The organism is Sphingobacterium sp. InxBP1 (genome assembly GCF_026191775.1).
GTDB classification, from domain to species: Bacteria; Bacteroidota; Bacteroidia; order Sphingobacteriales; family Sphingobacteriaceae; genus Sphingobacterium; species Sphingobacterium thalpophilum.
Window position 1 is genome coordinate 1 of record NZ_JAINDX010000039.1, and the last position, 115343, is coordinate 115343.

The window sequence follows — 115343 nt, forward strand, 5'->3', positions numbered from 1 at the left end:
GGCTGCTTCTTCCGCAGCAACCCGCCCTCCCTTGCGGAGTGGTGCAAAGATAGAAACTTTATGAACAAAGTTCCAAGCCTTTTGTCCTTATTTTTTTTGTTTTTGCCCTAACACGCTGGACAGGTGCACGATTGTTTTTCACCCCCCTGCTCCGGGACCGCAGAAGAGGGGCCGCAAGGGCGGGCGGAAGCAAAAATCTCCGCGGAAAGCATCCGGTTAAGCAGAATGCTATCCGGATGCAGGGCAGAGCAGATCCTGAAGACGGATTACCAGAGCCCGCAATACTCCGACAATCCTTGACTCTCACTGCAGGACAGCAGCATGCCATCAGCACGGTGGCTCCGCCCTGTTTCCGTGCTGAGTCCATGTCGAGTCCGTGCTGAGTCCGTGTCCTGCACGCTCTCAGCGCCCCCGGGCCCTGTTCTCACTCCACGGTCATCCTGCCCCGGATGCGGATAAGGCACGGAGCAGCAGTGGATCCGCGGTGCACCGCAGCCGGAGAAAACATGGGGCAGCACGGACACACGCACTCCGGACACACGATCTGCTGACTGCCCGGACTGAACAGGCCGGAAGCGCACGACCAGCTACGGATATCCGGTCCAACGTCCAAAGGGCAATTCGGCAGAGGCCAATACATACTTTTATATAGGGTTTACTTAGGGTTTGTTTAGGTTTAGTTTAGGTTTTCATTAGGCTAAGGCTAAACTAAACCTAACGGAAACCTAACTAAGAAATATGTAATATCTAGGTAAATATGGAACTTGGTCACCGTCATTAGAAAATCAGTGCATACAACATACCGGAGAGTGACACGGCAACAAATACTCCGGAATTGTAAGATATACCCGTGATGGGAGCAGAACCTCCTTAGTCCATTATCTTGGCGGGCCCCACCTCGGCGCGGGGTAACGGAAATTACAAAAGAGGTGAAATTTATGACGAGAATGCATTCAAGCCAGTAATATCTTGTCCTGTTATCAATAAATGAATATCATGTGTACCTTCATAGGTGACAACAGATTCAAGGTTCATCATGTGCCGCATAATCGGAAAATCACCAACAATGCCCATCCCACCCAGAATCTGTCTGGATTCCCGTGCAATTTGTAAGGCCATATTCACATTATTTCGTTTCGCCATGGAAATCTGCTGCGGCGTAGCCTTGCCCTCATTCTTCAGTACACCCAAACGCCAGGAAAGCAACTGTGCCTTTGTAATTTCAGTAAGGAATTCGGCAAGCTTTTTCTGCTGCAACTGGAAGCCTCCGATCGGCCGATCAAACTGCTGTCTTTCCAGTGCATATTGGACAGCGGTTTCGTAACAATCTATTGCCGCGCCAATCACACCCCAAGATATTCCATAACGGGCTGAATTCAAACAAGACAACGGCCCGCGCATAGAATTCACCTCTGGTAAGACATTTTCAGCAGGAATGAAAACATCATGAAAAACAAGTTCTCCAGTCTTTGACGCCCGCAAGGACCATTTATGCAAAGTTTCTGGTGTCTCAAAGCCTTCCATACCGCGCTCAACAATGACTCCTCGAACCTTTCCGCTTTCGTCTTTTGCCCAAACCACTGCAATATCGCAAATAGGAGCGTTAGTAATCCACATCTTTGCCCCATTCAATAAAAAACCGCCTTCATAAGACTTTAATTTGGTCTCCATTCCAGCAGGATCGGAACCATGATTAGGTTCAGTCAAGCCAAAGGCGCCAATAAACTCCCCAGAGGCAAGTGGTGGTAAAAATTTACGGCGCTGTGCTTCACTTCCGTAACTGTAAATTGGATACATCACTAGAGACGATTGTACCGACGCAGCCGAACGCACCGCAGAATCTCCAGCCTCCAATTCCTGCATAATCAGACCATAGGAAATCTGGTCCAACCCTGCCCCACCATACTCTGCCGGAATATAAGGGCCTAAGGCACCTATCGATCCAAGCTTTGGCATGAGCCCGTCAATTGCACGATGTTCTTGTGCTGCCTCTTCAATAACAGGCTTTATTTCAGAACGTACAAAATCCTGAACAGTCCGGCGGATCAGTTTATGCTCATCAGACAACAGATCATCTATCTGATAATAATCAATATTAATTTGTCTCATCTTGGTGCGGTTTTTATTTTTTACCCAATAACTAAGATACGATTTTTTTAATACTGAACAATATTCATATTAATCTTGTTAAACAGAATTTTATTCCCTATATTTACTATATACCACGAACAAAATAAACCTTATAATGAAAAATGAACTCAAAATACTTGGTATATCCACCCAAAACCCGGGATCTTCGACAGGACAACACTGGTTTTCCGAAGGCAAACTATTTGAATCTTTTTCACCCGTAGATGGCAAGCGTATTGCCTTAGTAACAGGCAGCAGCCGAAAGGATTATGAGCAAGTTGTCAACAGTGCCACAGATGCCTTTAGAACCTGGAGACTTATTCCCGCTCCTAAAAGGGGTGAAATCATACGGCAGCTGGGAGACCGATTACGGCAACTTAAGCCGGCTCTGGGAAAACTGGTCTCTTATGAAATGGGCAAATCCTATCAAGAAGGGATGGGCGAGGTTCAGGAGATGATTGATATCTGTGATTTTGCGCTTGGATTATCCCGTCAGCTTTATGGCAATACCATACATTCGGAACGTCCCGGTCATCGCATGTACGAGCAGTATCATCCGCTGGGAATCGTAGGTATTATTACCGCATTCAATTTTCCGGTTGCTGTATGGGCATGGAATATCGCATTGGCATTGGTCTGTGGAAATACCGTGATTTGGAAACCTAGTGAGAAAACGCCTTTATGTGCCATAGCCTGCCAAAAGCTCCTTGCTGAAATTCTTTACCGGAATGGCCTGCCTGAGGGCATTTCCAGTCTTGTTATTGGTGACAAAGAGATCGGAGAATGGCTATCTGCTGACGTTCGAATCGGTCTAATTTCAGCAACCGGATCAACAAGAATGGGAAAAGAAGTCGCTGTAACCGTTGCTCAGCGACTAGGAAAAACCCTTCTGGAACTAGGAGGCAACAATGCCATCATTGTTACACCGGAAGCGGATCTCAAAATGACTGTCATTGGAGCTGTATTTGGTGCAGTGGGAACCGCTGGGCAACGCTGTACCAGCACGAGGAGACTAATCATCCATGAAAGCATCTATGAAAAAGTGAAGAAACTGTTGACAGAAGCCTATGACCAACTTAAAATCGGTAATCCTCTGGACACAAACAACCATGTTGGGCCGTTGATCGACAAAGCTGCTGTAAATTCATACTTGGATGCATTGGATAAAATCGAAACACAAGGCGGCCAACTTCTGATCAAAGGTAAAGTTCTTGAAGGGGATGGTTATGAAAGTGGCTGCTACGTACAACCTGTTATTGCTGAAGTGGAAAATCATTATGATATCGTACAGCACGAAACGTTTGCGCCAATCCTATATCTTATCAAATACCAAGGAGATATCAGCCAGGCAATCGACCTTCAAAATGGTGTTGCACAAGGCCTCTCTTCTGCGGTGATGACCAACAACTTAAGGGAAGCCGAGCTATTTCTTAGCGCGGCAGGGTCCGACTGTGGCATTGCCAATGTCAATATAGGTACCTCAGGAGCGGAAATCGGAGGGGCATTCGGTGGCGAAAAAGATACAGGTGGCGGCAGAGAATCCGGATCAGATGCCTGGAAAGCGTATATGCGCCGACAGACAAATACCATTAATTACTCGACCGACCTGCCATTGGCACAAGGTATCAAATTCGATTTATAAAACCATTTTATTTAAAATTATGAGCACTGTACATGAACGATTAAGCAAACATATATTGGCAGACGGTTTTCCATTAGTGATGGATATGGAAAAATCGCATGGGTCATATATTGTCGATGAAAACGGCGATGAATACCTTGATATGTTCAGCATGTTTGCCTCCATGTCCGTAGGATACAATCACCCTCATTTGGTTAAACATCGCGACTTTTTAGGAAAAATGGCAGTGAATAAACCTGCAATGTCAGATATCTATCCAAAAGAATTTGCAGACTTTGTGGACACCTTCGGCCGGGTCGCCATCCCAGATGAACTCGCCTATGCCTTCTTCATTTCAGGCGGCACTTTGGCTGTTGAAAATGCCTTGAAAGCAGCTTTTGACTGGAAGACACGACTTAATTTCTCCCAAGGTATACAGAAAGAAGCCCATCAGGTCATACATTTCAGACAGGCATTTCATGGCAGGTCGGGTTATACACTTTCGTTGACCAATACCCATGACCCAAGGAAATATATGTACTTTCCAAAGTTCAACTGGCCGCGGATCACCAATCCCAAGCTAAGTTATCCGCTAACAGCCGAACGCATCAAACAGACAATTGACCTTGAGGAAAAAGCCATAGACGAAATCAACTATGCATTAGAAAGTAACCCACATGACATCGCCTGCATTATTATTGAGCCTATTCAAGGCGAAGGTGGTGATAATCACTTCCGAAAGGAATTTTTGCAGCAACTGCGTGAGATTTGTGACAAACAGCAAATTCTCCTCATCTTTGACGAAGTCCAGACCGGATTGGGCATCACAGGAAAGATGTGGGCATATCAGCATTATGATGTGTTACCAGATGTAATCGCCTTTGGAAAAAAAGCGCAGGTCTGCGGCATATTAGCTAGCAAAGAGAAGTTTGACCTGGTAGAACATCACGTGTTCAGGGAATCGAGCCGGATCAACTCTACCTTTGGCGGAGACTTTATGGACATGCTCCGTTTTAAACTAATCTTAGAAGTGATCGAACAGGAAAATTTAGTTTTAAATGCAGCTGAAAAAGGTGAGTATCTTAAGTCTAAACTTGAAGAACTGATGGTGGAAAGACCGCAGCTCTCCAATCTACGGGGAGAAGGACTGTTTGTAGCGCTGGATTTTGAATCCACTGATGCACGCAATGAGTTTATTAAAAAAGCCTACGCCAATAAGCTGATCATGCTGGGCTGTGGTGAACGAAGTATCCGCTTTAGACCCCACCTCAATGTCAGCTTTGAGGATATCGATCGGACAGTCAGCATTATGACGGCCAGTCTATAATCATAGCAATTCCCCGGGACAGTGTCCATTGCGAGTTCACATCCCAGGGAATTGAGTTGTTATGTTTATTAATGGCACACGTTCGGTCGATCCACGTCCACCAGTTCAGAAATGCCGTACTCATCGAAACGGTCCAGTAGCGCATCGGTTCCCTCTTCTAACTTATAATCCATTTCTTCCTTATAAATTGGGATCATTGCGTAGAAATTAATCACGTTGCCATCTTTAGTTTTAAGTTCTAGGAATTCCTCACCGAAGCTAAGCATCGGAGGCAATAGCAGCATACAGCCGAATCCGGTATTGGCGATCTCTTCGGCATCTGCTCCATTTGGAATGGTATGGCCATAGCCGAGCCACGTTTTATATTCATGAGGAAACCGTGCCAGCCGTTTTAAAAAGTAAACCGGCCAGTAGTTGTTATCATCCTGAAATTCCTGCTCGCCTATCGCCCAGTCAGCAGGAAGCACAACCATTAGCTCAGCTCGCTCATAACTTTCTTTGTTTTCCAGTTCATCCGGAACATGCATAGGCAAATCACTCATGCCTGAAGTTACCAGAATGTTAAAGGGATAATCTGCACTGGGTTTGATCCAATGCACATCGATATGTACCAGCTCAGAAATGATTTCATGAAAAACCATTTCGGGTGGAGCAATATATTTTGTCAAATGCTCCTCGATTTCTTCCAGATAGACACACTGAATTTCGGGAAAAAGATTCCTCGGATCTTTTTTTTCTTCGGGTTGTTCTTCATAACGATACACCGTAGAACCACCAGCGGTAATTTCCACTTCCTTGTTTTCAGAAGCAGCACTGTCTTCACCGCTCATTAATTTTTTAACTTTATCCCAAAACGACATACTGTGTTAATATATTGGTTGTGTATAAACTGTAGCTTTTTATTCGATAACTGCAACTACAGGCTGCCGAAACCGGGTCTTAACCGGCTTTCCCTTCACCAGAGCTGGCACCCACTGTGGAGACCTGCGCATGGCAGCCAGTACCGCCTTCGCGAACTCCGGACTAATTTTTTCCGGATTTTCGATTTCGATATTGCAGATGGCGCCATCTTCGCAAACGATAAAATTAAGAACCGCAGTCTGCTTTGCCCCATACTTCACATAGGCGACGCTGTCCATCATCATGGCAGTTCTGGTCAAATCGAGGTTATTCTGCAAAAATTTAGACCATGCTGTTAGTCCGCCTTTAAAATATGGAAACTCATCCACTTTCTGAACCAAACTATCCGCGGGTATGTCACGGACAGCCTGAGCATGAACGTGCCAACACGTAAAAACCAGCAATACAACGGTGGAAAAAATTTTAGAAACAATATTCATACCATTTAACGTGTTTCGATAGCTATTTATTGCATTATCTGTGCTTACATCTAATTCAATGGCATATCGAGTTCAGACCTAAAGTTACCCTGTTCATCCACCAGAAAGCTGACCGGCTGTTCGGGATTCTTGATAATCTCAAACAATGTAAGGCCCCAAGGCTTCCAAAAATTCTCCAAAACCTGACCATAAGTTTTGTTCTGCCAGTGATCAAATATCGGTTTCATCGACATGTCAGCTAATGGCATCGGTTCGACATAGACTTTCTGCGGAGTATTTAAGTAGGTGTAATCTGGCAGACGGTTGAATAAATAAGCAGAATAAAAGTACCGTGCACAAAGTTCTTCGAATTGGATAGGGTGTAGGATCTTGCCTTGGATTATTTTCAGGATGTCCTCATGATAGATATTGTTGGTGGCATTGTCCTGAAGACAGGCCACCACGGCGAAATCTTTCATCCGAATGGAAAAAATCAGGGTATTGATCTCGTCTCGGTACATAAACGTATCGGGAGCATTGTTCACAGGCACAACAACCAAAGAGAAAGGCATCGTATTCTCAAATTCCATGGGTGTCACAAGCGACTGCAACATGGCATGCAGGTTTGTAAATCGTTGTGCCAAGGCCTGGGAAAAGTTCATATCCTCACCAGATGCCTGCTGTTGTCGGATCCCCGCCAGGATTTCGTTATAGACTACACCATACATTATTTTGGACATCCATTGAAACAGCAATATCGGGTCAACGCGCCTAACGGCCTCATATCCCTGCCCGAATGCGTGTTCCACTACGCGTTCCATTTGTTCGATAGCCTCTGCTGCGGCTATGCTACAAGGAAGCTTCAAGGATTTATAGGTGACCAGATTCTCGTCCAGCATCTTAAAAGGCTTATCCTCCAACTGAAAAGATTTCATCATCCATACTGGGAAAACCTGAATAGATTCCTCCTGCGATTGAAGTTTATTGCCCGTCAAAAAACAAATATCTGACTCAAACTGAAATTGTCTGAATGGATTGTACAAAGTTGTCGCCATAATGCCAGCAAAGTTAAGATAAATCGAAGAGGACGCAAGGTATGGATATTCTTATTACGCTATCTTGACCTGATTTAGAGAATAAAATAGCCTGGCTGGTTTAACGAATACTGTTTTGCAGGCTGAGTTAAAAACTTAGGTTTACCGCCACCCAAAAGCTTATTGAATCAGAATTGCATTAAATTTTATGGAATTTACATCTAAAAACAATCATTATATATAAACAGCCTACATTATGTACAGATCCGAACATAAACTTACAGCATTATTGGTATTATCTATACGGATACTTTTAGCCTTGATCTTTATTCACTATGGTATAGGAAAATTATCTGGCGGACAATTTGGGCGACTGAGCGATGCTGAACAAAATACGCCGATCAAGGAACTGAGCCTATTTAAAATAGGCTGGTATCTTTTTGATCATCAACCTTTCAAAGCTTTCATTGGAATATCGCAGTTAGTTGCAAGTGTATTATTGTTATTTAACCGAACAGTTATTCTAGGCCTACTGATGTTAATACCAATTATCCTTAATATCCTAATCATAGATTTGACGATTATGAATTATGGATTTAAAGTTGCCTTCTTTTTTCGGCTGACGGGTTATCTATTTTATATAGCATTGTTATTGTTTTATTATAAACAAGCTACTTTTCCTGCGTTTCGGTGCATAACGCCAACAAGTCTCCCGCCCCATCGGTTAAGTAACAAATGGGGTTATTTATGGATTTTGCTCATCATACCGTTGCTTGAAGTAGCTACCTCAATTCCTAAAATGCTTTTCATGTTGGCTAAGCATCCGAAAGAAGTTTGGGCTCAGGTCATGCATTTATTTACCAGCTAGATGAGTGTGATTACCCCACGTTTACTTTAAAATTTTCAAATATCAGCGGTGCGGTTACGATGGTACCGTCGCTATTTTTCACGCCTTTAAATTCTGAAGTTTTTCCTTTTTCCAGGAGATTTTTAATTTCTTTTTCCTCCAGAAAAATTCCGTTTAGGGTTCGCCAGATCTTAAAGTCACAACCACGGGCATAATGGTCGCATTGGGCCACACGGTCATACAGCTGAATGAGGCCTTTGTCACATTTTGGGCACTTTATTTTGCCTTTTTGTTGCGGCTTGATCTCGTCTTGAGCCAATGAGATGCGTAAGGCCAGCAGCTCTTTGGTTATCTTCGCCGTATAATCTTTGATATGCTTCATAAACACATCGTAAGAAACCTTATTGGCGCGCATTTCTTCGAGTTTCTGCTCCCATTTACCTGTCAGGGTCACCTTTGCAATCGAACGGTCCTTGACCAGCTGATAGACCGCTAATCCTTTTTCGGTGGGAATGAGCTTTTTTTTCTCGCGTTTGATATAATCGCGCTGAAAGAGTGTTTCTATAGTGGCGGCCCGTGTGGCCGGAGTTCCAAGCCCACAATCTTTCATGGCCTGACGCATTTCCTCATCTTCGATTTCCTTGCCAGAAGTCTCCATGGCCTTCAATAACGATGCTTCGGTATGAATTGGCCGGGCTTTGGTAAAACGTTCGGCAAGCTCGAGCGTCAGTATCTCCAACAGCTGTTCGGCCGACAATTTGGGGAGCTGTGCATTTTCATTGTCCTGGTCTTCGTTATTCTTATCATCATCGGCCACCTCGATCTGTTCGGACGAAAGACGCCAGCCGTATTGCTTGATCACGGTACCCTTCGCAATAAGTTCCACTCCCTGTGCATCGATGATGACAGTGGTAATATCTTTGATACATACATCAGAAAAACTCTCCACCATACGCTTTGCAATCATATTGTAGATGTTCTGCTGCTCTTTAAGCAGATGCCCTGGCTTCTCATCCGTTACCAACAAAGCATGGTGATCGGTAACTTTTTTGTCATCAACAGAGCGTTTATTCAGCTTAGCCCCGATCAAATTTCGCGAAATAGAGGCGATCGATTCCTCCGCAGTATCCGACAGATGCTGAAAGAGCTCTTCCATTTTCTCGAAGACATCCTCGCCGATGTAACGGGAGCCTGTCCGCGGATAGGTGATCACCTTTTTCTCATAGAGTGTCTGGGCAATACTTAGCGTCTGGTCGGCTGAATACCCATATTTTTTGTTCGCATCTTGCTGCAGCGAAGTCAGATCAAAGAGCAAGGGCGGCTGTTCTTTTGTCTCTTTGGCTTCCACTCGGGCTACCCGTGCGGTAGATCCTACCGATAACCGCGCTATAGTCTCCTCCGCTACATCTTTTTTATCGATCTTATTGGAGGTGGCTTTAAAATTGATATTATCCTTTTCAAAACCAGCCTGGATTTTGTAGAAAGCCTGTGGTTTAAAGTCTTTGTTTTCCAGATAACGCGCACAGATCATTGCCAAGGTCGGCGTCTGCACTCTTCCTAAGGATAGGAGTCCTTTATTACCCGCGGCGAGCGTAATGGCCTGGGTCGCGTTGATCCCGATCAGCCAGTCTGACTCCGACCTCGAACGCGCAGACATATATAAGCTGTCGTACTCTGTTCCATCCTTTAAATTGGCGAAGCCCTCTTTGATCGCTTTGTCAGTCTGACTTGAAATCCAAAGGCGTTTAAACGGCACTTTTGAACCTAAAAAATAATAGATATTTCGAAAGATAAGTTCGCCTTCCCGTCCCGCATCCGTCGCCACAATAATTTCTTCCGCTTGGTCCAATAGTGATTTGATTGTATTCAGTTGCTTGACAGCTCCTGCATCATCGATTTGTTTTCCGTCTTTTTTGACTTTTTTTGACTCGAGTTTAAAGGTTGCCGGTATAATCGGCAAGTTGGAAATAGTCCAGCTGTTGTAACCGTAGGCCTGAGGTGTACACAACTGCACCAAATGCCCAAAAGCATAAGTAAAAGCATAACCATTTCCGGCGATATAACCATCCTTAACTTCTTTTGCTCCCATCACCCGCGCCAGATCCCGTGCTACGGATGGCTTTTCAGCTATTACAACTTTCATTTTAACGTATTGAAATTTGACACTACTTGTGCAAGCCTTTGGCCCACCTGATATTTTCCATTTTACTTTGGTGAAATCGCACCAAACTTAACATGTCTTTACTCTTTTGACCGTTAAGATCCTCAGCTGACAGGTCCAAGTTTATTCAATACTCGGAATCGTGATTCCTTTGATTTTCCGATAAAGTTCGATCGCATATACATCCGTCATCCCGGAAACAAAATCCAGGACACAGCGTATTTTGGAATAAGAGTCCTCTTTATCTGTATAAAACTGCTCCGGTATCAAAGCAACCAGCTTTTTGTCATAATTATTTTTATTCTTTTTTAGATACGCGGGAACAAACTCCTTGAGTAATGCATCCATTACGCGGTAGCCGGCTATCTCTATCTGGACCACCGTCGGCGCATTGTAGATCTTTTCAATGGAAATTTTCGAAATTTTGTTCATCTGTCTGACGATATCTTCATCAAGCGCGTCCATCAAGGCGGAAGAAAACGTGCCGGACAAGAACTTATCCTGTTCGCGGACAAAGACATCCACACAGCCTTTTATCAAGGTATTAATTGCTTTGGCGCGCAACAGGGCGACACGGCTCGGTGTATCTAGCAAACTATCCAGACGTTCCCGTAGATTTTCAGAACCACAAAGGGGAAGCAAAAGTTCCTCAACTTCCTGATAAGACAAGATTTTGAGATGATGCGCATCCTCCAGATCAATAATATTATAACAAATATCATCTGCTGCTTCAACCAGATAGACCAAAGGATGTCTAAGGTATCCGCGGGGATTGGAGGGATCCCTCAACAAGCCTAATTCATTGGCGATCTGCTCAAATGCTTTTTGTTCTTCTGTAAAGAAACCATACTTTTTGCGGTGATGGCTTTTTTTGACATGGCCGTCAATAGCCAGACAAGGATATTTTACGATAGACGCCAAGGAGGTATAAGTCAATGCAAACCCTTTAGGGTCCTTTCCTTGGAAAGCGTGTGTCAAAATCCGCAGGGCATTGGCATTTCCTTCGAAGTGTGTCAGATCGGCCCATTCTTCAGCGGTCACCTGATCTTGGTATTTTCGTCCATCACCATCGGTGAAGTAGGTGGAAATAGCCGACTCCCCTGAATGCCCGAAGGCAGGGTTCCCAAGGTCATGGGAAAGACAAGCAGCTGAAATAATATTTCCTACTTCCTGCAGGTAGGGATATGCCGTATCGATAGCCGGGTTCTGTTCTTTGAGCTGTGCATAAAACATGCGTCCAAGGGAACGGCCGACACTCGCAACTTCTAAGCTATGCGTCAGTCTATTGTGTACAAACACTGCTCCCGGAAGCGGAAAGACCTGCGTCTTATTCTGTAATCTTCGAAATGGCGATGAAAAAATCAGACGGTCATAATCCCGTTGAAATTCCGACCGGGCTACCAGATGGTTCTCCACCGTCCTATCTTCATAACCCCAGCGTTTTGCAGAAAGCAAATCTTTCCAGTTCATTTTTTCAGACATAGCGCAAAGATAGGAAAAGTAAAAATTAAAAAGATGGAATCTTGTCACTCATGCCTCCATACTCCATACTAATTCCGTATCTTTAATTCCCAATACCAATAGAAACGGTCATGACAAAATATCAATCACTTATACCAAAACACTTTGATGCTACGATCGAGGGGAAGAATACCCATTTACTTTTATTGAAGAATGAAGGAGGTATGCAGGTGCTCCTCACCGACTACGGCGCGCGTATCGTAAGTATTTTAGTCCCTGATAAAAACGGCAATTTAGTGGATGTAGCACTTGGATTTGATTCCATACAGGGCTATTTAGCCTCAGATGAAAAATATCATGGTTGTACAGCCGGACGCTTTGCAAACCGTATCGCAAACGGCAAATTCGAACTTAACAATAGATCCTATACGCTCCCGCAAAATAATGGCCCAAACTGCCTGCATGGTGGCATTTCGGGGTTCCATGACAAAGTATGGGACCGTCGGGTCACCTATCAATCTCATGTTGAATTCTATTATGTCTCTCCTGATGGTGAAGAGGGTTTTCCCGGAAATGTAAAGGTAATGGTTTCCTATACACTCACCCGAAATAATGAAATTATCATTAAGTATCATGCGCAGTCCGACGCCGACACACATGTCAACCTGACCAACCATACCTACTTCAACCTTGATGGGGAAGGCAACGGGGATGTGCTACAGCACATACTGCAGATCAATTCAGATGAAGTTCTATTTGTTGATGAGAACCAAATCCCCAATGCAATCGTTCCAGTTGACGGAACAGCTTTTGACTTCCGGATTCCAAAAAAAATTGTCCAGGATATCACAGCGAACGATGAACAGCTTATTGCAGCAAAAGGGTATGATCACTGCTATGTTAATAATAAACCTATTTCGCAGCCTTGTGCCACCGCGTATTCCAAAAATACGGGGATACAGCTGGACGTGTTTACGACCGAGCCGGGCGTGCAACTATATACCGCCAATTGGATGACTGGCAACGATATTGGCAAAAGCGGAAAAAAATATCTGCCTTACGCCGGCTTCTGTTTGGAAACCCAGCATTTTCCGGACAGCCCTAATCAGGCGGAATTTCCTTCGACTCTGTTACGGGCCGGCGAATCCTTTGATTCGGAAACACACTTTAAATTTTCCATCAAAAAATAATAACAGAAAAAACGGCGAACGAGAAGTATCTCGTTCGCCGTTTTTTCTGTTATTCCAATATACTTTATTTTAACAGCTCATCTATGGCCTGTTCCACCTTTTCGAATTCAAAAGTGGCTTTTACCTGCTGAAACATGCGTTGGATCTGATCATTGCAGAGATTGCCTATGCTGCCTTCATGGGTATGGTTGACTTCCTTGGACGGTTTAAAACGGCCTGCCTCTATATCGATACCGATTGTCCTGTAAGCTTCCCGAAAAGGCACTCCTTTAAGCACCTCATTATTGACCACTTCTACCGAAAACAGGTAATCGTACTTCGGATCATCGAGCACATTTTCTTTTACCGAGATATTTTCAAGCATGAAGGTCGCGATCTCCAGACAGTCCTTCAATGAGGTAAATGCTGGAAAAAGATTTTCTTTCAGCAGCTGCAGATCTCTGTGGTAACCCGATGGCAGATTTGTGGTCATCAGCGCAATCTCATTGGGCAGTGCCTGAATTTTATTACAGCGCGAACGGATTAGTTCAAAGACATCTGGATTCTTCTTATGTGGCATAATACTGGATCCTGTCGTCAAATGAGCTGGAAAAGAGATAAAACCGAAATTCTGATTGATATACAAGCATACATCCATGGCAAATTTTGCCAAGGTAGCAGCTATAGCACTCATTCCTTGTGCCAGGATACGCTCCGTCTTGCCTCTTCCCATCTGTGCGTAAACCACATTGTAATTGAGATCTTCAAATCCCAACAACTGTGTGGTCATGGTTCGATTTAATGGAAATGACGAACCATACCCTGCCGCGGAACCCAAAGGATTTTTATTGCACACCTTCCATGCCGCACGCATCATTTCAAGATCATCAACCAAACTTTCCGCATATGCACCAAACCAAAGTCCAAAAGATGACGGCATGGCGATCTGCAGATGTGTATATCCAGGGATCAGGATATGTTTGTAGCGTTCACTCAGTTGTACGAGGATATTAAAAAAAGCCTCTGTGTGCTGAATGATCTGCTGGATCTCCGAACGGAAATACAATTTTAGGTCGACCAATACCTGGTCATTGCGCGACCTTCCTGAATGTATCTTTTTGCCGGCCTCACCAATACGTTGCGTCAGCAACATCTCCACCTGCGAATGGACATCTTCCACAGAGCTTTCAATCTGGAAATTACCTGCCTGAATATCTTTATAGATATTCTTCAATTCTTTCTGTACGACATCAAGATCTGCGTCTGTCATCAGGTCGATGCTATTCAACATCCGCGTATGCGCCAATGAGCCCAAGACATCAGCGGCTGCCAACTGCAGGTCCATCTCCCGGTCGTTGCCGACAGTAAATGATTCAACAAAGGAATCAACATCTATATTTTTTTGCCAGATTTTCATTGCTACAAATTGTTTATTATGGATAATGAAGTTGCCATGAACCAGTTGTTTAGCGTTGATTGAAGATCATGTAAATTTCATTAGTAACCTATTCTGGCTAATAATGCTCCTTGCGATATTGACATCAGATCTTATTAGCCTTGCAAAAATACCAATTGCAAATGGTTATATCAATGGCCTGATCGGAGACGTTCAAGATTATATGAACACTCAAAAACAGATTTTCACGCTGAACTCACGAGCCGTTACAAAAAAAATAAAATGTTAAAAGTTTGTTAAATCGCAATAAACACACATTATAAGTAACCACTCACTTTATTTTTAAATCTTATTTTGTCAGTTTTTTAAGTATTCCTATGTTTGTAGTGTAAGGGAGATGAAAAATTAAAAGCGGATAAGGTTAGTAAATACTTACCACTTTAAATACACCGAATTTTAAAACCAAATATGATAGACCTCAACGTCTTAAAACTTGTAAGAAATTACCTAACCAATTGTGAATCGAAATTTAAAGGCACATCAAACCAAGATGTGCCTTTTTTCGTGTCCTGCCCCGGCGCGACAGGGAGGATAGCTTATTCTAGGCTAAAATCCTTATCTTTGTTCTGATATTGAAAATATTCAACAAAAAACGTATACGATGGGAACAGAAAGCAAGAGACAGCAACGTTTTGCTGGAGTGATTCAACAGGATTTAGCAGCACTATTTCAACGAGAAGGCAATTCGTGGGCTCCAGGGGCATTTATTACGGTCACACGTGTTCGAGTAACGCCAGACTTGGCTATTGCCCGTGTTTATTTGAGCTTTCTAAACACAAAGACTGCCCAGGAAGATATCAAGGCTATCCGAACAAAAACATCCGAAATACGCTATAAACTGGGATCCAAAATCAAAAATCAGGTGAAGATTATTCCGCAGCTGGAATTTTTCCTGGATGACACCAACGAATATGTCGAGCATATGGACAAATTGTTTGAAGAAATCAGCAAAGAGCCCCGTCAACCTGAATAATATCGCTCAATTGTCTTGTCTGAAGATCAATGGTATTTGAACTTGATAGCAAAAGACTTGAATTTCCGCATCCCAGCTATGCGGAAGAAGATGGCCTATTGGCTATAGGGGGTGATCTTTCAGCGGAACGGTTGCTTCTCGCTTACAGCAACGGGATATTTCCTTGGTTCAGTGACGAAACACCGATTCTCTGGTATGCTCCGGATCCTCGTTTTGTCATTTATCCGGACAAGATAAAGATCAGCAAAAGCATGGCCTCTTTGATGCGGAAAAATATCTTTTCCATCACCATCGATCAGCACTTCGGACAGGTTATCCAGCATTGTGCTTCCATTCAACGAAAAGGACAGCATGGTACCTGGATCACGCGAGATATGATGGAGGCCTACACTTTGCTTTTTGAAAAAGGATACGCCCATTCCATTGAGGTCTGGAAAGAAAGCTCGCTCGTGGGCGGACTCTATGGAGTACTTATCAATGGCGTCTTCTGTGGAGAAAGTATGTTTTCCAAAGAAGCGAATGCGTCCAAAGCGGCTTTGATCTATCTGGCACAGGAAATCGAACTCAAACTAATCGATTGTCAGTTCCATACTCCACATCTGGCCAGCATGGGCGGCGAATTCCTTTCTTTGTCCAATTATCTAACTATACTAACAACAGACCAATGAACAGTCCGTACAAACATCATTTCGACATAGCTCCGGATATCAGCTACCTAACCACCCCTGGATCGGGCCTCCTTTCACGTGAAACAAAACAATGGCGGACAAAGAGGGATCAAGAATTCTTTGACTCTAATACCGTATTACGCGAACAGCAGGGAGCTGCCCTGGACTCCTGTAGGGAGACTATCGGCCGCTTCTTCAATTGTGCGCCGTGCAATGTGTTTTTGTCCAGCTGCTTTTCAGTTGCTTTCAACACCTTGTTGGCCGGTCTGCCCAAACATTATAGGGTTCTGCTGCTGGATAACGATTATCCTTCCGTAAATTTTCCGACAATCATAAGCGGTTTTGAACATCAGTTTGTAGCGATGGACGAACAGCTGGAAGCTAACATTTTAAATGCTATCGCAACTTTTCGCCCCAACGTACTGGTATTTTCCATTGTACAGTATATCTCCGGGATGAAAATAGATCTGAGCTTTATCCAGGAGCTTAAGCACCTGCACCCCGATTTGCTTGTCGTCGGAGATGGGACACAGTTTTTGGGAACCGACCATTTTCACTTTGATCAATCAGGCTTTGACGCTGTGTTGTGCAGTGGATATAAATGGCTGATGGCCGGGTATGGAAATGGTTTTGTTCTTTTAAACCAAAAAATGAAAGATATCCTCTATGCAGACGTTCAAAAAAAGTACAGCTACCTCAATAATCAATGGTTAAATAAGTCGGTTGTACAATTATGTTTTGAACCCGGGCATCTGGACACGCTGTCACACGGATCATTGCAGCACGCACTGGAGCAGCTTACAGAGTGGGGTTATGGAAAGGCCGTCAGCTACACACAGCAACTTGTCTCGGCAGCAAAAGCTGAACTGTCCGACAGAAAGCTTCTATTGGACAGTATCGTCAATAGACGCCCCCAAAGTAATATTTTCAATATACAGATCAGCCCGGACAACGTTGAGCTACTGATTCATGAAGGGATAAAATGTTTTCCCCGAGGCTCAGGAATCCGGGTAGGTTTTCATCTGTACAATGATGAAACGGATCTGGCAAAGCTATTAGACATTATAGACACAAAAGTAAAATAAGGATGAAATTTAGAATAGGCGATTTAGTCAGGTTTGTGGATGAACCGATCGAGGGTCACATCACATCCATGCAAGGGAATAATATCGTCGGAGTTACCGATGACACAGGATTTGAAATCCCTGTACCGATGGATAAAATTACATTAGTATATGGTAATATGCGTCGGGCAGATGACGAACTCGACCAGCATGCCAGTCCGCTTACACCAAACAGATTTGTAGAGAAAGGCATTCTGCTGGCTATATCCGGCGACCATAAGGATGGACTGGCCAAACTGCATATCATCAACGAAACGAGCTATGAGCTCCTAGTCTCTGTATCAGAAGCCACTGCAAACAAGGTAAAAGGCATATTCAGCAATAAAATACCGCCACACGATTCGATACAGTTTTATACCGGGAATTTTGCGAACGTTGGAAAATGGCCAACATTCCGATTCCAGATTATCAGACACAGCAGCAGCCTCCAGGAACTGACATTGCCTATCAACAGAGAACAACGGGTACGACCTGTGGATCTAACTAACCCAAAGGAACGCCATGAAATTCTGGACGAAAAAATCTGGTTCTATGAACTGGACAAGGCCGAAGAAGACCTGGGATTGGAGAAATTAAAAGCACACTTTATTCCACACCGGCCCAACAAAAAACAAGCTAGATGAATCATCTAGCTTGTTTTTTGTTGGGTATCTTCAATGTTCGAGGACATTTTCCTGGTACTCAGCAGCAGTAGCCCAATGCCGACCAAATAAATAATCCAGCCCCAGCGCATATGGAGGGATTTGGACAATAACCGGTCTGCAAATCCCCACCCGAAATAATTATTGATCTTAAACCACACTGCAGCGATGCTCAATACATACCAAAAAGCAGCCAATCTGGTCATCCAATGATACGCCCGCACGGCGCGAACGAAAAATAACAAAGCTGTTATTCCCAAGATCAGCATCGTAATAAAAAATAGGTAAGCATCGACCTGATACAAATTCCAGTTTCCTTTGATTGGAACTTTTAAAAACGGTGTCATGCTGGACACAAAACAGACGATTAGCCCGACAATCGCAAAATACTTCCTGATAATGATCATGATTCTAATTATGTTAATATCGATACGAATATAAGTTGATTATTGGCACTTATATAACCTGTATTCCTTTTTTTGAAAAATTATTCTATTTTAGGCGCAGTTCCAGGCAACGAGGCTTGGCAAATAGGCTCAATAAATCGGTATCTATAGACAGGTTATCGAACAACATATAAAAATTTACGCCAAATAATAGTAATATGAAAAGAGTATTTGACGAGGAGACAGCTACAGCACAGCCGTCACAGCCCAATAAACAAAAAAAAGGATTTATCGTTGCCGGTATCATCCTGGTATTTGCCGCTCTGGCCACAGGTGGGTATTATTATACGCTGGAGCAGCCTGTTGACAGCGTTCCGTCCGCAGACAGCGTTGCTACAGAAGTCGCCGGCTTTGGTCAGGTGGATCCTAAAGATACGGGGGACGCCGACGGATGGAGCTCGCTTGAAGATGTAATGCATTGGAACAACGCGATCTTTACTATCCCCGAGTACGACAACATTGCTTTGCGGTACCGCAGGGGGATCACTAAAATATTCATGGGCAATAATTATCTCGAACCGGCAGACGATAAACCGGTATACAAATTTACACGTATCAAGGACCGTGCGAAACATGTATTCTGTTACGGGAACTTTACCGACCGCAACGATGCCAATGACTGGAATAAAGAAATGGCTTTCCTGGTTGAAAAAAATGATTATCAGAGCAGCGCGATCTGGATTATCTCAGCTAAAGGCGATATCCTATTCTGGAAAGAATATTCCAATGAATTGCCCTTGATCAATAGTTTCAAGAAAGGTCAAAAAATTTATATGAATGAAATGAAATTGGTCCCCAGCCCCGCAGACGGTATTATCATCAAAAACAAAGCTTCTAAATATGCCCTGCTCTATAACAAAGAAACCAAGACCTTTGACAGTTATTACCAGTATAATGATGATGAGATTAGGGAGACCACAACTCCCGAAGAAGGTCCTTATATAGAAGAGCTCGAAGATATTACGGCGGATTCGACTCAATCCGGTGCTAACAGCAATGAGTGATTACAGTTCAATAACTTTAGTATTCTGGTCACTCTTTGGAGTGACCAGAATCACAACGATTACCTGAATACCAAAAGAAGTTGTAACACAGTGCTTTACATGAAATTAACGACTATTTAAAATCTTTCTAAATTAGTCCGTTTGACAGATTTTTGACACAAGCACAAAGCTTTTAAGCTACATTTGTACCGTTAAATATAAGCGAGGGATTAGAGCTTTGAAAAATCTTAAAGTATTAGCGTTTACTCATAAACATGTCGAACTGAAAGATCTAGGAAATCTAGTGATCTGCAATGAGGATTTAGAAAGTCGCCTCATTAACTTAAAACATAGTCTAGATATTCCTGAGATTTTTTACATTGGAACTTGTAATCGAGTAGAGTTTGTATTTTATGGTGCTCATGAACTTACCAACGAATTTATTGCGGAGTTTATGGGGAAATTAAACTTCTGTGTTCCGCAAGAGCGTCTCCAATGTTATCTTGGCCAGGTGACCAAATACGAAGGAATGGATGCTCTACACCATTTGCTTCGCATGTCCTGTTCGCTTGAAAGTCTTGTTGTTGGCGAAAAAGAAATCTTGGCACAGGTCCGCAGGGCTTATGACCGCTGCAGAGAAGCCGGATTTACCGGAGATTTTCTCCGCTTAATGATGGACCGTCTCGTAAAGACAGCCAAAGAGGTATATACCTATACCAAAATTTCCAGAAATCCCATTTCTGTGGTATCACTTGCTTACCGCAAACTGCGAGAGTTGAAACTTGTTGAAAATCCACGAATTCTGATTATAGGATCAGGAGAAACCAATCAGAATCTAGCTAAATATTTTCAAAAGAACCAAAAAGCAAAATTTGTGGTTTTTAACCGTACGCTGGAAAATGCAAAAGTACTGGCTGAAGAATTAAATGCAGAGGCCTACCCCCTATCCGAAATCGGTAAATACAAAAAAGGATTCGATATCTTAATTACCTGTACCGGAGCACCAACATCAATTATCGACAATACTCTCTATCAGTCCTTATTGAACGGTGAAAACGATAAAAAAATTATCATTGATCTGGCAGTACCGAATGATATTGATGCGGAGGTACTTAAAAATAACCCTGTACACTATATTGAGGTCAGCAGCTTGCAGGCCATTGCGGAGAAAAACATCCAAGAACGTTATAATGAACTGGAAAGCGCAGAAAAGATTATTCAGGACAATATCCAGGAATTTCTGCCCTTAATCAAACAAAGGCGTGTAGAAGTGGCCATGCGTGAGGTTCCTGAAAAAATTAAAGAGATCAAGTCGTTTGCGCTAAATGAAGTATTTGCCCAGGAAGTTCAGGCATTGACTCCCGAAGCGAGGGCCGTACTTGAAAAAGTCATTAACTACATGGAAAAGAAATATATCAAAGTTCCGATGGTCATGGCTAAAGAGATTCTGGTTAAAACCCCGGAAACCGAGAAAAACTAATCGGCATCCCACACAGCACATCTCCTTCTCGCCTTTTATTCTTTCCTGCCAGCTTACACTTGAACGGTATTACGATCTTGTTCCATTCCTCATGAATAGTAACCGACCATTTATCGATATTAGATACAGTTTATCAACGATTTCGCTATATATAATGACAGTAACGTGTCAACATATTCCACCTATTTATTTATTTTTGCTTCGGTAAGTGAAATAAGACACATGTCGGCAGGCTACTGTTTCCTAGAGCTCAAAAATTGCTTTAAAAAGCGCCCATATTGATTTTAGGTCTGGCTAGCGCCATGTGGATCACAACTTAATGATGATTTTAATAGTTAAAGTAAAATTAACGTGAACAGAAAACTAATTATTGGCACCCGGGGAAGTGTACTTGCTATGTGGCAGGCAAATTTTGTAAAAGACCGTTTGCAAGAAATCGGTATTGAAGCAGAATTGAAGGTTATCAAAACTCAAGGCGATATCATTCAACACCTCCGTTTAGACAAGCTGGAGGGCAAGGGATTTTTCACGAAGGAGCTTGAAGAAGAGCTTTTGAGCGGAACGATTGATTTAGCGGTACACTCACATAAGGATTTACCAACCGTCAATCCGCCCGGGCTGATTATTGCCGCTGTCTCTGAACGCGAAGACCCCTCTGAACTATTGATCATCCATAAAGACTGTGTTGACATCAAGAAGCGCTTGTCCTTAAAGCACAATGCTACTGTTGGGACTTCATCCAACCGCAGAAAGGCTCAGATCTCGGCCCTTCGACCTGATTTAGAGTTTGATGACCTGCGTGGCAATCTGCAAACGCGGATGCAAAAATTGCGCGACGAGCAATACGATGCCATTGTTTTGGCTAAGGCGGGTATCAGTCGTATTGCGATGGACATTTCGGATTTCCATGTAGAGGAGATCCCGCCGGTGGAAATTATTCCCGCGCCGGCACAGGGTGTATTGGCCATCCAGATCCGGGAGTCGGACAAGGAGCTATTCGAGGCACTGCAGCCCATCAATGATGATGAGGTAGCCAGAACAATTTCTGTCGAACGTTTGGTACTGAACAAATTCGATGCCGGCTGTCATGCTCCACTTGGCTGTTACTGCCGTAAAACCGCTGATGCTTACGAAGCCTGGGCGTCTATCGCCGATACCAGTGAGGATTTTCCAGACCGGGTGTATCTCAAAGACTCCGATCCTACCCGTCTGGCGGAACGCATCTTCAGTAAATATGCGAAGGACCGCAAATTGCCGCAATCGGTTTTTATTTCGCGGGAGATCGATGAAAATTCGTATTTCGCCCGGGCAATGGCCAAACATAACATTTCCATTGAGGGTCGTTCACTCATCAAAATATTTCCGATCATCAACAAATTAGACCCTTTTATTCTAAAACATGTAGATTGGATTATCTTTTCCAGCAAAAACGGGATTGAACACTTCTTCAATTTAGAACCGCGTCTGAGCAAAAAAACCAAAATAGCAGTGATTGGCCGCGGGTCCGAGGAGGTATTGCGTAAGTATGACCGTGTAGCCGACTTTTCGGGAGATAGCGAAGGGATCAACATGGACGAAATCGCAAAGAAGTTTGCTGAACTCGCCAATGGCGGAACTGTTCTTATTCCACGCGCAAAAGAGTCTTTGGAAACTATCCAGAAGGCGCTAAGTCCGGAAACGAAAATCATTAATATGCCGGTCTATGAAACCGTCCTGGAAGAAGACGTCGATCCCTCAAATGCCGAGGTGCTGGTATTTACCAGTCCCAGCAATGTTGAAGCTTATTTTGCGGACAACCTGCTGGAACCGGGGCAGAAGGTGATCTGTATAGGTCGTTCCACCGGAGCAAAATTCGACGAGATGAACGTTCCCTATACATTGCCCTACTCTCCAGACGAGATCGGTCTTTCGGAGGCTATTTTTGGCTTAGAATATTAACGATACCAGGTATCAATAGGTACCGAAACAATATTAATAAATAAATTAAACATAATGTTACAACGTCCGAGAAGAAATCGTAAATCTGCCGTGATTCGCGACATGATTCAAGAGACACGTTTAGACGCGTCAAATTTGATTTTTCCATTATTTATTGTCGATGGTGAAAATCAAAAAACCGAGGTTAAATCCATGCCGGGCATCTATCGTTATTCCATAGATAATTTGCTGAAAGAAGTAGAAAGCTGCCTCAAGCTTGGCTTGCGCTCCTTCGACCTGTTTCCTAATATCGAAGAGTCCTTAAAAGACAAATACGCTACAGAAAGTCATCGCGAAGGCAGTTTATACCTGCGTGCCATTGCCGCAGTAAAGAAAAATTTTCCCGAAGCTTGTATTGTGACTGACGTAGCAATGGACCCTTACAGTAGCGATGGCCACGATGGGATCGTTGAAAATGGAGAAATCCTAAACGATGAGACTTTGGAAGTCCTCGGGAAAATGGCACTCGCACATGCACAATCCGGCGCTGATATTATTGCGCCTTCAGATATGATGGATGGCCGTATCGGTTATATCCGCGAACTGCTGGACCACAATGGTTTTACGAATGTCTCATTGATGTCCTACACCGCAAAATATGCATCGGCATATTACGGACCATTTAGGGATGCTTTGGGCTCAGCGCCAAAACATGGGGATAAAAAAACCTACCAGATGAACCCGGCAAACGCAAAGGAAGCACTGATCGAAGCACAACTTGACGTACAGGAAGGCGCGGACTTCCTCATGGTCAAACCAGGACTTCCGTATCTGGATATCGTGAAATTATTAGCGGACAACTTTGATCTTCCTATCGCAGTATATAATGTCAGCGGTGAATATGCCATGTTGAAGGCTGCTATACAGAACGGTTGGTTAGATGAACGTGTTATTTTAGAAACGTTATTGAGCTTTCGCCGCGCGGGTGCTACAGCAATCTTGTCCTACCATTCCAAGGAAGTACTGGAAAAAGGCTTTATTTAGTATTCACTTTTAATTTCTGAAATGCAAACACCTGATATATCAAGAGCAAAATCTGCTGAATTATTTGAAAAAGCAAAACAGTACTTTCCTGGCGGCGTAAACTCACCCGTTAGGGCCTTTAAATCGGTATACGGTACACCCTTATTTATTGAACGGGGTGACAAAGCACACCTATGGGATGCAGATGGGAATCAGTTTATAGACTTTTGCTGTTCCTGGGGTCCCTTGATTTTAGGGCACAACAATGATCAAGTCCGTGAAGCAGTTGCTGCTCAACTCAGCAAAGGCTTAAGTTTTGGAGCACCTACAGCCTTAGAAAACGAACTTGCAGAACTGATTATCGAAAATAACAAGTATATCGAGAAAATCCGCTTTGTCAGTTCGGGCACGGAAGCTGTGATGTCCGCCATCCGTCTGGCAAGAGGATTTACAAAACGGGATAAAATCATCAAGTTCGACGGTTGCTATCATGGACATTCAGATTCCCTGCTGGTCAAAGCCGGTTCAGGACTGGTTACTTTTGGAGAAACGTCTTCTGCAGGCGTCCCAAAAGCATTTGCCGACGAGACCATCGTTATTGAACTGAATGATACAGCGGCACTGGAAGCTGCTTTTGCAGAATTTAAAGGACAGGTTGCCGCCGTTATTATTGAAGGTATACCAGCCAACAACGGGCTCTTATTGCAGACCAAGGAGTATATGCACTTTTTGCGCGAGATCACCAAAACCAATGGAACGATGCTGATCCTGGACGAAGTTATTACAGGATTCCGCCTTGGGTTTGAGGGGGCCGCTGCTTATTACGATATCCAACCAGATATCATCACCTATGGCAAGATCATCGGCGGTGGCATGCCAGTAGGGGCCTACGGTGCATCCAGAGAGCTTATGGCCTGCATATCTCCGGACGGCGCAGTGTATCAGGCAGGTACTTTATCCGGTAATCCGGTTGCGATGGCAGCAGGTATTGCAGCGTTGAAGATTCTGGCACAAAAGGATTTTTATACTAACCTGAATGCCAAGACCGCAACATTTGTACAGGATATCCGTTCCTACATAGCGGAAAAAGGCTATCAGGTTCAGCTCTTTAGCGTGGCTTCAATTTTCTGGTTTGCCTTTACCGAACAACAGGATATAAAAAAAGCCAGCGAGATCAATCCCGCCTCCATGGACGCGTATAAGATCATGCATCGCGAATTGTTAAATCGCGGGGTGTATTTTGGTCCATCCGGCTACGAAGTCGGCTTCATATCGGAAGCGCATACGGAATCCGATCTGGATACCGCGAAGAAGCATATTTTTGAGGCTTTGGATATTGTTTTCAACGGTTAAAAAGAGCCTCAAAAAGCAAATGCCCCAAAAGAATTTGGGGCATTTGCTTTTTGATCAATATACCATAGGTATAGGCATATAGAATCTGCAATCTCAGAGCTCGATTTGATGCGTCCCACTGGTATCCACCCATGTGTTCGCCAATTTTTTATCCTTCGTTTTGATCTTATTCAATCCCTGTATAATCTCGTCAAGTGAAAACTTGCCCTTGATATCCATAAAGACGCTCTCGTCGCCTTCGTCCTGCACGAATAGTGAGACCCTGTTAATCATGTTATCTTTGTCAATACGCGCATGCAATGAAATCTCTTCCCCTTCGCTATTGACGACAAGCAGCTCCTCAAACTTATTTTTCTTCAGATACTTGTGATAATCTGCCAGAATCAGCTTACTTTTTTCGCGCTCATTATTGGATAGTGTCATCATCCGGAATTTCTTCAATTTTTTAACAATCGCTGCCATCGCCTGGGTGTCGGCATCATTATCATCTTGTAGCGCTTTTTTAATAAAAGGTTTTGTTAACCACATAGGCAGGCTGATCGCTACAATTTCGGCATCTCGCGAAACATTGGACCCTCTCACGAATTCCATGTTAGCCCCCTTTTTCACGATGCAGGACTGCAACAAAAACAGCAATCCAAATAGGTGTAATACAGTTAGTCTTTTCATAACCGTTATTTTTTCTTATTGTTTTCATTCACCAGGCTAGTTACCTCCCGTAGCGGTATCGCCCCGTCCAAAATCATAAAGAGATTTTGTCCATCACCGTTGATCGTCAACAGTAAGTTGTTAAGAATATCCGCATTCGACTCTATATTCTCGGCCAGAAAGCGGATGTCCTCTCCCTCACTGTTCATCGACATCAGCTCTTCATACTTTAGGTTAGAGACAGCATCTCGGATGACTGAAGTCAAATTTTTGTCCTCACCATCTTCGACGATCAGCATACGCAAGGACTTAACATTCTTGAGCAAGGGGGAAATTTTCTGTAAATCTTCGTCATCTATCTTTAAATTTCCCAATATTTTGAACATCGGAGCTCCAATTTTAAGTGTAGTAACTCCCTTTTTACCCTGATACTGTTCAAATAGTTTATCTAATTTCGAAATCTGTGCATTTGCCATACTTGCTGCAAGTAAAAGGCATGCTATTAAAAACCCCTTCATATTATTTTTAGTTTATCGTTATCGACATTTGTTTGATATTCATCGCTTTATCCATCCCATTTTCCAAATTGTTTGCCAGCAATCCTAAGGATTTCAGGGTTAATTCCACTGCTTCCTCTTCGTTTGCTACCGGTTTGCCATTTAGCACTACATAGTCAGCTTGATACCCGTCGGAACTTGACAGGCCTTCGCTGCTCTCATGCTCCCTCCCTCTGGCTTCTGCCCGTTTGCCTTGGTACCTCTTTTTCGGAGGCTGCTCTGTTCGCACTGCAGTCCGCTGCTCTACTACAATCTCCTTATTGTCCTGAGGAGTCTTGGCAGTCACTTCTTCCACCGATTCCGCCCGTGCTCCGACGTTTGGCCGCACATCTCTATGAACAAATACTGGTGCCGTGGAAGGAGGCTGATTTTGATTCATATAAAATATCATTCCAATAGTCATGAAGATGACTGCCGCAGCGGCATATTTCACCCATACGCTCTTCCACCACGGGACAGTGACTACATTTCGGTCTTGCGTCTGCTCTACAAAATCCTCAAATGACCAATCCATCTCTACCTTCTTTTCCTGATCCAATATCCGGAAAAAGAAATCATTCGATTTTTTCAGTTCGTCCTCTTCTTCCAAAGAAGATTTGCCTCCGAAGTATTTGTCTCTTAGCTCCTTTAATCTGCTGTTTTCCATCATTCTCAATTTGATATGTAAAAATGACCGAAGCGATTAGGTTCCTTTCCTACTGGAATAGATCCTGGCGCTTTCATAATCAAATAATTTTGTCAGTTGTTCTCTGACTCTTTGTCTGGCGCGCATCAAATTGACACGCACGGCAGACTCTCCCATGTCCAAGACTTCTGCTATTTCCGCAATATCGTAGTCTTCGACATCGCGGAGGTGCATAACCAGCCTTTGTTTTTCGGGTAAGGAATTGACCATCTCCAAAATAATCTCTTTGGTATTTCCAACCCTACTCTCTGTCATTCCGATGATCTGTTGGCGCTCCGCGAAGTCAGACCGCACTTTATCCCGTTTGATACGGTTCAGCGCTTCATTTTTCACACTTTGCATGCAGAAAGCCTCCAGATTACTGTATTGATGCAGTCTATCTTTCCATTGCCACAGTTTCATCATCACGTTCTGTACGGCGTCGAATGCCTCCTCCTCATCAACCAAGATCCGTTTCGCAAAGCGAAATAGCTTATCCTTATGGACGAAAACGGTATTTTTAAATTGCTCTTGGTTCATGTATTATTCGCTTGAAGATTCCATCACGGACACTGGCCACTCATTTTTCCACCTGTTTTCAATCCCCTGATCCTGCCTGTTCCATTTATTAGCAAGACATCTGAAGAGGCCAAGCTATTACATCTACTGTCCTTTTTTTTATAAAAAAAATCAATCTATCTAATTGACAGCCACTTAACGGCTCCAGGAAATTTTATATTTTCAGTATACAAAAGGCAAATGGATCTTTTTGTCCGTGCAAGATGGTGTTTTTTGTGGACACGACAAACAAAATCAGTGTCTAAATTGTTTTAAGATACTGAGTAATAAAAACTTAAATATAAACAATTATGAAGTACTACAAAATTACTGGCATCACTGCCGGACTAGCCCTGTTAATTGGAACAGTAGGCTGTAATAACTCTAGCCATAAAAGTGCAGACAGTGCAGATTCGACAGAGAATACGGACACATTGATGGCTCAGAATATGGATTCGATATCCGTTACGCCAATTGCAGACTCCAAAGAATTTCCAGGGGCCACACTTCAGATCGCTTCTATAAGCTCCGAGAAGGCAGGTGCCGATTCAGCAAAAGTGACGGTAAAATATGAGGTAAAAAACTTTAAACTAACAGAAATGACTAACGATGCGCATGCCGCCCACATGGCCAATTCGCATGACGGACAGCATATTCACTTTATCTTGGATAATAAACCCTATACGGCGTTATATAAACCTGAACACAGCGTCACGGTACCGCTAAACTCGGAACATTACCTACTTTCTTTCCTGTCGAGATCGTACCATGAGTCAATTAAAACTCCGGAAGCTTCGAAATTACTCAAATTTAAGATTGATGCAACCGGGAAATTAACACAGGAGTCTGTACCAAAAGATCCTGCCTTGTTCTACTCCCGTCCAAAGGGGGAGTACAAAGGGGATGAGACAAAAAATCTCTTATTGGATTTTTATCTCGTCAATACTGACCTTAAGGGAGATGGAAACAAGGTCATTGCCACAATCAACGGGCAGACTTTTACCTTAGATAAATGGGGACCATACGAGATAAAGGGATTACCGATGGGTAGCAATAAAGTTAAGTTGACACTGGTCGATAAGGAAGGGAACGCTATCACGGGTGACAATATTTCCATAGAACGGGATATTACGCTATCAGAAAAATAAAAAAAGAAGAGCCGCAATGATTTGCGGCTCTTTGTTCTTTACCGATCAGTAGCTGATCTGCCGTTAGTTACATTAATAATAAAGGCTATTCTTATCATTACGGCAATCGATCAAAATCAATGTTTGGCGGAGTATTTTTATTCGCCATTTGAAATGTGGTACCGGGCTTCACGATCTCATTGAAGAAGCCCCCGTTCTGTAAAAAATATCCACTGGTCGTGACCCCTCCTATCGCATCGATGCGCTGGTTGGCCCGGTAAGTATTATCGACACTGAAGGAGGCCGATTGTACAGGCTTCCATTGACCATCGTATACCCACTGATTTTTAAACTCGACCCGTCGGCCTAGGTGGCCTTGATTGGGGTTAAAATTTTCAAGGAAACTATGGAAACGTTTCAGATAGGTATCTGTTTTGGGACGTTTAAAGCTGGCGATGAGATTCCATGTGTTTTCCTCAGGAACGAAAAACCATGCTGTATAATCCGTATTACCCTTTCCGTCGGGAACGCCCTTAAGCAAGAACTTATAGGTTTCACCGGCCTTCCAAAAATATTTACGATAGCTCTGACCGCCTGAGCCTTCATTGCCAAATTCGCCGGTATGGACATCTTTGCCTTTCTTCAGCAGATGGATCTTCTGGTCTTCAGGAATACTTTGAGGATCGTCCGTATGAAAAGGACTCCAGACAGAGAATAATATCCGTCGCTCCGTTTCAGAGTTAACCTGAATGCCAAAATACCCTTCTCCAAATCCGTTAGCCATAAAATATGAACCGACTTTATCTTCTCCCTCGGGCACTTTCAGTTCATTATAATAATAGCTGACATTTGCTGCTGTAGGTAGATTGTAATTCAGATGGCAGGATGGTCCCCTGCGTGACCAATAGTAGTAATCGGGATCATTGGAATAAATGAGTCCATCGGCCGCAGCTTCGCCCTGAACCAACAGTTCCTTGACGTCAGCAAAATTATTGCCGGATTTGCTTACACCTTTTAAGTTGACCTGTACATAACCGGGCTCTTTTACCTGGAGCAATAGCGGCGCGGTTGGTGCAAATGTGCTTCCAGCAATTTTCAATCTCGTCTTTTTACCTAGGGCAGTTAGTTCGATTGTTGCTTTGTTTCCATCAGAACTCCTGGCATTAAGTCTTAATTCGAGCCTACCAGCCCTCTGCACCCTGAAATACACCGAGGCTATCGCTTCGCCACTGGACCATTTTACAAGGCCATTGCGCCCTGAGATCTCGGTTTTACTTTGTTGGCCCGCAGTTATAAACGCATTGCCCGCTAGTGGCACTGCGTATACCTGACTGCTCGTCTGGGCCCTAACACCTAACGAAAAATAAAATAAAGCACTAATTAATAAATACTGAATTAAAAGTTGTCTTTTCATCTGAATACATCTTTAAGTTTAGAAGCTCTGTCATCTTGCTCATAGCTTATGAATACTCCCGCGTTGTTGGCACAGCATCCGGATACACAAATAAGTCCGCAAAAACAGAATTATTCCTTGAAGATAAGCGTTAGTTTTTCAGGTGAAGAAAGGAAATGGAAATCAATCGATTGTGTAAAATTTATATCGCTCCTCCTAAATACGATGAACATAATGGAGTAACTCTTGTACTATATACATAAAAAACGAAGGGAGATCCCTTCGTTTTTCCACACAGTGTTAATAAACATGTTGAAAACTCTGTCTTCTTTGCCGCGCACCCTGGCTTGTTTATCCACAAACTGTTAATAACTATGTTTACTATTCACAAGACCCTTAAAAACCAACACTTTTCAAATTCAACCCGGCCCGCTCATTCAAGCCAAACATTAAATTCATATTTTGTACCGCCTGTCCAGATGCCCCTTTCAGAAGATTATCTGTCGCATTCAGGATAAGCAATTTGTTACCGTGTTTTTCGAGATGTATAATGCTCTTATTGGTATTGACAACCTGTTTAAGGTCAATGTTGGCGCGACTAACCCAGGTAAAGGGATGCGGCGCATAATAGCTTTCATACAGCTCATAAGCCTGCTCTTCGTTCAGATCAGAGGCTACATAGATAGCAGAAAAAATCCCACGGGTAAAATCGCCACGCTGGGGAACAAAGTTTATTTTCTCTGCGGCCCGCTCCAGCAAGGAGGCGCTGTTCACTGGCAGAAAACCTTTCTGAAGCTGATCCAAGGACTCTGCAATCTCCTGTAAATGCTGATGCTCGAAAGACTTGTAAGCAGATAGGTTGTTATTACGCCAGGAAAAATGCGTTGTCGCTCCAGGCTTCTGTCCCGCGCCAGTGGATCCGGTTGTCGCATGGATATGAATTTGATCAGGCAACAGTCCTTTACTTGCCAGTGGCAACAAAGCAAGCTGAATGTTGGTTGCAAAGCAGCCCGGATTGGCTATATATTGTGCCTTTTTGATGGCTTCTTTGTTTAACTCGGGAAGCCCATAAATAAATTGCTTTTCTCCATAAGCAGTATTTGCACGGAGGCGATAATCCTGTGAAAGATCAATGATCTTTACCCTATCGGCAACAGGATTTGCCTCTAAAAACTTACGGGCATCCCCATGTCCGACACATAGAAACAGAACATCGATATCGGAGTGAAAATCGGCAGAAAAAGTCAATTCGGTATCACCAAAAAGATCATTATGAACCGCATAAACTTTATTCCCAGCGTTAGAAGCGCTATTGGCAAATACAATTTCCACCTCGGGATGGTAGATCAAAACACGGAGCAACTCTCCCCCGGTATATCCTGCAGACCCAACTATACCTACTCTTATCATCGCTTTTTTAGATTTAGTTTGATATAAACTGTTTGGGCGACAGCTTATCTACCCGTCTGACGTCAAATCAGCTACCGCCCGAAAAACATTCTTATTTTTGGTTTACTTTATGCCAGATGATCGTCTGGTTTCCGAAAATTTTCGAGAAGCCTTTGACATCTTCTCCAGTATAACCTTTATTCATCTCGCCATAGCTACCGAATTTATTGGACATCAAATCGTGCGCTGACTCAATACCGATCACAATAAAACGATAAGGATGTAGTTCAACGATAACACGACCGGAGACGGTGCTCTGAGAGGATTGCAAGAAAGCTTCAATGTCACGCATTACAGGATCATGCATCTGACCTTCGTGCATATAATTTCCGTAGAACGCTGCGATTTGGTCCTTCCATGACAATTGCCATTTGGTCAATGTATGTTTTTCAAGTGTATGGTGTGCTTTGATCAGGATAACTGAAGCGGCAGCCTCGAAACCAACTCGACCTTTGATACCAATAATAGTATCCCCGACGTGGATATCACGCCCTATACCATAAGGCTGTGCGATTGCCTGAAGTTCCTGAATCACTTGGACAGGAGACATTTTCGTACCATTTAGCGCAACAGGCTCACCGTTTTCAAAATCTATCGTTATCTGTTGAGGCTCGGAAGATGTAACGGGAGTCGGCCAGGCAGATTCAGGCAGATACTGGTTTGATGTCAACGTTTCGGCTCCACCCACTGAAGTACCCCAAAGGCCTTTATTGATTGAATACTTGGCCTTCTCTGCAGAGTATTCAACGCCATGTTTATGGAGATACTCAATTTCGGCTTCGCGGGACAACTGCAGGTCGCGGATCGGTGTAATAATCTCCACTCCAGGAATTAGTGTCTGGAAAATCATATCAAAACGCACCTGATCATTACCTGCTCCGGTAGAACCATGGGCAACACATTCAGCGCCGATTTTCTTAGCATAATTAGCGATAGCGGTCGCCTGACATACCCGTTCAGCAGATACTGATAGCGGGTAAGTCGCATTTTTCAGCACATTGCCAAAAATCAAATATTTAATAGTTTCGCGGTAGTAGTCTTCCGTTTCGTCAATCGTGGTATGCGATTTTACGCCCAAAGCATAAGCACGCGCTTCAATATTCTTTAATTCTTCAGCCGAAAAACCACCTGTATTTACGACTATGGAGTGAACTTCTAAACCTAAATCCTGTGAAAGATAAATACAACAAAATGATGTGTCTAATCCTCCACTGAACGCTAAAACTACTTTCTTCATTGGAATAATTTGTTTATGAGTGCAAAATCCAGCAGCACAGAGCTGCGTTTACACTCGGTTTGCTTATTATGGGAATAACTACCTTTTAAACGTTAATTCCCTGTATATATTCTATTCGTAAATCTATTCTACTTAAACAAGATCACCAAAAGACACTAATTTTAAAAGCCTTTGGCCACCTTTTTGTGCTTTGGAAAATTGACAGCGAAAAACTTATTAGTCGATCTCCAGAATTTAGCCTGAATACGCTTTAGCAAAGATTGCTTCTGTGTAATCCGCTCCAGGCGTTCCTTTGCCTCATGTTTACGCTGAATCTTCTCTCTCAGCTCCCGCTCTTTTTCCTCGGGATCCCAAAGCATGGCCGTGCACATACAATTCTTACGATCCTTGCTCATTAGAATTTCATAGTTCACGCAGCTTTGACAGCCCTTCCAAAACTCGTCATCGGTCGTAAGCTCAGAATAAGGCACAGGTTCATATCCCAGTTCGGAATTAATTTTCATGACGGCAAAGCCTGTCGTGAGCCCGAATATTTTCGCTTTCGGGTATTTTTCGCGCGACAGTTCAAATACTCGTTTTTTAATAGCCTTGGCCAAACCGACTTTTCGAAACTCAGGGCTGACAATCAGTCCCGAGTTAGCGACATAGTCTCCATGCCCCCAAGTTTCAATATAACAGAAACCGGCCCATCTACCATCTCTATGCAAAGCAATCACGGCTTTGCCTTCGTTCATCTTGTTGGCAACATATTCTGGCTTACGGCGCGCAATACCAGTACCGCGAGCCTTTGCAGACTCAAACATTTCGTTGCAAATAACCTCTGCATAGTGTGCATGCTCGGGTTTAGCCGGGATAATTAAAAAATCTGATATAGTCATTGACTTACGACCCTAATAATAAAACAACAACTATTGTTGCGTTTTGTTACTCAATAAATTAAAATAATGGAATTCAAAACCACCGGACAATCATGGTCTTGTTTGGAAAGATTCACTACCTCAAAATCAAGCCCGAGGTAGTATGGGTCGTCGGAAGCGTAAAACAGGTATTTCAACGAAAATGAAAGCACAAAAAATCTGCCTCACAAACTTCTCAAAAGTTTGCTTATAGGAGTAATCGTTCTTTTTGTACTGTTTCATTTTTTTTCTCTGTCAATTGTTTCTGACGATGCAAATGTATAAAAATATTTTTTTCTTTTCCACAATATTATATTGGATTTTTTGCAAAAATCAAAAAATTACATTTACCAATCACAACCGGCCTCGCCGATTCATTTTCAATGATTTAGTCCACAAACTCTCCCACTCTTACCCGGCAATCTACCGATATTAATTTGACAACAAAATACATAAAGGTTTAATGCTTTGTCAATTGAAAATCCTAGTTTCTTTTGGTTGTTCGTTATTTTTGATCAAAAACGATACTTTTGTACAAATCATTAGAAAAAAAATACCATGTCACCAAGTTTAATTTTCTATATTATTTTTGCTGTCCCATATATCATTTTTATGTATTGGCTGGTCAAACAAGATAAGCATAAATATGCTTGGGGAATCGCAATAATCACCGTCGTAGCCATATTGGCAATCTATGTATCGCAAAAAGCAAGCAAAGTTGCCATGGACAACTACCAACAGCATCAGATTGATGCACGGGAGATCGAACGGGAAGAGCGTTTACAGAAACAACAAGATAGCTTAAATCATTCCCGACAATAAAAAAGCGGCATTAGCCGCTTTTTTATTGTCGGGAATGTACCTTAGCCTACCAGGTCTTCCAGTTTACACAGAAAAGCATATTCCAGCGCGATTTCCTTTAGATAATCAAATCTCCCTGAGGCGCCTCCATGTCCGTAGTCCATATCTGTCTTCAACAAGACGACCGATTCTCCAACTTTAGTGGCGCGCAGCTTAGCCACCCACTTGGCGGGCTCGAAATATTGAACCTGACTATCGTGCAGGCCGGTTGTTACCAAAAGATTCGGGTACGCATTGGCCTCAACATTCTCATATGGAGAATAGCTTTTCATATAAAAGTAAGCTTCCGCTTCATTTGGATTGCCCCACTCATCATATTCATTGGTAGTGAGCGGAATAGTTTCATCCAGCATGGTATTCACCACATCCACAAAAGGAACCTGGGCAATGACCCCATGATACTGCTCCGGTGCTATATTGGCCACCACTCCCATCAACAGTCCTCCTGCACTTCCCCCCTGGGCATAAAGATGCGCTGGTGAGGTATAATGCTGCTCGATCAGATACCGGCCACAATCGACAAAGTCATAAAATGTATTTTTCTTTCGCATCATTTTACCATCTTCATACCAATGCCGCCCCATTTCCTCACCGCCCCTGACATGTGCGATCGCATAAATAAAACCACGGTCCAGCAAGCTTATTCGATTACTGGAAAAACTGGGGTCCATCGATGCTCCGTATGAGCCGTAAGCATATTGGAGCAAGGGAGCTGAACCATCCAATACAGTTCCCTCTTTATAAACGATGGATATAGGAACTCGCATCCCATCCCGTGCTGTAGCATATACTCTTTCCGTCACATAGTCCCCTGGATTATAGCCGCCCAAAATTTCTTGCTGTTTCAGCAATGTCTTCCTGTGTGCCCGCATATCGTATTCAAAGACAGAACCAGGCGTCACCAAGGATGTATACCCATAACGCAATTTTTCAGTCTCGTATTCAACGTTAATTCCGGGATAGACGGTGTATGTGGCTTCGTCAAATTCGAGATAATGCTGCTGCCCGGTCCCCAGCGTATAAATCAGTAGCTGCGTCAAGCCATTTTTTCTTTCAGATATAGCCAAAAAGTTCCTGAATTCTTCCATGTCAGTGACCAGGACATCAGGACGATGTTTGACAAAAGGCCGCCAATACGTTCTTTCGGTATTCTCCAAAGGACACTGCATGATCTGAAAATTGATCGCATCGAGATTGGTTAAGATTAAAAAACGGTCCTCCAAAGCCACTACTGAATAAAGTACATTCTCCAAACGCCGCTGAAAAACACGGAATGCCGCATCGGGAACTTCGGCGTCTAAGAGCCATACTTCGGAAGATAACGTCCCTTCAGAATGGATAAAGATATATTTGCCGTTTTTCGACTTATGGACCCCGATATAGTTGCTATTGTCTTTCTCCTCGTAGACGATGCAGTCCTGTGCAACATCGGTACCCAATGTATGCCGCATGATCTTTTCACTGAGCAGCGTGACGGGATTTTTGGCTGTGTAAAAGAGTGTCCGGTTGTCGTTAGCCCAGATCGCTGCCCCTTCGGTATTGGCTATGTGATCAGGATAAATTTCGCCCGTTTCCAGATTCTTGACGTATAAGGTATATTGTCTGCGCGAAACCGTGTCCACGCTGAACGCCAGCAGGCGATTGTCGGGACTGACTGAGAAGCCTGTCGCAGTATAATAAGCAAAACCCAGGGCCATTTCATCGATGTCCAGCAAGATCTCCTCTTCGGCTTCCAGCGTACCTTTTTTGCGGCAAAACTTAAAGTATTGTTTCCCCTCCTCTGTACGACTATAATAATAATACCCGTTCTTAAAATATGGCACGGACTGGTCTTTTTCCTTGATCCGGGATTTCATTTCTTCGAATAAATCCTGCTGCAATGACTCGGTATCCCGCAGCATATCCGTTGTATAGGTATTTTCAGCAGTCAGATAGTTAATTATTTCCTGAGATTTTGGTCCTTTTTTGAAATAGTCAATCATCCAGTAATAATCATCAACGACCTCGTCGTCATGAATTAGCCTCTTGCGCGGATAGATTGCTGCTTGTGGTGGCAAAGCTGAGGGCCATTGTATATTCTTCTTGTATTTCATATTCGGGGATGCTTATTTATCATTTATATGATTTGTCGAAGCGATTCTAAACCAATAACATTCGTAAAATGTAAGCTACAACAGATGTGAAATTTAGTGCCATTTTTCATAAATAACAAAAATAGCTTCATGGATCTAATAACTGATCAGGAGAATGTAAGTAAAATAAGTATTTAAAGAAATCTGATTTTTAGTAAAAATTAACAATTCCACCGGCACAATAACGCTATCTTTGCCTTTATACGGGGTAAGTGTCCAGATATACGCATCACAAACAGCGGCGACTTTAAACCGAATTAATACATGTTTACATATGAATCTGAAAAAAACTTTATATTTTATTGCGTTAGGCCTGATACCGGCTATTTCCTTTGCTCAGACTGACAGTGTTCCTGCAAATTGGTTCAATCTGGACTATCAGACGGACGGTGTTATGGGAATCAGCACTGAGAAAGCCTATAAAACTTTATTGAAGGGTAAGAAATCCACGCCCGTCATTGTCGGCGTGCTGGATGGCGGCGTAGATGTTTTCCACGAGGATCTAAAAGATGTCGTCTGGATCAACCCCAAAGATAGTATAGGCAACGGGAAAGATAATGACGGAAATGGTTATATCAATGACAAATATGGATGGAATTTCATCGGTAACGCCAACGGTGAGAATGTTCAATTTGACAATTTAGAACTGACAAGACAATTACGGGAGCTGGACAAAAGATTTGCCAATGTCACGCCAGCTACAGAATTGAGTGCCAAAGACCGTAAGGCTTTTTTAGCCTACCAAAAGATGGTGGTAAGCTATAAGAACAAGCTCGAAGAAGCCAAGATGGGACAATTTTCCTATGATGCCCTGAAACGTAATTTGGACGCTGTCGTCCGGGAAATAGGGAAAAAACCGGAAGAGATCACACTTTCCGACCTGGAAAACTACCATCCAAAATCGAACAACCAACGGATCGCCTTGGGCTATGCGAAGGAAGAAATCCAGGCAAATGGTTTTGTTAAATTTTATGAAGATATCACGGAAGGTGCTAAATATTTCAACAACCAAGTCGAGTACCATCTGAATAAAGAGTACGACTCCCGTCCGATTGTCGGAGACAATTATGCAAATGCCAAGGAACGTTTTTACGGAAATGCAGATGTAAAGGGCCCTGATGCCCTTCACGGGAGTCATGTCGCCGGCATTATTGGCGCCAAAAGGAATAATAACATTGGCATCGACGGGGTAGCGGACAATGTTAAAATTCTGACGGTACGGCTCGTACCCGACGGCGATGAGCGGGACAAGGATGTGGCCAATGCTATTCGGTATGCTACAGATAACGGCGCAAAAGTACTGAATATGAGTTTTGGTAAGAGTTACGCTCACAACAAACAAACTGTAGATGAAGCAATTAAATATGCTGAATCGAAGGATGTCCTGATGATACACGCTGCTGGAAACGACAGCGAAGACAACGACATTGAACCCAATTTCCCGATGAAATACTACACCAATGCCAAGGGTGATACGACCGGTGTTGCCAATAACTGGATCACGGTGGGGGCAACCGGCTTATATCCAGACACCGAACTGTTGGCGGAATTCTCGAATTACGGAAAAAATTCGGTTGACGTATTTGCCCCGGGAATAAAAATCAATTCGACTGTTCCTGACTCAAAATATAAGGAAGAGCAAGGAACAAGTATGGCAGCCCCTGTAGTGGCAGGACTGGCAGCAATGATTCGTTCCTATTACCCTGAGCTGACAGCCGTGGAAACAAAACAGATCATCTTGGAATCTGTCGAAAAACCTGATCAGCTTGTGCGCGTGAAAGTTGGTGAAACAGCTACCAAAATGGCCAGACTGGCCGATATATCCGTGACCGGCGGTATCGTTAACGCCTATAATGCAATCTTAAAAGCCGAAGAATATAACAGTAAAAAGAAAAAATAATAATATTCTCGTTTTTTATATACCAAAACTATATTTTGTCCGTTTAATTAATTAACTTACAGAGACAAAATACAGCACGCGTATGGTAGAAAATTTTACTCAATCAGAAAACGAAGTTCAAAATTTACTGACCCAAAACGAGAAGGAAATGACTGACGAGGATGTAGAAAATGAATTGAAACTTCAATTGCCCAAAATGTTGCTTCATCCAAGCAAAAAATGTATTTCGAATATCTTGGCATATTCGAAACAACTGGAAAAAAGAAAGGCCTAATCGAGAGATTAGGCCTTATTTATAACACATCGCTGCCGCTTACCGCTCCGGGAAACTGCTTACCCTAACAAGCACATACCTGAGATGATTATCAGTCGACTACTGTACCTTTGCATAAAAACATCCTTTTCGCTACCGCCGGTGTGGGGCAAAATTTCTTTTTTGATGGCAATTTTTGCTAAGTTTGGGCATCATGTTAAAACAGGAACGATACAAAGCTTTTGTGGATTATTTCTCAAAAAATAATCCGGACGCACAGACTGAACTCAACTATAGTAATCCATATGAATTGCTTGTGGCGGTCATTTTATCTGCTCAATGTACAGACAAGAGGATAAATCAGGTTACACCTAAGCTTTTCGAACGTTATCCGGATGCCCAGGCATTAGCAGCCTCAAGTGTAGATGAAGTATTCAGTTATATCCGGTCAGTCAGCTATCCTAACAATAAAGCAAAACATCTTGTCGGCATGGCGCAAATGCTGATTGAAAAATTTAACAATGTGGTTCCCGAAAAAATTGAGGACCTTATTAAGTTACCGGGTGTGGGTAGAAAAACAGCCAATGTCATTTCGTCTGTGGTGTATCACAATCCTGCCATGGCTGTTGACACTCACGTCTTCCGTGTTGCCAACCGGCTTGGGCTGACCTACCGTGCAACCACGCCATTGGCCGCCGAAAAGCAGCTGGTCAAAAACCTTCCAAAGGATACGATCGCCATTGCACACCATTGGCTTATTCTGCATGGCCGCTATATCTGCCTGGCCCGAAGACCACTATGCGAAAAATGTCCTATTACATATATGTGCAAGTATTTTGAAAAAACATATCATATAAAAGGCACTCCAGCTACCGTCGAATAGAAAAACTAATTTTTTTAGTGAAAATATTTGGATTATAATTTTTTATTGTTACTTTTGATAAATATATACTAAAAATATGAGCAACACAGATAAATTAAAGGCTTTACAGCTTACGCTAGATAAACTAGAAAAGAACTTTGGAAAAGGTTCTATTATGAAATTGGGAGATACTGCCGTCGAACCCATCGAAGCAATTTCCACTGGCTCACTGGGCTTGGACATTGCGTTAGGGATCGGTGGTGTACCAAAAGGGCGTATCATAGAAATATACGGTCCTGAATCCTCAGGTAAAACCACTTTAGCAACGCATATCGTCGCGGAAGCTCAGAAAAAAGGCGGTATTGCGGCTATCATTGATGCAGAGCATGCGTTTGATAAATATTACGCACAAAAACTGGGTGTTGATGTCGAGAACCTACTGATATCACAACCCGATAATGGTGAGCAAGCTTTGGAAATCGCCGACAACTTAATCCGTTCTGGCGCCATTGACGTCATTGTGATCGACTCTGTAGCGGCACTCGTTCCTAAAGGAGAGATCGAAGGCGAAATGGGAGACTCAAAGATGGGTCTACAGGCGAGGCTGATGTCTCAGGCACTCCGTAAGCTGACAGGTACTATCTCAAAAACTAATTGCTGCTGTATTTTCATCAACCAATTGCGTGAAAAAATCGGTGTGATGTTCGGTAATCCAGAAACAACAACAGGTGGTAACGCACTGAAATTCTATGCTTCTGTACGTCTGGATATTCGCCGTACGTCGCAGATTAAGGACTCCGAAGAAGTGTCGGGTAATCGCGTCAAAGTTAAAATTGTAAAAAATAAAGTAGCCCCTCCATTCCGTATTGCGGAGTTTGATATCATCTTTGGCGAAGGAATTTCCAAAGTAGGTGAAATCATCGACTTAGGTGTTGAGTATGGTATCATTAAGAAAGCTGGTTCCTGGTTTAGTTATGGTGACACAAAACTAGGACAAGGTAGGGATGCAGTAAAAGCCTTATTGTTTGACAACCCTGATTTAATGGACGAACTTGAGGCCAAAATCCGTGCGGAAGTAACAGGAGAAGATCCTTTGCTTCACACGGATGAAAATGAAGACTAGTTGCTGTAATAATTAGTATAATGTAGATAGCCGTCCCTGAGCAGGACGGCTATTTTTTTAACTGTAGATCATGTCGGCTGCAAACTTCAATGATTATTTTGTTACATATTGGAATTGATTGCTATCTACTGCCGGATTTAGTATTTTAGTCCAGCAGCAGTTGCCTGTCATCCATACGCTGGACTTAATTTGATATCATGAACCGTAAATTAATTTTATTCTTTTTTATCCTGCTCGGAAGCAGCTTTCAGCTCAGGGCGCAAAAAATACGCATACTGTCCTTCAACATCCATCACGGCAATCCGCCCACCGAAAACGAAACTGTTATCAATCTGGATACCATCGCAAAAATTATCAAAAATACCAACGCTGACCTGGTGGGATTGCAGGAAGTTGATGTTAATTTAGCTCGGTCAAATAACGAAAATCAGGCGAAGAAGCTCGCCGAGCTTACAGGTATGCACTACATTTTCTCAAAAGGAATTGACCTGGAAAAAGGAGAGTATGGAACAGCAATATTATCCAAACATCCGATCCAGCGTGTGGAAAAACATTTCCTTCCCTCGCCCGTAAAAAGCGAACGGCGCAGCCTTGCGGTTGCCGAAGTGAGGATCCAGAACAAAAAACTATTATTTGCGAATACCCATCTCGACCTAAAAGATGAAAATAAAATTGCGCAAGCCAAATTTATTACTCAACAGTTTAAAAAACAGAAATTACCTACCATACTTGTTGGGGACCTGAACGCTGAGCCCCATGATCCCGCCATCCTGGAACTAGGAAAAATATTCACAAAAAGTACCATCACCAATGGCTTCACTTTTCCCCAAGACTCACCTAATACAGAAATAGACTATATCATGATCAGCAGTGCAGGCGCTACATTCTCGAACCATCGTATCCTTGATGAACGATATGCCAGTGACCATAGACCTTTGTATGTTGAAATCGATATAAAATAGCCCTATGAACTTTAATAGAAGAAAATTTTTAGAAGCTCTTGCCCTAGCAGGCATCACTTTACCCAACATTGCTATAGCCCGGGAACAAACTGGAAATACGCAAGAAGAACAGTTCGACTTCATCGTACCGGCGTATCTACAGAACCAAACGGCCACGGGCATTAGCATCTTTAGCATACTGAACAAACCTGGCCTCGCCTGGGTCGAAATTCTGGACAGTGCCGGCAATATACAGGAGAAAATATATCAGTCAGCGGACGGCATGATCAACGCCAATACCGATTGCTTTCGGTTTACCATCGAGCAAGCCCAACGGAAATTCCGATATCGCATCAAAGCAAAAGAAATTCAAAAATTCGACCCCTACAAGATCGTTTATGGCCAGGAAATCGAGAGCAAAATCTATGATGCGAAATTAGCGCACGAAGACCAAGATCAGATCCGCTGTCTCATATATAATGATGTACATGAAGAAAAAGCCAGTTATCGGGATTTGTTGCCCCGGCAGGACACTTCTCCCTATGACTTCTTCGTACTCAATGGAGACTCCTTTCACTATGTAACCAAGCAGGATGATATTACGGAAAAGTTATTGAAACCAATACATTTCTTTGCAACAGACAAGCCTTTTATCATGAACAGAGGCAATCATGAGACCAGGGGATCCTTCGCCCGCAGTTTCAAACAATACTTCGGTTATCCAGACAACAAGTTCTATCAAGCTTTTAAAAGAGGTCCTGTTTTCTGGGTTATGCTGGACAGCGGAGAGGACAAGCCTGACAACCACGAAGTCTACGGGGGTACAGTAGATTACGATAATTACCGAAAGGAACAGGCGGGATGGTTAGAAAAAGTACTGCAATCAAAAGAAAGAAAATCCGCCCGCTACACGGTTGTCATTAGTCACATCCCGATTTTCCATTCGGACGACTGGCACGGCACATTAGATAACCGAGCATCCTTTCATCCTTTATTTCAAAAGTACAAAATTGATGTCATGATCTCGGGGCATACCCATCAATACGGATATTATCCAGCTGATAAGGACCACCAATACGCTATTTTCATCGGTGGCGGTCCTAAAATTGGTAACAGGACCGTCATTGACGTATCAGGCACGAATAAATCGTTGACGGTACGTATGACCCGGGACGACGGGGTCGAACTAGGACTGTTGAACCTATAAGAAAGGCGCTCAATTTTTTGAGCGCCTTCCCTATCTCCAGTGAACAATTGCCATCGATATGACATGGATACTTATTCGCCTTTTTCCAAGAAAGGATATCGATAATCCGTATCGGGATTGAATGTCTCCTTGATTGTGCGTGGAGATACCCAACGGAGCAAATTAATCATAGAGCCAGCTTTATCATTCGTTCCCGAACCCCTTGCACCGCCAAAAGGCTGTTGCCCAACCACGGCACCTGTACACTTATCGTTCACGTAAAAATTACCTGCCGCATGTCTAAGCTTATCGGTAGCCAGATTAATCGCATAACGATCCTGAGCTATAATCGAGCCCGTTAAGGCGTAGATAGATGTTTTATCCACGATATCCAATGTCTCTTCAAACTTAGCGTCTTCGTAGACGTATACGGTCAACACTGGACCAAACAATTCTTCTACCATCGTTTCGTAATCCGGCTTTGATGCTTCAATAATCGTCGGATGGATAAAATATCCTTTCGATTTATCATAAGTACCTCCGACAACAATCTCTGCGTCATTGGACTCTTTAGCACGCTCTATGAACTTTGCAAGTTTATCAAATGACTTCTCATCAATAACCGCGTTGATAAAATTAGAAAAGTCTTCGGTTCCACCGATAGTGAATGATTTGACATCCGCGATCATCAATTCTTTTAATGCGGGCCACAAGGACTTAGGAATATATGCTCTGGAAGCCGCCGAACACTTTTGCCCCTGATACTCAAAGGCACCACGTACCAACGCTGTATTTGCAACTTTTACATCGGCTGAAGGGTGGACAACAATAAAATCTTTACCCCCTGTTTCGCCGACGATACGCGGATAAGTCTTATAGCGATGGATATTATCGCCGATTGTTTTCCAGATATCCTGGAATACACCTGTGGATCCTGTAAAATGGATACCTGCGAAATCAGGATGTTGGAAAATAACTTCTCCGGCATCCGGACCAGAAACATATACAAGGTTAATTACACCGTCTGGAAGCCCCGCTTCACGGAAGATCTTCATCAATACATTCGCAGAGTATATCTGAGTGTTAGATGGTTTCCATACCACAACATTTCCCATCATAGCCACACACGAAGGTAGGTTGCCAGCAATCGCCGTAAAATTGAACGGAGTCAATGCAAACACGAAGCCTTCGAGCGGACGTTGCTCCACACGATTCCATACCCCTTTTCCTGAAATGGGAGGCTGCTGTTTGTAAATCTCACTCATGTATTGCACGTTAAAGCGCAAGAAGTCCGTGATCTCGCAAGCGGAATCGATTTCTGCCTGGTACGGATTTTTTGACTGCCCCAACATGGTCGCTGCATTTAGTTCATAACGGTATTTACCCGAAATCAATTCAGCCGCTTTCAGAAAAATCGCCGCACGGTCTTCCCATGCCAAATTCTCCCAGTTCTTTTTTGCTGCTAACGCGGCATTGATCGCATCCGTTACATGTGATTTATCGCCTTGGTTGTATTGACCTAAGATATGCTGATGGTCATGTGGAGGAGCTATATTTACCTTTTTAGAAGTCGTCACTTCTTTACCGCCAATATACATGGGGATATCGATCTGCTTAGAACGTGCTTCATCAATCGCTGCTTTCAACAACTTACGCTCTTTCGTTCCGACAGCGTACGTATACACCGGTTCATTAGTAGGAACAGGAACTGTAAAAAATCCTTTAGACATATTACAATTATTTATTATTCATCCAAAAATTACTCTTCTCCTGGCGATAGCTAGCAGGTTTTCTAATTCTATTTATAAAACCCAATGTTTTCAGCTTGTTAGCTTGCTATTTAACCCGCCAATATCAGTAAAATTACCTTAAATTTTATGAATACCCAAAGTTAAGCCCTCGCTTTGAGCAGCTTGGAAAAGATACGTTTAATTTTTTCCAATTTCGGTTTATGGCCGACCGACAATTTGGTTCTTCCACATGCAACGTGATCATGTTAGCGATTATCGTACATAGATGATGATGGGCATTATCACAGCTGGCAGTGATACTGTTGGCAGTCTACCCCAAAAGACAACCGTTTTTCACTGGATTCCATGCCAATGTGCTCTTCTAAACATGACTTATACAGCTTTAAAAAAAGACGCAACAAGGAGTGCGGGATGAGGCTTTCAACAGACTTATTTTCCGGCGGCAGCCGCGTTCTTTTTCAATTGTCGATAAGGACAAGGTGCGAATAGAAAATTATTGTTAAACAAAAAAGCGGCAATAATTTATATTGCCGCTCCTTCGTATGATGTAAACGGATTCAACTATTTAGCCGCAGCATAATTTTGTGCTACTGCATCCCAATTGATCACATTAAAAATTTCTTCCAAGTATGCTGGGCGTTTGTTTTGGAACTTCAGGTAATAAGCATGCTCCCAAACGTCGATACCTAAGATCGGAGTACCTTTTACTTCGGCAACATCCATTAACGGGTTATCCTGATTTGGCGTAGAAGTCACTGCGAGTTTGCCCTCAGCATTAACGATCAGCCAAGCCCAGCCTGACCCGAAACGTGCAGCACCAGCTGCCTGAAGTTGTTTTTTCAACTCATCAAATGAACCAAACGCCGCATTGATTGCTTCTGCCAGCTCACCGGTTGGAGCACCTCCAGCGTTTGGCCCCAACACTTTCCAAAATAGCGAGTGGTTGTAGTGACCACCGCCGTTGTTCCGTACAGCAGGGGCATACTTACTTACGTTCTTGATAATATCCAGTAAAGACAAGTTTTCGGCGTCTGTACCCGCGATTGCTTTATTTAAATTATCCACATATGCCTGATGGTGTCTGTCATGGTGGATTTCCATTGTAGTTTTGTCAATATGTGGTTCTAATGCGTCGGCTGCGTATGGTAACGCTTCTAATTCAAATGCCATATCTATTTTAATTTTAAATGTGAATTACTTCGTTTATATATACAAATATAACACAATATACCCTGTTATGTTTTTATGTATTACGATAAATTGAAAATTTGTTTAACGTTTTTGACGAAAAAATGATTTAACCAGATCTGCGCATTCCTCCTCCAAAACTCCCTGCACGATGACAGTTTTGGGATGGAGAATTTTGTCATGAAAATGCGAATATCCTCGCTTTTCGTCCTTTGCTCCATATACGATTTTACCGATATGGGTCCAATAGGCGGCTCCAGCACACATAATACAGGGTTCGATAGTTACGTATAGCGTACATTCATCCAGATATTTGCCCCCGAGATAGTTTGCTGCAGCTGTGAAAGCCTGCATTTCGGCATGAGCTGTTACATCATTGAGCCGCTGGGTTAGATTATGTCCTTTGCCAATTACACGCCCTTTGTGTACGACTACGGCACCGATGGGTACCTCTCCTTCTTCCAGCGCCCGCTTTGCCTCAGTTAAAGCCATACGCATAAAGGACTCGTCGCTATCAATCAGTTGGGTGCCTTCAAAATCTATAAACGTCATACCGCAAACTTAACTAAGTTTAGCTCCATTTGGTAATTTTTTGTCCACTGAAGTCAAAATAATATCTCCGTTCTCATCCGCAAAACCGGTCACCAGACACTCGGAGAAAAAATTGGCAATTTGCTTCTTCGGGAAATTTACCACTGCAACAACTTGCTTACCCAGCAACTCTTCTTTGGTATAGTGTACAGTAATCTGTGCACTGCTCTGCAAAATTCCAATCTCGCTACCAAAATCGATTTTTAGCTGATAGGCAGGTTTTCTGGCTTTGGGAAAATCCTGTACCTCCAGGACCGTCCCAACACGCAAATCGACCCGCTCAAACTCCGCCCAGGTAATGACACTGCTCATAGGCGATTACTATTAATGTCTTCGATCTCCTTGCCGATTGTAAATAAAATATAAGAAGGTTTTCTCCTTAAGCGCTGTGCTAATTTGGCTACTAATTTTTCCTCTTCCCCTGCCTGAAAAGCTAAGTCTTCGTCACTTAAGTGATTATACTTACGACGGAGTTTTTCTTTGGCTACCAGCCATTGTTCTTCGTTAATTTTCAGCATAACTACGATTTAGGTATAAAATTTGTATATCTTTACCAAACTTGTGAAAGTTTGTTTAAAGATACAATATATACATAAATAAAAGACTATGAAAAAGATTTTACCCGCATTACTCTTGATTTGTGGTAGCATAGCAACAGCACAGGCACAGTTGTTACCAGGTTTTGAAGTCGGCCTAAAAGGCGCTTTGAACTTTTCAAAATTCAAAAGCGACGGCAAATACTTCAATTCAGATACCAAAGCAGGTTATCAAGCAGGTCTTTACGGCCGTGTCGGCGTCTTGGGATTCCATGTGCAACCAGAGGTCTACCTAACGGGCAAAAACACTACCGTAAAAGCAGAAAATGGAGAAACGACAGATGTAAAGTTTACAACAGTTGACGTTCCGGTATTGTTGGGTAAACGTTTTGGTCTAGGGCCAATCGGTGCAAGAATACAGACCGGCCCAATTTTCTCATTTAAAGTAGACGACAAACAGGATAAAGTGATCGACCAGCTGAACCCGAACAATTACAAAAAAAGCGGCACATCATGGGCTTTTGGCGTGGGCGCTGACATTTCAAGCTTACGGGTAGACGTACGTTATGAAATGGGACTGAATAAGGTCAACAACGAAAGCCAGGCAAATCCCAAAATCAATATGTGGAGTATTGGCTTAGGCTATAGATTATTCAGCATCCTGTAGTCAGTTAACCAGCATTTAGACATCATTTAAAGTCCGTTTTTATCCAAAACGGACTTTTTGTTTTTACAAACTTTAGAACCGTTCTAAATTATTGCTTTTTCTTGTCAAAATGGTATCATATTTAATAGCAAATAGTAGATTTGCCTAATTAAAATTAAATTACAAGGATAATGAGTAAATCAAAGCCAGTTTTCAGTTCTTCGATTGGGAAGAAGCTAATCATGAGCTTAACAGGAATCTTTCTATGTTTATTCCTGGTTGTTCACTTGGTTGGTAACTTGCAATTATTTAAAGATGATGCGGGTCTAGCGTTCAACAAGTACGCTTATTTTATGACTCACTTTACACCAATCAAAGTTGTTTCTTACTTATTGTATGCTTCGGTAATCATTCACGTCATCTATGCCATCACATTGACGATGAAAAATAAAGCCGCTCGTCCTATTGGTTATGCTAAATATGACGGCCAAGCAAACAGTAAATGGAATTCACGCAACATGGGTATCTTGGGTACGGTCATTTTAGTATTCATAGCTACGCATATGTCCAATTTTTGGTGGAAGTTCCATAATGATCAAGTACCGTACATTGAATACCGCACTGATTTGGCAACTGGACAAACAACAGCGAGAGAACTTCAAGCTTCTGAATTCCATGACTACCAGGAAACGGTAGAAAACAATGTTCAAATCGTAAAGGCAAGAGATTTGTACAAACAAGTAGACTTTGCTTTTCAAAATGTTGCATTGGTCGCTTTATATGTCATTGCGATGGCAGCGCTGGCATTCCACTTAATTCATGGTTTCCAATCCGCATTCCAGACTTTGGGCTTCAATCACAGAAGATACATTGGAATTATCAGAGGGATCGGTGTTTGGGTATTTGGGGTTTTAATTCCAATAGGCTTTGCATTAATGCCATTGTTTTTCTTCTTTAAATAATTCGGAATCTTTAAGATAAGGTTCAGGCCTTATCGATCAATATAAAATTAAGAGATATGTTAGATTCAAAAGTACCAGCGGGCCCATTGGCCCAAAAGTGGTCAAATCATAAATTTAATCTTAAATTGGTTAACCCTGCTAACAAACGTAAGTTTACGATTATCGTTGTTGGTACAGGTCTCGCAGGTGCGTCTGCAGCTGCATCGTTAGCCGAACTAGGATACAATGTAATTACATTCTGTTACCAGGATTCACCTCGTCGTGCCCACTCAATCGCGGCTCAAGGTGGTATTAATGCGGCGAAGAGTTATCAAAATGATGGTGACTCTGTGTTTCGTTTATTCTACGATACGATCAAAGGAGGTGATTACCGTTCACGTGAAGCAAACGTATATCGTTTGGCGGAAGTTTCGGTGAATATTATCGACCAATGCGTTGCGCAAGGTGTTCCATTTGCACGTGAATATGGCGGTCTATTGGACAACCGTTCTTTTGGTGGTGCTCAAGTAAGCCGTACATTTTATGCGCGTGGTCAAACTGGACAACAGTTATTATTGGGAGCTTACTCTGCATTGAACCGTCAGATTAAAAAAGGTAAAGTCAAATCCTATACACGTCATGAGATGCTGGATTTGGTGGTGATTGACGGTCACGCTAAGGGAGTCGTTACACGTGACCTTGTATCCGGTAAAATTGAAACACATGCTGCGCATGCTGTATTGATGTGTACTGGTGGTTATGGCAACGTATTCTTCTTATCGACCAATGCCATGGGTTGTAACGTGACTGCAGCTTGGAGAGCGCACAAACGCGGTGCTTATTTTGCAAATCCATGTTACACGCAGATCCACCCTACGTGTATCCCTGTCACTGGAGATCACCAGTCGAAATTGACTTTGATGTCAGAATCTCTTCGTAATGATGGTCGTGTCTGGGTTCCTAAAACCCGTGAAATGGCGGAGAAATTACGTAAGGGGGAGATCAAAGCCAATGATATCAAAGAAGAGGATAGAGATTACTTCCTGGAACGTAAATATCCTTCGTTCGGTAATTTGGTACCACGCGACGTTGCCTCACGTAATGCCAAAGAAGCTGTTGATGACGGCCGCGGAGTAGGTAAAACTGGTTTTGCCGTTTTCTTGGATTTTAAAGAAGCGATCGGCCGCCTAGGTGAAGATGCTGTACGTGCAAAATATGGTAACTTATTTGACATGTACTACCAGATCACAGATGAAAATCCTTATAAAGAACCGATGCGTATCTACCCTGCTGTACACTATACAATGGGTGGTGTATGGGTTGATTACAACTTAATGACTACAATTCCGGGTCTTTATGCCCTAGGTGAATGTAATTTTTCGGATCACGGCGCTAACCGCTTAGGTGCATCTGCGTTGATGCAAGGGCTTGCTGATGGCTACTTCGTTATTCCTTACACAGTGGGGGACTACCTGGCTAAATTAGGTTCTTTCGCTCCAGTTGACCACAACCACCCAGCGTTTGAAGCTACACGGAAAGAAGTGGAAGACCGAATCAATAAGTTATTGTCGCTAAAAGGTACGCAAACGGTGGATGATATCCACAAAAAGCTAGGTCACATCATGTGGGAATATTGTGGAATGGCGCGTACAGCAGAAGGATTACAAAAAGCGCAAGGTTTGATCCAGGAGCTTAGAAAAGAATTCTGGACCAATGCTAGAGTTCTTGGTGAGAACGAAGAACTTAACCTTTCTTTAGAGAAAGCTGGCCGTGTAGCAGACTTCTTGGAATTGGGCGAATTAATGGTCGTCGATGCACTGCAACGTGCAGAGTCCTGCGGTGGTCACTTCCGCTTGGAAAGCCAAACTGAAGAAGGGGAAGCCAAACGTAACGATGAAGAATTCGCTTATGTATCGGCTTGGGAATACAAGGGAGAAAATGTACCTGAGCAATTGCACAAGGAAGATCTTGTATTCGAAAACGTTCAGTTAACACAAAGAAGTTATAAATAAGAAAGAAATATTATCATGGCACAACATATGAATTTAACGCTGAAAGTTTGGCGTCAAAAAAATGATAAAGAGAGAGGTCAATTTGTGACTTATCAGGCAAACGATATCGCTGATGATATGTCTTTCTTAGAGATGCTTGATATTGTGAATGAAGAATTGACACGTAAAGGCGAAGATCCGATATACTTTGACCACGATTGCCGTGAAGGTATATGTGGTATGTGTTCACTCGTGATCAACGGTCGCCCGCACGGTCCTAAACAAGGTACTACAACCTGCCAGTTGCATATGCGCAGTTTCCACGATGGACAGACGATCGTGATTGAGCCTTGGAGAGCAGCAGCGTTTCCAGTGCTAAAAGATCTTGCTGTAGACCGTACAGCTTTCGACCGCATCCAGCAGGCAGGTGGATATATCAATATAAATACGGGAGGTGTTCCTGATGCCAACACTATTCCTATTCCGAAACGTATTGCCGACGAAGCATTTGAATCGGCTACTTGTATCGGTTGCGGTGCTTGTGTGGCAGCCTGTAAAAACGCTTCAGCTATGTTGTTTGTATCTGCGAAAGTATCACAGTTCGCTCTTTTACCGCAAGGCCAAACTGAGCGCTACGAACGTGCCCAGGCTATGGTAGACCAAATGGATGCAGAGGGCTTTGGTAACTGTACCAATACTGGTGCCTGCGAGGCTGAATGTCCTGTAGGTATCAAGCTGACAAATATTGCTCGTCTTAACCGTGAATATTTGACGGCTAAAATCTTCAGACAAGAAGAACCTCACGCCTAGGCGCTACAATAAAATAATATAAAAGTCCTTGCCCTAAGAAAGCAAGGACTTTTTTTTATATTTACAATAATGTAAATTGACTAACGTGAATTCTGGTATAAAAATTCGTTTACTTCTACTCATTTTAACGCTTTGCTTTATCGGGACAGCGATTACCATCAAAGAATCTGTCACTAATAAAGAAATACTGGACATTGACACCAAATCGCTCAATGATCACATTGCCGAACAGGAGAAAAAAGTCGACAAAATATTCAATGATTCCCTGCTTCTCAAAACATTCAAGAACTACGATCAGTATCCGATAGCCGTTTATCAAGCTTTTGAAAAGTACAAGAATCAGGATAAGATATTTCTTTTCCTTTTTAAGGACCATGAGCCTAAGATGTGGAGTACCCATTTATTTGTACCGATCACGGATCAGGGCTTCCTGGAAAAATCGCATTTTACGCAGGATGACAACCGCTCTTATGTGGTCCGTAAAAAGACTATCGACAATATAAGCATCCTCGCATATATCCTTGTTAAGGGCTATACAAACAATAATAATCCTTACTTAAACTCGTCTCTCCGAAGAAACTTCTTTGAGACCAGGAATATCGATATTGCTTCTTACACCGATACGGTGGCGATTAAAAATATTTATAGTAGCGAAGGCTCCTATCTCTTCTCGGTGAAACTCAAGGAAGGTGAGCATGAAAACGCATATACCATTTTACAGTTCTTTTGCTGGCTTATGGGTTGGATTGCACTGCTAATTTTCTTTAACAGCCTTTGCTTGCATATGGCTAAGACCGGAAAGCCCTGGTATGGCACCTTGCTTCTCGCCCTAGTTTTTATTTTAGTAAAAGTTGCAGACCTCGAATGGAATCTACTGTCAGAGAATGCCACATTTGCAATCTTTGATTCCCGCAATTACGCCTATAACAGTCTCTTTCCAAACATCTGGTCTGTCCTTTCCACGACCATTTTGCTTCTCTGGCTTGTCCTATTCATTTATTCGATCCGAAAGGAACTAAGTTTTGACAAAATCAGAAATATCCGGCTCTTTAAACTTCCGATCGCCGTCACATTTATATTAAGTATATATCTGGCCTTTGCTTTTTTATATGATATCGCCGGTACGCTGGTCACACATTCCAACAATATCTATTTTGATTTTACCAAACTTGTCGACCTTCATTTTTTGAGCTGGGTAGACCTGGGTATCGTCGGATTGGCAATTCTGGCGCTTAATATCTATATTGACCTTGTCCTATTCTTCCTGAAGAAACTGGAACTGAAGCCTACGCAACTGCTAAATATACAGTTGGCCTGTGTCATTTTTGTCATTTTGCTTATATCGATCTACATTGAGAAAAATAGCCTGGTCAATCTCCTGTTAGCCGTGATCATTCTGGTAAAGTCCTTCGGCGAAAAATATTTTGATCGTCATATCTTGACAAATTATATCGCTGTTCTTATTCTATGGGCAGTAATAAGTGCCATTACACACGCCCGTTATTATCAGGAGCGCGATCTCATCGATATGAAAATTCTGCTCAGCAATCTTCAGTCAGAGGATGATGTGAATGCTGTTTCACTATTTTCAGATATTGAGAGCGGCATCGCTAACGATAAAGAACTGAAGCATTTATTTAATATTAGTCTGCCGCATCCGAATACAGAAGCTATCAATGACTTTATTAAGAAAAAGTACTTTAGCGGCTACCTTTCCAAATATGAGTTCAAGGCCTATTATTATGATCAGAATAATATCCCGTTAAATCCCTACAGCCAAAATCGCATCAATGAATATCGCGAGAAAGTGATCAATAAATCCATAAAGGTCACGCAGAATTTCTATCGGGCGAGTGCCGAGCTGGGGACGCATGAATATTTCTCGATAATTCCCCTTGTGATCGATTCGGACATTACCGTTAATATCATTATTAATCTCTCCAATAAGGATTTTAGTTATACCGTGCCCTATCCTGAAATCCTGACGGATATGCGCATCAACAACTCGCAATACTATAATAAAGGCGACTATTCGATCGCATTGTATAAAGGCGGCTCACTGGTGACCCAATTTGGAAAATATACCTATGAGAACAATCTCAGAGGGCTACAGGGGGCGCCTGGACAATACATTACCGTGCTTGACAGAGACGCATACCTACATATGGCATATATTGCCAACAAATTTTCCACTTACGTTATCAGCAAACAGAAACCTTCTTTTTGGGACTACGTCGCCACTACATCCTTCCTCTTTCTCGTATTTTTTATGGTATTTGTGATTTTCCATTTCATAAAGTCCTTCTACATTTTTCTGAAAAACACAAAGCTTACCTTCCGTAACCTAAAATATCAGTTTTACAAAATCGTCAATAAGATTCAGTATTCAACACGTATACAGACCTCCATCATTTCGTCCGTTATACTGGCCATCCTGATATCTGCAGTAATTTCGTATATCAGTATTAATAAACAACTTTATAACAACAATAGAAATAGCAAGGAGCGCTTTATCATTGAGCTCGGCAAACGTATGGAAAATATGTTGACGGATACTGACGATGCCTCTAATGAAACGCAGCTCATCAGCATTTTAAAAACCCTATCCGAGACCGTATCCAAAGATTTTAACCTGTATTCGAAGTCTGGAAGACTACTCTATAGCTCTCAGCGCCGGATCTACGATCTAGAGCTTTTTTCGACATTCATCAATCCGGCAGCTCTCAAAAATCTGTCGATATTAAAGAAATCCGAGACCATCGAGGATGAAGGAATTGGGACCTTCCAGTTTGAAACGAGTTATGCGACTATCCGAGACAAAAATTACAATACGTTGGCTTATATCGGTATCCCTAATTTTTCCTTGCAGAAGGAAGAAAATATTAATAAAAATCTACTTTTAAACACCATAGTCAACATTTATTCCTTGATAATCATTGGATTTGGTTTCTATGCCACATTCGTGGCCAATAGTGTGACTAATCCGCTCAGCATCATCAGTAAGAAGATCTCACAGCTGCGACTCGGCCAGCCCAATGAGCCACTATTCTGGCAGCGAAATGATGAGATCGGAACTCTGATCAAAGAGTATAATCTCATGATCATAAAATTGGAGGACTATGCCAATAAAATAAAAGATACGGAACGTGAATCGACCTGGCGTGAAATGGCGCAACAGATCGCACACGAGATCAAGAATCCATTGACACCGATGAAATTAGGCATTCAACAGCTCCGCAGGTCGTATAAGGATAATGATCCTAAATTTCCCGACCGTTTTAATAAGTTCTCTACCTCATTTATTGAACAAATCGACGCACTTACACAGATTGCATCCGAATTTTCGCATTTTGCTAAATTTCCAACTACCGTAACGGAAAACATCAATATTGTGGAGAAAATCTCCCAATCCATCTCTTTGTACAATAATACGCCAAACGTAAGTATTCGGTTAATCAACAACGCAGATCAAAAAACCTTAATTGTTAAAGCAGATGGTAATGAATTGTTACGTACGTTCAATAATCTAATCAAAAATGCCATCGAAGGTGGATATGGCCGGAAAAACATGAAAATAGAGATCTCCATCGAACGTTATTCGGACAAGTTTGTAAAAATCGACGTGCGGGACAACGGTTACGGCATCCCTGAAGCCATGAAGGACAAGATATTCCAAATCAACTTTACGACAAAAAGTTCGGGCAACGGCTTGGGTTTGGTGTTGGTAAAAAAAACAATAGAAGCATGTAATGGCCAAATATTCTTTGAATCGGCGGAAGGTGAAGGCACCACATTTCATATCTTATTGCCCTTGCAGCAGATCGAGTCCTAATGAAGCATGGAACGCTGGAGTCTGAAGCTCGGGGGATATTGACCAAATGAAAACGGGTTAGATCCCTAATGCATCTAACCCGTTATATTTATTGCTGTTGAATGCAGCACATATATACATCTATTTCTTTCGCCATCGACTAACAATAATTAGTCCTAACGCAATACAATGGTTGATCTTCCCATGATCGCATTGTCTTCATAAAGAAGTACTGTATAAGCTCCTTTTGAAAAGCCATTTTCGGCAGCCCAATAGACGATATACTCTTCTCCTTTGTTCGTGAACATAATGTTGTGTTTAAAGGTATACTGCAACTTTTCGCCATGTACAAAGAAAATGTTGTCACCTTGCACAACCAGATTACCTTGCGGATCTATAATCCGTACAAAAATATCCCGCTCACCGGTTTTGGCCAACGCATTATCGGCAATAGTAAAATTGACTTTCAATTTATCTACCCGTTTGGCGCGTTCTTCGACCGATTCTTTCCCATTTCTTTTAACAGCCAGACCGTTAATACTTATACTGGAGACTTTCAGGGCAGACGCTGTCGCCACTTTCTCCTTTAATTCGGAGTTACTGTTCACCAATGACGTAATCTGTTTCTCCTTTTCAACAACAGATTCGCTAAGATTGGAATTTTGCTTTGACAATATCTGGTTTTCCTGAATCAACCGCTGTACATTGATGCGATAGCTATCCACCTGCTTTTTTAGCCGGTTGATTTTTTGTTGTGCATCATCAATTTCTTTAGCCGTGATGCTTTGATTTTCCAATTTTTTTCGCAAAATTGCAATTTCAGCTCTTGAATCTTCCTTTTGTAGCGTCATCTCCGGTGTAAGCTGTACATTTTCGACGTCAATCTTATCCAATTCCGCTTCGATCCGATCGATCTGAACCTGGAGGTTTTCTTTCTCCACAGTCAATGCGTATACTTTCTCACCATTTGTCTTAAATTTGACATAAAAATATATATTGGTGGCAAGTAACGCTGCTATTGCAATTATAAAGAAATAAATCTTAGAAGAATCCTTCTTTTTTTCCTCTTCCTGTTTACTCGAAACAACCTCTGAATTCATCATAATAGCCTGTCATATTCATAGTAGATGTTTGTTCATCATTTCTATTAAATGTTTAAACAAAAATTATTCCAGTTTTATTTTTCCTTTATCCAAGGAGACTTATTCGAAGTAGTTTAGGGTCTGAAAACCACCTTGTTTGAGGTATTCCTCTTTACGCATCAGGTGTAGATCCGATTGTACCATATCTGTTACCAATGACTGGAGGTCATATTTTGGTTTCCAGCCCAATTTTGTATTGGCTTTAGTGGGATCGCCAATTAACAAGTCAACTTCAGTTGGCCTAAAATAAGCAGGATCAACTTTAACAACGGTCTGTCCAAACTTGATCAAGGATTTATCAATATTTAAAGCGGCGAGACGTTCTTCATCCACATCGATGATAACGCCCTTTTCCTGTTCACCCTTACCACTGAATTCTACTTCTATTCCCAATTCAGCAAACGCCATACGGACAAAGTCCCGAACGGTGGTCGTCGCACCGGTAGCAATAACAAAGTCTTCCGGCTTTTCTTGCTGAAGGATAAGCCACATCGCTTCCACGTAATCTTTGGCATGTCCCCAATCCCGCTGCGCGGAAAGATTTCCCAAGTAAAGCTTGTCCTGCAATCCCAGTGCTATCTTAGCCACAGCACGTGTAATTTTGCGGGTTACAAACGTTTCTCCTCTGACAGGGCTTTCATGATTGAACAGGATTCCATTACATGCATACATGTTATACGCCTCGCGGTAGTTTACGGTAATCCAATAAGCATACATCTTGGCGACCGCGTAGGGACTCCGGGGATAAAACGGCGTTGTTTCACTTTGTGGAACCGCCTGTACAAGGCCATATAATTCGGAAGTGGATGCTTGATAGATTCGGGTCTTTTCGATCATTCCCAGCAGACGGACAGCCTCTAATATGCGTAACGTACCAATGCCATCGGCATTAGCCGTATATTCAGGAGTATCGAAACTCACTTTAACGTGAGATTGTGCGGCCAGATTATAAATTTCGTCGGGTTGTGTTTCCTGGATAATACGGATCAAGTTGGTCGAATCGGTCAGATCACCAAAATGCAAGGTAAAATTTCTATTGTCAAGGTGCGGGTCTTGGTAGAGATGATCGATACGATCTGTATTAAACAAGGAACTTCTCCGTTTTAAACCATGCACCTTATATCCTTTTTTCAGTAAGAATTCAGCCAAATAGGCACCATCCTGACCTGTTATACCTGTTATTAATGCAGTTTTCGTGTTTTGTTCAGCCATTTTTATCACTATATTAGTCCGATCTACCTTTCCTGTGCAATCGTATCATATACAATCTTATAGCTCCAGGCGTTATCTAAAGGGGGGATGCTCTCCCAATGCCACATCAATATCAGAGTTATCCATCAACAATTTCCATCTGGTTGTTTTTATAAACTCACTGCCCCAAATTAAATACATCTGGATGATTTCGGAATGTAAAAGTATTAAATTTTAAACAAAAAAAGCCATAGGAATTCCTACAGCTTTCTGATATTACTCTTTTATCCTTATTCCTAGTTTACACGCGAGAAATTAAATACCAAATAGGCTTCCCCATTGGCAACTGTCAAGGGCATTTTCATGACCAGCTTGTTACCATCCGAATAAGAGAGATCCATACGGTAACCCGTAGTTACATTTTTAGCTTTATCACCGGCGTAAATCTTTTTAAACTGAAACTGCGGTTCGCCCAAACCTTTGCCAGGGTTATAAATTGACCAAAAGATCTCACGGGAAGCTCCCGGTGCACACAATGTACCTTGGGCGTTGAACGTGATCGACCCTTTTCCATTACCTATGAAATTCCAGGTACTGCCTACAAAACACTCTGCAGGCGCCTCTTCAAATACACTTTTAATAGTAAAAGTAGACGGTAAGTTTTCTCTATCGATAGAATTTAGTGTCCAAGTTCCTTTTACGGCGGACTTCCATTCCGAAGCACTTGGTCCCGAAGACACACTGGTATTGGAAACATTTCCAGATGATGTACCTTGCTTTTGTGCACCACAAGAGAATAAGGTCACCGTAGCAAAAATAGTTGCTAATGATAAAACTAATCGATTCATATCTATAAATTTTAATTTCAAATTGTATTTTTGGAGTAAATAAGTCCACAAATCATGAAGATCACAGCCAAAAATCATACCACAAGCAAGATAATTGCAAAAACTCTTATGAGGTTGTTTATCATCCTCCTGGCATTTGCCGCCTATCCACTCTTTCTGGGACAGGAAGCGAAAGCAAAACTGGGTCACATAAGCCTCGCATTCACGCATAAAGCTGCCCTTGTCGCACCCGTATTGCTATTCTGTTTTATCTTGGGGCTGATGATCGCTGTGTTAAAGCACAAATATAATAGAATTGACCTAAATTGGCTATTTTCCCTGGCTACAATCTTCGGTATTTTATATTTGATATTATTGTATTCAAGAATTTATCCAGCTATCGCCTAACTAAAATTGCTTAATTCGACAAAGTTCCTAACTTTGGAATCTCCAACATCGACAACAAAGCCGATCAGAGCGGAAAGTTAAAATTCTATGAACAAAAAAAGAGGATTAAAAGTCGTAAAAAATATACTAAAGGTTGTCGTTACCATTGGAGCCTTATACTGGGTATTCAGCAAAGTGTCACTCAAAGATCTACAGGAAGCTGTCATTAATTCCAACCCTATTTATTTATTGCTGGCTTTGCTTTCCTATAGTCTTTCAATCCTGATCTCCTCCTCCCGGCTGCTCACCTTCTTGAGAGCAATTGGTCTGGATGTGTCTGAAAAGTATAATCTGAAATTGTACCAACTGGGACTGTTCTATAACTTGATTCTACCTGGGGGCGTTGGCGGTGATGGCTATAAAATTTTCTTCCTCAGGAGACGGTTCAGTATTAAAGGCAGAAAATTGTTTACTGCATTATTCCTAGATCGCCTCAGCGGATTATGGGCCTTGTGCCTTATTATCGCAGCCTTGGTCACCTATATGCCACAGCTCCGCATTCCGAACTATCTGACCATCCTTTTATTTGTATTAGGCAGCGGCGTCTATTATGTGGTTGTCACAAAGTTCTTTAAAGAATATAAAACTACTTTTCTGAAAGCCCATTTAAAAGCGATAGGCGTACAGTCCATGCAAGTTATTGCAGCTATCCTCATTCTTTACGCCTTAGGATTCAATGGTAAATTCTCTCCTTACTTATTTTTATTTCTGGCCTCTTCCCTGGTTTCTATCATCCCTTTTTCTGTGGGTGGATTGGGTATGCGGGAATTAGTCATTATGTGGGGAGCGGGGATATTTCACGTGGATTCACACAACGCAGTATTAATCACCTTATTGTTTTATATTATTTCGGCTATTGTGGCTGTATCGGGAATTTATTTTATTTTTCATCCGAAAGCAATTGGCGAAGATAAATTGCCTTCCGTGGAAGAAGTTGAACAAAGTCAAAAACTAGAAGAATAACATGGCAAATATTATTATTACCGGAGCGAGCAGCGGTGTAGGGTTTGAAGCCGTATTAGATTTGACCTCAAAAAAGGACAACAAAGTCATTGCCCTTGCCAGATCAGCCGACAGGCTGCGGAAACTGCATGAAATATCCAGTCAGCTCAACTATGATGGCGGCGAACTTTATCCCGCTCAATTCGATATTGTCTATGACGATTATGCTACACTTGTACCTTTCATCCAATCAAAGTTCGATAGTGTGGACATTTTGATCAATAACGCTGGTGCTTTGATTAATAAATCTTTCATGGAAACCGACACCCAAGATTTCGCTGAAATGCTGCAGACCAACGTGATCGGGCACGTAAACATGATAAAGCATGTCGTCCCGATGATGCATGAAGGCTCACATATTGTAAACATCGGCAGTATGGGCGGATTCCAGGGATCAATGAAATTTGCGGGGCTTTCGGCTTATTCGGCCAGTAAAGGCGCACTCGCAGTATTGACAGAATGCCTGGCCGAAGAGTTTAAAGATAAAGGTATTAGAGTCAACTGTCTGGCTTTGGGATCTGCACAAACCGAGATGTTCGAAGCGGCCTTCCCAGATTTGCAAGCCGGTACTCTCGCCTATGAAATGGGGAGATATATTGCTGATTTTGCACAAACAGGTCACCATTACTTCAATGGCAAAGTATTGCCGGTTGCGAATACTACACCTTAATCATTAAGACACCGTTCATTTAATTCTTTCAGACAATTTTTACATTTCCAAAATTGTCTGAAAGAGTAGTCCGTTCTATACGGCGGCGGCCTTGGCGAAATCTAGTTAAGGCTATTTATCTCGCCTTCAGCTTAAGCCAATGAGTCAGGTCGTCCATCAGTTGCTCATTAAAACTTTCAGAATTTTCAAAATATTCTTCGATTTTTCCGGTTTCAGCCTGCTGAAAAACATGATTTAGGTTGGGATAATCTTTAATCGTAACATCCGTTGTGTTAAGCCGCAAACGCTGCAAAGCATAAATATTCTCATTTGCGGGCACTTGAACATCCTTCCCTCCAAAGGAGGCAAATATCGGCACGCGTAGCTGTTTAAGATAATAGGCAGGATCGATACGAAGGAAAGTCCTGAACCAAGGGATAAGCATCGGGCTCAGTTTAATTTTCATATCCGATGTTAATGGGTTGCCACGGTTTTGGCGTACAAGTTCCTTTTCCAGCATTCCCGAAAGTTCCTGCGGTGTTTCGTCACGCAATAAGATATCATATATCCTGCGATTGTTGATTTTGTTTTCATTCAGTGCAGATTCGGATAATCCGCCCGCTTTTCCAAGCGCATAGCTCTGTAAAATCAGCAAAGAATCACCTTTAATAACTGGGCCGGACAATAATGCAACATAATCGACTTTATCGTTTTCAGCTGCCACTATTTCAGCTATCAGAGCTCCTTCACTATGCCCCACAATACCAATCTTGCCTAACTTGACCATATTTTGTTTGCTAAGGAAATCCACTGCAGCATCTGCATCTGAAGCAAAATCAATAGTGGTAGCCAAATTTACCTCTCCTTTCGAACCGCCGATGCCGCGATCGTCGTACCGCAATACAGCAAAACCATTTTTGCTCAAGTGATCGGCCAGTATTTTAAAAGGGCGGTGCCCAAAAACTTCCGAATCTCTATTCTGCTGTCCGCTGCCATTGACCAATACGACGGCCGGGAACGGCCCTCCACCCTTTGGATAGGTCAGAGTCCCAGCGAGGGATGCATTTCCCTTGGGATTACGAAAGGAGACTTGTCGCTCCAAATAGTCATAGGGAGGAAAAACGTCCTGTTTGCGTGATAGCCCGCTCATTTCGTTCTCACTCCGCACTAATATCATCGCTGATTCAAAGCTCCCCTGCTTCATCACGCCCTTCATTACATCTTTGTCTCTGTCCAGGTATCCCGCATAAAAGAGTCTGATCGCTTTGACATCCATCCAGATGGAATCCTTATGCACTTTAATAGCGTCAATCGGAAAACGTTGTGCAGTCTGCATCGGGCTTTCAAATGTACCGGTCCATCTATCATTGCTATCTTGCTGAAGATTAAAGACCAGCAATAATTTCTGTCCTGAGACCTCTACCTCCCCTTTCCACGAACCATCGAATGACTGTGCATTGCTACAGGAAAAGTGCAAGCAGATCAAAAATAAATAAAGAATCTTCTTCATATTTCTTTTTCAATCAAAATAAAAATATACCTATTTCCCATCATAAAATATAATGCCACAATAATAGGCAACATTCGAATTACCCGACAAATGATTATCATTGCCTACCTGCAATGCAGCTGTCGGATAGATAATTCGTTGTTACGATATTGTCTAAATACTGCTACTACTGACAAGCCAAGCATGCTGCATGCCCCTGGTGATGGTATCAAGAGACGGAATGACAAGCTTTCCCCGATAATCCTTAGCTTATATTAAACACCATGAACACAGAGCAATATTTTTGAGTCCATTTATCACCTTGGCGAGCTTCTTTGTTGTTAAATATAAATCATATTTATTCAATGAAAGACACAATACTGTCAATGTATTTCAAAAATCATTGCTTAATGATATATTTGTAGCACTAAATAAAACATATGAGAAAAGTTTTGGGTTATATCCTATCAATTATATTTTGGTTTTGTTTTGGTTTATCCCTCATTATATTTCATCCGATCCAATGGTTATGCCTGAAGCTGGGTGGTTATGGTGCGCATAAGAAAAGCGTGGATATGCTGAATGCGTGTTTAGTTGCTTCTTATTACACGTTATTTAACCGGGTAACCTTTATCGACAATAAATCGATTCCACTGGGGCAACCAGTGATTTTTGTCGCAAATCATCAAAGTACTTTTGATATTCCTCCACTTATTTATTTTCTGCGGCGATTTCACGGGAAGTTTATTTCTAAAATTGAACTCGCCAGTGGTATCCCAAGCATATCATTCAACCTAAAACATGGCGGAGCGGCAAATATTGATCGTAATGATCCCAAACAGTCTATTGCTGAGATACTAAAACTGGCGAACAATATGAAAACTAAAAATTGGTCAGCTTTTATCTTCCCGGAGGGAACAAGATCAAAGACCGGAAAAATGAAAGCATTTCATGTTGGCGGAATCGCTACTTTATTGAAGAAAAATCCGAATGCCCTGGTTGTACCCGTTGCGATCACAGGATCGTACGAAATGGTGCAATACGGCATGTATCCACTGACCCCCTTCTTGCATATGACATGGCAGGTCCTTGATCCTTTACCTACTGAAGGAAAAAGTGCCGAAGAAATCGTGAAACTGGCAGAAGAAACGATCAAAAGGAAAGTAGAAAAGTAAGAGGATTATTTTACCTGCCTACCTTTCCAGTCATATTTTCCGATGTTACCCAAGATACCGATATAAGTTAAATAACAAACATGCAATACACTCAATAACGGCAGATACCAGAGCAGCTCATTTCGGCTAGCAAACCTTGTCAGAGGCTGAATAAAGAAAAATTCGACTGCCATCTTGAGAAAAAGAGCAAAAAGCACCACCCAGCCGATCAGTTTGACTCCGGCAATCGCTAGTATCCCAGAAAGCAGCAGCAACATATTAAAAAGCCAAATGGAGATTCCAAGAGCGATTACACCTTTGTTTTTATATTTGGTGCTTTTTGAGGCCCAACGTCTTCTCTGACTGATAAACGATTTCAAATCCGGCTTCGCATCCGTATACACGGTGGCGTCCTTTGACTTGCAGAATATAATCTTTTCTGGGTATTTTTCTGCAACTTTATGCAAAAACAGTTCATCGTCACCTGACGCCAGCTCATCTATACCATTGAATCCCCCCATTTCCCAAAAGACATCTTTCCGATAGGCTAAATTTGCTCCGTTACATGTTGTTGGTTTACCGTTGCCGATACCTGCCGCACCCAAGCCGATCAGATATAAAAACTCCAGGGTTTGCAGCTGTTCAAAATAGCTTTTCTCTTCCGAATAGACAACTGGCGAAGACAATAGGTAAGCATGTTCCTTTTCAAAAGTGCCAACCACTGTCGCAAGCCACTTTGGCCCCATCCTGCAATCCGCATCCGTTGTTATTATGATGTCTCCAGAGCAACAGTCAATTGCTCTGGAGATCGCAAGCTTTTTATAGGAATTCAGACGCCCGTTTTCATTGAGCCGGATCAGTTTAACACCATCCTCTTGATATTCCTGCACGATGGCAGAAGTATTATCATCTGAATGGTCATCGATAATAATCAGTTCAAGCTGCTCTTTGGGAAAATGTTGTCCCAATATAGCTTCTATCGTCCGGCGAATGTTTAGTTCTTCATTGCGGGCAGCAATGATAACTGACACCGTTTTCGTTGGTTCAGGAATACGCTGGGGTACCTGGAGCCCCGTCCAGCCTCTACGCATCCAAAGGACCAAAATGGCGTATACACAGGCGAAAATGATCAGTAAATAACTAAGGATTTGTATCACCGAAAAAATTAATCTTAAAAACAAAAATAGAACCAAATATAGCAGGAAGTATGAGGTTAACAAACCAGATGCACGATACAATAGCCATTACGGCTATTTCCTGCGTTGTAATATAACTATAAAGATTGCTCGCGACAAAACTACGGACGCTAAAATCGAATATATCTAACGTCGGAAGTGCAGCCTGAACAAAGAAGAGAATAAAAATCATTAATACCATCGACAGCACGGGAAGTTCGGGCAAGGTCAATTTCATGAGTATGATATACTGTGAGGTGAAGATGATAAACCTTGCCAATGAATTTAGCAGTACCACGCTAAGCTCGCGCGTCGTATAATGCTCGAGCACTCCAAAAAAAGGTTTGATTTTGGTTAAGAATTTAATCCTGCCAACCAGCAGATCCACCCATCGTACGTTAAAATACAAAACAATAAATCCTGCAGCATAGATAATCGCCAACAACCAGACGCTGAACTGCACTGACAGCGGCGGAGACAAAAACTGGCAGATAAACCAAGCAATACTCAATGATCCGGCGACACTGGTCAACACCAACTGGGCAAACAGCCCAACGCCCATTGCTACAGCACCCTGAGCCCTGTTCTGCGGTTGTAAGAACAGTACACGGCCACCATACTCACCAATTCTGTTAGGTGTAAAAATAGCCCAGGTAAGCCCACAGAAGACCGACTGGAATGCCTTCCAGAAGGAAAGATACTCTAATTTGGATGCCAGATAGCGCCATTTGACGACTTCCAACAGCCAATTCACCAGCATCAGCACTACGATCAACAGCAATGTCAAGACTACCGAATGCTGCTCCAATCCCGCGATCAACGTCTTGAATTTGCCTATATTGCTCCTATCAGATACTTTAACAACAATGTACCATGTTGCAAGTGCGAAAACCAGTATCTTTATCAGTAGACTGATATATTTTTTTTGTCTCCCTGTCAAGTTTCGATATTTAGAGAGCAATGTTACTAAATTTTAGCCAAATGATTAACTTTTGTCGCGTGCAATCCATTAATAAAAAGCAAAATTTGTAATATTGTACATGCAGAAGGAAAAAGCGAAAGAAAGAATAATTTTGGGAATCGACCCCGGCACAGTTGTACTCGGCTACGGGATCATCAAAGAAGTAGGCAACACGATCTCTCTTATTTCCATGGGAGTCATCAAAATGGGACATCTCGATGACCACGCGTTGAAATTGCAACGAATTTTCAAGAAAACCTCAGCCCTAATGCAGGAATATAACCCAGACTGCGTCGCTTTGGAATCCCCCTTCTATGGAAAAAATATTCAAGTCATGCTCAAATTGGGACGTGCACAGGGAATAGCAATGGCTGCAGCCCTCGCGCAAGACATTCCTATTTTTGAGTATTCGCCCAGAAAAATCAAGCAATCTGTTACTGGAAACGGAAATGCGACCAAAGAGCAGGTTTCTGCAATGCTCAAAACACTCTTAAAATTTGAAGAAACACCTCAGTTTCTCGATGCCACAGATGGCCTGGCTATTGCTGTATGTCATTCTTTTCAGAAAAACAGCACATCAGGCAATTCCAAATCTTATTCTGGCTGGTCTGCCTTCATCAACGATAATAAAGACCGGATCCGATAGAGTTACATCTGCACCTGACGGATCACATTTTTCACATTCAGTTCAACTATATCGGTCATGGTTCTGCATTTCAGATAAGAATTATTCTGGTAAAACTCCGCATAACCTTCTCGCAATTGTCTGATATTTTCCGGCGTGGATAGTACCTGAGTCTGCGAAGCATCCCGCAGGTCGGCAATCCGGTGCCTTTCACTGCGCACTCTGTGGACAATGGAAGATCGCTCCTCCTGTTGATATTGCAAAACCGTTTTCTCATTGAGATGCTCCATTGCCAGTTTGACATACGGATAATTTTCCTTGAAAAATTGTGGCATATATACTTTCGGATTGCCTTCATAAAACTGCTGGTCAAAATCAATAGCCCTGATTCTGAACTGAAAGTCATCAAAATCGGGCGTGATCTGCATGACAAAATTATAAGCACGCATATCGCCGAGTAAGGTGATGATACAGCGTTCATTAAATTTGACAAATTCCTTGGAAATACGAGTCAAATTGTAATCCGGTGAAAACATCCTCGTCTGCGAGAACGTGTCGCCCGGAATACCAACAATATGTTCCTCAACCAATGTATCTTGATCCACCATATAATTCACTTGGTTGGGAGACAATATCTCCTCGAGTTCCAATCCATAAATTCGCGAAGCATCAGCCTGCTTGATATAGAAATAGTCATAGACATCGTTCAGGCGGTTGACAATACGAATCCGAAACGGTTTTGTGTTTCCAAAACCACAATATTCAACACGGTCAATATACTTATGCTGTACAATACGTGTATTTCCAGAAGCCTTGAGTTTAGCATAAATGACTTTTAGTCCATCATACAGCTGGTCGATCAGATGTTGCGGGTAAAGTGGTGTCTCCCAGAATGTATCTTTCCCAAATTTGTCCATTACGGGTACTGTTTCGGTAAAATTCAATAAGTCCTTATAACCGATAGGCAACTTTTCATCCCGTTGATACATTCGAAGATATTTATGAAGCCCTTCTCCTACTTCAAAAATTGGCTTCTTCTTCGAAATCTTAACGTCTTGAACCTCTTCCATTTTATTTTTCGCATTTGTATTGATATCTGAATGCTTGGTACCGTCATCTGTACATCTGTAGAGACTGTATTCGATAATAACATTATCAATATCAATAACTATTTTTTATTAAATTTACATCTATAAACCGAAAATTCTTAGTAATTTTGAAATAAATTTAATTATTTTAGTTGTTGGTCAGATTTACGTGCATTGACCAAATGATGAAAACATAAAAAAACCATTGTTAATGGAAAATCAATATGCAAACTATGATCTAGACAATTTGGATATCCAAATCTTGTCTATTCTAATGAACGATGCCTCCATCCCTTACACAGAAATAGCTAAAAAGCTGATTGTATCCGGCGGCACAATTCATGTTAGAATGAAGAAGATGGAAGAGTTAGGTATCATCCGGGGTTCAAACCTGATTATCAATCCACAAAAAGTAGGCTTTGATATTACTGCGTTCTTGGGTATCTATCTAGAAAAAGGTTCACAATATGCAGATGCGGTAGACAAATTAAAAGAAATCAAAGAGGTGGTTGAATTACACTATTGTACTGGACAGTATAGTATTTTTGCGAAAATCATCTGCAGGGATACGGTGCACCTCAGAAAGGTACTGAACGAAGATATCCAATCTGTACCGGGAATACAACGTACAGAGACAATCATTTCTCTCGAAGAAAGCATTAAGCGTCAGATTAGTCTGATCTAATCTAATAAAAAAAGCCTCCTACATGGAGGCTTTTTTATACTATTTTTTGCAGCAGCGCTATATACAGGTCTATCCCCTCTTTAATCTCGTCAATATAAATAAACTCATCCGCCATATGGGATCTTGCACTGTCTCCGGGGCCAAGCTTCAACGAAGGCACGGGAATAAGCGCCTGATCGCTCATTGTTGGTGAGCCATATAGTTTCCTGCCGAACGACAGTCCGGACTGCACGATGGGATGCTGTTCTGGTATGGAGGAAGATTTTAGCCGGGTGGACCTCGCAGTTACTTCAGAAGCAACATGAGATTTTATGATTTCCAGTGTTTCTTCATTAGAATAAGCGTCGGTCGTCCTCACGTCCACGACAAAACTACAAGTAGCAGGCACTACATTATGCTGCGAACCAGCCTGAATGACAGTCACCGACATTTTAATCGGGCCCAATGTCGGCGATGTCTTCTCGAAGGTATAGTCCTTAAACCATTGGATATCTTTGATCGCTTTGTAAATAGCGTTGTCACCTTCGTCACGGGCAGCATGTCCTGCCGTTCCCCTAGCTACGCAGTCCAATACCATGAGCCCTTTTTCCGCAATAGCCAAGTGCATTAACGTCGGCTCACCCACGATGGCAAAATCGATAGGGCCGATATCCGCAAGCACAGACTCTATACCATCTCTACCTGAAATTTCCTCCTCTGCACTTGCCACGAAACAGAAATTATACTTTAGGTCAGCATGTTCATAGAAGTACCTAAAAGCTGCAATTAGCGACACTAAACAGCCTCCAGCATCATTACTGCCTAAGCCATACAGTTTGCCATCCTCTTCTGTCGCCGCCAGTGGGTTGCGCGTATATCCTGTATTCGCTTTTACTGTGTCATGGTGTGAATTAAGTAGAATGGTTGGCTTATTTATATCGTAATGTGCATTGTATGCCCAGACATTATTGCCTTTCCTAAAAGTTCTGATACCGCGCTCATTAAAAAACTCCACAAGCAAGTTTGCCGTTAAGGTTTCTTCCCTGCTCAAGGACGGCAAGCTGATTAACCTTTTCAATAATGCTAGGCTATCACGAAATAAGCCATCCTTATCCCTCATTATATAACCCTCCTGCTTTATCTGCAGACAATTTTATACCCTTAATAAATGCAGAACTAAACCCATTATGTTCCATTTCATTCAGGCCAGCAATCGTACATCCTTTTGGAGAGGTCACCTTATCAATCTCTCTCTCGGGATGAGCATTTGTATGCAGCAAGAGATCTGCAGCACCTTTGGCGGTCTGAACAGCCATTTTCAGTGCGTCATGTGCATGAAAGCCTATTTCAACCCCACCCTGGGATGCTGCACGTATAGCGCGCAGAAAAAATGCAATCCCACAGGCGCAGAGCGCTGTCGCCGAGGTCATCAGGTCCTCGTTGATGATCACAACCGATCCGACCGTCTCAAACATTTTCTCTACTTGCTCTAAACTTTCTGTTGAAGCATTATCGCTGGCGATACAGGTCATCGACTGGGCGATGGCAATCGCCGTGTTCGGCATAGCACGTATGACAGTCGCGTCCTCCCCCAATTCAGCCTTCAGGTCAGCACAGGACACACCAGAGGCGATAGATACGAAAATCTGTCTTCCCTTGTCGACGACAGGAGAGACCTCCATCAACACCTTTTTGAGTTGCTGTGGTAGAATAGCGAATACAACAATATCAGCACTTTTTACAGCAGCTTTATTGTCATTGCTTACGATAAATCCTTGACTCGCCTCCTCAGCTAAAGCGTTTAAATTTCTTCGCGTCAGTGTAATATCAGAAGCTTGTGCAAATTGACTCTTTACAAGCCCCTTGGCCAGTGAAAGACCAATATTTCCGCTGCCAATGATGGTGACCTTTTTCATAGTATTCGGTTTAGGTTAGATTACATATTATTTTAATGTCAAACAGGTACCAAACTGCCCTTGTTGGAACAAGTGTAGGTTGTTGGCGTTGCCAATATACACTTCCTGTACGCCTTTGTTTATAGCGTTAAATGCATTTTGTAATTTTGGGATCATGCCTTCGTTTACCACGCCTGATTCCTTTAAATATTCAAACTCCTCGGATTTGATTGCCGGTATTACGGAGTTTTCGTCCGTAATGTCCCGGAGCACGCCATTTTTCTCAAAGCAGTAGACTAGCGATGTTTCATAAAGTGAAGCCAATGAAACTGCCAGCGAAGACGCAATCGTGTCTGCGTTTGTATTCAGCAATTGACCCAGACCATTATGTGTTATCGCCGAGAATACAGGAACAAATCCGGCTTCCAAAAATTTCTTGATCGCCAGTGTGTTGACAGAATCATGCAATAAATCTCCGACAAAGCCATAGTCAATATCTTTAACTGGTCGCTTTATCGCCTTGATGACGTCACCATCGGCGCCAGAAAGGCCCACTGCGTCGCATTTCAATTTTTGCAGTTTAGCTACGATAGTCTTATTTGTCAAGCCCGCATACACCATAGTTACCACCCGTAACATATCCTCGTCTGTTACTCTTCGCCCCTCGACCATTTGCGCTTGTATACCCAATTCGTTCGCTAAGCGGGTAGCGATCTTACCCCCACCATGCACCAAAATTTTTTTCCCTGATAATGCGGAGAATTTTTCCAGGAAGGAATCCAGCTGACTTTCATCATCAATAACATTTCCGCCGATTTTTATAATATTTAATACACTATTTGCCATTACGCAACTTTTCCCTATAAAATAGTTTTTCCAATAATCAAAAAGTTAGGATTTATCCTAGCTCTTCCAGCATACGTTTTAAGACAACCTGAGCGGCCCAGACACGATTGCTCGCTTCTTTAATAACCAGTGAATTTGGCCCATCCAAAATCTCCGATGACAGCTCAAGATCCCGTCGTACAGGCAGGCAATGCATCACTTTAGCATTGTTTGTCAAGGCTAACTTTTCGTTGTCCATCATCCAGTCTTCATCCACCGTATACACTTCGCCGTACTCCTTATAAGACGACCAATTTTTCACATAGACAAAATCGGCCCCCTTTAGACTTTCATTCAGATTAGTTGATATGGTGGCTCCTTTAGTAAAGTCGTCGCTCAGTTCGTAGCCCATGGGCTGTGCGATCGTAAAGTCCACCAATCCCTCCTCCTGGGCTTTGCACATCCATTCAGCAAATGAGTTTGGCACAGCTTGAGGTAGGGCTTTTACATGCGGAGCCCATGCCAATACCACCTTTGGTTTAGCCACATTCTTATGCTCAGTAATCGTGATTATATCTGTCAGACTCTGCAAGGGATGGCGCGTAGCGCTCTCAAGGGAAACGACAGGTACGCCGCAATATTTAATGAATTTATTAAACAGATCTTCACTATAGTCTTCTTCGCGATCTTTTAGCTTTGGAAAGGAACGCAATCCAAGAATATCACAGTACTCTCCCATTACTGCTGCTGCTTCACGAATATGTTCTACCGTACTACCATTCATAACAATACCGTCCTGAGTCTCCAATGCCCAACCATCCTTGTCCATATTCATCACCATCACATTCATACCCAGATTCATCGCAGCTTTTTGTGTACTCAAACGTGTACGCAAACTAGGATTTAAAAATACCAGCCCCAGAGTCTTGTGCTTACCAAGTTCCTGAAGATCAAAAGGCGCTGCCTTTAACGCTAAGGCTTCCTGTACAACATCCGCTACGCTGTCGACGTCCTTAACAGAGAAAAACTTTTTCATCAATGTAATTATCTATATGAGTGTGTTCTAAACAGCTAAGCTCGTTTCACTCGATTTATATTAATGTTAACCCGTACAATTTGCCACCCTCCTTAAATAACGGATATAGCAACATCGTAGTATATTACAATATCGTAACAGCCTTTAATTGCTGTTGTAGAGCCGACAGAAACTGATCGGCATGCTGTTTGGTGATATTCAATGCCGGTAGTAAGCGTATAACGTTCGGCTTGGCTTCACCAGTGAAAATGCGATCCTTTAATAGCAGGTCTTTTTTAACATGCGCCAAAGAAGCAGGCAATTCAATCCCAATCATCAACCCTCGTCCACGGACCTCAACGATATCGTCAATTTTCTTCAGTTCATCGATAAGATATTGTCCCACCTGCAGTGCGTTCTCCATCAGGTTATCCTGCCTAATCACTTCCAGTACGGCCAATGCCGCGGCGCAGGCTAGGTGGTTACCGCCGAAAGTCGTACCCAGGCTACCATGAACAGCTTTAAATTTCGGAGATATACTTATTGCTCCGATGGGGAATCCATTGCCCATACCCTTTGCCATCGTATAAATATCGGCCTCCACCCCTGAATAGTCCTGTGCATAGAAAAGACCCGTCCGGCCATAACCACATTGTACCTCATCCGCGATAAATACCGCATTATACTGATCACATAGCGAGCGGATCAATTGGAGAAATGGAATAGAAGCTTCCCTTATCCCGCCAACACCCTGAATGCTCTCAATAATCACAGCCGAGATCTCGTCGCCATAGGTGCCGAAAGCGTCCTGAAGAGCTTTTTCATCATTAAATGGCAGAAATATCACATTTTCAGTTTCATTAACAGGCGCCACTATATTCGGATTATCTGTAGCAGCTACGGCCAATGAGGTCCTTCCATGAAAGGATTTCGAAAAAGCGATCACCTTTCGTCTCTTATTATAGAAAGAAGCAAGTTTCAACGCATTTTCATTCGCTTCGGCTCCGGAGTTACAAAGAAATAAATCATAATCCATCTTGCCAGAAACCTCTCCAAGTAATCGAGCCAGTTCACGCTGAATTGGAATCTCCACAGAATTCGAGTAAAAGCCGATACGGTTCAACTGATCCGTGATACGCTTTACATAATGTGGGTGGGTATGGCCGATTGAAATCACGGCATGCCCTCCATACAAGTCCAAATAAGCATTTCCTTCGGCATCCCACACCGTAGACCCACTAGCCTTAACTATGTTAATGGGATTAATGGGATAAACATCAAATGGTTTCATCTTAATGAATTATAGATTGATAAACGAAATAGCTAGCATCAGAAAAGCGATCAGATTTTAGCATTACAAATATATCAGTTCTAACGGTAGGATTGGCTATAAAATAAAAAAAGTCCCCTTAAAAAGGAGACTTTTTTTATAGAACAGAGCAACTATTATTCTCCGTCAACTTTTTCTTCACCTTCAACCTCAGCTTTCACTTCAGCAGGAGCTTCAGTTTCAACAGGCGCAGGAGCAGCAGCTTTTTTACCACCACGGCGGCGAGTAGCTTTTTTCTCTGCAGCAGCAGCTTTTTTACCGTAGATTTCGTTGTAATCAACCAGCTCGATGAAAGCCATTTCCGCATTATCACCTAAACGGTTTTCCATTTTGATGATACGCGTATAACCACCTGGACGGTTAGCTACTTTTTCAGATACTTCGCGGAATAAGATAGAAACTGCATCTTTATCTTTCAAGTAAGCAAATACTGTACGACGAGAGTGAGTCGTATCGTTTTTAGATTTAGTAATCAAAGGCTCAACATAAGTACGTAACGCTTTAGCTTTAGCCAAAGTAGTTGTAATACGTTTGTGTTTGATCAATGACGTTGCCATGTTAGCCAACATTGCTTTTCTATGGCTATCCGTGCGGCCTAAGTGATTTACTTTTTTTCCGTGTCTCATTTTGGATTTTATTATACTAATCGTACCGTTTTTGTATGTATACTACGGAAATATTCCCATAGTATTGGCCAAAAGGAATTACGACTAGTGGTCGCTTAATAAATAATTATTCTTCGTCTAATTTATATTTGGCTAAGTTCATTCCGAATGACAAACCTTTGGATTTTACCAATTCCTGAATTTCACTTAACGATTTTTTACCGAAGTTTCTGAATTTCAGCATATCAGCTACGTCGTATGTTACCAACTCAGCCAATGTACGGATATCAGCAGCTTTCAAGCAGTTCAATGCACGAACTGAAAGATCAAGATCTACTAATTCTGTTTTCAAGATCTTACGCATATGTAAGATTTCCTCATCAACAACCTTAGTTTCTTCTTTCGTTTGAGACTCAAGAAGCATATTCTCGTCGGAGAATAAAATAAAGTGTTGAATCAAAATCTTAGCAGCCTCTTTCAAAGCCTCTTCGGGGTGAATTGAGCCATCTGTAGAGATATCCAACAACAATTTCTCATAGTCGGTTTTTTGCTCTACACGGTAATTCTCAATGGTATATTTAACATTCTTAATCGGAGTAAAGATCGAATCGATTGCGATAACACCAACTGGAGCATCGGCAACCTTGTTCTCATCTGCATTTACGTATCCACGACCTTTAGCAATACTCAATTCCAATTCAATTGTCACTGAGTTATCCATATTACAGATTACTAAGTCTGGGTTTAAGACAGTAAAGTTATTAGAGAATTTTGTGATATCACCAGCTAAGAATTGTTCTTGACCATTGATTACTACAAATACCTTTTCGCTGTCGCCAATCTCACCTGTTTTTTTGAAACGGATCTGTTTCAAGTTCAAGATAATTTCAGTTACGTCTTCAACAACACCTTTGATCGTTGAAAATTCGTGCGAAACGCCAGAAAACCTTATCGACGTAATTGCATATCCTTCTAACGAGGACAATAGAATACGGCGCAAAGCATTACCAATGGTTACACCAAAACCAGGCTCCAATGGACGAAATTCAAACGTACCATCAAAATCCGTAGATTTTTGCATGATAACTTTATCCGGTCTTTGAAATGCTAAAATTGCCATTTATTTTCTTTTAATGTTTATTTGTAATAATAATTGTAATACAATAGAAGATGCATACCCCAAAAAATGGACTATGCATGCTTCTATTTTATTTATTATTTAGAGTATAACTCAACGATTAAGTTCTCTTTAATGTTTTCAGGAATATCAGCTCTTTCTGGATAGCTTAAGAAAGTACCTTTCAATTCTTTCGCATTCCACTCTAACCAAGAAAATCTATTTACAGTACGACCTGCAACTGAATTTGTGATGGCTTCAAGTGTTTGAGAACGTTCACGAACGGCTATAACGTCACCTGGACGCAAGCTATATGATGGAATGTTAACAACCTCTCCGTTAACAGTAATGTGTTTATGAGATACTAACTGACGAGCAGCAGCACGAGTAGTAGCAATACCTAAGCGGTAAACTACGTTATCTAAGCGAGCTTCCAATAATTTTAGGAAGTTTTCACCTGTAATACCTTGTTTAGAGGCAGCTTTAACAAATAAGTTAGAGAATTGACGTTCTAATACACCGTAAGTGTATTTTGCTTTTTGTTTTTCCAACAACTGAATAGCGTATTCAGATTGTTTACCTCTGCGTTTAGAAGCTCCGTGTTGTCCAGGAGGATAATTTTTCTTTTCTAACGCTTTATCTGGGCCGAAGATCGGCTCTCTAAATTTACGGGCAATTTTGGACTTAGGTCCTGTATATCTAGCCATTTTCTTTTACAATTAAAGTATCTATCAGCCTGTAGCCGACGAATCTTATCTTTAAAATTAATTAAACTCTTCTGCGTTTTGGAGGACGACAACCGTTGTGAGGAAGTGGAGTGATGTCTTTAATAGTTGTCACATCAATTCCTACAGTCTGTAATGTTCTGATTGCAGATTCACGACCAGCACCAGGTCCTTTAACAAACACTTCTACTTTGCGCAAACCCAAGTCATAAGCAACTTTTCCACAGTCTTGAGCAGCTTGACCAGCTGCGTACGGCGTGTTCTTTTTAGAACCACGGAAACCCATTTTACCAGCACTAGACCAAGAAATAGTTTGTCCTTGATTGTTAGTCAAAGTTACAATGATATTATTAAACGTTGCGTTAATGTGAGCCTGACCTACAGGTTCAATAACAACGATACGCTTTTTTGCAGCTTTTTTAGTTTTAGCCATTTCTTATTTATTATTTAGTAGCTTTTTTCTTGTTTGCAACTGTCTTACGTTTACCTTTACGAGTACGTGAGTTGTTTTTAGTACGCTGACCACGAACTGGTAAGTGTTTACGGTGACGTAGTCCACGGTAACAGCCGATATCCATTAAACGTTTGATGTTTAATTGAATCTCCGAACGCAACGCACCTTCAACTTTCAATTCGTCATTAATGATGTTACGAATTGCTGACAATTGTTCATCATTCCAATCTTGCACCTTCACATCTTCGCTGATACCAGCTTTTTCCAAGATATATTGAGCACTTGCACGACCGATACCAAAAATATAGGTAAGGCCGATCACACCTCTTTTGTTTTTAGGTAAATCAATACCTGCTATCCTTGCCATATAATATTAAGCTATTATTTTTAATGATTAACCCTGACGTTGTTTAAACTTAGGGTTCTTTTTGTTAATTACAAAAACTTTACCTTTACGACGGATGATCTTACAGTCCGCGCTACGTTTTTTAATTGATGCTCTTACTTTCATGATATTTATTTTTTCAAAAGCTTGCGCTAATTAAAGGCTTACCTACTACTTATAGCGATAAGTGATCCTTCCTTTAGTCAAATCATAAGGAGACATTTCCAACTTAACTTTATCCCCGGGCAAAATCTTGATATAGTGCATACGCATTTTACCTGAAATATGGGCAATGATTTCATGCCCATTTTCCAATTCTACCCTAAACATAGCATTAGAAAGTGCCTCTCTAATTATACCGTCTTGTTCTATTGAGGCTTGTTTAGCCATATATTCTCGATTAAATTTAATTTAAAAGCCTGCGAACAGGAGTGCAAAGATAAATAAAATAATTGAAAACCAACTACTTTTTATTCAAAACTTTCTCTACATGTTCAAACGTTAGCAACACATCTGGCTGTCCCTTACGAACGGCAACCATTTGCTCGAAGTGCGCCGATAATTTTCCATCAACTGTACTTACCGTCCAGCCATCGTCCCAGAAACGGACACCAGCTCGCCCCGCGTTGATCATCGGTTCGATACAAATGACCAAACCTTCCTCCAACTTGGGCCCAGATCCTCGTTTTCCATAATTCGGGACTTCAGGTTTTTCATGTAAGTGATATCCAACGCCATGTCCTACCAGCTCGCGCACGATGCCAAAACCAAATTTATCGACATATTCCTGGACAGCAGAAGAGATATCTCCAACACGTTTACCGGCCACAGCCTGCTCAACACCTTTATACAATGATTCCTTTGTGACATCCAACAACAACTGTGCTTCCTCAGAAATCTCGCCTACACCAAAAGTGTATGCTGAATCGCTGATAAAACCATTCAGATTGACACCACCATCGACCGAAACAAGATCACCATCTTTAATTTCATAATCGCTTGGAAAACCATGAACAATCTGATCATTGACTGAAATACACAAAGAATATGGAAATCCCTGATAATTTAAGAACGCCGGCGTCCCGCCATTATCATGAATATACTCATAAGCTAATTTATCAAGAGATATAGTTTTTATTCCAGGTTTAATCACTTTTGCGATTTCGCCAAGCAATTGCGAAAGCACATCTGCTGACTTCCGCAATTGCTCTATATCGTCTGCTGACTTATAAAATACTTTAGACATCTAAAGAAATTAAATTGCCGAATGATCCATTCCCTCTACAGAAGCAGCCGAACGGCCTTTAATACGTCCTGTTTTCATCAATCCATCATAATGACGCATCAATAAATGGGATTCGATCTGTTGCAAAGTATCCAACACCACACCTACTAAAATCAATAAGGACGTACCTCCGTAGAAGTGCGCAAATTGATTATTAATACCAAACAAACTTGCAATAGCAGGTAAAATAGCAATGATCGCTAAGAAAATTGCCCCCGGAAATGTAATATTTGATATTACGCGGTCTATAAAATTACTAGTTTCCAATCCTGGTTTAATACCGGGAACAAACCCTCCGTTCTTCTTCATGTCGTCCGACATCTGCTGTGGATTAACCATAATTGCTGTGTAGAAAAACGTGAATGCGATAATCAAAAACGCAAATGTCACGTTATATGCAACAGAAGTATAGTTACTCAGCGACGTCAAAAATTCAGACTGAAGATTCGGGAAAAACTGTCCCAAACTCATTGGCACAAACATAATTGCCTGTGCGAAAATGATCGGCATTACCCCCGCTGCATTTACCTTTAAAGGTATATACTGGCGAACGCCACCGACTTGTTTATTGCCTACAATTTTCTTCGCATACTGTACAGGAATCTTGCGAACCCCTTGTACAATCAGAATCGTAAAGATCACAACGAAGAACAAAGCTACAAATTCAAGCAACAATGGAATTGGACCACCACCACCTTTCGCCATTCTAGAAACCCATTCCGCAGTGATACCACTTGGCAATTGTGCGATAATACCAGTCATGATGATCAAAGAAATACCATTACCGATACCTTTATCCGTAATTTTCTCTCCTAACCACATCACAAATAATGTACCGCCTGTCAAAACTATGGCAGTCAAAATGGTGAACAATGGGTCTGCAATTGTCTTAGCACTGGGCTCAATCTGAGTACGTACATAAGCAAAAGCCTGAAGCAAAGTAATCCCTAATGTTAAATAACGGGTAATTTGATTCATTTTTTGACGACCACTTTCCCCTTCTTTCTGCATCTTTTGGAAGTAAGGAACCGCGATGCCCAGCAATTGAACAACAATGGATGCCGAGATATATGGCATTACCCCTAAAGCAAAGATTGCCGAACGGGAGAAAGATCCTCCCGCAAACATATCCAATAGGCCCAATAAACCCTCTTTCTGGCCAGAAGCCAAAGCGTGAGGATTTACACCTGGTAATACCACGTGACATCCAATACGGTAAATCAACAGAAAAAGTAACGTATTTAGAATACGCGTACGTAAATCGTCGATTTTCCAAATATTGGTTAAGGTTGTGATTAGTTTCTTCATTTATTAAATTTTAACGATAGAACCGCCTGCAGCTTCAATAGCTTTTTGAGCAGAAGCAGTAAACGCGTGCGCTGTTACTTCAACTTTAGCTTTCAATTCACCGCGGCCCAAGATTTTAACTTTGTCATTTTTAGACACCAATCCATGAGCTTTCAATGCATCGAAATCTACAGCTGTCAAATTGTGCTTCTCGATCAACGCTTGCAAAGTATCCAAGTTGATACCATTGTACTCCACGCGGTTGATGTTTTTGAAACCAAATTTAGGCACACGACGTTGTAAAGGCATTTGACCACCTTCAAAACCGATTTTCGTTGAGTGACCTGAACGAGAACCAGCACCTTTGTGGCCACGTGTAGAAGTACCACCACGACCTGAACCAGTACCACGGCCAATACGTTTTCTACTCTTTACAGAACCTTTTGCAGGTTTTAAATTACTTAAGTTCATCTTAAACTAAATTATGCTAGCCCTTCGCTCTCACTAAACAGGTACTAGCGATTAAAAAATATTGATTATTAATAACAAGTAATGGAAAGAGCTCAAAGAGCCTTTCCATATGCTAATATTAAATAGTTTCGATAGCTACTAAATGGTTTACTTTACGTACCATTCCAATAATTGCTGGAGTAGCTTCAACTTCTACTGAGTGGTTGATTCTTTTTAAACCTAAAGCCTCAATAGTTTTCTTTTGGCGCTCGCTTCTGTCGATAACGCTCTTTATCTGGGTGATTTTGATTTTTGCCATGATAATTAACCGTTAAATACTTTATTTAAATCGACACCGCGGTGTTGTGCCACTGTATATGCATCGCGCATGTTTGCTAAAGCAGTAACAGTTGCTTTTACCACGTTGTGTGGGTTAGAAGAACCTAATGATTTAGCCAATACGTCTTTGATACCAGCAGATTCCAATACTGCACGCATCGCACCACCTGCTAGAACTCCTGTACCAGCAATAGCTGGTTTGATCAAAACTGAACCACCAGAATATTTGCCATATTGCTCATGAGGTACAGTACCTTTGATTACAGGAACTTTCACCAAATTTTTCTTTGCATCGTCGATACCTTTGGTAATTGCTTCAGTTACCTCTTTAGCTTTACCTAAACCAAAACCAACAATACCGTTTTCATCACCTACTACAACAATTGCAGAGAAGCTGAAAGTACGACCACCTTTGGTAACTTTTGCTACACGTTGGATACTTACTAAGCGATCTTTTAATTCAATTTCGCTCGATTTTACTCTTTTTATATTGCTTAATGCCATTTCTTTTCTATGATTAAAAGTCTAAACCGCCTTCGCGAGCACCTTCAGCCAAAGATTTGATACGGCCATGGTATAAGTACCCATTACGGTCAAAAACTACTTTATTAATACCTGCTGCTAACGCTTTTTCAGCAACCAATTTACCTACAGCTTTAGACTGCTCAACTTTGTTACCAGATGCAACGAATTCTTTAGACAAGCTAGATGCAGCAACTAATGTTTTACCTGCATTGTCATCAATAATTTGTGCATAGATTCCTTTGTTACTTCTAAAAACCGATAAACGTGGACGTTCAGACGTTCCAGCAAGGTTTTTTCTGATTCCTTTTTTGATTCTCTCTCTACGAGATGCTTTTTGTCCTGCCATGATTATTATTTTTTAGCTGATTTACCTGCTTTTCTTCTCAATACTTCGCCTTCAAACTTGACACCTTTTCCTTTGTAAGGCTCTGGTTTACGGAAGCCACGGATTTTAGCCGCTACCTGACCGATCAATTGTTTGTCAGCACATTCCAAAGTGATTGTAGGGTTTTTACCCTTTTCAGCAGTAGTTGATACCTTAACTTCTTTTGGCAATACAAAAACAATCTGGTGAGAGAAACCTAAAGTTAACTCTAATACATTACCAGTACTTGAAGCACGGTAACCTACACCGACTAACTCTTGAGTAGTTTTGTAACCTTCAGTCACACCATAAACCATGTTGTTCAACAGGGAGCGGTATAGACCGTGTAATGCTTTGTGTTTCTTTTGATCAGTTGGACGTGTCACCACGATGTTGCCATCTTCTTGTGCGACTTTGATGTCACGGTCAACCTGTTGTGTTAATTCGCCTTTAGGACCTTTTACTGAAACTAAATTTTTGTCCGAAATAGTTACAGTTACCCCAGCAGGGATAGCGATAGGCGCTTTTCCAATTCTTGACATTTCTTTGTGTTTTTACCTAGATTAATAAACGTAACATAAAACTTCACCACCAACATTTTGAAGTCTAGCTTCTTTGTCTGTCATTACACCTTTCGATGTAGACAAAATAGCGATACCTAAACCATTCAAAACACGAGGCATAGTCTCAACACTTGCATACTTTCTTAAACCAGGTTTACTCACACGTGTCAACGTACGAATAGCCGGAATTTTGCTAATTGGGTTATATTTCAATGCAATTTTGATCGTACCTTGTACGCTACTGTCATCGAATTTGTAATTAGCAATGTAACCTTTGTCAAAAAGAACTTTAGTGATCTCTTTTTTAAGGTTCGATGCAGGAATTTCAACAACCCTGTGGTTGGCCTTGATGGCATTCCTTACTCGTGTAAGGTAATCCGCAATTGGATCTGTAGTCATTATATATGAAAATTATGACAGCGGTTTCCCTCCCAACCATTGGTATGGGACCTACTATCTGTTAAACAATTTTAAAATGCAAAAAACCCGGCAATCCTTCACTGAATTGCCCGGGCAAAATTAAGTATTTTTTTTAAATTACCAAGAAGCTTTTTTCACCCCTGGGATCTTGCCGTCCAAAGCCATCTCACGGAAAGTTACACGAGAGATACCGAATTGACGCATATATCCTTTAGGACGACCAGTCAATTTACAACGATTGTGCAAACGTACCGGAGAAGCATTTTTAGGTAATTTATCTAATGCAACGTAATCGCCAGCAGCCTTTAATTCTGCACGTTTTGCCGCATATTTAGCTACCAATTTAGCGCGTTTTACTTCGCGTGCTTTTAATCCTTCTTTAGCCATTGTTATTAGTATTTTGATTTTTAAATGGTAAACCGAACTGTTTCAACAATTCTAAAGCTTCAACATCATTTTTTGCAGAAGTCACGAAAGTGATATCCATACCTTGGATCTTGTTGATCTTGTCAATGTTGATCTCAGGGAAAATGATTTGTTCAGTGATACCTAAGTTGTAGTTACCATGACCATCGAAACCTTTATCGTTGATGCCGCGGAAGTCACGGATACGTGGAAGCGATACGGCTACCAAACGATCCAAGAACTCGTACATGTTATTATCACGCAAAGTAACACGTGCACCTACCGGCATACCTTTACGCAATTTAAAGTTTGAGATATCTTTTTTCGATTTTGTAGCAACAGCCTGTTGACCAGTGATTAAAGTCAACTCAGCCACAGCGTTATCGATTAATTTTTTGTCAGCTGTAGCAGCTCCTACGCCTTGTGAAACAACAATTTTCTCAAGTTTAGGAACTTGCATAACACTTTTATACTGAAATTTTTCTTGAAGTGCTTTACGGATTTCCTCCGCATATTTCACTTTTAATCTTGGTACGTAAGTCATTATTTAATTTCCTCCCCTGATTTTTTAGCGTAACGAACTAATTTGCCATCTGCATTTAACTTACGACCTACACGTGTAGTTTCACCTGTCTTAGGATCGATCAACGCTAAATTAGAGATGTGAATACCAGCTTCTTTCTCAATGATACCACCATTAGGATTAGCTGCGCTTGGTTTAGTGTGTTTTTTTACGATGTTAGCGCCTTCAACGATAGCTCTATTTTTATCCACTAAAACAGTCAATACTTTTCCTTGAACACCTTTAGAGTTACCAGCGATAACTTTCACCAAATCACCTTTTTTAATTTTGATTTTGTGCTTAGTTGTTTTTGTTTTCTGTGCCATAATTATAAAACCTCCGGTGCTAATGATACAATTTTCATGAACTGTTTCTCACGCAATTCTCTGGCAACTGGGCCGAAGATACGTGAACCACGTGGCTCATCATTATTATTTAACAATACAGCAGCATTGTCATCAAAACGGATGTAAGAACCATCTTTACGACGAATTTCTTTTTTAGTTCTAACTACTACTGCTTTGGAAACCGAACCTTTTTTCACGTTTCCAGAAGGCAAAGCGCTTTTCACCGATACAACAATCTTATCTCCGATTGATGCATAACGCTTGCGCGTACCGCCCAATACACGGATTACTAAAACTTCTTTAGCACCGCTATTGTCAGCTACATTAAGTCTTGATTCTTGTTGTACCATGTTATTTAGCTCTTTCTATAATTTCAACTAATCTCCAGTTTTTTGTCTTACTCAGCGGACGAGTTTCCATGATTAATACCGTATCGCCGATACCGCAGGTATTTGTTTCGTCATGAGCTTTGAATTTAGTAGTTTTTTTAACGAATTTACCGTAGATAGGGTGTTTTACTTTACGTTCAACAGCTACAACGATAGATTTGTCCATCTTGTTGCTAACTACTAAGCCGATTCTTGTTTTTCTTAAATTTCTTTCCATTTCGACTTTACATTTTACGCCTCAGAGGCTGTTTCATTTTTAGCTGCAGCTTTGCGTGCACTGATCTCTGTACTGATACGAGCAATAGTCTTGCGTGCTGCTTTGATCACGTTAGGGTTCTCAATAGCTGAAACAGCATGTGCAAATTTCAATTTCGTAAGGGCTGCTTTCTCCTCTGCAAGACGAGCTGCTAAGTCCTCATTAGATAATTCTAAAATTTCTGAATTTTTCATGTTTTTTCAGTTGTTATTTGGGTTATCATCAGTTTAATATAGCGTTAGGGGTAACGGCCCTAACGCTTAAATGATGACATTACCAAGATTTTATGCTTCAACGTAGTCTCTACGAATCACAAACTTAGTTTGAACCGGAAGTTTTTGAGCGGCAAGGCGTAAAGCTTCTTTGGCAACTTCCAAAGGCACACCTTCTGCTTCAAATAACATACGGCCTGGGCGTACTACTGCTACCCAGTATTCTGGAGCACCCTTACCTTTACCCATACGTACCTCTGCAGGTTTTTTCGTAACAGGTTTGTCAGGGAAAATACGAATCCAAACTTGACCTTCACGTTTCATATAACGTGTAACCGCAATACGAGCTGCCTCGATCTGACGGCTAGTGATCCATGCTTGCTCCATTGTTTTGATACCGAAAGAACCGAAAGCTAACTCCGCTCCACGAGAAGCGTTACCTTTCATGCGGCCTTTCTGCATCTTTCTGAACTTCGTTCTTTTTGGCTGTAACATGTTCGTATACTTTTTAAATCTGCTTCTTCAGCAGGTTTTTGTTGTAATCTAAATAAACTCTATTAATCTTTTTTCGGAGCACGGTTGCCACCACGGTTGTTGCCACCACGGTTGTTTCCTCCGCGGCCACCTTTACGGTTGTCACGGCGTTCGCCACCACCTTCGTGGTTGCCACGTGATTTCACACCTGATGCTTGACCAATGTTTGGAGATAAGTCACGTTTACCGTAAACCTCACCTTTACAGATCCAAACTTTGATACCAATTTTACCGTAAGTAGTCAATGCCTCAGCTAAAGCGTAGTCGATATCAGCACGCAATGTGTGCAAAGGAGTTCTTCCTTCTTTATATTGTTCGGTACGTGCCATCTCAGCACCGCCCAAACGACCAGAACACATGATTTTGATACCTTCAGCGCCCATACGCATGGTCGAAGCGATTGAAGTTTTCATTGCGCGACGGAATGAAATACGTGCCTCTAACTGTTTTGCAACACCTTCAGCGACTAACTTCGCATCTAATTCAGGGCGTTTGATCTCGAAAATGTTGATTTGGACATCTTTCTTTGTCAATTTTTTCAACTCTTCTTTGATCTTGTCCACTTCCTGACCACCTTTTCCGATAACGATACCTGGACGAGCTGTGTGAATTGTAACAGTGATACGTTTTAAAGTTCTTTCGATTACAACTTTAGCTACACCACCTTTTGCAATACGAACAGAAAGATATTTTCTGATTTTTTCGTCTTCAACTAATTTATCGGAATAGTTTTTACCTCCGAACCAGTTAGAATCCCAACCTTTGATGATTCCTAATCTGCTACCTATTGGATTTGCTTTTTGTCCCATTTCTCAATAAATTAGTTTTGTTCAACGTTTAATTTGCTATCAACTACCAATGTAACGTGATTTGAACGTTTACGAACTCTGTATCCGCGACCTTGAGGTGCTGGGCGTAATCTTTTCAATTGACGGCCGCCACCTACAGATACTTCTTTGACATATAGTTCGCTATCCTCCACTGATTTACCTTCGTTTTTGGCTTCCCAGTTTTTGATTGCAGATAATAATAATTTTTCTACACGAGCAGCAGCTTCTTTGCTTGAGTGCTTTAAAATGTATAATGCATTTTCAACACGCTCACCACGAATTAAGTCTACCACCAAACGCATCTTACGAGGCGAAGTAGGGCAGTTCAATAATTTGGCATCCGAAGCTCCACCTTGTTGAGCTTTCTCTTGCTCTTTGCGTTGTCTAATTAAGACAGACTTTTTAAGTTTTTTTGTTGCTTCCATTACCTATTATTTTTTCTTTTCTGCGTGGCCTCTGAATGTACGCGTAGGCGCGAATTCACCAAGCTTGTGACCTACCATATTTTCCGTTACATAAACAGGGATAAATTTATTCCCGTTGTGCACTGCGAAGGTATGGCCAACAAAATCAGGTGAAATCATTGATCTACGAGACCATGTTTTGATAACTGACTTTTTGTTAGTTTCATTCATAGAAAGAACTTTTCTTTCTAAGTTGTGATCGATATAAGGACCTTTTTTAATTGAACGAGCCATTATTTTTTCCTTCTCTCAATGATGTAACGATTCGATGTTTTCTTTTTGTAACGTGTTTTGAAGCCTTTAGCCAATACACCTGTACGTGAGCGTGGGTGACCTCCTGAAGCACGGCCTTCACCACCACCCATTGGGTGATCAACTGGGTTCATCGCAACACCGCGAACTCTTGGACGACGACCTAACCAACGTTTGCGACCAGCTTTACCTAACACTTGGTTAGATCTTTCATGATTCGATACCGAACCAATTGTAGCCACACAAGTCAATAAGATCATACGTGTTTCGCCTGAAGGTAATTTGATGATGGCATATTTTCCATCACGAGCAGACAATTGAGCATAAGTACCAGCCGAACGAGCGATTGAACCACCTTGACCAGGATTTAATTCAATGTTGTGGATGATAGAACCCAATGGAATGTTTGCTAATGGCAATGTATTACCAACTTCTGGGGCAACATGATCGCCTGCAATTACAGTTTGACCAACTTGTAAACCAGCTGGAGCAATGATGTAACGTTTTTCACCATCAACATAATGCAACAATGCAATACGAGCAGTACGGTTTGGATCGTACTCGATAGTAGCAACTTTTGCAGGGATATCTTTTTTATCGCGTTTGAAATCTATTAATCGGTATACTTTCTTGTGTCCCCCACCGATATAACGCATAGTCATTTTACCGGAGTTATTACGACCACCTGATTTCTTGTTGATCTTTACCACCAACGATTTTTCAGGAACGTTTGTAGTAATATCAGAATAATCTGCGCCTATTCTGAAACGAGTACCAGGGGTTACCGGTTTGAATCTTTTAACTGCCATTTTTAATTATATAGTACTGTAAAAGTCAATAGTTTCGCCATCCTTAATCGTAATGATAGCTTTTTTATACTTAGGAGCTCTACCAGATACGAAACCTGCTTTTGTGTAACGGCTTTTCGCTTTACCGGCTACTACTGCAGTGTTTACAGCAACAACTGTAACACCGAACATAGCTTCAACAGCTGATTTAATCTGGATTTTGTTTGCTCTGTGATCTACTTTGAAAGCGTAACGGTTCAATTTTTCCGTTAAGATAGAAGCTTTCTCAGTCAAGATAGGTTTTTTGATAATTTCCATATTACTTAGCTAGTGCTTCCTCCAAAGTTTTAACAGAATCTGTTGTTAACAACAATTTTGTCGCGTTCAATACATCATATGTATTTAAATCTGAAGCAACAACAACTTTTGCTTTTTTCAAGTTTCTGCTTGATAAATAAACATTTTTATCGTATGCTGGCAAAACCAATAAGGTTTTTTCATCAGCAATATTCAACGCGTTTACTAAAGCAACATAGTTTTTTGTTTTGCAAGAATCGAATTGAACTGCATCCAACACAACTACATTGTTATCTTTCGCTTTGTAAGACAACGCTGATTTACGTGCTACTTGTTTCAATTTTTTATTCAATTTGAAAGAGTAATCACGCGGTTGAGGACCGAATACACGACCACCACCATTAAACAATGGAGATTTGATAGAGCCCGCACGAGCACCACCAGTACCTTTTTGTTTGTGTAATTTACGAGTAGAACCCGCGATTTCGTTACGTTGTTTAGATTTGTGAGTTCCTTGGCGTTGGTTCGCTAAGTATTGTTTCACATCCAAATAGATCGCATGATCGTTAGGCTCTAACCCAAATACCGACTCAGGAAGTTGCACCTTGGCACCTGTTTCTTTACCTGATAAATTTAAAACTTTAACTTCCATCTCTACTATTTGTCTACGATTACATAAGAACCTTTAGCTCCTGGAATGGAACCACTAACAACGATAAGGTTTTGCTCAGCGTAAACTTTCAACACCTGTAAGTTTTGAATTTTAACCCTGTCACCACCTGTACGACCAGCCATGCGCATACCTTTGAATACGCGTGAAGGCCATGATGAAGCACCTAATGAACCCGGAGCACGCAATCTGTTGTGCTGACCGTGAGTCGCACCACCTACACCACCAAATCCATGACGTTTCATTACACCTTGGAAACCTTTACCTTTTGAAGTACCGACTACGTCCACAAACTCGCCTTCTTCAAAAATTGTAACGTCAACTACGTCACCAAGTTGTTTTGCATCTGGGAAAGTTTTAAACTCTACCAACTTACGCTTAGGCGTTGTATTTGCTTTCGCAAAATGCCCTTTCAAAGGAGCTGTCGTGTTTTTCTCCTTAGCTTCGTCGAAACCAAGTTGAATTGCCGAGTAGCCGTCCTTTTCTTCCGTACGTATCTGCGTAACCACGCACGGCCCAGCCTGAATCACTGTACAAGGAATATTTTTCCCTTCAGCATTAAACAGGCTTGTCATTCCTACTTTTTTTCCAATAATACCTGACATGTTATAAATTAATTAATTAAAAGTCCTTCGAAGCAGTAGGGCTTCGCTCAAGACATACTATCCCCATTAAGGGACTGCAAAGTTACAAACATTTTTATAACTGTCAAATAATTAATGAATTATTTTTCTTATATTTCTTAGCTCCGTTTCATGCAGTCGACTCTCCGTACCCATTCCCCACTATCACCGACAATCGAAAATAATCTGAAAACAATTTTTTTTATTTTTTCTGCTGCCATACTACTGTCATAGCCTGAGGTAATTTTGACTTGTCTTACAACATTAGGGACAAACAAACCGAGCGGCATGCGCTCATGAAATAATTAAATAGAATTAAATAGATATGAAAACAGAAATCATTTCCAAAAACACTTTGCTCGAGCATTGGCTGGGCCACAGAAATCTCACAAGGCAGACAATTGATAGATTTCCTGAAGAGGAATTATTCAATTTTAAGGTGGAAGGTATGCGTCCTTTTGCCGCCATGGTCAAAGAACTGCTGGGGATCGCCGTACCCGGACTTCAGGAAATTGTCGATAACAAAAGTGGTGAGCTTGATGAGAACCTGAATTATTCAACGAAAGCGCAATTGTTGCAGGCATGGGACGAAGCCACCCCACAAATCAGCGAATTGTTCGGAAAAATTCCAGAAGAGCGTTTTGCGGAAGAGTTCAACTTATTTGGACAATACAAGTCACCGATCATCCACAGCATACTTTATTTTATCGACAATGAAATTCATCACCGTGGCCAGGGATACGTTTACCTGCGCTTACTTGGTATTGAACCTCCATTTTTCTGGGAGCGGGAATAATCAATAACGCCGGAATATGAATATCATTCTGATAAAGGAAATCAAATTTCCATGTCAGACATCCATATCATACAATACTACTTGTCCGATTCAACCAAATATCGGGCAAGTATTTTTCCCAGTGACCGCATATCAAGTGTTGCCAACAGCGGAGATAGCTGTTAAACCTGCGTAAGTGCTGTAGTCAGCAGTTCTCTCACGATTTCTTTCAGTGACTGCGGTTCTATTATCTTCCCCCGATCCGCAAACATCAGATACCAGCGCGCAAAGCCATTCTCCATATTGATACAGTCAAAATGCATTTCGACATGGCTGCCTGTCACCACCTCTTTCTGAAAACCAAAATAATCGCGGTCCCATTCCATATATCTTGCTATTTCTTTGTCCACCTGCACCACCACTTTTGTCGTCGGCAGTTCGTGTCTTTTATTCAGGAAAAAGGAAAGTTCGGGGTGCTCTTTACTGAAATCATCGGTCAGCATCCTTATATTGCTGATTCGGTCGAGGCGAAATTGCCGATAGTCATTCCGTAGTCTGCAGAAGGCGAGAATATACCAGAATTTGCTTTCCACAAAAATACCGACCGCTTCAATCACGCGTCTTTCGGGAGATCTGTCTGTCGGTTTCGAATAATAAATTTCAACGCATTTCTTTGCTGCCATACTTTCGATCAGGGTATGGGTTCCATAAGTCAGCTTCTCGTTAAACTGATGACGTCCTCCCCGCACAAGGAACTTATCCCCTACCATGGCGACCTGTTCCTTTTCGTTTCCTCTCAATATCGCCTTCATCTTCAGTAGAGCGGTCGCAAAGTGATGTGCCAGATTCCTGTCGGTATATTTTTCGACCAATTTTTCAGCAGCAACAAAACTCAACGCTTCCTCCCGGGTGAACTGCAAAGGAGGCATTTTATATCCTTCTACCAAGGAGTATCCATTTCCTGCCTCACCATAAATGGGCACGCCAGCCTGCATTAGAGAACGGATATCGCGATATATCGTGCGCAGACTCACTTCAAATTTTTCTGCCAGCGAAGCTGCAGTTACCACAGGCCTGGCCTGCAGATGCATATAAATAGCAAGTATACGGTCAAATCTTTTCTGAATGTCAGTCATAGAGGTAAAGGTACGAAAAGCATAGATCAACTACGAACACCGATCAAGTAGGTTTCCTGTCGCTTCATTAACATTGAAGTAGTGGTTTGCTATGCAGTATTTTTTACCTACAAAACTGTACCTGTTTCATTGTTTATATGACATGAATATTGTCCGCTTATATAAAGCCCTAGCCGACAGCCTACTTCATCTTTACAGTCGCCATCTCATTGACCTCTGCATCAAAGCTGAGGCGGGCATGCTGTTGTTGGTCAACTAGACCAACAAGCGAAAGATGGAGGATTCAGCAATCAAACAAGTTCATCGTTCCTCGGTCTGGCACGAACTTGCCCCTACCGAAACATTTTTGTATCTTAACGACACTAACCAATTTTTTGATAAAGTATGCTGGTCAATGACAGTATAGACCTTAAATATCCCCACCATTTAGCACCGCGACATACGGCACCCAAAGGACTATATTTTAATTTTATAGCTTCCGAAGAAGCCATCCTATGCACCAAAAACCAATATATTGCCAGTAAAAAGATAGGTACGCACACTTTTTTGGAAGTAGCCGGAACTTTTGACGAAGACTGGAATTTTAATATCCATAATAGCCAGACAACGCTGTGGCTTGCGTTTCAGTTTCACGGATCTTCCCGCTTGGCGGCTATTGACAGGTCCGCTCTGCTCCATCAGCAGTACCTGGCTTACGTGAATACCGACAAAGAACTCATATATCAGATAAAAGCAGGTAAAGTGTCCATGATCCTGATCGGACTGAATATAGAAGATCCGGCCCGATTCGCACAGGAATGGGACACACTACAGATCGACAGGCGACAGGCCACGCAGGTATTTGCCGTGGAAAAGCTGGGCTACCGCATCAGGAAAGCCTTAGAGCATATTCAACAGACCAAATATTCCTCTTATTCATTAATTACTAAATTACAGTTCTACACCAGCAATTTAATCGAGCTATACCACCGGGACCTGATCGAACAGCGCAAATCTATGCAGCAGGAAGATATCTCCCTTCTGCATCGGGCAAAAGCATATATCTATGCCAATTACACCGACCGGGAGATCAATATTCAACGTATTGCCGATGAGCTGCTCACCAGCGAAAGGACGCTATACAGAGTATTTAAAGACAACGGGCTGACGGTAAATTCTGCCATCCGGACGATACGTATCCATAAAGGACGCGAAATGCTCCGCACATCCAACAAATCTGTTGACATGATCGCCTTTACATTGCAGTTTTCAACCGCCAAGTATTTTATTAAAACCTATGTCCGCTATTTCGGGCATACGCCGGCAATGGAACGGAAACTACATCCACCACCCCCCGAGCCAAACTACAACTTCAACCAGGAAAGCAAGGATCGGCAATCATCCTGACGAGCAAAATTATCAACAACGTCATACAAGTAGTTCAGCTCCCCTCCTAGCTCTGGATGTTTTCCTGGAGCACTGCAGAGCATCCCTGATGCGGCCTGCTGATACAGCCATGCTATGACCTTTCTATTTCATGGATCACCAAGTTTCCTCCGTGTAATCTACTTTCGTATCCGCGCTCTCCACTTTTACAGCAGTGCACCCCAAAATTTCTTTAGCGTATTCTACCGTCGCACGCAGGTTGTGGCCTTCGGCACTGACACATGACAACATCTCCTGAAGTAAATATACCATTACAGCAGCGCCCTAAACTTTTGCATCTGTGTATGGTCAAATAGCATCCTTGTAAATGAGTATCGCACGAATACCGGCGTGCTTTACTTCTCAGCATGGCAAAACCTCTAGCATGTGGTCTGCTTTTACCTCGGTGCCCCCAGCTTCTACTTCGGTGCGCAGTTAAAATCCTTTGATGCAATTTATTTTTTACCTGAAGGTCAGCGTCACAGAATCAACTGCTCCGAATCTGCCCTATTATCCCGCCAAGCCAGTTTTTGATAAATATTTTATCTTAATTCAATAAACAAAAAGGGATAAAATTCCGCCAGAAAGACTTTTCAGCTTTCAGCATTTTGGCGGAATTTTACCCCCTCCACGTCCTCAGCTCTGTCGTATGTTTGTATCGTTGCTAGCACAATACTATTTTTTAAACTTTTAACATTTCAAATTATGAGTCAGTTAACAATTAATGAAAGAGGGCAGACAGATGTACAGTTAATGCAGACTGCCGAACAGATTGCAACCAAAATGGCCAATGAGACCACACTGTTTCCGGATCCGGTACCGGCGCTGTCGGTTCTCAATACGGCTCTCGCCGCCTTCCGCAATTCGGCCACCGAAGCGGCCTACAGGGATACAAGGGCCATTATGATTCGTAAGCAGAAAAGGCAGGAACTTGTGTATATCCTCAAAGAGCTCGGTAAATACGTGGACACCATTGCCAACAATGATGACACCATCGTACTGGCTGCGGGATTCAATATCCGGAAAACAAATGCTTCCTATGACGGCTTTGTCCCCAGGGCACAGCGCCCGATTGCCGAACCCGGTCAGATAGGCAGCGGGCGTATTGTCCTGAAGACCGTCGCATGGACCGGAGCACGAATGTATGAATACCAGTTCAGGCTCAAAGGGAGCAATGCGGAATGGTCGTCACAGCTCTGTTCTAAGAGCTCCTGTATTATCGAAGGACTGGAAACCTTTAAGGAGTATGAGTTCAGGGTCACCTATATCGGGATCAATCCAACCCCAAATTATAGTGATCTGACAAGCAGCTTCGTGCTATAGCCTGCGCAGTTGCACAGCGACATGCTTTTCCACAGACTATAGCATACAAATAGCCCTGGAAACATGAAATTTTCTGGAACAACCTGAACTCCTGGATCAGGGGTATAAACTGAATAGCGACAGCGTGTATGTATTGCACCGAAAGAATGAACAGATTTGGAAAACATACCGTCATTTTCTATCTTGATACCGGAAAGCTTAAATTAGACCGGTCAGGAAGCTGAAAATGACGGTAATTCCAGATGTAACACCACAATTATGAAAGAAATCGTCAGAAAACATCCATTGAGACCGATTATCCTTCGCTTTGACCTCGCGAAGTCGCAACTGGATTTTGAGAAAAAGGGTCTGGATGCGCACTACCTCATGCACGACCTTACCTGGGACATACTACAGGCACTGCAGGAGCAATATCGCATTCTGGAGGAAATTGATTATGAAATAGCCGAACTTGAATACCTCCTATTACCCATTGAACAGGATCTGGATATTCTCGAGGTGTTTCTGAAGATCAAAGACCCTTCGGTGCTACCCTTTGACAAGCACGATGACGGTACGGAAGTCAGCATCGATATCGCAGACTTCTACCAGGGGATCATTTACCACAACCAGCGGATGCAGGACCTCTACGATGATGTTTCCGAAGCATACCAGTGGTTCAATACCCATTTTGAGATGATCTATGAAAAAGAAAGCTGGATTGACGAACAGCTCTGGAACGATATCCATCAGATCTATAGCAATTATTCAGAAGCTCAAGTCGATATTGTCTCATTGGACCGCGATCAGGAGGAATTTAAAGAGGCTTTGTCCGAAGTTTTCGAACTGCAGGACAGATATAACGAATACGGCCAGGTCTTGTTCGCCTCCTTCAATACATTACAGAGCCGATCGAAAGAATGCTATCAAAGAGCCGAGATCGTCAACAAGGGGCTGGACGACCTTGCTGACCCTGATAATCTGCCGTGATCCATCACCAGCTGCTTACAACAAAAAAAGTCACGATCCACTTTCGCCGGATCGTGACTTTTTTTATATCTAGACTTCTTCGCAAGTACCGCAACTATTCCTTTATGGGAATAGCTATATTCCAGGACCGCGTTCCCTTTTCAAATCCTCCCAGGCCATCCATCGTAGCAAAATACATACAGACTGGTTTACCATTCTCAAATAAAACGAACGGGCGTTCTAACTGTCCCATCGTGACCTGCTTACCATCTTCGAATATCAACGTCCGGGAATAGGCTTTTCTGGTTTCATCCATGTGCCAATTAATACCATCAGATGAATGAAAAAGCACACCAGCATGATGTTCCCCCGTCATCTTACTGGACATATCTTTCATCAAGAGATGTAGCCCCTTTTCATCCTCCCAAAGAAACGGATCTTCAAACTCACTGTATTCTGCATTATTGAATAATGGCAAGTCATCGTTCAGCACTGTGAAGCGGTCATATATAGATTTGGCGTATGCAACCCCAATCTTCTGTGCGCTCTGAAAAGGATATTTCTTTCCATAGCTACGTCCTTTGAAAATAAGAAGCACCGAGCCATCTTTTCGAATCAACGGCGCCGGGTTGGAGGTCAAAAAACTATAAAATGTATTTGGTTTTGTATCCAATATTGGCGTATCGTATCTCGTCCATGGCCCTGTTATCGCGTCAGCAATAGCTATGCCGATCCGCTTATTTGATCTCCCCACGGTAGCATAAGGCGAACTTAAGGTTATTTTATCTGCTGCCGTTGGGTCATCAAAAGGATGTGTAGAACCCATATAAAACAAAACGAATTTGTTCCCATATTTGGTTATACTGGGATTGTGGGTAGATCTCCCGTCCCAATATTGCGCTCCACGTGCTGCTAAAACAACCTCTTTAAACTCATAGGGTCCCTCCGGTTTATCTGATTCCGCCCTAACTATCTCCGATGCCACCATCCAAGTGGGATGAAAAGGAAACTTCTTTGGCCAGCGCGAGGCAAACATGTGGTATTTGCCTTTTTCATCTTTGATCACAGAGCCACACCATACCCAATAATCTTCCATTGAAAAACCATTCTGATAACCGACCGGCGCCATTTTGCCATAAAAAGGATTCGTCCGCTGACCGTAACTCATGAAGCTACATCCCCAAGCAAAGAATCCAACTAGGGTAAACTTACAGATTCCCAATATGTTCTTCTGGATCCAATTCATAATTCTCGTATTATTTAGAACAATGCTCCATCTTACTCGCCTTTTTGTAAACGAATAATCATGTTGATTCCGTCTTTAATAAAAATAAATTCAAATTTTCTGAACTATTGTTTGATTACCTTTTCGCCATTAAGTAACCGGCTATACCGGACCAGCGCTTCAACGTAATAGTAATCAGCATAGGTCAGCGGCACATCTACCTCCGTCTTATGCGGAATAGAACCTACACTATGTTTTAATATGTACCCTCCAGCTTCCTTATAATCTGCCTTATAAGGCTTGGAAGAAAGCGATTGTAACATTTGCTCCGCCTTGGAAATATACCATTGGCTTTCATTAGCCTTTGTGTACTGCGCCAGTTCCAGCAGTGCAGAAGCCGTAACCGCAGCGGTAGACACATCGCGTAGATCCTTTTGACTATAGTACTTACTTTCCTTGGTCAGCTTATTTTGATCCATATCCCAATAAGGAATCAGATCTTTGGGCAGATTGGGGTGATTCAAGTAGAATTTAGCAATCTTGCGCGCATGTTCCAGATACTTCTTGTCACCTGTTTCACGGTACATCATCGTATAACCATATAGACCCCAGGCCTGACCTCTCGACCACGCAGACTCATCAAATGCACCTTGCGCGGTCTTTCTGGAAATAATGCTACCATCCTCTGGTTTATAATCCACGACGTGGTAAGAACTGTAATCCTTTCTGTAGTGGTTCGCCATGGTTGTATTGGCGTGTATTATAGCAATATCCTTATATCTTTTATCGCCGGTGATTTTCGAAACTTCGGCCAGGAATTCCAAGTTCATCATATTGTCGATAATAACCGGATATGTCCAGGGCTGCCCATCCCAGTTTTTGCCACCGTCCCACGAACGGATTGTTTTAGGGGCTTCGTGGAAACGTGTAGCCAGCGAAGCCGCACCTGTGCTCAGCACTTCCTTATAGGCGGCCGAATCACCTGTCAGACGCAGGGCGTTCCCGAAACTGCAGTAGAGCATAAAACCGAGATCATGAGTTCCCTTATTATACTTCTCCTTTTCGAGGTACTTTAATTTTCGCCTGGCCTCATCCAGCAGTTTTTCGTCTTTAGTATATTCATACAGATAGAGTACCGTCCCCGGATAGAAGCCTGAGCACCACCAGCTGGTCCCCCAGTTAATGTATTTTCCATCTTTATAAGTTGTTGGCATATCCGATTCATTGATCGATCTAGCCAAGTAAGCGATCTGTTTTCGGGCGTCTTCTAAATTGGAATGCACAAATTCTTTGTCAAGCCCCAGCTTGGCATTCCCTAAATTCTGCTGGCTGGAGCAGGACACACCCTGCAATGCTAATCCAGCTAGCAAAGCTCCTGTAATATACGTTCGTATCTTCATCATGAATATTGAGTAATGAGTATTGAGGAGTGAGATATTTTATTTTGACCTAGTAATTGACGTAATAATCCTTTGGAAATGGTTCTGCATCCCAGCATTTCTGGGAGGTCCATTTTTCGGGAGCACAAGTCCAGAATTCGTCGTCCGCCGGTAAACCCAGCGGCAGAAAAGACAACGATGCAACATACATCGAACCCGCATTGGTATAATAATCAGCAAGGTTTGATTGCTTATCGCCGACTACTCCCATGCGAAGCCATCCGGACGGCGCAAACGTCTTGTCGGTATAAATATGCCTGAGCACCGCCGTCAATGCTGCTCTGACCTGGCCTTTAGAAATATCCTCAGGCAGTTTATCCTCCAGGGCCACCGCAGCCAAAGGTTGAAAAGCCGCATTCTTGTAGGTTGACGAACGCCCCACAACGATATAATGCCCTTCTGGGGATATCATCCGTTCCAAATGATGTGCATAGCGCTGCATACGTTTATAGGCCCTATCAAACATTTCCTTGTATTTCGCACCAGCAGGGATGTTATGACGTAGCGATTCCACTTGCATACAGTGGATCACATAACCATTGTAATGATCAAAGCTAAAGCGTGCTCCATCACTGTACCAGCCATCCCCTACATACCAGTCTTTGTCGAATTTGTTGACCGCATAATCTATTTTCTCGCGTACACATTCTTCGCCTATACTATATAAAAAGGTCTCCGTCATCGAAGCAAAAAGCAACCAGTTGCTTTCGTTAGGTTTGATCTTACGCAACAACTTGAACTCCTCGACAACTCTCCTCTTCGTAGTTTGATCTAATGGTTCCCATAGCGCTTTGGGCGCCCGCAAGAAAGCCAGAGCAAGATGCGCTGCATCAACCAACGTTTGGGAGGAAGGACCACGCCAGGTAAAATAGTCTGGCGAGTGTGGATCAACACCATATCGAATCCCCAGCAATGCCTGACTGCGCAATTTTTTACGTAATTTTCCTTCGTCGGTGCTGTCATCGGGCAGCGCCAGCCACGGAGCCATTCCCGCTAACAACCTGCCGAAAGCTTCGAGATAGCCTACTCCGGGATCTCTACTGTCAAAAGTGGGGCTGACTTCCATGGGCATATTCCGGCGCCACTGTTGCTTGCTGATATTGTCCAAAATAGGTCCTGCCATCTTATTCAGCAGGGAGACCCAATAAGCGCGGTCATTTTCCTTCGGATTGATCTTGGCATCCGAAGTATTTCCCACTTCCGCCGCAACAGGTACAGCAGCAGCAAATATGCCCAGTCCTGCTCCGCCCAGTAATTTTAATAGGAGTCTTCTTTTCATCTCTTTATTTTCTCGGTTATTAGGTGATAATCGCTCGGTTTCACAACAATAGTTTACATTTGCGCAACAAAGTACACGAAACGTTAAAAATCTTTATTTTAATCTGAAAAAGCAAAAGCAAAACATATCAATCGCTCATGCAATCGTTTGCCGGAGCGATTGATAACAGCTTTTTTACAGAAAGCGGAAAGTCTTCTTTATTTCTTAATCGTCCCAGCCATTGTTTTGTGTCAGGGATGTGTTCCGCTCCCGTTCCACTTGTGGTATTGGCCATGTATAGAGCTGATCGCCCCTCCAATCATAAGGCGAGACGACTCCTCCCCATGCTTGTTTAATACCATTTCCTGTATAAAAAGAAGTTTCTTTTAATGTTTTCCAACGCAACTCATCAAAATAAATAACTCCTTCGCACATCAATTCTCGACGGCGTTCTTCACGAATTTCTTTTCTAAGATCCTCCTCCCCAATTCCTAAAGGTAATTCTCCAACTCCTGCGCGCTTTCTTACCTCATTGACCTTCAGAACCGCCTCGCTAGGCTTTGTTAACTCATTTAAGGCTTCTGCCCACAACAAAAGGATATCTGCATAACGCATGACGATATAATCATACGCCCCAGCTTCCCTATTTGGAATACCTGGATTAGCACCTTCGTAAACGAACTTACGTGGGTAATAGTAAAAATTAGGAACGATATCCGTTCTCAAATCAAACACACCACCGAACTCTTGTCTATATGGCCACCTCGAAGTAAAGGTTTGGTCTGTAGCTCCATTGGCTCCTACAAAAGTAGAATAAGGTAAAATAACGTTGCTTGACAACCTCGGATCTCGATCCTCATAAGCCTTTTTAATACGTTCTTCATTACCCGTAGGCAAATACAAAGACATATCAAGCTTATTTGTAGTCCGTTTTTCTATGTTCGATATTTCACTAGCAGTCAAATTGTTCCGGAGAAAAAAAACTTCCCTTTGAGCCGGTGCCATTTGGCTATAACCGGGTAAGTAATCATCCCAATTAAATCTGGATCCGTCTTTACGCTGATAGCGGTCTACTGCATCAGGATGCACCAAATAGGTATTCCAATTGGATCCAAATGCTGAACGCGACCCAAATCTAAACTGATAATCAGACCCATATCCTGACAACGCGATATTTTGAATACTAAAAATAACCTCTGGGCTTTGTTCATTATCTCCTTTAAATAGGGATGCATAATTACCAAATAAACTGTGGCCTAGATTTTTGACTTGTTCGAAATCAGCAATTGCTTTTGCCCACTCTTTTGTGTACATATAAACCTTACCACGTAGCGCATAAGCAGCAGATTTGGTTACTCGGCCAAAGTTTGCATTTCCTTTGTCATATCGATTTGGCAACTGAGCTTCGTTGATACAATCCGTAAGATCTTTAATAATAAAGCTCCAAACTTCTTGTTCAGTATTTCTCGGTTTATCAACCTTGTCCCATTCGATTGGCTCTGTATAAATAGGCACACCTTTATACAATTGATTCAATCGATAATAATAATAGGCGCGCAAAAATTTAACCTCCGCAGTTAATCTAGCCTTTTTTTCTGCTCCCACAGGTGATACATTTGTTATCCCGTAAATTGCATTGTTACTACGATGAACTCCTTCATACAAGCTTTGCCAAGTGGTAGAAAATATTCCAGACGAACTTGTTGCTGTTGCATTCATCAAGGTTGAATTATCCCTGCCTTGAAGGGTAACATAGGAGTCGTATACATAAAGCATCTGACCAAGACGGAGAGCTTGATAAACGCCATTGATGCCCTGATCTGTAAGATTTTCGGTCAACCACATATTGCTGGTCAACACCTGCGTTTTTGGCACCGTGTCCAACAAATCCTTCTGACAAGAAGAGAGCAAAGATGCTGTACCAAACACAATCCCCAACATGACTCTCTTACACCATACATTATATTTTTTTGTATTATTTTTCATGATCTCTCTTTTTTAGAATCCAATATTCAAACCAAATGCAAATTGCTTCATTGTTGGATATTCTGCTCCAGAACCAACTTCAGGATCTAATCCAGGAAAATCAGTCAACATCAGCAGATTCTCTCCGGAAAAAAACACCCTTAAACTGCGCACTTTGATTTTTTCAGTTAACCTTTTGTCAACTGTATAACCCACTTGTAGATTTCTAAGCTTCAAGAAATTTGCATTATACAACCAATAATCACTTGATTGATTATTTATATTTTCAGCAGATGTACCTAATTTTAATCTAGGGAGATATCCATTTTGATTAGTGCGTGGATCATCTGGAGCGGCCGGATTATAGAAATAATGGTTTTCCGCTACTCGCGTTGTTACTTGGTTTCCACTTATTAAAATATTGCTATTATACCCGTGGTCAGTCCAATAATACTGACCCCCTGCCTCTCCCGCCCAAATCATAGACATATCAAACCCTTTATAGGAAAAGCCTAAATTGAAACCATAAATGTATTTAGGACTTGTAGAAGTACCTGTAAAATATTGATCTGCAGTATTTCCGTAAATACCATCCCCGTTTAAATCAGCATAAATCAAATCGCCATAATACATTCTCGTCGTTCCATAGTTGTCACCGATAGCTTGTGAGGAAGATAAAAAGGAATAGCCCGCAGCTTTCATTGCCTTTGCCCATTCGTAATCCTTATCCGTCCGGATCATGCCCGTTGTTGGCCCGCCATTGATATTAACAGAGCCATCTGCATTAAAATAAGTTCCATTACCCTTGTAAACTTGGCGCAGATAGAACTCATCTAAGCGATAACCTTCGAGCCTACGATTTATCCCTCCAGTCGATACATCTCCTAAGTTAGTTTGCCAAACCATTTTTCCGGATCCATCGTCTACCATTCCTTGTATCAACTTACCTTCGTATTCTGTAACCCTGTTTTTATTATATGCGAAGTTACCCCCTATATTATAATGGAAATCTCCAATCTTATCCCGCCAATTCAAATTGAGCTCAATACCATTGTTACGCATAGAAGCTTGGTTATAATAAGGAGGGCTAGCTGTACCCGCCGTAATCGGCATTTGCGCCGTCCGAATGATGTTTGAAGTTTTACGATCATATAAATTAAACTCCACAAATGCACGTCGATTTAAAGTGGCAAATTCTAAACCCAATTCTTTGTTTTCAGAATCTTCCCATTGCAACACATTATTTCCAAATCGAGACAACCTAAGACCATTAGCCTGCGCTCCATTGAAAGAGTAACCGACCTGCCCATATACACCGTGCCATCCATATACGTTTAGGTCATCCCCACCATCATTACCCAGTCTTCCCCACGATCCACGAATTTTAATATCTTGCACATAAGGATTTACTACATTCATAAATGATTCCTTAGACAATATATACCCTAGCGAAACAGACGGAAAAGTACCATATTTCTTACCAAGGCCAAATTTTGACGAACCATCGCGACGTAAACTAAATTCTGCTAAATATTTTCCATCATAGTCATAGCTAAAGCGTCCGAAAAAAGAACGCATTGAGTTGTCTGATTCGAATCCTCCAATGCTGTTCATTTCTGTCCCAGTACCAACATTTGTAATGGAGACATCTATTAAACCCTTTGTAGAAGCACTAAATCCTGAATCGTTATAATAAAATTCATTATGGCCAACCAGGGCACTAATCGAATGTTTATCTATATTCGTATTATAACGCAACACGTTATCAAAAGATTTTCTATAAATTTTTTCATATGATTGCCCGGTAGTCAACTGCGCAAGATTAATCGGGCTGGTGATAATATTCATTGTAGAAAAATCATACCGTGGTGCTGGGTCTGACCAACTTTTTACTTCATCAAAGCGGCTCTGATAGTTAAATTTGGTCTCGAAAGTTAAACCCTTCCAAAGTTTAATATTGGCAAACAACGTCGAGTTCAAACGCGTACGTTCATCACTTCCTTTGTTATCATAAAGATAGGTCAGTAAGTTATTTAACTGTGAGGATTCGCCTGAGCTCAACACTGCACCTCCAAATTTTCCATCATACATCGGATAAATTCCGGGGGTAGTTTGACGCAAATAATTGTATAGGTTGGCGTCCGAAGCCATAGAACGATCTTCTTTAACAACAAAAGTCTGTGTACCAACGGTTAGAAAGTCCGTTATATCTGTTTCTAAATTGACCCGTCCTTCATACCTTTTCATGCCGGTATTATGCATAATACCAGGATTATCCTGTATTCTTCCGGATAAATTATATCGGATTTTATCACTTCCACCCAACACACTTATATTATGACTTTTGAGCCAGCCATCTTCATAAATCCAGTCACCCCAATTTGTATTCGGATAAGCAACATAATTTGGTATACCTTGCGCAGTCAATCCATTTGGATCTGCGTTAGCCGCTGTCCAAGCGTCAATAGCGCTTTGGGTGTAGGGACCTTTTTCGCCAATGTTTTCAGCTGCCTCTTGGAACAAAAGCATATGTTTCAGATAATCACTTTGAAAAACAGGTTTGATACTCGGTGTCGTCCGGGAAAACAAACCTGAGTATTTTATCTGCGGGGCCTGCCCCCCCTTTCCTTTCTTTGTTGTAATTAATATGACACCATTTGCTGCCCGCGCACCATATATTGCTGCAGATGAAGCATCTTTTAATACAGATATTGTTTCGATATCTTCGGGATTTACTGCATCCATTACTCCCTGAATACCGTCGATAATGACAAGAGCATCATTATTATTCATAGTACCTGTACCTCGTACCCGAATCGTTGCTCCATCACTTCCTGGCTTACCATTGCCGACTTTGACCTGCACCCCAGCCGCAAGGCCTGAGAGCGCTGAAGATACATTTGTTACGGCTCTACTCTCCAGCTTTTTTCCATCAATAGTCGCTACCGAACCTAATAATTTTCCCTTTTTCTGAGTCCCGTATCCCACAACGACGACTTCATCAATAGCCGAACTAGCGCCTTCCATCGTCACATTCACCACGTTGCGCCTGTTGACGGCTACCTCCTGATTCTGATAGCCCACATAGGAAATAATCAGTGTTGCATCTGGGTTAACCGTTAAGGTATAACTGCCAGATCCACTTGTCGAGGTAGAAAGGGTTGAGCCCTGTTCCCGAATAGTTACACCCACTAAGGGTATTCCTTGACTGTCTGTAATCCGACCTGATACCGAAATTTTCTGCTGCGCCATGGTGGCACCAACAGTAAATAACATCATAGCCGACAGCCCCATTTTGTAAAACTTAGCCATACTTTAGGATATTAGTTTTATAATTGAAATTGGTTGTTTAACTGGATCAAAGTTGATGAAGACCAAGTATTTAATAGGGTGATATTTATAAATATTAGGGGGTAAAATCTTAAATTAGGGCCGTAAACCAGTTCTATCTATGAATTTTCCAGCTATAAAGCACTGTGGCTTTCTAATTTATTTATTGACCATGTGCACTTACCTAAGTTCTTTCGCCCAAAGTTTAAGCTTTGAAACATTGACTCAAGATAACGTACTGGATAAACAGGCAGTTCTAAGCATTTCTCAAGATAAAAACGGAAAGCTCTGGTTTGGAGGCGGATCGAATTTATTTGTCTATGATTCGCAGACTATCACGAACCTGCGTGTACAGGACAGCATCTTTAAAAACGTTGATTATATAAATAAAATCTGCGTAACAAGCCGTAATGACCTTTTTATCGCGACAGCGACACAACTATTCATTTTCAATATCGATAAAAGGAATGCTGTACTAAAAAAGGGAAGGCCCATTGCCGAAAAACTCATTGTCCACGATATACAGTTGCTCTCCGGCCAGATATTTCTCTGCACAGAACAAGGAATATATGTCGCCATTCCAAGTTCTGGAACGTACAGTTTTAAGCTCGTCCTCAATCGTCCACGTGTACAGTCCATTGTTCAGACTTCGCCTAATACTTATATCGTCTCCAGCTTCAATGGCATAGAATCGTTCTCTATACAAAACTATCAGCCAAGAGACGTCCAAAATCTCGGTCTACCAATCCTCCCCCAAAAGGAACGCATTTTTGGTACGATGTGCTTCCACCAAAACGTGCTCTGGGTCGGAACAAAGCTTCATGGCCTATTTCAATACAGCCTTGCGAGCAAAAAATGGAACAACATCAGGGAAAACAACAGCAACCTGCTCAGCAACAATATCCGGAAAATCGTGCCTAATGAAAACGGAGAACTCTTAATAGGAACCCTGAAAGGCCTCTCGGTCTATAATGGATCGCCCCGATTTATAAACTATAAACACAATACCTCGATAAAAAACTCTCTAAGTCAGAATTCTATCTATGATATCTTTATCGACCGTCAAAAAATAACATGGATAGGAACATACTTTGGAGGAATCAACGCCGTCTACCCTGATCTGATTCCGATTAAAAACTATTCAACCCGTTCGTTGCTTAGCCAACGTTTAAGTAGTGATATCACCGGAAGCTTCGCCGAATCCGACAATGCGTACTGGATCGGTACCGAAGAGGAAGGCATTAACCGAATTGATAAAAACACAGGTATGACGTCCCATCTGACGAATCTGACACGCTCCAACTTGATCAAAGATCTATACGTCAGAGACGACAGGTTATATGTAGCGCAATATAGCGGAGGCTATTCAATTATTGACATCCGTACAGGCAATAAACAACATTTTTATCTCGACAAAGACCTGCTAAATCTAAAAAACAATATTTATAGCATCTATGTTGATCCTCAGCACTGCATTTATTTGGGGACAAATAAGGGGCTCTATGTCGCCGAAGCCGGAAAGCCTGCCAAACCCGTATCGGAATTAAGTACAACAACTATTGACGATATACAGGCAGATAATAAACAGCAGATTTATTTTCTGCAGAACGGCACCCTCTACTGTAAGAAGCCGGACAATTGGAAAATCCGACCCGTACGGCAGCTGGATACGGTGCCGGTAAGCGGATTTTATGTATGCCCAGATGGCGATATCTGGTTGACCTCGAACGATAATTTATATCGGTTTAACGAACGTGATGGACTAAAAGCCATGGCACATTTCCACAACAATGCCCTGGGCTGGCCTGTTATAGTAAATGACCAGCTTTGGCTGACCAGCAAAAATGGGCTGATCTGGTACAGGCCCGAGACTAAATATAGCGCTACATTTAACCAGCATGATGGCCTGCCGGTCAAGAATATGCTGGGTGCAAAAGCCTTTGCCAGCAAAGAGGGACTGCTCTTCGTAACCACACTGAATGGTCTGGTCGCTATTGATACCCGAAAAATCGCCATTAATCAAACTAAGCCGGATGTGCTTTTTCGCAACATCTTACTCGAAGAGACCCCCTTGGACTACCGCCGCATCGAACAGGGCAAACAACAAAACAGCTATAGATTACAGCTGCGTTACGACGAAAATTTCATCACGGTTAACTTTTCAAGTTCCAACTTCCTTAAACCACAGAAAAATAGATACCGCTATAAACTCGAAGGTTTCGACAAAGAGTGGATAGAAACTACCGCTCCGAGCGTAAGATATACCAATATTCCTGAAGGCCGGCATACGCTTACTGTTTATGCCAGCAACAACGATGGCATTTGGAGCAGCACTCCCCTGCGGATAGAATTTGATATCAGCCCACCGCTCTGGAGAACCTGGTGGGCTTATCTGCTCTATGCTCTGATATTTACGTTAGCAGTACATCTCGTCATCAAATTTATCGTCGAACGGCAGATGTTGCTCAATTCTGAGCGCGAACATGAAAAGAAAATCAAATTTTTCACCCAGATCTCACACGAAATTCGCACCCCGCTGACGTTGATTACAGCTCCACTGGATGAAATCATTTCAGAAACGGCAAACTTGTCCACTACGCAATCCAAAGTCAAACGGATCAAGAAGAACGCCAGTAAATTACTCGGTGTCGTAAATGAACTGCTCGATTTTAAAAAATTTGATGACAAATACTTTATATTGAAAAAAAACGAGATTCCTTTACGCGAATACATTGAAGACACCTTTTACCTGTTGAATGATCTCGCCCAGACTAAACATATCAATTATTACATCCGCCAGCTGGACACTGTCGGCCTCCAGTCCATCGATGCCACCCAGTTCGACAAAGTTATGTTCAATCTACTATCGAATGCGATTAAATATACCCCCGAGTACGGCACAGTCTACCTCGAGTTGATTGACAACCAAAGTAGCATCACCATCAATGTCGTGGACAACGGAATGGGAATTGCGACCGACAACCAGTTCAAAATATTTGAGGAGTATTATCGGGAAGAGCAGGCTCATGATACCATCGGCACGGGGATCGGGCTGGCATTGACTAAACAGATCGTGCAGCAACATCAGGGAGAAGTCAGTTGCTCCAGAGTAAACGATGAAAAAGGGCAATGGACGGTGTTTACAGTGCAGCTGCCCAAACAATCGGGCACAGGACTGCATCCGGCCGCTGATGACGTTTCGGAGGGGGAGCCTGAACCAACAGCGACAAGCCAGGTCGATTTTAGCAACTCATTACAGCGAACCATACTCGTTGCGGAAGACAATCGTGAACTCCTGGAGACTGTCGTCAGCTTGTTTCAGGAGACCTACAATGTGATCACAGCGACAGATGGCGAAGATGCGCTGGCAAAAGCGCTGGAATTTATCCCTGACCTCATTCTATCGGATCTCATGATGCCATATATGAACGGAGCCGAGCTGTGCCGGGCTATAAAAACCAATATTGCCACCAGCCATATTCCTTTTATTTTGTTGACTGCGGTGACAGACAGTGACTCAAAGCTCCACGCACTGGAGCATGGTGCAAATATCTATCTGACCAAGCCTTATGACAATAAACAGCTTTTCCTGTCCGTGCAGAATCTGATCGCAGTCAGCAACAAAAAAAGCCACGAATTCCAGCTTCAAGAAGTGGAGTTCGACAATGATCTTGACCAACAGTTCATCGCATCATTAGATCAGCTGATCGAAGAAAACATGCAGTCGGATAATTTCGATGTCAGCTTTATCTCCCGACAGATGGGAATGAGCGCACCGGTACTTTACCGAAAACTGAGGGCCATAACCAATCTTTCGATCAATAATTATGTCAAAATCTATCGACTAAAGAAGGCGAAGGAACTTTTAAAAACCTCCATGAATATTAGTGAAGTGGCTTACGCGGTGGGATTCTCTGAGCGAAAGTATTTCAGTAGGGAGTTTAAAAAACAGTTTGGATACAATCCATCGGAAGAGACGCTACGTCGGGATTAATCGAGTAAAAAAGCCGGAGCCGCAAGTTGCTCAAAAGCCAGCAGCTCCGGCTCTCATTTATTTTGCCAGTTCCTTGATCATGGGTTCGCCGGCCAGTAGACGCTGATAGCGTACCAGAGCCTCCACATAATAATAATCAGCATAAGTAAGCGGCACATCCACTTCGGAGTTCAACGGAAGTGCGCCGACACTGTGCTGGAGAATGTATCCGCCATTTTGGCCATACGCTGCCAGATAAGGCGCCTTAGCTAAGTTTTTAATGATGGTTTCGGCCTTTGCAAAGTAATTTTCAGATTCGCTCCCTTGGCTATATTGAGAAAGTTCAAGGAAAGCCGAAGCGTACAAAGCCGCTGCGGATACATCCCGTAGATCTTTATTGGGATACATCTTATCCGACGCTGCGATCTTATCCTTATCAAAGTCCCAGTAAGGAATGAGATCGGAAGGTAGATTGGGGTTGTTTAAAATATATTGAGCTATATGCTGAGCCTGTTCCAAAAACTCCTTTTTCCCCGTCTCACGGTACATCATGGTATAGCCGTACAAGGCCCAGCCCTGTCCCCTTGCCCAGGCAGACTCATCAAATGCACCCTGATGTGTTTTCTTGCCGATGACCTTACCGGTATTTTTGTCATAGTCAATGACATGATACGAACTATAATCTTTGCGGAAATGATTTTTTAATGTCGTTTCAGCATGGGCGACAGCAATATCGTAATATTTTTTATCACCGGTCAATTTAGATACCTGTGTCAGGAACTCCAAGTTCATCATATTATCTATAATCACGGGATATTGCCACGCCCCATGATCCCAGGAACGGATGGTTTTCGTCTGCGGATTATAACGCGATGCCAATGAGCCTGCTCCCGTGGTTAGTACAGGTTCGTATTTCGCCGTGTTGCCGGTTATCCTGAGGGCATTGCCAAAACTGCAGAACAGCATAAAACCCAAATCGTGTGTTCCTTTATTATTCTTTTCTTTTTCAAGATAGGTCAGTTTCTCCTCCGCCTTTTTCAAAAGATCCTGATCTTTGGTCCCCTCGTACAGGTAGAGCAATGTTCCCGGATAGAAACCCGAACACCACCAGCTCGATGAGGAGAAAACTTCCTTGTTATGCTCAAAAGTCTTTGGAAATTTGTCCGCCGGCGTCTGCTCCGCCAGTACCTTGATCTGTTTGGCAGCTCCATCAAGCTGCTGCTGAATAAATCCTTTGGATAGCTTCGGTTTTACTACCTGACCATGGACCATTGTGCTTGTTCCCAAAGCCGTCCACAGCATCATCAAAAATTGCGTTCTTAATTTCATTATATATTCCTTTTAATCAATGATTACGTTTGGTCGGTTATTTCCGTTCGTAAATAAATGCGGTAGTGCCCTTGCTCAGATTCAGTCGAATGAAGCCATTTTCCTGTATCGTGTACTGACCTTTACGATCCAGTTTTACAATAGGATCCTGTAAGTCTACTTTCAAAACGACAGTGCCTCCATACTGACTTTTTATCTGAACACGTTCAGTCTTTCCGTTCCGTCGATTTGCGGATACTAAATTTCCGCCATCAGCCAAAAAATTGATAAACGACAGTTCCCGCCATGTTGTAGGTACAGCTGGAAATATACGTAACACGCCGTTCCAGTGCTGCATGCACAATTCCTGAATACTCGCCATCGCCGCCAGAGGAGTTTCGATCACAGGTCCTGATTCTGCATATAAGGTATTTGGCTTGACATACCGGTTTAATAGTGTATCGAGCGATGCGAGTGCAGCATCTCCTTTTCCCATCATGGCATACATCGATGCCGCACCCGAAAATGAATAGCCCTGAAGCCATTGCTTTTTGCTCTGCCAATGAGCAACAGACCGTTCAATAAGCGCCCTGTTTTCATGCTGATCCCAATTCACATCATAAAAGGGATAGATCATCATCAGATGCGAATAATGGCGGTGTGACTCTGCGTAGGGAACATTGGTAGCGATCATAAAGCCATTTTCATCCTGTGGATATGCTATTAAATGGGTGAGCACATCCTTCCACATGCCATGTAGACTGTCTCTGCCTCCCCGTTCGTTATCTAAATCCAAAAGAGCTTTCAATCCCCATCGAAGAATAGAAAGGTCATAATTTGTATTGTAAGCAAATCCTTTCGAGTATTCCGGCGAATACGTTTTGACACTGATATAGTATTTACCGGCATGATCTTTTTCCAATAAATGCAGATGATAGTTGACCGCCGATTTTAACAGGGGAAACAGACGGTCATAGACCTCCGAAGACATCGTCGCTCTGTAATAGAGATAGTAGCTATGCAAAAGCCATAGTAGATTGCCTAATTCTTTTTTTTCGTAGGGCACTCCGTCCAGGGAAACATTCTTCTGCAACGCGACCGGACTCCGAAGATCCGGAGCAGAAGACCGGCCTAGTGCAATACTGTTATGACGATACGGTTCGGGGACGTTGAGCCGGAGATTTTCTCGATTGCGGTCGACCATCTGGATCAAGGACTTGGCAATACCGAGCTGATTCGCTTTAAAGACCGGCGAATAGGTAAGCTGAATATTTAGATTATGCCAATAAGCAGGCCATGGTGTAGGACTGGTCCATGGACCCTGTAGATCTATCGCGGGTTTGTCGGCACGGGTCGCACTGGCCAACTTATATAATTGCATATCATAGAATCGCTGATAGTTGGCATCCGGCAAGCGCAACGTAGAGGCCTTATAGTAGTCGGCCCACCATTGCCGATGTACTTTAAGCGCTGATGCAATGTTCCGGCGGTCAAAGTTTCCAAGATAATCAATTGCTTTGGCTGTATAATCTTGTCCCTTTTGACTATAGCCTACTGTGATCACATAGGTATCCACATCTCCGGATGTCCATCGCCGATAGGCCGTTGTATATCCTCCACCTGCAGTCAACGGCTGGTCAAAGTACTTTACATCGCCCCGTTGGCCCTGGGCCCCCCTTGGATTGGGAACATAATGCGTCGGCTTTTGCGTATAGGAAAATTTCATGCGCGGACTGATGGCCGAATCCGGCACCCACAGTAGTGTATGCTGACCTTTAAAATTCTTTCCGAATACCTCCACGACGATAATATTATCTTCGGAAAGCGTAGTCGTCCTCACACTGACACTTCCCCTATCTGTCTCAACTTTCGCATCGGCAAACGCCTCTTGCAGATAAATATCGCCCTCAGCTCCGAGGATCGCAGTTCCGAAATCCAGTTTAAAATGTCCCAATGACATACGGGCCTTGTCAAACAACTTATCGGCAGAATGAGGACGATGATCGTAAACATCTGTTCGGCCAATATCAATTCGCAATGAATTCTGGTCCGATACATAGGTCATGGTTCCCAACAGGCCATTGCCTGTAAAGATTCCCTCATAAATCGTCCTGCCAAGCGGTGCCACCTTGACTTGGCTTAAAGCTGCACTGAGATATAGAACTAAAGTATAAATAATGGAAAGCAGAACTCTTCGCTTCATTTTAATGGTTATTTATCTTTTAAAGACAGCCATAAAGATGCTGGATTATTCGGCCATTACCAAGCTCGTTTTACGAAAACGATTGAGTGGAAATCCAGCGGATCATTCAGAGAACCTTATACAAAAGCATCTCAGCAAAACAGCCCGTCCTGTAACAATTCTGTATCAAAATATTGGCTTAAATCAGGAAATGCAAAGTCAACACAGGAAATAAATAGGTTTAGTATCATTCTTTTGTTATTTTTTAACAAAAGAAACAGATAGAATGAGTAAAATTTTAGTTATCAATTTACTTTTATCAGTTTTTTACTTATTTTTAGAATCAATATCCAATGCAGTTATTTGTGATAGCCTATAATGCTATGATGGATCAATTATAAAACAACTAATCCAACCAACATGAAAGAAAAGAATTCGTCGAGGCGTGATTTCATTAAAAAATCAGCAATAGGTGCTGCGGCATTTTCTATTGTACCACGCTTTGTACTTGGGGGCCAAGGATATCTTGCTCCAAGCGATCATCTAACCAAAGGCGTAATTGGCGTCGGTAATATGGGACGTGGACACTTCGGTTACGCAGGTACGAAAACAGTAGCCATCTGTGACGTAGACAAAACTCATCTTGCAGCAGCTCAAAGAGACCTTGGGGGTGGCGTAACAGAATATCATGATTTTCGGGAGCTCATTAAATCACCAGAAGTGGATATTGTCCACATTGCAACTCCACCGCATTGGCACGGCCTGATGTCCATTGAAGCAGCAAAAGCGGGTAAAGACATTTGGTGTGAAAAGCCGATGACACGGACTATCGGCGAAGGAAAAAAGGTGAAAGAAGCAATCGCACAACATGGCAACATGTTTCGCCTGAACACCTGGTTTCGCTTCAAAGATGATTTTTATGGAATGAATGTACCGGTCAGCAAAATCAAAAAACTTGTTGACACGGGCATGTTGGGCTGGCCACTAAAGGTGACCATCAGTAAGCATACGGGTTTCGACTGGAAATTCTACTGGGTAGGCAAAGAAAATCTGCCGGAGGAGCAGGTTCCTGCTGAACTGGATTATGATTTCTGGTTAGGTCCGGCCCCGTATAAACCATACAACAAGCACCGCGTACATACTACCTTTAGAGGCTATTGGGATTATGATGGCGGTGGATTAGGAGATATGGGCCAGCACTATATGGACCCTGTTCAATATTTTCTTGGAAAAGATAACGAGAGCCCTGTCAGCGTAGACGTGGACGCCCCCCAGCAGCACCCTGACGCCGTCGGAACCTGGAGACGAATTACATTTACGTATGCCGACGGATGCCAGATCATCCTGGACGGAGAGGCTAAAGATGAAAAAGCCGCTTATATCGAGGGGCCGAACGGGAAATTATATCGAGGATTTAAATCGGATATCCCTGATCTCGAACGAAAGCTTGCACAATATCCCGAACCAGCTCCGCAAATTACCGACTTTCTGGAATCCGTACGAACACGGGAAAAATTTGCACTGAATGAAATAAATGGACACCGTTCCTGCACACTTGTCAATATGGGATTAGCTGCACTACGGCTGAATAGATCATTAAAATACGACTCCCAAAAAGAGCAGTTTATCGATGATGATGCAGCAAACCGGTTAATCGATCAACCAATGCGAGGTCCTTGGTCCATCTAACCATTATAATTCAGGTAAAAAGACAAACAATATCTATATCGCGCTCCCGTGAGCCGACAAATGAAAAAATAACCAGATGAAAAAGATATTTAACTCGCTGGCCGTTTTGCTCCTCATCTCAGGAGCTTCCTACGCCCAGCAGCCACAAAATAGAACCACAGCCACAAAAATAGCTGATGTTTTAGCCCAGCAACCCGCTGAAGAAAAAGAAAAATTTCTGCTGGCCATGCATGAGCTAGAAGGATTTACATCCGACGATATTGTCGCTTTCTTAAAAGGGCTAAAAGCCCCCGGCAGCAACAACGCGCCAATTGAATTTGCTGCCAACAGCTATTCCTTCTATGTGAACCAACCTGGAAAGGAACAGCAAAAAAGAGTATTTGTCGAAGGGCTTGCTAAAGCACTGTCGCAGCTCAGCGAACCCACAAACCAGGTGTTTGCATTACGTCTATTACGTCAATGTGCTGACAATTCGGCTATCCCCGCTGTCGCAAATTGCCTTACCAACGATTATCTGGCAGATGCCGCCGCAAGAACGCTCGTTTCCATAGGCAGCAATGAATCTGCTGCTGCCTTAGAAAAAGCACTGTCCACTTCCGCTACAGAAAAGACCGCTATCGCTATTGTCACTGCTCTTGGCGACTTAAAAGTTAAAAGCACCGAAAACACTATTTTGGAGCTCACCCAGAAATATAATTCAGATAGCTTCCAGCGTACTGCCCTGATCGCCCTAAGTAAGATCGGCGGAACAGCTTCTGCGTCTCTATTTGAACATAAATTAGACGACGCAGCCTATGGCTACGACAAATTCGATGCGGTAGGACTGGGTATTGATTATGCACAGTCATTGATCGATAATCAGCACGAAAAGGAAGCGGTTAAATTCCTGAATAAATTTTTCCAGGAATCACAAAAAGCAAAATCCGTCAACGGGCAGTTTGCGTCTCTAAAACTGTTAGCCGCTATTGATTCTAAAAAGCAGAAAAAAAATTTATTGACCGCTGTAAAAAGTGACAACGGCGCCTACCGTAATCTTGCACTACAATTGCTCGGAAAATACGGCAATGGCGGAGATGCAAAAAGCCTGCTGTCACTCGCTAGTAAGGCTAGCCCGGACGTACAGGAAAGTGTATTGAACTACTTGGCGCACAATGGTTCGGCGGCCAGCCTAAACCAGATACAGGCGTTGGTCGCTAAGACAACATCCCCCGCCACGAAGCTCGCCGGCTTAAATGCGATACACACGCTCTCACAGGGCAAGGAAACCAACACCTTGATACAGGCGCTTGATACAGACCAGGAATTCAACAGTTCAGTCAAGGCGCTTATCCTTTCTTCAAAGGATGCGAATGCCATCAGTGAGGTCAACAATGCACTTGCGACTGTTGATGACAATAAAAAAATTCAATTGCTCGATATTCTGAGCAAACGATCCAACAATGCGTCGTCTAAGGCAGTATTAGCCATAAAAACAACAAATCCAGCTGTAGAAGAAGCTATTTATAAAGCCGTGCCAAACGTGGCACAAGAATCGGATCTGGAAGAGCTCTTCAATAGACTGAACAGTACCAACGATGCAAAAGCCGCAGGATTATTACAGAAAGCAATTGTCAATGTCATCCAGTCAAGTAACAATGCGAAATCTCTGACCGGAAAACTTGCTGCAAATATCTCCAAATCGGCGGCTCCGGGCGCAGGTAAATATTTCCCTATTTTTGCCGGTCTGGGAGACGATCAGTCGCTGCAGGCTGTCAAGAACTATGTCAGCAGCAACAATCCAGACTTAAGGTCCGCAGCTATTGTCTCTTTGGCAAACTGGTCAACGGCCAACACATTACCGGAACTTGTATCATTGTCCAGAACAGAAACAGACGCCAATTTATTCAACACCGTCTATAGGGGACTGATTAAATCTATTTCCTCTTCAGCAAATACGCCCGACCAGAAAACACTTTTACTCCGGGACGCATTTAGTGTCGCCAAGACGGCAGAACAAAAGAAAGCTGCGCTCACAGCGCTGCAGCCGACAGGTACTTATCAGGCGTTCATTTTTGCTGCCAACAACATGAATGATCCGCAGCTTGGCGAAGCCGCAGCCAATACGGCCATGAACATTGCTATGGACAATAAGCATTACGGAAGCAAAGTCAGAGAAGTACTGGAACAGGTGATCGGCAAATTGTCTGGCAGTGAAAGCGGTTATCTCAAAGAAGCAGTGGTTCGCTATCTATCCGAAATGCCAGCCAAAGAAGGTTATGTGTCGCTTTTCAATGGCAAAGATCTTACCGGTTGGAAGGGACTGGTCGCAGATCCGATAAAAAGAAGTAAAATGAATGCGAAGACACTGGCCGCCGAACAGGCCAAAGCAGATGAAATCATGCGAAAGGGCTGGTCAGTCTCCAATGGTGAGATCGTTTTCAACGGCAAAGGAGATAATCTCGCCACCGTCAAACAGTATGGAGACTTTGAAATGCTTGTCGACTGGAAATTGGAAAACTATGGTGGTGTAGAGGGTGATGCCGGAATCTATTTGAGAGGTACTCCACAAGTACAAATCTGGGATATTGCCAATACAAGAGTAGGTGCCCAAGTTGGCTCTGGCGGGTTATATAACAATCAAAAAAATGAAAGCAAACCCCTCAAGGTTGCGGATAATGCCACTGGCGAATGGAACACTTTCAAAATAAAAATGCTGGATGATAAAGTCAGCGTCTGGCTAAACGGTCAGCTCGTCACGGACAATGTTCCCCTCGAAAATTACTGGGACCGGAATCAATCCATTTTCCCAACGGAACAGATTGAGCTGCAAGCCCACGGATCAGTCGTTTATTATCGAGATCTTTACATCAAGGAATTTCCGAGAAAACAGATTTTTAAATTAAGCGAGCAAGAAAGAAAGGACGGGTTTGAGGTTCTGTTTGATGGCACCAATCTGGATAAATGGACAGAAAATAAAGCATATGTAGTCAATGACGAAGGCTATATATGGGTCTATCCGAATGCTAAATTTGGTGGCAACCTCTACACAAAAGAAGAATATGCAGACTTTATCTACCGCTTTGACTTCAAATTGACACCGGGTGCCAATAATGGTGTAGGTATCCGTGCACCTCTGGAAGGAGATGCTGCGTACGAAGCCATGGAGATACAGGTACTTGACGATGGAGCTGACGTATATAAGGATCTAAAACCCTATCAGTACCACGGTTCAATTTACGGTGTGGTGACCGCCAAAAAAGGTCACTTAAAACCACTTGGCGAATGGAATTCCGAGGAAATCTATGTGAAAGGCAACCGCGTGAAAGTGACGTTGAACGGCACCGTTATCGTTGATGCTGATATCGCTGAAGCAAGCAAAAACGGAACCTTGGATGGAAAAAAACACCCCGGCCTAAAACGCACAAGCGGTCATATCGGCTTCTTGGGGCATGGAACAGAAGTATTCTTCAAAGATATACGGGTTAAAAGACTCAAATAATCTCCAGGGCTGCAACAAAACGGGGATAAGGCATCTTATCCCCGTTTTGTTAAAAAGCACCTTGTTAGCCGGCGAAATCCAAAACTTTTATTAAATTA

The 115343-nt window shown here is 42.3% G+C and carries 110 protein-coding genes; 38 read left to right on the top strand and 72 right to left on the bottom strand.

Annotated elements, in window-relative coordinates; translation table 11 throughout:
* Window positions 1–936: 936 nt before the first annotated feature.
* The gene (locus K7A41_RS03060) at window positions 937–2109 is read right to left on the bottom strand and encodes an acyl-CoA dehydrogenase family protein (RefSeq protein ID WP_265712573.1); all 1173 of its coding nucleotides are present in this window, start codon (window positions 2107–2109) and stop codon (window positions 937–939) included.
* A 136-nt stretch (window positions 2110–2245) separates the two neighbouring features.
* On the opposite strand from K7A41_RS03060, the gene K7A41_RS03065 reads away from it, so the two are divergent.
* A complete protein-coding gene (locus tag K7A41_RS03065) occupies window positions 2246–3772 on the top strand; it encodes an aldehyde dehydrogenase family protein (protein WP_265712574.1) in 1527 nt (508 codons plus the stop codon).
* Window positions 3773–3791: 19 nt separating this feature from the next.
* Window positions 3792–5078 carry an L-lysine 6-transaminase gene (gene lat / locus K7A41_RS03070; RefSeq protein ID WP_265712575.1) on the top strand — a complete coding sequence of 429 codons (1287 nt, stop codon included), beginning with the start codon at window positions 3792–3794 and terminating at the stop codon, window positions 5076–5078.
* Window positions 5079–5146: 68 nt separating this feature from the next.
* Here lat and K7A41_RS03075 read toward each other — a convergent pair whose 3' ends face one another.
* Genes K7A41_RS03075 through K7A41_RS03085 form a run of 3 tightly spaced genes read right to left on the bottom strand, consistent with a single transcriptional unit; the run spans window position 5147 to window position 7452 of the window.
* Window positions 5147–5938 carry a suppressor of fused domain protein gene (locus K7A41_RS03075; RefSeq protein WP_028071500.1) on the bottom strand — a complete coding sequence of 264 codons (792 nt, stop codon included), beginning with the start codon at window positions 5936–5938 and terminating at the stop codon, window positions 5147–5149.
* Between the two features lie 39 nt (window positions 5939–5977).
* Window positions 5978–6418, bottom strand: a complete 441-nt coding sequence (locus K7A41_RS03080) for an energy transducer TonB (protein ID WP_265712576.1) — start codon at window positions 6416–6418, stop codon at window positions 5978–5980.
* A 50-nt stretch (window positions 6419–6468) separates the two neighbouring features.
* The gene (locus K7A41_RS03085; RefSeq protein WP_265712577.1) at window positions 6469–7452 is read right to left on the bottom strand and encodes a hypothetical protein; all 984 of its coding nucleotides are present in this window, start codon (window positions 7450–7452) and stop codon (window positions 6469–6471) included.
* 235 nt (window positions 7453–7687) lie between these two features.
* Between K7A41_RS03085 and K7A41_RS03090 the strand changes: the two genes are divergently transcribed.
* Window positions 7688–8299, top strand: coding sequence for a DoxX family membrane protein (locus K7A41_RS03090; RefSeq protein WP_265712578.1), 612 nt, complete (start codon window positions 7688–7690; stop codon window positions 8297–8299).
* Window positions 8300–8309: 10 nt separating this feature from the next.
* Here the strand turns inward: K7A41_RS03090 and K7A41_RS03095 are convergent, their stop codons facing one another.
* Window positions 8310–10421, bottom strand: a complete 2112-nt coding sequence (locus K7A41_RS03095; protein ID WP_265712579.1) for a type IA DNA topoisomerase — start codon at window positions 10419–10421, stop codon at window positions 8310–8312.
* A 141-nt stretch (window positions 10422–10562) separates the two neighbouring features.
* The gene (locus tag K7A41_RS03100) at window positions 10563–11921 is read right to left on the bottom strand and encodes a deoxyguanosinetriphosphate triphosphohydrolase (RefSeq protein ID WP_037534129.1); all 1359 of its coding nucleotides are present in this window, start codon (window positions 11919–11921) and stop codon (window positions 10563–10565) included.
* 110 nt (window positions 11922–12031) lie between these two features.
* On the opposite strand from K7A41_RS03100, the gene K7A41_RS03105 reads away from it, so the two are divergent.
* Window positions 12032–13090, top strand: coding sequence for an aldose epimerase family protein (locus K7A41_RS03105; RefSeq protein ID WP_028071505.1), 1059 nt, complete (start codon window positions 12032–12034; stop codon window positions 13088–13090).
* A gap of 64 nt (window positions 13091–13154) precedes the next feature.
* Here K7A41_RS03105 and argH read toward each other — a convergent pair whose 3' ends face one another.
* Window positions 13155–14486, bottom strand: coding sequence for an argininosuccinate lyase (gene argH / locus K7A41_RS03110; protein WP_265712580.1), 1332 nt, complete (start codon window positions 14484–14486; stop codon window positions 13155–13157).
* Window positions 14487–15126: 640 nt separating this feature from the next.
* Between argH and rbfA the strand changes: the two genes are divergently transcribed.
* Genes rbfA through K7A41_RS03130 form a run of 4 tightly spaced genes read left to right on the top strand, consistent with a single transcriptional unit; the run spans window position 15127 to window position 17913 of the window.
* Entirely contained in the window at window positions 15127–15498 is a 372-nt protein-coding gene (rbfA, locus tag K7A41_RS03115; RefSeq protein ID WP_028071507.1) for a 30S ribosome-binding factor RbfA, read from the top strand.
* 29 nt (window positions 15499–15527) lie between these two features.
* Window positions 15528–16166: a leucyl/phenylalanyl-tRNA--protein transferase gene (aat, locus tag K7A41_RS03120; RefSeq protein WP_028071508.1), complete on the top strand. Its 639-nt coding sequence runs from the start codon at window positions 15528–15530 to the stop codon at window positions 16164–16166.
* Window positions 16163–17251 carry an aminotransferase class V-fold PLP-dependent enzyme gene (locus tag K7A41_RS03125; RefSeq protein WP_265712581.1) on the top strand — a complete coding sequence of 363 codons (1089 nt, stop codon included), beginning with the start codon at window positions 16163–16165 and terminating at the stop codon, window positions 17249–17251. The genes aat and K7A41_RS03125 overlap by 4 nt, the downstream gene beginning before the upstream one ends.
* A 2-nt stretch (window positions 17252–17253) precedes the next feature.
* Window positions 17254–17913, top strand: coding sequence for a hypothetical protein (locus K7A41_RS03130; RefSeq protein ID WP_265712582.1), 660 nt, complete (start codon window positions 17254–17256; stop codon window positions 17911–17913).
* A gap of 5 nt (window positions 17914–17918) precedes the next feature.
* Here the strand turns inward: K7A41_RS03130 and K7A41_RS03135 are convergent, their stop codons facing one another.
* Window positions 17919–18338 (bottom strand): hypothetical protein, encoded by a 420-nt coding sequence (locus K7A41_RS03135; RefSeq protein WP_051607242.1) that lies wholly within the window; start codon window positions 18336–18338, stop codon window positions 17919–17921.
* 197 nt (window positions 18339–18535) lie between these two features.
* On the opposite strand from K7A41_RS03135, the gene K7A41_RS03140 reads away from it, so the two are divergent.
* The 5 genes from K7A41_RS03140 to hemL all read left to right on the top strand — a co-directional run bounded on the left by K7A41_RS03140 (window position 18536) and on the right by hemL (window position 25133).
* Window positions 18536–19381 (top strand): hypothetical protein, encoded by an 846-nt coding sequence (locus tag K7A41_RS03140; protein WP_051607243.1) that lies wholly within the window; start codon window positions 18536–18538, stop codon window positions 19379–19381.
* A gap of 217 nt (window positions 19382–19598) precedes the next feature.
* The gene (gene hemA, locus K7A41_RS03145; RefSeq protein ID WP_028071511.1) at window positions 19599–20840 is read left to right on the top strand and encodes a glutamyl-tRNA reductase; all 1242 of its coding nucleotides are present in this window, start codon (window positions 19599–19601) and stop codon (window positions 20838–20840) included.
* Window positions 20841–21191: 351 nt separating this feature from the next.
* The gene (hemC, locus tag K7A41_RS03150) at window positions 21192–22778 is read left to right on the top strand and encodes a hydroxymethylbilane synthase (RefSeq protein ID WP_265712583.1); all 1587 of its coding nucleotides are present in this window, start codon (window positions 21192–21194) and stop codon (window positions 22776–22778) included.
* Window positions 22779–22832: 54 nt separating this feature from the next.
* Window positions 22833–23801 carry a porphobilinogen synthase gene (hemB, locus tag K7A41_RS03155; protein ID WP_028071513.1) on the top strand — a complete coding sequence of 323 codons (969 nt, stop codon included), beginning with the start codon at window positions 22833–22835 and terminating at the stop codon, window positions 23799–23801.
* Window positions 23802–23822: 21 nt separating this feature from the next.
* Window positions 23823–25133 carry a glutamate-1-semialdehyde 2,1-aminomutase gene (gene hemL / locus K7A41_RS03160; protein WP_037534132.1) on the top strand — a complete coding sequence of 437 codons (1311 nt, stop codon included), beginning with the start codon at window positions 23823–23825 and terminating at the stop codon, window positions 25131–25133.
* A gap of 93 nt (window positions 25134–25226) precedes the next feature.
* Here the strand turns inward: hemL and K7A41_RS03165 are convergent, their stop codons facing one another.
* Genes K7A41_RS03165 through K7A41_RS03180 form a run of 4 tightly spaced genes read right to left on the bottom strand, consistent with a single transcriptional unit; the run spans window position 25227 to window position 27542 of the window.
* A complete protein-coding gene (locus K7A41_RS03165) occupies window positions 25227–25802 on the bottom strand; it encodes a DUF4252 domain-containing protein (RefSeq protein ID WP_081817976.1) in 576 nt (191 codons plus the stop codon).
* 5 nt (window positions 25803–25807) lie between these two features.
* The gene (locus tag K7A41_RS03170) at window positions 25808–26299 is read right to left on the bottom strand and encodes a DUF4252 domain-containing protein (protein WP_037534134.1); all 492 of its coding nucleotides are present in this window, start codon (window positions 26297–26299) and stop codon (window positions 25808–25810) included.
* 7 nt (window positions 26300–26306) lie between these two features.
* Complete coding sequence (locus K7A41_RS03175) at window positions 26307–26987, bottom strand: hypothetical protein (RefSeq protein ID WP_028071515.1); 681 nt, start codon at window positions 26985–26987, stop codon at window positions 26307–26309.
* Between the two features lie 33 nt (window positions 26988–27020).
* On the bottom strand, window positions 27021–27542 hold the full coding sequence (locus K7A41_RS03180; protein WP_028071516.1) for an RNA polymerase sigma factor: 522 nt from the start codon (window positions 27540–27542) through the stop codon (window positions 27021–27023).
* 329 nt (window positions 27543–27871) lie between these two features.
* Between K7A41_RS03180 and K7A41_RS03185 the strand changes: the two genes are divergently transcribed.
* Window positions 27872–28708 carry a hypothetical protein gene (locus K7A41_RS03185; RefSeq protein ID WP_037534138.1) on the top strand — a complete coding sequence of 279 codons (837 nt, stop codon included), beginning with the start codon at window positions 27872–27874 and terminating at the stop codon, window positions 28706–28708.
* Between the two features lie 97 nt (window positions 28709–28805).
* Here K7A41_RS03185 and K7A41_RS03190 read toward each other — a convergent pair whose 3' ends face one another.
* From K7A41_RS03190 to K7A41_RS03205, 4 genes are all read right to left on the bottom strand, one after another.
* The gene (locus K7A41_RS03190; protein WP_265712584.1) at window positions 28806–30101 is read right to left on the bottom strand and encodes a DUF3472 domain-containing protein; all 1296 of its coding nucleotides are present in this window, start codon (window positions 30099–30101) and stop codon (window positions 28806–28808) included.
* Between the two features lie 375 nt (window positions 30102–30476).
* Complete coding sequence (gene argC / locus K7A41_RS03195) at window positions 30477–31490, bottom strand: N-acetyl-gamma-glutamyl-phosphate reductase (RefSeq protein WP_028071519.1); 1014 nt, start codon at window positions 31488–31490, stop codon at window positions 30477–30479.
* Between the two features lie 91 nt (window positions 31491–31581).
* On the bottom strand, window positions 31582–32766 hold the full coding sequence (argG, locus tag K7A41_RS03200) for an argininosuccinate synthase (RefSeq protein WP_265712585.1): 1185 nt from the start codon (window positions 32764–32766) through the stop codon (window positions 31582–31584).
* Window positions 32767–32927: 161 nt separating this feature from the next.
* Complete coding sequence (locus K7A41_RS03205; protein ID WP_028071521.1) at window positions 32928–33644, bottom strand: GNAT family N-acetyltransferase; 717 nt, start codon at window positions 33642–33644, stop codon at window positions 32928–32930.
* Window positions 33645–34220: 576 nt separating this feature from the next.
* Here K7A41_RS03205 and K7A41_RS03210 point away from each other — a divergent pair.
* Window positions 34221–34484 (top strand): hypothetical protein, encoded by a 264-nt coding sequence (locus K7A41_RS03210; RefSeq protein ID WP_265712586.1) that lies wholly within the window; start codon window positions 34221–34223, stop codon window positions 34482–34484.
* 41 nt (window positions 34485–34525) lie between these two features.
* Here the strand turns inward: K7A41_RS03210 and K7A41_RS03215 are convergent, their stop codons facing one another.
* The gene (locus K7A41_RS03215; protein WP_265712587.1) at window positions 34526–36616 is read right to left on the bottom strand and encodes a S9 family peptidase; all 2091 of its coding nucleotides are present in this window, start codon (window positions 36614–36616) and stop codon (window positions 34526–34528) included.
* Between the two features lie 313 nt (window positions 36617–36929).
* Here K7A41_RS03215 and K7A41_RS03220 point away from each other — a divergent pair, with 313 nt between their 5' ends.
* The 6 genes from K7A41_RS03220 (at window position 36930) to K7A41_RS03245 (ending at window position 42941) form a co-directional block, all read left to right on the top strand.
* A complete protein-coding gene (locus K7A41_RS03220) occupies window positions 36930–38555 on the top strand; it encodes a S8 family peptidase (protein ID WP_265712588.1) in 1626 nt (541 codons plus the stop codon).
* An 82-nt stretch (window positions 38556–38637) separates the two neighbouring features.
* Window positions 38638–38829 (top strand): hypothetical protein, encoded by a 192-nt coding sequence (locus K7A41_RS03225; protein WP_028071524.1) that lies wholly within the window; start codon window positions 38638–38640, stop codon window positions 38827–38829.
* A gap of 193 nt (window positions 38830–39022) precedes the next feature.
* The gene (nth, locus tag K7A41_RS03230; RefSeq protein WP_265712589.1) at window positions 39023–39691 is read left to right on the top strand and encodes an endonuclease III; all 669 of its coding nucleotides are present in this window, start codon (window positions 39023–39025) and stop codon (window positions 39689–39691) included.
* 76 nt (window positions 39692–39767) lie between these two features.
* The gene (recA, locus tag K7A41_RS03235; protein WP_028071526.1) at window positions 39768–40793 is read left to right on the top strand and encodes a recombinase RecA; all 1026 of its coding nucleotides are present in this window, start codon (window positions 39768–39770) and stop codon (window positions 40791–40793) included.
* Between the two features lie 197 nt (window positions 40794–40990).
* Window positions 40991–41755, top strand: a complete 765-nt coding sequence (locus K7A41_RS03240) for an endonuclease/exonuclease/phosphatase family protein (RefSeq protein WP_265712590.1) — start codon at window positions 40991–40993, stop codon at window positions 41753–41755.
* Between the two features lie 4 nt (window positions 41756–41759).
* Complete coding sequence (locus tag K7A41_RS03245; RefSeq protein WP_265712591.1) at window positions 41760–42941, top strand: metallophosphoesterase family protein; 1182 nt, start codon at window positions 41760–41762, stop codon at window positions 42939–42941.
* A gap of 71 nt (window positions 42942–43012) precedes the next feature.
* Here the strand turns inward: K7A41_RS03245 and pruA are convergent, their stop codons facing one another.
* The 5 genes from pruA to K7A41_RS03270 all read right to left on the bottom strand — a co-directional run bounded on the left by pruA (window position 43013) and on the right by K7A41_RS03270 (window position 46968).
* Window positions 43013–44650: an L-glutamate gamma-semialdehyde dehydrogenase gene (gene pruA, locus K7A41_RS03250; RefSeq protein WP_028071528.1), complete on the bottom strand. Its 1638-nt coding sequence runs from the start codon at window positions 44648–44650 to the stop codon at window positions 43013–43015.
* A gap of 582 nt (window positions 44651–45232) precedes the next feature.
* Window positions 45233–45841, bottom strand: a complete 609-nt coding sequence (locus K7A41_RS03255; RefSeq protein ID WP_028071529.1) for a superoxide dismutase — start codon at window positions 45839–45841, stop codon at window positions 45233–45235.
* A 102-nt stretch (window positions 45842–45943) separates the two neighbouring features.
* Window positions 45944–46411, bottom strand: a complete 468-nt coding sequence (locus tag K7A41_RS03260; RefSeq protein ID WP_265712592.1) for a nucleoside deaminase — start codon at window positions 46409–46411, stop codon at window positions 45944–45946.
* Window positions 46412–46420: 9 nt separating this feature from the next.
* Window positions 46421–46762 carry a tRNA-binding protein gene (locus K7A41_RS03265; protein WP_265712593.1) on the bottom strand — a complete coding sequence of 114 codons (342 nt, stop codon included), beginning with the start codon at window positions 46760–46762 and terminating at the stop codon, window positions 46421–46423.
* A complete protein-coding gene (locus tag K7A41_RS03270; protein ID WP_051607247.1) occupies window positions 46759–46968 on the bottom strand; it encodes a hypothetical protein in 210 nt (69 codons plus the stop codon). Before K7A41_RS03270 ends, K7A41_RS03265 begins: the two co-directional genes overlap by 4 nt.
* A gap of 88 nt (window positions 46969–47056) precedes the next feature.
* Between K7A41_RS03270 and K7A41_RS03275 the strand changes: the two genes are divergently transcribed.
* The 5 genes from K7A41_RS03275 (at window position 47057) to K7A41_RS03295 (ending at window position 55206) form a co-directional block, all read left to right on the top strand.
* On the top strand, window positions 47057–47653 hold the full coding sequence (locus tag K7A41_RS03275; RefSeq protein ID WP_028071533.1) for a porin family protein: 597 nt from the start codon (window positions 47057–47059) through the stop codon (window positions 47651–47653).
* Between the two features lie 170 nt (window positions 47654–47823).
* Entirely contained in the window at window positions 47824–48594 is a 771-nt protein-coding gene (locus tag K7A41_RS03280) for a succinate dehydrogenase cytochrome b subunit (protein ID WP_028071534.1), read from the top strand.
* A gap of 56 nt (window positions 48595–48650) precedes the next feature.
* Window positions 48651–50585: a fumarate reductase/succinate dehydrogenase flavoprotein subunit gene (locus K7A41_RS03285; protein WP_028071535.1), complete on the top strand. Its 1935-nt coding sequence runs from the start codon at window positions 48651–48653 to the stop codon at window positions 50583–50585.
* 15 nt (window positions 50586–50600) lie between these two features.
* Window positions 50601–51374 (top strand): succinate dehydrogenase/fumarate reductase iron-sulfur subunit, encoded by a 774-nt coding sequence (locus K7A41_RS03290; protein ID WP_171019303.1) that lies wholly within the window; start codon window positions 50601–50603, stop codon window positions 51372–51374.
* Between the two features lie 85 nt (window positions 51375–51459).
* Complete coding sequence (locus tag K7A41_RS03295) at window positions 51460–55206, top strand: HAMP domain-containing sensor histidine kinase (RefSeq protein WP_265712594.1); 3747 nt, start codon at window positions 51460–51462, stop codon at window positions 55204–55206.
* Between the two features lie 155 nt (window positions 55207–55361).
* Here the strand turns inward: K7A41_RS03295 and K7A41_RS03300 are convergent, their stop codons facing one another.
* The 3 genes from K7A41_RS03300 to K7A41_RS03310 all read right to left on the bottom strand — a co-directional run bounded on the left by K7A41_RS03300 (window position 55362) and on the right by K7A41_RS03310 (window position 58366).
* Window positions 55362–56288, bottom strand: coding sequence for a hypothetical protein (locus tag K7A41_RS03300; RefSeq protein WP_265712595.1), 927 nt, complete (start codon window positions 56286–56288; stop codon window positions 55362–55364).
* Between the two features lie 99 nt (window positions 56289–56387).
* Window positions 56388–57539 (bottom strand): GDP-mannose 4,6-dehydratase, encoded by a 1152-nt coding sequence (gene gmd, locus K7A41_RS03305; protein WP_265712596.1) that lies wholly within the window; start codon window positions 57537–57539, stop codon window positions 56388–56390.
* Window positions 57540–57814: 275 nt separating this feature from the next.
* Complete coding sequence (locus K7A41_RS03310; protein ID WP_028071540.1) at window positions 57815–58366, bottom strand: lipocalin family protein; 552 nt, start codon at window positions 58364–58366, stop codon at window positions 57815–57817.
* A 474-nt stretch (window positions 58367–58840) separates the two neighbouring features.
* On the opposite strand from K7A41_RS03310, the gene K7A41_RS03315 reads away from it, so the two are divergent.
* The gene (locus K7A41_RS03315) at window positions 58841–59755 is read left to right on the top strand and encodes a lysylphosphatidylglycerol synthase transmembrane domain-containing protein (RefSeq protein WP_265712597.1); all 915 of its coding nucleotides are present in this window, start codon (window positions 58841–58843) and stop codon (window positions 59753–59755) included.
* A gap of 1 nt (window position 59756) precedes the next feature.
* The gene (locus K7A41_RS03320) at window positions 59757–60464 is read left to right on the top strand and encodes an SDR family NAD(P)-dependent oxidoreductase (protein ID WP_265712598.1); all 708 of its coding nucleotides are present in this window, start codon (window positions 59757–59759) and stop codon (window positions 60462–60464) included.
* 115 nt (window positions 60465–60579) lie between these two features.
* Here K7A41_RS03320 and K7A41_RS03325 read toward each other — a convergent pair whose 3' ends face one another.
* Entirely contained in the window at window positions 60580–61953 is a 1374-nt protein-coding gene (locus K7A41_RS03325; RefSeq protein ID WP_265712599.1) for an alpha/beta hydrolase family protein, read from the bottom strand.
* 419 nt (window positions 61954–62372) lie between these two features.
* On the opposite strand from K7A41_RS03325, the gene K7A41_RS03330 reads away from it, so the two are divergent.
* Window positions 62373–63107 (top strand): lysophospholipid acyltransferase family protein, encoded by a 735-nt coding sequence (locus tag K7A41_RS03330; RefSeq protein WP_265712600.1) that lies wholly within the window; start codon window positions 62373–62375, stop codon window positions 63105–63107.
* 5 nt (window positions 63108–63112) lie between these two features.
* Here the strand turns inward: K7A41_RS03330 and K7A41_RS03335 are convergent, their stop codons facing one another.
* Window positions 63113–64243, bottom strand: coding sequence for a glycosyltransferase (locus tag K7A41_RS03335; RefSeq protein ID WP_265712602.1), 1131 nt, complete (start codon window positions 64241–64243; stop codon window positions 63113–63115).
* Window positions 64227–65201, bottom strand: coding sequence for a hypothetical protein (locus K7A41_RS03340; protein WP_265712603.1), 975 nt, complete (start codon window positions 65199–65201; stop codon window positions 64227–64229). Before K7A41_RS03340 ends, K7A41_RS03335 begins: the two co-directional genes overlap by 17 nt.
* A gap of 100 nt (window positions 65202–65301) precedes the next feature.
* Between K7A41_RS03340 and ruvC the strand changes: the two genes are divergently transcribed.
* On the top strand, window positions 65302–65868 hold the full coding sequence (ruvC, locus tag K7A41_RS03345; RefSeq protein ID WP_265712604.1) for a crossover junction endodeoxyribonuclease RuvC: 567 nt from the start codon (window positions 65302–65304) through the stop codon (window positions 65866–65868).
* 2 nt (window positions 65869–65870) lie between these two features.
* On the opposite strand, the gene K7A41_RS03350 is transcribed toward ruvC, so the two are convergent.
* Window positions 65871–66917, bottom strand: a complete 1047-nt coding sequence (locus K7A41_RS03350) for a hypothetical protein (RefSeq protein WP_028071549.1) — start codon at window positions 66915–66917, stop codon at window positions 65871–65873.
* A 229-nt stretch (window positions 66918–67146) separates the two neighbouring features.
* Between K7A41_RS03350 and K7A41_RS03355 the strand changes: the two genes are divergently transcribed.
* Window positions 67147–67620, top strand: coding sequence for an Lrp/AsnC ligand binding domain-containing protein (locus K7A41_RS03355; protein ID WP_265712605.1), 474 nt, complete (start codon window positions 67147–67149; stop codon window positions 67618–67620).
* Window positions 67621–67654: 34 nt separating this feature from the next.
* Here the strand turns inward: K7A41_RS03355 and K7A41_RS03360 are convergent, their stop codons facing one another.
* From K7A41_RS03360 to rplC, 34 genes are all read right to left on the bottom strand, one after another.
* Window positions 67655–68719 (bottom strand): M20 family metallo-hydrolase, encoded by a 1065-nt coding sequence (locus tag K7A41_RS03360; RefSeq protein WP_265712606.1) that lies wholly within the window; start codon window positions 68717–68719, stop codon window positions 67655–67657.
* Window positions 68709–69515 carry a pyrroline-5-carboxylate reductase gene (proC, locus tag K7A41_RS03365; protein WP_265712607.1) on the bottom strand — a complete coding sequence of 269 codons (807 nt, stop codon included), beginning with the start codon at window positions 69513–69515 and terminating at the stop codon, window positions 68709–68711. The genes K7A41_RS03360 and proC overlap by 11 nt, the downstream gene beginning before the upstream one ends.
* Before the next feature lie 27 nt (window positions 69516–69542).
* On the bottom strand, window positions 69543–70340 hold the full coding sequence (argB, locus tag K7A41_RS03370) for an acetylglutamate kinase (RefSeq protein WP_028071553.1): 798 nt from the start codon (window positions 70338–70340) through the stop codon (window positions 69543–69545).
* Window positions 70341–70392: 52 nt separating this feature from the next.
* The gene (locus K7A41_RS03375) at window positions 70393–71355 is read right to left on the bottom strand and encodes an acetylornithine carbamoyltransferase (RefSeq protein WP_265712608.1); all 963 of its coding nucleotides are present in this window, start codon (window positions 71353–71355) and stop codon (window positions 70393–70395) included.
* Window positions 71356–71479: 124 nt separating this feature from the next.
* The gene (locus tag K7A41_RS03380; RefSeq protein ID WP_265712609.1) at window positions 71480–72625 is read right to left on the bottom strand and encodes an aspartate aminotransferase family protein; all 1146 of its coding nucleotides are present in this window, start codon (window positions 72623–72625) and stop codon (window positions 71480–71482) included.
* Between the two features lie 155 nt (window positions 72626–72780).
* Window positions 72781–73290 carry a 50S ribosomal protein L17 gene (rplQ, locus tag K7A41_RS03385; RefSeq protein ID WP_265712611.1) on the bottom strand — a complete coding sequence of 170 codons (510 nt, stop codon included), beginning with the start codon at window positions 73288–73290 and terminating at the stop codon, window positions 72781–72783.
* 106 nt (window positions 73291–73396) lie between these two features.
* Window positions 73397–74389: a DNA-directed RNA polymerase subunit alpha gene (locus tag K7A41_RS03390; protein WP_028071557.1), complete on the bottom strand. Its 993-nt coding sequence runs from the start codon at window positions 74387–74389 to the stop codon at window positions 73397–73399.
* Window positions 74390–74484: 95 nt separating this feature from the next.
* Window positions 74485–75093: a 30S ribosomal protein S4 gene (gene rpsD, locus K7A41_RS03395; protein WP_265712612.1), complete on the bottom strand. Its 609-nt coding sequence runs from the start codon at window positions 75091–75093 to the stop codon at window positions 74485–74487.
* A gap of 61 nt (window positions 75094–75154) precedes the next feature.
* On the bottom strand, window positions 75155–75544 hold the full coding sequence (gene rpsK / locus K7A41_RS03400; RefSeq protein ID WP_028071559.1) for a 30S ribosomal protein S11: 390 nt from the start codon (window positions 75542–75544) through the stop codon (window positions 75155–75157).
* A 10-nt stretch (window positions 75545–75554) separates the two neighbouring features.
* Entirely contained in the window at window positions 75555–75932 is a 378-nt protein-coding gene (gene rpsM / locus K7A41_RS03405; RefSeq protein WP_028071560.1) for a 30S ribosomal protein S13, read from the bottom strand.
* Between the two features lie 27 nt (window positions 75933–75959).
* The gene (gene ykgO, locus K7A41_RS03410) at window positions 75960–76076 is read right to left on the bottom strand and encodes a type B 50S ribosomal protein L36 (RefSeq protein WP_013665024.1); all 117 of its coding nucleotides are present in this window, start codon (window positions 76074–76076) and stop codon (window positions 75960–75962) included.
* A gap of 45 nt (window positions 76077–76121) precedes the next feature.
* Complete coding sequence (gene infA, locus K7A41_RS03415) at window positions 76122–76340, bottom strand: translation initiation factor IF-1 (protein WP_002997456.1); 219 nt, start codon at window positions 76338–76340, stop codon at window positions 76122–76124.
* A 73-nt stretch (window positions 76341–76413) separates the two neighbouring features.
* Complete coding sequence (map, locus tag K7A41_RS03420) at window positions 76414–77196, bottom strand: type I methionyl aminopeptidase (RefSeq protein ID WP_265712620.1); 783 nt, start codon at window positions 77194–77196, stop codon at window positions 76414–76416.
* Window positions 77197–77205: 9 nt separating this feature from the next.
* Complete coding sequence (gene secY, locus K7A41_RS03425; protein ID WP_028071562.1) at window positions 77206–78543, bottom strand: preprotein translocase subunit SecY; 1338 nt, start codon at window positions 78541–78543, stop codon at window positions 77206–77208.
* Between the two features lie 3 nt (window positions 78544–78546).
* Complete coding sequence (gene rplO / locus K7A41_RS03430) at window positions 78547–78993, bottom strand: 50S ribosomal protein L15 (protein WP_265712622.1); 447 nt, start codon at window positions 78991–78993, stop codon at window positions 78547–78549.
* Between the two features lie 118 nt (window positions 78994–79111).
* Window positions 79112–79291 carry a 50S ribosomal protein L30 gene (gene rpmD, locus K7A41_RS03435; protein WP_045753985.1) on the bottom strand — a complete coding sequence of 60 codons (180 nt, stop codon included), beginning with the start codon at window positions 79289–79291 and terminating at the stop codon, window positions 79112–79114.
* 5 nt (window positions 79292–79296) lie between these two features.
* Window positions 79297–79815 carry a 30S ribosomal protein S5 gene (gene rpsE / locus K7A41_RS03440; protein WP_265712623.1) on the bottom strand — a complete coding sequence of 173 codons (519 nt, stop codon included), beginning with the start codon at window positions 79813–79815 and terminating at the stop codon, window positions 79297–79299.
* A 13-nt stretch (window positions 79816–79828) separates the two neighbouring features.
* The gene (gene rplR, locus K7A41_RS03445; protein WP_077438115.1) at window positions 79829–80182 is read right to left on the bottom strand and encodes a 50S ribosomal protein L18; all 354 of its coding nucleotides are present in this window, start codon (window positions 80180–80182) and stop codon (window positions 79829–79831) included.
* 5 nt (window positions 80183–80187) lie between these two features.
* Entirely contained in the window at window positions 80188–80742 is a 555-nt protein-coding gene (gene rplF, locus K7A41_RS03450) for a 50S ribosomal protein L6 (RefSeq protein WP_265712624.1), read from the bottom strand.
* 21 nt (window positions 80743–80763) lie between these two features.
* Window positions 80764–81165 (bottom strand): 30S ribosomal protein S8, encoded by a 402-nt coding sequence (gene rpsH / locus K7A41_RS03455; protein WP_232048782.1) that lies wholly within the window; start codon window positions 81163–81165, stop codon window positions 80764–80766.
* A gap of 135 nt (window positions 81166–81300) precedes the next feature.
* Complete coding sequence (gene rpsN, locus K7A41_RS03460; RefSeq protein ID WP_028071569.1) at window positions 81301–81570, bottom strand: 30S ribosomal protein S14; 270 nt, start codon at window positions 81568–81570, stop codon at window positions 81301–81303.
* Window positions 81563–82132, bottom strand: coding sequence for a 50S ribosomal protein L5 (gene rplE, locus K7A41_RS03465; protein WP_028071570.1), 570 nt, complete (start codon window positions 82130–82132; stop codon window positions 81563–81565). Before rplE ends, rpsN begins: the two co-directional genes overlap by 8 nt.
* Window positions 82132–82476 carry a 50S ribosomal protein L24 gene (gene rplX, locus K7A41_RS03470; RefSeq protein WP_028071571.1) on the bottom strand — a complete coding sequence of 115 codons (345 nt, stop codon included), beginning with the start codon at window positions 82474–82476 and terminating at the stop codon, window positions 82132–82134. The genes rplE and rplX overlap by 1 nt, the downstream gene beginning before the upstream one ends.
* Before the next feature lie 2 nt (window positions 82477–82478).
* On the bottom strand, window positions 82479–82847 hold the full coding sequence (gene rplN, locus K7A41_RS03475; protein WP_028071572.1) for a 50S ribosomal protein L14: 369 nt from the start codon (window positions 82845–82847) through the stop codon (window positions 82479–82481).
* 1 nt (window position 82848) lies between these two features.
* Window positions 82849–83103 (bottom strand): 30S ribosomal protein S17, encoded by a 255-nt coding sequence (gene rpsQ, locus K7A41_RS03480; protein ID WP_028071573.1) that lies wholly within the window; start codon window positions 83101–83103, stop codon window positions 82849–82851.
* A 14-nt stretch (window positions 83104–83117) separates the two neighbouring features.
* A complete protein-coding gene (gene rpmC, locus K7A41_RS03485) occupies window positions 83118–83336 on the bottom strand; it encodes a 50S ribosomal protein L29 (protein ID WP_028071574.1) in 219 nt (72 codons plus the stop codon).
* Between the two features lie 90 nt (window positions 83337–83426).
* Window positions 83427–83849: a 50S ribosomal protein L16 gene (gene rplP, locus K7A41_RS03490; protein ID WP_028071575.1), complete on the bottom strand. Its 423-nt coding sequence runs from the start codon at window positions 83847–83849 to the stop codon at window positions 83427–83429.
* Window positions 83850–83911: 62 nt separating this feature from the next.
* A complete protein-coding gene (gene rpsC / locus K7A41_RS03495) occupies window positions 83912–84697 on the bottom strand; it encodes a 30S ribosomal protein S3 (RefSeq protein ID WP_028071576.1) in 786 nt (261 codons plus the stop codon).
* An 11-nt stretch (window positions 84698–84708) separates the two neighbouring features.
* Window positions 84709–85143, bottom strand: coding sequence for a 50S ribosomal protein L22 (rplV, locus tag K7A41_RS03500; RefSeq protein ID WP_028071577.1), 435 nt, complete (start codon window positions 85141–85143; stop codon window positions 84709–84711).
* A gap of 6 nt (window positions 85144–85149) precedes the next feature.
* Window positions 85150–85416, bottom strand: coding sequence for a 30S ribosomal protein S19 (rpsS, locus tag K7A41_RS03505; protein WP_002997495.1), 267 nt, complete (start codon window positions 85414–85416; stop codon window positions 85150–85152).
* Window positions 85416–86243 (bottom strand): 50S ribosomal protein L2, encoded by an 828-nt coding sequence (gene rplB / locus K7A41_RS03510; RefSeq protein ID WP_265712626.1) that lies wholly within the window; start codon window positions 86241–86243, stop codon window positions 85416–85418. Before rplB ends, rpsS begins: the two co-directional genes overlap by 1 nt.
* Window positions 86244–86249: 6 nt before the next feature.
* Window positions 86250–86540 carry a 50S ribosomal protein L23 gene (gene rplW / locus K7A41_RS03515; protein ID WP_028071579.1) on the bottom strand — a complete coding sequence of 97 codons (291 nt, stop codon included), beginning with the start codon at window positions 86538–86540 and terminating at the stop codon, window positions 86250–86252.
* Between the two features lies 1 nt (window position 86541).
* Window positions 86542–87171: a 50S ribosomal protein L4 gene (gene rplD / locus K7A41_RS03520; protein WP_028071580.1), complete on the bottom strand. Its 630-nt coding sequence runs from the start codon at window positions 87169–87171 to the stop codon at window positions 86542–86544.
* A 5-nt stretch (window positions 87172–87176) separates the two neighbouring features.
* Entirely contained in the window at window positions 87177–87794 is a 618-nt protein-coding gene (rplC, locus tag K7A41_RS03525; RefSeq protein ID WP_265712627.1) for a 50S ribosomal protein L3, read from the bottom strand.
* Window positions 87795–88137: 343 nt separating this feature from the next.
* Between rplC and K7A41_RS03530 the strand changes: the two genes are divergently transcribed.
* Window positions 88138–88608, top strand: a complete 471-nt coding sequence (locus K7A41_RS03530) for a DinB family protein (protein ID WP_265712629.1) — start codon at window positions 88138–88140, stop codon at window positions 88606–88608.
* 161 nt (window positions 88609–88769) lie between these two features.
* On the opposite strand, the gene K7A41_RS03535 is transcribed toward K7A41_RS03530, so the two are convergent.
* The gene (locus tag K7A41_RS03535) at window positions 88770–89723 is read right to left on the bottom strand and encodes a helix-turn-helix transcriptional regulator (RefSeq protein ID WP_265712630.1); all 954 of its coding nucleotides are present in this window, start codon (window positions 89721–89723) and stop codon (window positions 88770–88772) included.
* 384 nt (window positions 89724–90107) lie between these two features.
* On the opposite strand from K7A41_RS03535, the gene K7A41_RS03540 reads away from it, so the two are divergent.
* Entirely contained in the window at window positions 90108–91109 is a 1002-nt protein-coding gene (locus tag K7A41_RS03540) for an AraC family transcriptional regulator (RefSeq protein WP_265712631.1), read from the top strand.
* A 135-nt stretch (window positions 91110–91244) separates the two neighbouring features.
* Here K7A41_RS03540 and K7A41_RS03545 read toward each other — a convergent pair whose 3' ends face one another.
* Window positions 91245–91400, bottom strand: coding sequence for a hypothetical protein (locus K7A41_RS03545; protein WP_265712633.1), 156 nt, complete (start codon window positions 91398–91400; stop codon window positions 91245–91247).
* Window positions 91401–91832: 432 nt separating this feature from the next.
* Here K7A41_RS03545 and K7A41_RS03550 point away from each other — a divergent pair, with 432 nt between their 5' ends.
* Window positions 91833–92450, top strand: a complete 618-nt coding sequence (locus K7A41_RS03550) for a fibronectin type III domain-containing protein (protein WP_265712634.1) — start codon at window positions 91833–91835, stop codon at window positions 92448–92450.
* Between the two features lie 258 nt (window positions 92451–92708).
* On the top strand, window positions 92709–93419 hold the full coding sequence (locus K7A41_RS03555) for a hypothetical protein (protein WP_265712635.1): 711 nt from the start codon (window positions 92709–92711) through the stop codon (window positions 93417–93419).
* 94 nt (window positions 93420–93513) lie between these two features.
* On the opposite strand, the gene K7A41_RS03560 is transcribed toward K7A41_RS03555, so the two are convergent.
* The 5 genes from K7A41_RS03560 to K7A41_RS03580 form a co-directional block, all read right to left on the bottom strand.
* Window positions 93514–94644, bottom strand: coding sequence for a glycoside hydrolase family protein (locus tag K7A41_RS03560; RefSeq protein WP_265712636.1), 1131 nt, complete (start codon window positions 94642–94644; stop codon window positions 93514–93516).
* A 104-nt stretch (window positions 94645–94748) separates the two neighbouring features.
* Complete coding sequence (locus K7A41_RS03565) at window positions 94749–96023, bottom strand: glycoside hydrolase family 76 protein (RefSeq protein WP_416221944.1); 1275 nt, start codon at window positions 96021–96023, stop codon at window positions 94749–94751.
* A 49-nt stretch (window positions 96024–96072) separates the two neighbouring features.
* Entirely contained in the window at window positions 96073–97341 is a 1269-nt protein-coding gene (locus K7A41_RS03570) for a DUF2264 domain-containing protein (RefSeq protein WP_265712638.1), read from the bottom strand.
* Between the two features lie 204 nt (window positions 97342–97545).
* A complete protein-coding gene (locus tag K7A41_RS03575; protein ID WP_265712639.1) occupies window positions 97546–99306 on the bottom strand; it encodes a RagB/SusD family nutrient uptake outer membrane protein in 1761 nt (586 codons plus the stop codon).
* Window positions 99307–99318: 12 nt separating this feature from the next.
* Complete coding sequence (locus tag K7A41_RS03580; protein ID WP_265712640.1) at window positions 99319–102597, bottom strand: SusC/RagA family TonB-linked outer membrane protein; 3279 nt, start codon at window positions 102595–102597, stop codon at window positions 99319–99321.
* 139 nt (window positions 102598–102736) lie between these two features.
* On the opposite strand from K7A41_RS03580, the gene K7A41_RS03585 reads away from it, so the two are divergent.
* A complete protein-coding gene (locus tag K7A41_RS03585; protein ID WP_265712641.1) occupies window positions 102737–106609 on the top strand; it encodes a response regulator in 3873 nt (1290 codons plus the stop codon).
* A gap of 57 nt (window positions 106610–106666) precedes the next feature.
* On the opposite strand, the gene K7A41_RS03590 is transcribed toward K7A41_RS03585, so the two are convergent.
* Both K7A41_RS03590 and K7A41_RS03595 read right to left on the bottom strand, forming a co-directional pair.
* On the bottom strand, window positions 106667–107917 hold the full coding sequence (locus K7A41_RS03590; RefSeq protein ID WP_265712643.1) for a glycoside hydrolase family 88 protein: 1251 nt from the start codon (window positions 107915–107917) through the stop codon (window positions 106667–106669).
* A 37-nt stretch (window positions 107918–107954) separates the two neighbouring features.
* Window positions 107955–110099, bottom strand: coding sequence for a glycosyl hydrolase family 95 catalytic domain-containing protein (locus K7A41_RS03595; RefSeq protein WP_265712644.1), 2145 nt, complete (start codon window positions 110097–110099; stop codon window positions 107955–107957).
* A 399-nt stretch (window positions 110100–110498) separates the two neighbouring features.
* Between K7A41_RS03595 and K7A41_RS03600 the strand changes: the two genes are divergently transcribed.
* Entirely contained in the window at window positions 110499–111767 is a 1269-nt protein-coding gene (locus K7A41_RS03600; protein ID WP_028070656.1) for a Gfo/Idh/MocA family oxidoreductase, read from the top strand.
* Between the two features lie 76 nt (window positions 111768–111843).
* Window positions 111844–115245: a family 16 glycoside hydrolase gene (locus K7A41_RS03605; RefSeq protein ID WP_265712645.1), complete on the top strand. Its 3402-nt coding sequence runs from the start codon at window positions 111844–111846 to the stop codon at window positions 115243–115245.
* The last annotated feature ends 98 nt before the right edge of the window (window positions 115246–115343 follow it).

Excerpts from the sequence above, each read along its gene's own strand:
- K7A41_RS03180 (WP_028071516.1), bottom strand. The coding sequence starts at position 27,542 with ATGAACCAAGAGCAATTTAAAAATACCGTTTTCGTCCATAAGGATAAG.
- rplQ (WP_265712611.1), bottom strand. The coding sequence starts at position 73,290 with ATGAGACACGGAAAAAAAGTAAATCACTTAGGCCGCACGGATAGCCAT.
- K7A41_RS03320 (WP_265712598.1), top strand. The coding sequence starts at position 59,757 with ATGGCAAATATTATTATTACCGGAGCGAGCAGCGGTGTAGGGTTTGAA.
- K7A41_RS03555 (WP_265712635.1), top strand. The coding sequence starts at position 92,709 with ATGAAAGAAATCGTCAGAAAACATCCATTGAGACCGATTATCCTTCGC.
- argB (WP_028071553.1), bottom strand. The coding sequence starts at position 70,340 with ATGGCAAATAGTGTATTAAATATTATAAAAATCGGCGGAAATGTTATT.
- K7A41_RS03090 (WP_265712578.1), top strand. The coding sequence starts at position 7,688 with ATGTACAGATCCGAACATAAACTTACAGCATTATTGGTATTATCTATA.
- rplV (WP_028071577.1), bottom strand. The coding sequence starts at position 85,143 with ATGGAAGCAACAAAAAAACTTAAAAAGTCTGTCTTAATTAGACAACGC.
- rpsS (WP_002997495.1), bottom strand. The coding sequence starts at position 85,416 with ATGGCTCGTTCAATTAAAAAAGGTCCTTATATCGATCACAACTTAGAA.
- rpsD (WP_265712612.1), bottom strand. The coding sequence starts at position 75,093 with ATGGCTAGATATACAGGACCTAAGTCCAAAATTGCCCGTAAATTTAGA.
- K7A41_RS03535 (WP_265712630.1), bottom strand. The coding sequence starts at position 89,723 with ATGACTGACATTCAGAAAAGATTTGACCGTATACTTGCTATTTATATG.
- argC (WP_028071519.1), bottom strand. The coding sequence starts at position 31,490 with ATGATAAGAGTAGGTATAGTTGGGTCTGCAGGATATACCGGGGGAGAG.
- K7A41_RS03580 (WP_265712640.1), bottom strand. The coding sequence starts at position 102,597 with ATGGCTAAGTTTTACAAAATGGGGCTGTCGGCTATGATGTTATTTACT.
- K7A41_RS03325 (WP_265712599.1), bottom strand. The coding sequence starts at position 61,953 with ATGAAGAAGATTCTTTATTTATTTTTGATCTGCTTGCACTTTTCCTGT.
- nth (WP_265712589.1), top strand. The coding sequence starts at position 39,023 with ATGTTAAAACAGGAACGATACAAAGCTTTTGTGGATTATTTCTCAAAA.
- rpsK (WP_028071559.1), bottom strand. The coding sequence starts at position 75,544 with ATGGCTAAAACTAAAAAAGCTGCAAAAAAGCGTATCGTTGTTATTGAA.
- K7A41_RS03570 (WP_265712638.1), bottom strand. The coding sequence starts at position 97,341 with ATGAAAAGAAGACTCCTATTAAAATTACTGGGCGGAGCAGGACTGGGC.
- K7A41_RS03590 (WP_265712643.1), bottom strand. The coding sequence starts at position 107,917 with ATGAAATTAAGAACGCAATTTTTGATGATGCTGTGGACGGCTTTGGGA.
- K7A41_RS03105 (WP_028071505.1), top strand. The coding sequence starts at position 12,032 with ATGACAAAATATCAATCACTTATACCAAAACACTTTGATGCTACGATC.
- K7A41_RS03595 (WP_265712644.1), bottom strand. The coding sequence starts at position 110,099 with ATGAAGCGAAGAGTTCTGCTTTCCATTATTTATACTTTAGTTCTATAT.
- K7A41_RS03260 (WP_265712592.1), bottom strand. The coding sequence starts at position 46,411 with ATGACGTTTATAGATTTTGAAGGCACCCAACTGATTGATAGCGACGAG.
- map (WP_265712620.1), bottom strand. The coding sequence starts at position 77,196 with ATGTCTAAAGTATTTTATAAGTCAGCAGACGATATAGAGCAATTGCGG.
- infA (WP_002997456.1), bottom strand. The coding sequence starts at position 76,340 with ATGGCTAAACAAGCCTCAATAGAACAAGACGGTATAATTAGAGAGGCA.
- K7A41_RS03130 (WP_265712582.1), top strand. The coding sequence starts at position 17,254 with ATGAAATTTAGAATAGGCGATTTAGTCAGGTTTGTGGATGAACCGATC.
- K7A41_RS03330 (WP_265712600.1), top strand. The coding sequence starts at position 62,373 with ATGAGAAAAGTTTTGGGTTATATCCTATCAATTATATTTTGGTTTTGT.
- K7A41_RS03390 (WP_028071557.1), bottom strand. The coding sequence starts at position 74,389 with ATGGCAATTTTAGCATTTCAAAGACCGGATAAAGTTATCATGCAAAAA.
- K7A41_RS03060 (WP_265712573.1), bottom strand. The coding sequence starts at position 2,109 with ATGAGACAAATTAATATTGATTATTATCAGATAGATGATCTGTTGTCT.
- rplW (WP_028071579.1), bottom strand. The coding sequence starts at position 86,540 with ATGGAAATTATCAAAAAACCTATCTTGACTGAGAAAGCTTCTATCTTA.
- rplX (WP_028071571.1), bottom strand. The coding sequence starts at position 82,476 with ATGGCACAGAAAACAAAAACAACTAAGCACAAAATCAAAATTAAAAAA.
- K7A41_RS03290 (WP_171019303.1), top strand. The coding sequence starts at position 50,601 with ATGGCACAACATATGAATTTAACGCTGAAAGTTTGGCGTCAAAAAAAT.
- K7A41_RS03065 (WP_265712574.1), top strand. The coding sequence starts at position 2,246 with ATGAAAAATGAACTCAAAATACTTGGTATATCCACCCAAAACCCGGGA.
- K7A41_RS03265 (WP_265712593.1), bottom strand. The coding sequence starts at position 46,762 with ATGAGCAGTGTCATTACCTGGGCGGAGTTTGAGCGGGTCGATTTGCGT.
- K7A41_RS03575 (WP_265712639.1), bottom strand. The coding sequence starts at position 99,306 with ATGAAAAATAATACAAAAAAATATAATGTATGGTGTAAGAGAGTCATG.
- rplR (WP_077438115.1), bottom strand. The coding sequence starts at position 80,182 with ATGGCAGGACAAAAAGCATCTCGTAGAGAGAGAATCAAAAAAGGAATC.
- K7A41_RS03270 (WP_051607247.1), bottom strand. The coding sequence starts at position 46,968 with ATGCTGAAAATTAACGAAGAACAATGGCTGGTAGCCAAAGAAAAACTC.
- K7A41_RS03545 (WP_265712633.1), bottom strand. The coding sequence starts at position 91,400 with ATGGTATATTTACTTCAGGAGATGTTGTCATGTGTCAGTGCCGAAGGC.
- K7A41_RS03135 (WP_051607242.1), bottom strand. The coding sequence starts at position 18,338 with ATGATCATTATCAGGAAGTATTTTGCGATTGTCGGGCTAATCGTCTGT.
- K7A41_RS03300 (WP_265712595.1), bottom strand. The coding sequence starts at position 56,288 with ATGATGAATTCAGAGGTTGTTTCGAGTAAACAGGAAGAGGAAAAAAAG.
- K7A41_RS03170 (WP_037534134.1), bottom strand. The coding sequence starts at position 26,299 with ATGAAGGGGTTTTTAATAGCATGCCTTTTACTTGCAGCAAGTATGGCA.
- rplF (WP_265712624.1), bottom strand. The coding sequence starts at position 80,742 with ATGTCAAGAATTGGAAAAGCGCCTATCGCTATCCCTGCTGGGGTAACT.
- K7A41_RS03280 (WP_028071534.1), top strand. The coding sequence starts at position 47,824 with ATGAGTAAATCAAAGCCAGTTTTCAGTTCTTCGATTGGGAAGAAGCTA.
- rpsQ (WP_028071573.1), bottom strand. The coding sequence starts at position 83,103 with ATGGAAAGAAATTTAAGAAAAACAAGAATCGGCTTAGTAGTTAGCAAC.
- lat (WP_265712575.1), top strand. The coding sequence starts at position 3,792 with ATGAGCACTGTACATGAACGATTAAGCAAACATATATTGGCAGACGGT.
- K7A41_RS03565 (WP_416221944.1), bottom strand. The coding sequence starts at position 96,023 with ATGAAGATACGAACGTATATTACAGGAGCTTTGCTAGCTGGATTAGCA.
- rplB (WP_265712626.1), bottom strand. The coding sequence starts at position 86,243 with ATGGCAGTTAAAAGATTCAAACCGGTAACCCCTGGTACTCGTTTCAGA.
- ykgO (WP_013665024.1), bottom strand. The coding sequence starts at position 76,076 with ATGAAAGTAAGAGCATCAATTAAAAAACGTAGCGCGGACTGTAAGATC.
- pruA (WP_028071528.1), bottom strand. The coding sequence starts at position 44,650 with ATGTCTAAAGGATTTTTTACAGTTCCTGTTCCTACTAATGAACCGGTG.
- K7A41_RS03310 (WP_028071540.1), bottom strand. The coding sequence starts at position 58,366 with ATGAATCGATTAGTTTTATCATTAGCAACTATTTTTGCTACGGTGACC.
- aat (WP_028071508.1), top strand. The coding sequence starts at position 15,528 with ATGGTATTTGAACTTGATAGCAAAAGACTTGAATTTCCGCATCCCAGC.
- K7A41_RS03185 (WP_037534138.1), top strand. The coding sequence starts at position 27,872 with ATGAAGTACTACAAAATTACTGGCATCACTGCCGGACTAGCCCTGTTA.
- rplC (WP_265712627.1), bottom strand. The coding sequence starts at position 87,794 with ATGTCAGGTATTATTGGAAAAAAAGTAGGAATGACAAGCCTGTTTAAT.
- K7A41_RS03360 (WP_265712606.1), bottom strand. The coding sequence starts at position 68,719 with ATGAGGGATAAGGATGGCTTATTTCGTGATAGCCTAGCATTATTGAAA.
- K7A41_RS03240 (WP_265712590.1), top strand. The coding sequence starts at position 40,991 with ATGAACCGTAAATTAATTTTATTCTTTTTTATCCTGCTCGGAAGCAGC.
- K7A41_RS03190 (WP_265712584.1), bottom strand. The coding sequence starts at position 30,101 with ATGAAAAGACAACTTTTAATTCAGTATTTATTAATTAGTGCTTTATTT.
- K7A41_RS03255 (WP_028071529.1), bottom strand. The coding sequence starts at position 45,841 with ATGGCATTTGAATTAGAAGCGTTACCATACGCAGCCGACGCATTAGAA.
- rplD (WP_028071580.1), bottom strand. The coding sequence starts at position 87,171 with ATGGAAGTTAAAGTTTTAAATTTATCAGGTAAAGAAACAGGTGCCAAG.
- K7A41_RS03605 (WP_265712645.1), top strand. The coding sequence starts at position 111,844 with ATGAAAAAGATATTTAACTCGCTGGCCGTTTTGCTCCTCATCTCAGGA.
- K7A41_RS03125 (WP_265712581.1), top strand. The coding sequence starts at position 16,163 with ATGAACAGTCCGTACAAACATCATTTCGACATAGCTCCGGATATCAGC.
- secY (WP_028071562.1), bottom strand. The coding sequence starts at position 78,543 with ATGAAGAAACTAATCACAACCTTAACCAATATTTGGAAAATCGACGAT.
- rplP (WP_028071575.1), bottom strand. The coding sequence starts at position 83,849 with ATGTTACAGCCAAAAAGAACGAAGTTCAGAAAGATGCAGAAAGGCCGC.
- K7A41_RS03140 (WP_051607243.1), top strand. The coding sequence starts at position 18,536 with ATGAAAAGAGTATTTGACGAGGAGACAGCTACAGCACAGCCGTCACAG.
- K7A41_RS03080 (WP_265712576.1), bottom strand. The coding sequence starts at position 6,418 with ATGAATATTGTTTCTAAAATTTTTTCCACCGTTGTATTGCTGGTTTTT.
- rpsN (WP_028071569.1), bottom strand. The coding sequence starts at position 81,570 with ATGGCTAAAGAAGGATTAAAAGCACGCGAAGTAAAACGCGCTAAATTG.
- rplO (WP_265712622.1), bottom strand. The coding sequence starts at position 78,993 with ATGAACTTAAGTAATTTAAAACCTGCAAAAGGTTCTGTAAAGAGTAGA.
- rpmC (WP_028071574.1), bottom strand. The coding sequence starts at position 83,336 with ATGAAAAATTCAGAAATTTTAGAATTATCTAATGAGGACTTAGCAGCT.
- ruvC (WP_265712604.1), top strand. The coding sequence starts at position 65,302 with ATGCAGAAGGAAAAAGCGAAAGAAAGAATAATTTTGGGAATCGACCCC.
- hemB (WP_028071513.1), top strand. The coding sequence starts at position 22,833 with ATGTTACAACGTCCGAGAAGAAATCGTAAATCTGCCGTGATTCGCGAC.
- K7A41_RS03175 (WP_028071515.1), bottom strand. The coding sequence starts at position 26,987 with ATGATGGAAAACAGCAGATTAAAGGAGCTAAGAGACAAATACTTCGGA.
- K7A41_RS03355 (WP_265712605.1), top strand. The coding sequence starts at position 67,147 with ATGGAAAATCAATATGCAAACTATGATCTAGACAATTTGGATATCCAA.
- K7A41_RS03380 (WP_265712609.1), bottom strand. The coding sequence starts at position 72,625 with ATGAAACCATTTGATGTTTATCCCATTAATCCCATTAACATAGTTAAG.
- K7A41_RS03550 (WP_265712634.1), top strand. The coding sequence starts at position 91,833 with ATGAGTCAGTTAACAATTAATGAAAGAGGGCAGACAGATGTACAGTTA.
- K7A41_RS03220 (WP_265712588.1), top strand. The coding sequence starts at position 36,930 with ATGAATCTGAAAAAAACTTTATATTTTATTGCGTTAGGCCTGATACCG.
- argG (WP_265712585.1), bottom strand. The coding sequence starts at position 32,766 with ATGAAGAAAGTAGTTTTAGCGTTCAGTGGAGGATTAGACACATCATTT.
- hemL (WP_037534132.1), top strand. The coding sequence starts at position 23,823 with ATGCAAACACCTGATATATCAAGAGCAAAATCTGCTGAATTATTTGAA.
- argH (WP_265712580.1), bottom strand. The coding sequence starts at position 14,486 with ATGAAAATCTGGCAAAAAAATATAGATGTTGATTCCTTTGTTGAATCA.
- rplN (WP_028071572.1), bottom strand. The coding sequence starts at position 82,847 with ATGGTACAACAAGAATCAAGACTTAATGTAGCTGACAATAGCGGTGCT.
- K7A41_RS03210 (WP_265712586.1), top strand. The coding sequence starts at position 34,221 with ATGTCACCAAGTTTAATTTTCTATATTATTTTTGCTGTCCCATATATC.
- K7A41_RS03285 (WP_028071535.1), top strand. The coding sequence starts at position 48,651 with ATGTTAGATTCAAAAGTACCAGCGGGCCCATTGGCCCAAAAGTGGTCA.
- K7A41_RS03585 (WP_265712641.1), top strand. The coding sequence starts at position 102,737 with ATGAATTTTCCAGCTATAAAGCACTGTGGCTTTCTAATTTATTTATTG.
- K7A41_RS03530 (WP_265712629.1), top strand. The coding sequence starts at position 88,138 with ATGAAAACAGAAATCATTTCCAAAAACACTTTGCTCGAGCATTGGCTG.
- K7A41_RS03215 (WP_265712587.1), bottom strand. The coding sequence starts at position 36,616 with ATGAAATACAAGAAGAATATACAATGGCCCTCAGCTTTGCCACCACAA.
- K7A41_RS03275 (WP_028071533.1), top strand. The coding sequence starts at position 47,057 with ATGAAAAAGATTTTACCCGCATTACTCTTGATTTGTGGTAGCATAGCA.
- rpsM (WP_028071560.1), bottom strand. The coding sequence starts at position 75,932 with ATGGCAAGGATAGCAGGTATTGATTTACCTAAAAACAAAAGAGGTGTG.
- K7A41_RS03350 (WP_028071549.1), bottom strand. The coding sequence starts at position 66,917 with ATGGAAGAGGTTCAAGACGTTAAGATTTCGAAGAAGAAGCCAATTTTT.
- K7A41_RS03540 (WP_265712631.1), top strand. The coding sequence starts at position 90,108 with ATGCTGGTCAATGACAGTATAGACCTTAAATATCCCCACCATTTAGCA.
- recA (WP_028071526.1), top strand. The coding sequence starts at position 39,768 with ATGAGCAACACAGATAAATTAAAGGCTTTACAGCTTACGCTAGATAAA.
- K7A41_RS03075 (WP_028071500.1), bottom strand. The coding sequence starts at position 5,938 with ATGTCGTTTTGGGATAAAGTTAAAAAATTAATGAGCGGTGAAGACAGT.
- K7A41_RS03375 (WP_265712608.1), bottom strand. The coding sequence starts at position 71,355 with ATGAAAAAGTTTTTCTCTGTTAAGGACGTCGACAGCGTAGCGGATGTT.
- rbfA (WP_028071507.1), top strand. The coding sequence starts at position 15,127 with ATGGGAACAGAAAGCAAGAGACAGCAACGTTTTGCTGGAGTGATTCAA.
- K7A41_RS03600 (WP_028070656.1), top strand. The coding sequence starts at position 110,499 with ATGAAAGAAAAGAATTCGTCGAGGCGTGATTTCATTAAAAAATCAGCA.
- K7A41_RS03205 (WP_028071521.1), bottom strand. The coding sequence starts at position 33,644 with ATGACTATATCAGATTTTTTAATTATCCCGGCTAAACCCGAGCATGCA.
- rplE (WP_028071570.1), bottom strand. The coding sequence starts at position 82,132 with ATGACTTACGTACCAAGATTAAAAGTGAAATATGCGGAGGAAATCCGT.
- K7A41_RS03225 (WP_028071524.1), top strand. The coding sequence starts at position 38,638 with ATGGTAGAAAATTTTACTCAATCAGAAAACGAAGTTCAAAATTTACTG.
- K7A41_RS03560 (WP_265712636.1), bottom strand. The coding sequence starts at position 94,644 with ATGAATTGGATCCAGAAGAACATATTGGGAATCTGTAAGTTTACCCTA.
- proC (WP_265712607.1), bottom strand. The coding sequence starts at position 69,515 with ATGAAAAAGGTCACCATCATTGGCAGCGGAAATATTGGTCTTTCACTG.
- K7A41_RS03165 (WP_081817976.1), bottom strand. The coding sequence starts at position 25,802 with ATGAAAAGACTAACTGTATTACACCTATTTGGATTGCTGTTTTTGTTG.
- rpsC (WP_028071576.1), bottom strand. The coding sequence starts at position 84,697 with ATGGGACAAAAAGCAAATCCAATAGGTAGCAGATTAGGAATCATCAAA.
- rpsE (WP_265712623.1), bottom strand. The coding sequence starts at position 79,815 with ATGGCATTAAGCAATATAAAAAGAGTAAAATCGAGCGAAATTGAATTA.
- K7A41_RS03100 (WP_037534129.1), bottom strand. The coding sequence starts at position 11,921 with ATGTCTGAAAAAATGAACTGGAAAGATTTGCTTTCTGCAAAACGCTGG.
- gmd (WP_265712596.1), bottom strand. The coding sequence starts at position 57,539 with ATGGCTGAACAAAACACGAAAACTGCATTAATAACAGGTATAACAGGT.
- K7A41_RS03095 (WP_265712579.1), bottom strand. The coding sequence starts at position 10,421 with ATGAAAGTTGTAATAGCTGAAAAGCCATCCGTAGCACGGGATCTGGCG.
- K7A41_RS03245 (WP_265712591.1), top strand. The coding sequence starts at position 41,760 with ATGAACTTTAATAGAAGAAAATTTTTAGAAGCTCTTGCCCTAGCAGGC.
- K7A41_RS03085 (WP_265712577.1), bottom strand. The coding sequence starts at position 7,452 with ATGGCGACAACTTTGTACAATCCATTCAGACAATTTCAGTTTGAGTCA.
- rpmD (WP_045753985.1), bottom strand. The coding sequence starts at position 79,291 with ATGGCAAAAATCAAAATCACCCAGATAAAGAGCGTTATCGACAGAAGC.
- K7A41_RS03315 (WP_265712597.1), top strand. The coding sequence starts at position 58,841 with ATGAACAAAAAAAGAGGATTAAAAGTCGTAAAAAATATACTAAAGGTT.